Here is a 114538-nt window from a genome sequence, read left to right as displayed (position 1 = left end):
AAGTGTTCGTTTTGATCGCCGTGGACACGTAGGCCACGTGCGTGAAAGCGGAGCGGCTTGGCGAGATCCTGGACCGGTTGGGTGACGGCGGCAGCGTCGACGTGGTCCGGCTGGCCGAGGAGTTCCAGGTGTCGTCCGCCACGATTCGCCGCGATCTGCAGTCCCTTCACGAGCAGGGCCTGGTGCGCCGGACACCCGGCGGCGCGCTGCCGAATCCGGCAGGCCTGGAAATGCCGATCCGGTACAAGGCATCTCGCCAGCTCAAGCAGAAGCGGGCCATCGGGATCGCCGCCGCCGAGCTGATCTCGCGACCCAACATTCGCCTGATCGTGGTGGGCGGCAAGGCAAGACACGCTTCCTACGAACTGGTCGGGCCCGCCGCCGAGGCGATGATCGCGCAGTACCACTTCGACATCGCCTTCGTCGGGGCCGACGGATTCACTGCCTCGGGCGGGTGCACCACCCACGACGAGATGGAGGCGCACACCGACCTGGCGTTCATCCAGCAGGCCGCGCGCACGGTGCTGGTGGCCGACAGCTCCAAGATCGGCAAGGTGACGTTCGCCCGCATCTGCGGGCCCGAGGTGATCCGCACGCTGGTCACCGATGCCGACATCGCCGAGGAGGACCGCCTCGCTGCGGAGACCCGCAACCTCGAGGTCGTCGTCGCCGGCGCGAAATAGGCTGCAGCACAATCTCAGCCGAGGACAATCCGTTCGCGCGAGCCCACCGCTGACCCGGTGTCGGCGTCGAACAGATACGTCTTTTCCGGCGCCAGGGACAGACTCACCGCGGCGCCGGGGTCGAAGAACACACCGGGCGGCGCCTGCGCGACCACTCGCGCCGGCTCACCCTCGGTGGGAACCAGCGTGTGCACCAAGACATGGCTGCCGAGCGGCTCGCAAAAGTCCACCACTGCCGGTACGGCACCGTTGCGCTGCGCCGAACCGGCTTGCACCGTCACGTGTTCGGGCCGCACGCCGCCGACAGCGGGCCCATCCGGTGCCGCCACAGGGTGTACGGCCGCGCAGGCGATCCGCAGGACGCCAGCGTGCACGGCAGCCGTCATCAGGCTCATCGGCGGGTTGCCCATGAAGGTCGCGACGAAACGGCTGGGAGCTGATCCCGACAGCGTTGAGCGCGGCGTTCACCAGACCGAAGTCCCACTTGACGAAGTCGACCGCGGCTTTCTTGCGGGCCTCGCCGTTGTCGAACACCACCCAGTTGTCCGGGCCGGAGATGGTCTGGTGGCCACCGCTGGATCCGGCGAAGGTGGGCAGCATCTGTACGCCGTACTGGATGTCGGACAGCGAGCTGAGATCCCACGGGCCGGTGACGAGCATCCCGATCTTGCCGCTGTTCATCAGCTTGGTGCCGTTGCTGTTGGTGGTGTCGAGGTTGATCGACATGTCGGTGACGGCCATCTGCTGCAGCACGGTCAGTGCCTTGACGCCGGTCTCGGAGTTGAACACGGCGTGAGTGTTGTCCGGCGACAGGATGTCACCGCCGGCTTCCCAGGGCATAGGCGGCCAGCAGCCAGCCGTACTGGCTCTTGGCCGGATCGTTCAGCTTGGCCGCGGCGGCCCGGAGGTCGTCCCAGGTCCACTGGTCGGTGGGCGTCGGAATGCCGGCCTGTTCGATGGGCAATGACTCGATTGTCACCAGTTCCGCTCGTAGACCCCGGCCGACCAGTAGGTGCACTCGTCGAACGGTATGTCGATCAGCTCGCAGAACCCGACCATCGTCCAGTGCACGGAATGGCAGAGCCCGAGCACCTTCAGCCGCGGGGCGACGTGGTGCAGGTAGGCGACGTTCATGGCCATCGGGTTGGTGTAGTTCAGCAGCCAGGCGTCTGGGCACAGCGCCGCCATGTCGGCGGCGATACCGGCCAGCACCGGGAATGTCCGCAGTCCGCGGAAGATGCCGCCGATGCCGATCGTGACAGGATGTCCCCGAGCAGCTCCCTGGTGAAGACGACGCTGCCGGCACCGATGATCACGATCGTGGATTTCGTCCCAGCAGTTTTGCGCATTTCGCGCATATCACCCGATAGTGCGCGTGCTGCTGTGCGCGTTCGTGCGTGGGTCGGGGGACGCCGCATCGACTGTGCGCCGACGCGTTCGACTGTGCGTCGACGGCGACCTTTCGGCGGAATTCCCGCCCTTGACGCACAGTCGACCCGCGGTGGATTGCCGATTCGCGGCGGACCCCGGTGCGATCGCCCGTCGGCAACGTAACCTTGGTCGCGATGCGGCACTACTACACCGCCGACGCGATCCGCGCCGCCGAGGCGCCCCTGCTGGCGAGCCTGCCCGACGGTGTCTTGATGCGCCGTGCCGCCTACGGGCTGGCCACCGCGATCGCCGCGGAGCTGCGCAGCCGGACCGGCGCAGTGGCCGGTAGCCGGGTCTGCGCCGTCGTCGGCTCCGGGGACAACGGCGGTGACGCGCTGTGGGCGGCGACCCTGCTGCGGCGCCGCGGAGCCGCGGCGACCGCCGTGCTGCTGAGCCCCGATCGCACCCACCCCAAGGCTCTTGCGGCGTTCCGGGCCGCCGGCGGCCGGGTGGTCGCGAGTGTCCCGCCGGCGACCGACCTCGTGATCGACGGCGTCGTCGGCATCTCCGGAACCGGCCCGCTTCGACCCGCGGCGGCCGAGGTCTTCGCCGCCGTCGATGCCGCAGGCATTCCCGTCGTTGCCGTCGACATTCCCAGCGGCGTGGACGTCCAGACCGGAGCTGTCACCGGACCCTCCGTACACGCCGTGTTGACCGTGACGTTCGGCGGCCTCAAACCGGTGCACGCGCTCGGTGAGTGCGGTCGCGTCGAACTGGTCGACATCGGACTGGACCTGCCGCCCACCGACCTCCTCGGTTTCGACGCCGCGGAGGTCAAGGCCCGCTGGCCGAAGCCCGGCGCACACGACGACAAGTACAGCCAGGGGGTGACCGGCATTCTCGCCGGCTCCTCGACGTACCCGGGCGCGGCGATCCTGTGCACCGGCGCCGCGGTGGCCACCACCTCGGGTATGAAGCGATACGCCGGGTCCGCCGCGGCCGACGTGGTGTCGCACTGGCCGGAAGTGGTCGCCGCGCCGAGCCCGCAGGCCGCCGGGCGGGTGCAGTCCTGGGTGGTGGGTCCCGGTCTCGGCACCGACGAAAGCGGTTTCGCCACACTGGCCTTCGCACTCGGCACGGACCTGCCGGTGGTAGTCGACGCCGACGCGCTGACCATGCTGGCCGCGCATCCAGACCTGGTGGCGCGGCGAGACGCCCCGACCGTGCTGACACCGCACGCCGGGGAGTTCGCCCGCCTGGCGGGCCATCCCCCGGGCGACGACCGGGTGGCCGCCGCCCGCAAGCTGGCCGAGGCCTTCGGGGCGACGGTGCTGCTCAAGGGCAATGTCACGATCATCGCCGAGCCGGCGGGCAGGAGCGAAGCGACCCGGGGATCAGCGCCGTCCGGCACCGTCTACCTCAACCCCGCGGGCGGGGCATGGGCGGCCACCGCCGGCTCCGGCGACGTGCTGTCCGGCATGATCGGCGCACTACTGGCCTCCGGACTGCCGCCGGCCGAAGCCGCTGCGGCAGCAGCCTTCGTGCACGCCCGCGCCGCCAACGCCTCGGCCGCCGATCCCGGCCCGGCTCCGGTCCCCACGTCCGCGTCGCGCATTCTCGCTCACATTCGTCAAGCTGTCGCAGAGCTCTAGGAAGGTGTCCCATGCCACACGTCAAGTACCGTTCCCCGTCGATCGCGCCGGCCTACACCGGTCGGCTGTCCACCGATCCGGTGCCGTCGCTGCGGCTACCCGACGAGTCGATGGAACCCGCTGCGGCGTACCGGTTCATCCACGACGAACTGATGCTCGACGGCAGCTCCCGGCTCAACCTCGCCACGTTCGTCACCACGTGGATGGACCCCGAAGCCGAGAAGCTGATGTCGGAGACGTTCGACAAGAACATGATCGACAAGGACGAGTACCCGGCGACCGCGGCGATCGAATCCCGGTGTGTGTCCATGGTCGCCGACCTCTTCCACGCCGAGAACCTGCGCGACGACGACGCCGCCAGTGCGGTCGGGGTCTCGACCATCGGCTCGTCGGAGGCGGTCATGCTCGGCGGTCTGGCGCTGAAGTGGCGGTGGAAGGAACGCGTCGGCGATAAGTGGAAGACCCGCACCCCCAACCTCGTCATGGGCTCCAACGTGCAGGTGGTCTGGGAGAAGTTCTGCCGCTACTTCGAAGTCGAGCCGCGCTACATCCCGATGGCCGAGGACCGCTACGTCATCACCCCCGAGCAGGTGCTCGAGTACGTCGACGAGGACACCATCGGTGTGGTCGCGATCCTGGGCACCACCTACACCGGCGAGCTGGAGCCGGTCGCCGAGATCTGCGCCGCGCTGGACCGACTGGCCGCGGAGAAGGGACTCGACATCCCGGTGCACGTCGACGCTGCCAGCGGTGGATTCGTGGTGCCGTTCCTGCATCCCGACCTCAAGTGGGACTTCCGGCTACCGCGGGTGGCGTCGATCAACGTCAGCGGCCACAAGTACGGACTCACCTATCCCGGAATCGGATTCGTGGTGTGGCGCAACGCCGACTGCCTGCCCGAGGAACTCGTCTTCCGGGTCAACTACCTCGGCGGTGACATGCCGACGTTCACGCTGAACTTCTCCCGGCCCGGAAACCAGGTGGTCGGTCAGTACTACAACTTCCTGCGGCTGGGCCGCGCCGGCTACACCCACGTGATGCAGTGCCTCTCGTCGACCGCGCGCTGGTTCGCCGACAAGCTCGAGGGTTGCCAGCACTTCGAGGTGATCGCAGACGGTTCGGCGATCCCGGTGGTGGCGTTCCGGCTGAAGGGCGACTTCGGCTACACCGAGTTCGACGTGTCGGCCGCCCTGCGCTCCTACGGCTGGCAGGTGCCGGCCTACACGATGCCCGATGGCGCCGAGGATGTTTCGGTGCTACGGGTGGTGGTGCGCGAGGGCTTCTCGGCAGACCTGGCCCGCTCGCTGTGGGAGGACCTCAACGCGGTGCTCGGCCATCTGGACGCGATCAAGCCCGACGGCCACTTCACCCAGGAGCACTTCGCGCACTGAGCGGCTCAGCGGACCCGCTCGTTCGCCGGGTCGTAGATCGCCTTGAGTGACACGGTGATCGGATAGACCTCGCCGCCAACATTGACGGCGTAGGACCCGGCGCGCACCCAGTCGGGGGTGACGACGGCGGCGTCGTCGCCCGCTCGCAGGTAGCCCAGCCCGACGCACGCCCCGGTGGTGGCGCCCCAGGCGGCGGAGCTGACCTGACCGGCGACCACGCCGTCGCGCAGGATCAGCTCACCGCCCCACAACATCGGCTCGGGTGAGTCGACCGCGAAGCTGACCAGTCGGCGGCGCGGGCCCTGCGCCTTGGCTTTCTCCACCGCGGCGCGGCCCAGAAAGTCGACGTCCGCGTTGAGTTTGCAGGTGAACAGCAACCCGGCCTCGACCGGATTGTCGTTGGGGGTGAGTTCCCGCCCGAAGGCCCGGTAACCCTTCTCCAGCCGCATCGACTCGATGGCGTAGTACCCGCCGCGGGCGATGCCGAGCTTCTCGCCCGCCGCGAGTAGGTCCTCGTAGACCCCGACCGCGAACTCGGTGGGAACGTAAAGCTCCCAACCCAATTCGCCGACATAGGTGATCCGTGTGGCCCGCACGGTGGCATAGCCCAGTGAGATCACCTGGCTGGTGGCGAATCCGAACGCGGCATCGGACAGGTCGGCGTCGGTGAGGCCGGCCAGCAGCTCACGCGACTTCGGGCCCATCACCCCGAACACCGCCATCGACGACGTGACGTCGACCAACTCGGCATGCACCCCGGTGGGCATGTTCTTGCGAATGTGGTCCTTGTCGCGTTCTGTGGTGGCCGCACTGCTGACGATCAGGTACTCGTGTGCCCCGGTGCGGGTGACGGTGATGTCGGATTCGTAGGTGCCGCGCTCGTTGAGCATCCCGGTGTACACCGACTTACCCACCGGGACAGCGACATCGGCGGTACACAGCCACTGCAGTGCGGTTTCGGCGTCGGGACCGACCACCACGTACTTGGAGAACGAGGTCTGGTCGAACACCGTGACGTTGCTACGGGTGTTGACCTGTTCGGCGGCCGACCACGGCAACCAGTTCTGCTTGCCCCACGAGTATTCGATCACCGGGTCCTCGCCCTCGGGGGCGAAGAAGTTGGCGCGCTCCCAACCCATCCGGCTGCCGAAATTCGCACCCGCTTCGACCAGGAGGTGGTGCACCGGTGAGCGCCGGAACGGCCGCGCGGTAGTGAGTTCGCGGTTTGGCCAAGGGATCTCGTAGTGCACACCGAGTACCTCGGCGACCCGGTCGTGCAGCCAGGCCACATTGCCGTTGAAGGGGGCGAAGCGGCGGATGTCGACGCCGGTCAGGTCGGTGGTGGCCGACCCGTTGACGATCCATTCGGCCAGCGCACGACCCGCGCCGCCGGCCGAGGCGATGCCCACTGAGTTGAAGCCCGCGCCGACGAAGAAGTTGGCGCAGTTGGGTGCCTCGCCGAGGATGAACTGGTTGTCCGGGGTGAAGCTCTCCGGGCCGTTGTAGAGCTTCTTCAGCCCGGTGTGCTCCAGATCCGGAATGCGAAGCAGCGCATTCTCCATCAGGATCTCGAAGTGTTCCCAGTCCTCGTCGAGCAGCTGGAACTCGAAGGGGTAGGGGATCGCGTCGGGCGCCACCCACGGTTTGGCCTCGGGCTCGAAGCCACCGATGACCAGCCCGCCCACCTCTTCCTTGAAGTAGGTGTAGCCGTCCGGGTCGCGCAGGATGGGTAGGTCGGGATGCACCCCGGCGATGGTCTCGGTGACGACGTAGAAGTGCTCCGCCGAATATAGCGGCACGTTGACGCCGGCCATCGCGCCGATCGCCTTGGCCCACTGGCCGGCACAGTTGACCACGATCTGCGCCTCGATGTCGCCGGCGTCGGTGCGCACCCCGGTCACTGCCGTCCCGTCGGTGAGCACGTCGAGAACGCGGACATGCTCGAAGACCTTGGCGCCTCGTTGGCGAGCCCCCTTGGCCAGTGCCATGGTCAGGTCGGTCGGATTGGCCTTGCCGTCGGCAGGCAGCCAGATCGCGCCGACCAGGTCGTCGACCCGCATCACCGGGTAGCGCTCGAAAGCTTCCTCGGGGGTGAGCAATTCACAGTCGAGGTTGTAGGCCGCGGCGTTGGCCGCGGTGCGGCGCAACTGCGTCATCCGGTCTTCGGTGCGTGCCACCGTCACACCACCGCACTGCTTGTAGCCGGCGCTGAGTCCGGTCTCGGCTTCCAGCTCGGCGTAAAGTTGCGTCGAGTACTGCACCAGCCGGGTGCCGCTCTCCGAGGCGCGCAGCTGGCCGACCAGACCCGCGGCGTGCCACGTCGTCCCACAGGACAGTTGGCCCTGCTCGAGCAGCACCACGTCGGTGTGCCCCAGCTTGGTCAGGTGGTAGGCGACGCTGGTGCCGATCACGCCGCCGCCGATGATCACGATCTGGGCGCGGCCGGGCAGCTCTTGGGCGGACATGTATTCCTATCGGTTGGCAGTTTCGGTCTTAATCGCTGGCCTGCGCGTCGGTGAGCAGGCGCGGGAAATCGGGCCCCCGGAACTCGGCGACGGCGGACTCGTAGCGCTCCATCGCCCATTCCCAGAAGTCGAAATCCAGTTCGCTGGAGCCGTTCTGGATACATCCCCACAGCGTCCAGCCGTACTTGCCGACGATTCCCTGCAGGCGCGCGCGGGCGGTCTTGTGGCGCAGCGGACGGCCGTAGTAGAGGGTCACCAGCTCCTCGAGTTGTTCGGTGGACAGCCCGCATTCGGCGGCGAGGTTGCCCAGCTCGAAACAGGGGTCGTTGTTGCCGGAGTATTCGTAGTCGATCAGCCAGACCCGCTCGCCGTTGTCGACGAAGTTGCCGGCCAGCAGGTCGTTGTTGCACGGCACCGTGGTTTGGTCGGCGGCGTCGAGTACCCGTTGCACTGCAGTGAACTCATCGGTGTAGTCGAGGTAGTCGGCGGGCATCCGGAAGCCGTTGTCCTGCGCCACTTTCAAGTAGGCAGGCTGGCGCTCGAACATGTTGAACCGGTCGCGAAAGCGTGGCCCGGCGTGCAGTGCGCGGCAGCCCGCCGCCACTCGGGCCAGCACGTCGGGGCGTTGCAGGTCGGCGTTGGTCAAGGTGGTGCCCTCGAGAAAGCCGACCAGCAGGATGCCCAGATCGGGGCGGTAGTCGACGACGGGTGCACCGACACCGGCCTGCTCGGCGGCCTTGCTGTTGACGTACTCGTTGTCCCGGTCGATGCCCAGCAGGTTCTTGGTGTTCACACTGCAGCGGGCGACGTAGACCCCTGTCGCGGTGGTGATCTTGACGTTGCGGTTGGTCAGGCCCCCCGAGAGTTCCTCAAGTCGGCGCGGTTGACCCGCCACCGCGGGCAGTTGTTCCAGCAGCGCATCCAGATCCGCGTCGGACAGGAACACCATGCTGTAAAAGACTAGACTATTGACTTGCCTCGGTGTCAATGTTTGACTCGGCCGTGCCGTCGAATCCTGATGTCCGCCCGACCCACGAACTCATCGCCAGCTGGGCCGCCTCCCGTCGCCCTGCGGTGGTCTTCGACTTCAACGGGACGCTCTCCGACGACGAGCCGATCCTGTTCCGGATCTTCCGCGAACTGTTCGACGAGCACCTGAACTGGACCCTGACCCAGGCCGACTACGACCGCCATCTGCTCGGCCACAGTGACCGCGAGATCGTCGAGAAGGCCCTGCAGATCACCGGGGCCGGCGGTCATGATGTCGACGCGCTGCTGGCGGAGCGCAAGCGGCGCTACCGCGACCTGGTCGCCGACGACAACCCGATCCAGCCCGGCACCGTGCACCTGGTGCAGGTGCTCGCCGAGCATCGGGTGCCCTTGGCGATCGTCACCGGTGCCCAGCGCGACGACGTCCACGCCGTGCTGTCGAGCAGTCCGGTGGGTGACCTGATCGAGATCGTGGTCGCCGAGGAGGACGTCAACCGCGGCAAGCCGGATCCGGAGGGTTTCCTCGCCGGTGCCGACCGATTGGGCTGTGCACCAAGCGATGTGCTTGTCTTCGAGGACTCCGTGCCCGGAGTGCGTGGCGCGCTGGCAGCGGGGATGCGTTGCGTCGCGGTGGGTGCCGAGCCCGGTGCGGAGCTGCTGGCGGTGGCGCCGGCGGTGGTGGGACGACTGACGGCCGACCTCGTCGGCCCGGTGCTGCCGGTGTTGCGGGCCCGCGGCTAGGAAGCCGGCGAGGTCTCGACCCTGCCCTCCGGGCCACGATCCACACCTGACCTGACCCGGATCCGGGTGCGGTCGGAGCGGAAGTAGTCGTGGGAGAACTCGACCGGCTCACCGTCGCGGTCATAGGCGGTCCGGGTCACCAGCAGCAACGGGTGGCCGGGCGAGACCGCCAGCAACTCGGCGGTGAAATCGGAGGCGGGGGTGGCCTCAATGTGCTCGTCGGCGGAGAACAGCGCCGTGTCGAACGCATCGATCATCAGGGCGTACACCGACCCCGTCAGGTCCGCGGCCAGCAGACCCGGGAACCGCGCGGCAGGCAGGTAGGTCTCCTCGAGCAGCACCGGAGTGCCGTTGGCCGACCGCATCCGGACGATCTCGTGGACCCGGGCTCCGCGCTTGAGTGCCAGGGCCTGTCGGATCTCGGCCGTCGGCACCCGGGTGGCGGCCCGCACCACGTGGGCCCCGGCGGACATGTCGAGGCGACGCAGCTGCTCGGTGAACCCTGGCAGCCCGGTGTGGTCGAACTCCAGGCGCGGGGTCTCGACGAAGTTGCCCCCGAACCGACCCCGGCTGCGCCGGATGAGCCCCTTGGCCTCGATCGCGCCCAGAGCCTGGCGCAGCGTCATCCGACTGACGCCCAGCGCGCCGGCGATCTCCACCTCCGCGGGCAGCTTGTCGCCGGCCGCCAGCCGGCCAGAGACGATCAGCGTCTCGAGCCAGGTCGCGATCCGGGAATGCGCCGGCTGCTCCGACGGGCCGCCGAGGTCGGGCCGCTTGGCCAGCACGGCGTCGTCCATCGACAGCACACGCACACCGCCGACTCTACCGCCACGGATCGACCCGAAACGACAGGTCAACGCCCTGTGCGGGGTTTCGGCGCGGGGTCTGGGACAATTGGTAGAGGTGACATGAACATGCACACGACATCGTTGACCCCGTCGACGCACTCCCAGGTTTGGCGCCCCGGCGCCGAAGCGCTCATCGATCTAGGGGCGATCGCCCACAACGTGCGCGTTCTGCGTGAGCACGCCGGCTCCGCGCAGGTGATGGCGGTGGTCAAGGCCGACGCCTACGGACACGGCGCCGTGGCGGTCGGCCGGGCCGCCGTCGCCGCGGGTGCCGCCGAACTGGGTGTGGCGACCCTTGACGAGGCACTGGCATTGCGGCGGGCCGGCATCACCGCGCCGGTGTTGGCCTGGCTGCACCCGCCGGGCACCGACTTCGGTCCGGCGCTGGCGGCCGACGTCCAGATCGCGGTCTCCTCGGCGCGCCAGGTCGGTGATCTGCTCGACGCCGTCGAGCGCACCGGGCGCACCGCCGAGGTCACGGTGAAGGTCGACACCGGGCTCAGCCGCAACGGGGTCAGTCCCGCCGATTACTCGGCGGTGCTGACGGCGCTCCAACGCGCGGCTGCCAGCGACGCGATCCGGCTGCGCGGCATCATGTCGCATCTGGCCAGTGGGGACCTCCCCGACGATCCGCTCAACGATCTTCAGGCGCAGCGGTTCACCGAGATGATCGCCGAAGCCCGCAGGCGCGGAATCGCCTTCGAGGTCGCGCATTTGTCCAATTCGCCGTCGGCGATGACCCGGCCCGATCTCGGGTTCGATATGGTGCGTCCCGGTATCGCGGTCTACGGGCTCAGCCCGATCCCGGAGCGTGGCGATCTGGGGCTGCGGCCTGCTATGACGCTGAAATGTCAAGTGGCGATGGTCAAATCGATCAAAGCCGGGGACGGTGTGTCCTACGGGCACACCTGGATCGCCGAGCGGGACACCACGCTCGCGCTGCTGCCGATCGGCTATGCGGACGGGTTGTATCGCACCCTCGGCGGCCGAATCGACGTCCTGATCAACGGGCGGCTGCGCCGCAGCGTCGGCCGGGTTTGCATGGACCAGTTCGTCGTCGACCTCGGCCCGGGACAGCCCGACGTCGTCGAGGGCGACGAGGCGATCCTGTTCGGCCCCGGCGCATCGGGCGAACCCACCGTCCAGGATTGGGCCGACCTGCTCGGGACCATCCACTACGAGGTGGTCACGAGTCCGCGCGGCCGGATCGTACGCACCTACCGGGAGGTCCAAGCCGATGGCCAGTGACCCCGCCAAGTCGCCGAAACCCAAGCGCAGCAGCGTCATCGACGACCGCCTGGCCCGGGGCGTGGAGAAGAGCACCGAGCTACTGGCCCGCAAGGCCGGCGACCCCGGCCTGGGTATCGGCAAGAAGGCCGGCTTGCTAGCCGGGGCAGCGGGGCTTGGCGCCGTTGGGACCGTCGCCGGGTTGTCGGCGGCGCGCGCTCTGAGGCACCGGTCGTTCATCGAGGACGCCTACCGGGGTGAGGATTTCGCGTTGCTCGACGCCGACCGCGGCTGCGTGGTCACCACGTCGGACGGTATCCCGCTGGTGGTCCGCGAGGTCGGTCCGATCACCGCACCGCTGACCGTCGTCTTCGCCCACGGGTTCTGCCTGCGGATGGGTTCGTTCCATTTCCAGCGTGCCGCGCTTGCCGCGCGGTGGGGCGACCAGGTGCGCATGGTGTTCTACGACCAGCGCGGTCACGGCCAGTCCGGTGCGGCCCCCGTCGACACCTACACCGTCAGCCAGCTGGGGCAGGATCTGGAAACCCTTCTGCAGGTGATGGTTCCGCGCGGACCGATAGTACTCGTGGGCCATTCGATGGGTGGCATGACGGTGCTCTCGCATGCCCGGCAGTTCCCCGAGCGGTACAGCAGCCGAATCGTCGGAGCGGCCCTGATCTCCTCGGCCGCCGAAGGGCTTCCGCGCTCGCCGTTGGGTGAGATCCTGCAGAACCCCGCGCTGGAGGCGGTGCGGTTCGCCGCCCGGTACGCGCCCAAGATGATCCACCGCACCCGCGGTGCGGCACGCTCGGTGCTGCGGCCCATCCTGCGCGCCGCCTCCTACGGCGACGACCACACCAGTCCCAGCGTTGTGGCGTTCTCCGAGGACATGATCCACGACACGCCGATCGCCACCCTGGTTGAATTCCTGCATGCCCTGGAAGTCCACGACGAGAGCGCGGCGCTGCCGGTACTCGCCCGGATTCCCACCCTGGTCGCCTGCGGTGACCACGACGTGTTGACGCCGGTCGTGCACTCCGAGGAGATGGCCGCGGTGTTGCCCGACTCGGAGTTGGTCGTGGTGCCCGGCGCCGGTCACCTCGTGCAGCTCGAACAGCCCGACGTGATCAACGACGCGCTCGTGCGCCTCGTCGAGCGGGCGACCTCGTCGAAACTGGTCGCCTTCGCGCGTCGGCTCAAGGACCGGGCCCGTGGATGACACCAAGGCCGACGGCCGTGTGCAGGGCGGCACCTGTGCCTTGCCGACGTTGGACGACACCATGGCGCTCGGCGAGCGTCTCGGCCGTCAGCTGCGCGCCGGCGACGTCGTCGTGCTGTCCGGTCCGCTCGGCGCCGGAAAGACGGCCCTGACAAAGGGAATCGCGCGCGGCATGGATGTGGATGGGCCGGTGACCTCGCCGTCGTTCGTGCTGGCCCGGGTTCACCGGGCACGCCGGCCCGAGGCCCCGGCGCTGGTTCACGTCGACGTCTACCGGCTGCTCGAACACACGGGTTCGGACCTGCTCGCCGAGCTGGATTCACTGGACCTCGACACCGATCTGGATCACGCCGTGGTGGTCGTCGAATGGGGCGAGGGGCTCGCCGAGCGGCTTTCCGAGAACCACCTCGACATCACCCTGTCGCGCAGCCCGGACAGCGAGCAGCGCACCGCGACATGGCAGTGGAGTCACCGGTGATCCGCAACATCCTGGCCATCGACACCGCGACACCGGCGGTCACGGCCGCGGTGGTCGTCCGTGCGGCCGGCGGAGCGCTCGAACTGGCCGGTGAGCGGATCACCCGCGACGCCCGAGCCCACGCCGAGATGCTGACCCCCAATGTGGTGACCGCGGTCGCCGAGGCCGGGCTGACCATGGCAGACCTGGACGCCGTCGTCGTCGGCTGCGGGCCCGGACCGTTCACCGGGTTGCGGGTCGGGATGGCCACCGCCGCCGCCTATGGCCACGCACTGGGTGTGCCGGTGTACGGGGTGTGCAGCCTCGACGCCATCGGCGGTCTCACCACCGGCAACGTGCTGGTGGTCACCGACGCCCGTCGCCGCGAGGTGTACTGGGCGCAGTACCGTGACGGGGTGCGCGTCGAGGGTCCTGACGTCGACGCTCCCGCGGATGTCCCCATCGGCGCCGCCGAGGCCGTTGCCGGATCGCCTGAGCACATCACGCTGTTCGCGTCGCCCGGGATCGGCCCCGCCTACCCCTCGGCGCTGGGACTGGTTGGCGCTGTTGTCGATTGGGACGAACAGCCCGCACCGCTGGTGCCGCTCTACCTGCGGCGCCCCGACGCCAAATCACTGGCGGAGCGGGGCCTGGTGCGATGAACGTTCAGTACGGGCCGCTGCGCAAGACTGACGCCACGCGCTGCGCCGAGTTGGAGAACTTGCTGTTCGAGGGCGATGACCCGTGGCCGGACTTCGCGTTCCTGCGTGAGCTGGCCGCGCCGCACAACCGGTACGTGGCTGCCAGGGTGGACGACAAGCTGGTCGGCTACGCCGGGATCTCCCGGCTGGGTCGCACCCCTCCGTTCGAGTACGAGATCCACACCGTCGGCGTCGATCCGGCCTATCAGGGACACGGCATCGGGCGGCAGATGATGGTCGAGCTTCTCGGTGAGGTCGGCCCGGACTCGGTGGTCTACCTGGAGGTCCGCACCGACAACGAACCGGCGATCGCGCTGTATGAAAGCCTCGGTTTCGAGAAGATGGGTGTGCGCAAGCGCTATTACCGTGTCAGCGGCGCCGACGCCTACACGATGCGACGGGACGGTCAGTGAAAGTCATCCTCGCCATCGAAAGCTCTTGTGACGAAACAGGAGTCGGTATCGCCCGCCTTGACGACGACGGCACGATTACGCTGCTGGCCGACGAGGTCGCTTCCAGCGTCGACGAGCACGCGCGGTTCGGCGGAGTGGTGCCCGAGATCGCGTCCCGCGCTCACCTCGAAGCGCTCGGCCCCACCATGCGCCGCGCTCTGGCGCTTGCCGGGATCGACAAGCCCGATGTCGTCGCGGCGACCATCGGGCCCGGGCTGGCCGGTGCCCTGCTGGTCGGGGTGGCCGCCGCCAAGGCCTACGCGGCGGCGTGGGGTGTGCCGTTCTACGCCGTCAACCACCTCGGTGGGCACCTGGCCGCCGACGTCTACGACCACGGCCCGCTGCCGGAGTGTGTGGGGCTGCTGGTGTCCGGTGGCCACACCCATCTGCTGCACGTGCGCTCACTCGGCGAACCGATCATCGAGCTGGGCAGCACGGTCGACGACGCGGCCGGGGAGGCCTACGACAAGGTCGCCCGGCTGCTCGGCCTGGGCTACCCGGGCGGACGGGTGCTCGACGAGCTGGCCCGCACCGGCGACCGCGACGCCATCACCTTCCCGCGCGGCATGACCGGTCCGCGCGACGAACGGTTCGCCTTCTCCTTCTCGGGGCTCAAGACGGCCGTCGCCCGCTACGTCGAGGGCCATCCTGGGGCGCCGACGTCCGACATCGCCGCCGGGTTCCAGGAAGCCGTGGCCGACGTACTGACCGCCAAGGCGGTGCGTGCGGCCACCGAGCTCGGGGTCTCGACGTTGCTGATCGCCGGGGGAGTGGCAGCCAACTCCCGACTGCGTGAACTGGCCGCGCAGCGCTGCGCCGAGGCGGGGCTGACGCTGCGGATCCCGCGCCTGCGGCTGTGCACCGACAACGGCGCCATGATCGCCTCGTTCGCCGCGCACCTGATCGCGGCGGGTGCCGCGCCGTCGCCGCTCGATGTCAAAAGTGACCCTGGCCTGCCTGTTATCGCCGGACAGGTGGCCTGAGCGCGGCCGGCGCGCCGCCCACTCCACGCCGTTTTGTCCGCTCACGGCGAATCCGCAGCGGGCCACCCTTGAGTGCTAGCACTCGCATGTATAGAGTGCTAGGTGGCTTACGGACAACCCCCTGCGCCGGCACCCGCGACGACGGTGCGAGGGTGTGGACGTATGCCGAACACCTGGTAATTCCGACTGGTCCGGGCGCACAAGCCCCGGCCGCACATTAACTAAGTGGAGGACTCCATCGTGGCCGTGAACATCAAGCCACTCGAGGACAAGATCCTCGTTCAGGCCAATGAGGCCGAGACGACCACCGCGTCGGGTCTGGTCATCCCGGACACCGCCAAGGAGAAGCCGCAAGAAGGCACTGTCGTCGCCGTCGGCCCCGGCCGGTGGGACGAGGACGGCGAGAAGCGGATTCCGCTGGACGTCGCCGAGGGCGACACCGTCATCTACAGCAAGTACGGCGGCACCGAGATCAAGTACAACGGTGAGGAGTACTTGATCCTGTCGGCTCGCGACGTGCTGGCGGTCGTCAACAAGTAACAACCGTGACCCGCCCCGGAGATCCCCGTGCCTGTTTCGGGTGATTTCCGGGGCGGTACGCGCTCAAAGCCAAGTCAGGACTGACATATGAGCAAACTGATCGAATTCAACGAATCCGCCCGGCGGGCCATGGAGGCCGGGGTCGACAAGCTCGCCGATGCCGTCAAGGTCACGCTCGGCCCGCGCGGCCGTCACGTGGTCCTCGCCAAGGCCTTCGGCGGCCCAACCGTCACCAACGACGGCGTCACCATCGCTCGTGAGATCGAGCTGGAGGACCCGTTCGAGAACCTCGGTGCCCAGCTGGTGAAGTCGGTGGCCACCAAGACCAACGATGTCGCCGGTGACGGCACCACCACGGCCACCGTGCTGGCGCAGGCCATCATCAAGCACGGCCTGCGCAACGTCGCCGCGGGAGCCAACCCCATCGCGCTGGGACAGGGCATCGGCCGGGCGGCCGACGTCGTCTCCGAAGCGCTGCTGGCTGCGGCCACCCCGGTCGCAGGCAAGACCGGCATCAGCCAGATCGCCACCGTGTCCTCGCGTGACGAGGAAGTCGGCGAGCTGGTCGGTGAGGCGATGACCAAGGTCGGCACCGACGGCGTGGTCAGCGTCGAGGAGTCCTCGACCCTGAACACCGAGCTCGAGGTCACCGACGGTGTCGGCTTCGACAAGGGCTTTGTCTCGGCGTACTTCGTCACCGACTTCGACTCGCAGGAAGCCGTCCTCGAGGACGCGTTGGTGTTGCTGCACCGCGACAAGATCAGCTCGCTGCCCGACCTGCTGCCGCTGTTGGAAAAGGTGGCCCAGGACGGCAAGCCGCTGCTGATCGTGGCCGAGGACGTCGAAGGCGAGGCGCTGTCCACCCTGGTGGTCAACGCCATCCGCAAGACGCTGCGCGCCGTTGCGGTCAAGGCCCCGTTCTTCGGCGATCGCCGCAAGGCGTTCCTCGACGACCTGGCCGTCGTGACCGGTGCACAGGTGGTCAACCCCGACGTCGGCCTGCTGCTGCGTGAGGCCGGCCTCGAGGTGCTGGGCTCGGCCCGGCGGGTTGTCGTCAGCAAGGACGCCACGGTCATCGTCGACGGCGGCGGTACCGCCGACGCGATCGCCGCCCGGGTCAAGCAGCTCAAGAGCGAGATCGAGGCCTCGGAGTCCGATTGGGACCGCGAGAAGCTGCAGGAGCGCCTGGCCAAGCTGGCCGGTGGCGTTGCGGTCATCAAGGTCGGCGCGGCCACCGAGACCGCGCTCAAGGAGCGCAAGCACCGTGTCGAGGACGCAGTGTCGGCGGCCAAGGCCGCGGTCGAGGAGGGCATCGTCGCCGGCGGCGGTTCCGCACTGGTGCAGGCGCGCAAGGCGCTCGAGCCGCTGCGGGCCTCGGTGTCCGGTGACGAGGCCCTTGGTGTCGAGGTGTTCTCCTCGGCGCTGTCGGCCCCGCTGTTCTGGATCGCCACCAACGCCGGTTACGACGGTGCCGTCGTGGTCAACACGGTCAGCGAACTGCCAGCCGGACACGGCTTCAACGCCGCGACGCTGAGCTACGGTGACCTGATCGCCGACGGTGTCATCGACCCGGTCAAGGTGACCCGCTCCGCGGTGGTCAACGCCGCCTCGGTGGCACGCATGCTGCTCACCACCGAGACCGCGATCGTGGAGAGGCCGGCCGAAGCCGAGGGTGACGGCCATGGCCACGATCACCACGGGCACGCCCACTAAGTAGTTCCGCCGTAGTTTCGGCTACGAAACACCCCCGGTCCTGTTGGGTCGGGGGTGTTTTCGTTATGGCAGGGGCGATGGAGCTCACAAGCACCGGAACGGGTGCAAGATATCGCGGATCGGCCCGCCGCACGGGCTCCAACCACTCGGGGGAGCCCAACCGGTCGGATTGTTCCAGTCGGGCGGAGCTTCCCAGCCCTGCGGCGGAATCCATCCCGGCGCGGGGTATCCGTTGTTCCACCCACTCCACTCGGGGTGGTACCAATCTTGCGGCCCGCCGCCGTTCCAGCCCGGCCCCGGAGGAGGCGGCGGACCCCACGCGGGCACCGGCGCGATTCCAGGTGCGGCGCTGGCGACACCGGTCCCGATACCCAAGGCGCCGGCGGCGAGAGCGCCGGTGATCCCGATTCCAGCAACGATCTTCACTACGTTCATGTTGATCACGACCTTCCCGATCCTGACGCCATGTGAGCCGCGGCTGCGGGTTTGCTTCCGCTGACTGTCCGACACCGGTCGAGTTCCGCCGGAGGATGGCATCTGGTAGTTAACCTAACTAGGCACCCTAGGTAGGGGCTATGGACTCGTTCTGCGTTCGATAGGCGGCACCGGTGTGCGACTGTCCCCACCGAATCCGCGTCGACCGCGAACGGCTTGGCTCGCACACCGCCGAGACCGGGTGACGGTCACGGCCATCGCGGGCACTCGCACTCGATAGGTCCCCTGCGATACACCCCAGTCCGGTTGGGCTGAGGGACTTTTCGGTGCTGGAGGGAGCTGGTTATGTAGACTGTTCGCGTCCGCGTTCGTTGACATTCCACCGCGCGGTCCCCGTAACGACGGCTGGTCAGCGTCTCGATTCGCCGGCCCGTTTTTGTCGGACCCCGCTGCGATGATGGGGTCATGTCCTCGACGACGGTGAGCCCGAAGCAGCGGCTCGAGGCGTTGTTCGAGGAATTGGCGGAGTTGTCCGGTCAGCGCAATGCGATTGACGGCCGGATCGTGGAAATCGTGGCAGAGATCGACCATGACGGGATCTGGGGTGCTACGGGGGTGCGTTCGGTGCCGGCATTGGTGGCCTGGAAACTCGGCACCTCTGCGTCGAACGCCGCCACGATCGCGACGGTTGCGCACCGTCTGCCGGAGTTCCCGCGCTGCGCACAAGGATTGCGAGAGGGGCGTCTGTCGCTGGATCGGGTGGGGATCATCGCCGCCCGCGCGGCCGACGGTTCCGATGAGCACTACGCCCAGCTGGCCGAGGTCGCCACGGTCAGCCAGCTGCAGACCGCGGTCCGGCTCGAGCCGCGTCGGGAACCAGAGCCGCGCGAGCCGCGACGGTCGATCACCACGACCCGGCGGGAGGACTCCACCACGTGGCACATCAGCCTGCCCCACGCGGAGGCGGCGACCTTCGACGCCGCCCTGCAGTCGCATCTGGATGCTCTGGTCACGGAGTGGAAAATCGACCATGACGGCAGTGATGGCGCCGCGGATGCCCGCCCATCCCTGCCGAACACCGTCGATGCGTTCCTGCAGTTGGTCGACGACGGTTGGGATGCCGAGGCCACCCGCCGCCCGCACGCCCAGTGCACCACCGTGGTCGTGCACGTCGATCTCGACCAGCGGTTGGCCAACCTGCATCTGGGGCCGCTGCTCACCGATGCCGAACGCCGGTATTTGAGCTGTGATGCGACCTGCGAGGTGTGGTTCGAACGTGACGGCCAGCCGATCGGCGCGGGGCGGGCCACCCGTACCGTCAACCGGCGGCTGCGCCGGGCCCTGGAACACCGCGACCGCACCTGCGTGGTCCCGGGCTGTGGGGCGACCCGAGGCCTGCACGCCCACCACCTCCAACACTGGGAAGACGGCGGCCCCACCGAACTGCACAATCTGGTCCTGCTCTGCCCGTATCACCACCGGGCACATCACCGCGGCCTGATCACCATCACCGGTCCCGCCGAGCGCGTCGTCGTCACTGACGACACCGGCCAACCCCTCACCACAGCGCCCCTGGCGCACACCCCGACACGCCCACCGCCCGACGTCCCACCGTGCCCTGGCCCCTACGGCGAGCGTGCCGACTGGAAGTGGTACCAACCCTTCCAACCCCAAGCCCCGCCGGCCAACAACTAGGCCTGCGGGTCGATGTCCAAACACGTTGTCGCGGAATAAAATTGATGCGTGATCAGATTTGGCGGCGCCGGGCGCCGATACCTCAACCTCGACGTGATTCGCCCGAAGCGGAATGCAACCGACAGCCGAGCGCGTTGCACCAAAGCATGAGCATTCGTCTCGGACTGCAGATCCCCAACTTCTCCTACGGAACTCCCGTCGCCGAGCTGTTCCCCGCCGTCATCGCCCAAGCCCGCGAGGCCGAAAGCGCAGGCTTCGACACCGTGCTGGTGATGGACCACTTCTACCAACTGCCGGGTCTGGGCGAACCGGACGAACCGATGCTCGAGGCCTACACCGCCCTGGGGGCCTTGGCCACCGCCGTGGAGCGGGTGCAGTTGTCGACCCTGGTCACCGGAAACACCTATCGCAATCCCACCCTGCTGGCGAAAGTGATCTCGACGCTCGACGTCGTCAGCGGCGGGCGGGCGATCCTCGGCCTCGGAGCGGGCTGGTACGAACTGGAACACGAGCAGCTCGGCTTCGAGTTCGGCACCTTCACCGAACGCTTCGAGAAGCTCGAAGAGGCGTTGCAGATCATCCTCGGAATGCTGCATGGGCAGCGGCCGACCTTCGACGGCAAGTGGTATCACACCGAGAGCGCGATCAACGAGCCGCGCTACCGCGACCACATCCCGGTCATGCTCGGCGGCAGCGGCGAGAAGAAGACCTTCCGAATGGCCGCCCGGTACGCCGACCACCTCAACATCATCGCGGACATGGACCAGCTGCCCGCCAAGCTCGAGGTGCTGGCTCAGCGTTGTGCTGAAATCGACCGCGATCCGGCAACGTTGGAGACCAGCGCGCTACTGACGGTCGTGCTCGACGGGTACGACGCGCCCCGCGACATCGGGGAGGCGCGCAGTGGGCGCGCGGTCATCGGCACCACGGGGCAGATCGCCGACGAGATCAAACGCCGAGTCCTCGACATCGGTATCGACGGGGTGATCATCAACCTGCCGACGCACCGGCATACCCCCGGCGTCATCACCAAGGTCGGCGAAGCGCTCAGGCCGCTGGTCGACGCGAGCTGACGCCGCATCAGAAGCGCTCGGGACGAATTTCGTACTTTCCGCCGGTAATCGGGGACCTTCCAATATCGTCGTACTGTCAAGTCACCCCTGTGTACTGAAGGAGCCCCGCCCGTGAACCGAGTCGCAGCATTCCTGGTGGTCTCAGCGTTGAGTGCCATGGCCATTGGGATCGCGGCACCGGCCAACGCCGAGCCCGCCGTGCCGTTCAAGAACTGCACTGCGGCGAAGGCGGCGGGCTACTGCGACATCACCTCGGATAGCCCGCTCTATACGCCGAGCCAGGACCGCGACAGCGACGGTTACGCCTGCGAGTGCTGATTTGCCGTAGCCCGGCACTCTAGAAACGTAAGCTCCCCGTCGTGGGCGGAACAGCGCACAGCGGCGTAGGCCGCTGGCTCGCGGCCGGGGGAGCGGTCGCGATTTCGGCGGCGATGTTCTATGCCCAGGGCACGGAGAACCGGCCCGCTCCCGCGCCGGGCCAAGCAGCCGCAACGTCGGCCGCGCAGGTCCCGGACATCGGCTCCCCGCGGCTGGCCCACCCCGCCGAAGCCGAGCTGTTGGCCGCGAGCGCGCCGGTCGCGGCCACCGATTATCAGCTCAGCCTCCCGCGCGGTGTCGCGCCGGAAGAAGGCCTGCAGATCCACACCATCTGGGCGGCGCGGGCCATCAGCGTGATGTTCCTGGAGATCAAGACGATCGGCGGGTATCGACAGGACCCGCTCAAGTGGCACCCTAACGGCCTGGCCATCGACGTGATGATCCCGAACTACCACTCGCCCGAGGGAATCGAGCTGGGCAACCAGATCGCCGGGTACGCCCTGGCGAACGCCGAGCGGTGGGGCGTGCTGCACGTGATCTGGCGGCAGGGCTTCTATCCCGGCATCGGCGCCCCGAGTTGGACGGCCGACTACGGCAACGAGACCGCCAATCACTTCGACCACGTGCACATCGCCACCGACGGCGGCGGCTACCCGACCGGACGCGAGACCTACTTCTTCGGCTCGATGCAGTCCACACCTGCCTGAGTGCTCGTGTTCGCCGACGACTTCCGTCCGTCGACTCTGACAGAGACAGGTAGTTGCGCGGGTTGACCCGCCCCGAGATGCCGTTACGGCTGTTCAGTGGCATGGCAGCACCTCGAAGTGCAGATGTGGCCCGGTGCAGCTCCCCGTGCAGCCGACATCGCCGATGGCCTGGCCTTTGGTGACCGTCTGGCCTGGCCGACGAAGGTGCGTGACGGTTGCGCGTAACCGGTCATCACGCCGAGACCGTTGTGCCGGTGTGGCAACAGCAGATTTGGCGCCCGCAGGACCCGGGATTTCTTCGGGCATCAGCCGGCGCTTCGGTGCTAGCGTCCCGAACACATCCACGAATGGGGCGATGCGATGGACGAACTGCTGCTGCACCACCGCGACGACCGGGGTGTCGTCACATTGACGCTGAACCGACCCGGCGCCTTCAACGCACTTTCGGAGGCGATGCTGACCGCGCTGGGTGAGGCGCTGGACGCGCTCGCCGCCGACGACACGGTGCGCGTGGTGATCCTGGCCGCGGCGGGCAAGGCCTTCTGTGCCGGCCATGATCTGAAGGAGATGCGGGCCGAACCGTCTCTCGAGTATTACCAGCGGCTGTTCGCCCAGTGCACCGCCGTCATGCTCGCCATCCAACGCCTGCCGGTCCCGGTGATCGCCCGTGTGCACGGTATGGCGACAGCCGCGGGTTGTCAGCTGGTGGCGATGTGCGACCTCGCGGTGGCCAGCCATGACGCCCGTTTCGCGGTCAGCGGCATCAACGTCGGTCTGTTCTGCTCGACCCCGGGTGTGGCGCTGACTCGCAACGTGCCCCGCAAGGCTGCCTTCGAGATGCTGGTCACCGGTGACTTCATCTCGGCCGAGCAGGCCCGCGATCTGGGACTGGTCAACCGGGTGGCGGCACCTGACGGGCTGGATGATCAAGTGGAACAACTCATTTCGCGCATTGTCGCCAAGCCGGGCGTCGCGGTCGCGATGGGCAAGGCCCTGTTCTACCGCCAGATCGAGACCGGCATCGAGGGCGCCTATGCCGACGCCGGCGCAACGATGGCCGCCAACATGATGGAGGCGTGCGCCTTCGAGGGCGTGCAGGCCTTCGTTGACAAGCGCACACCCAGCTGGTCCCCGCGCTGACATGGCGGCGCGATACGACCGGCCCTGGTGCCGGCCCGGCGCCGCGGCCTATGCTCGCCGCCGACTCAAGGCATTCCTGCGACCGCCGGTCACGGTGGTCACCGCGCCGGCCAACCTGATCAAGGATCACGATGTCTCGGTGCCCATGCGGGACGGGGTTATGTTGCGCGCCAACGTGTATCGACCGCCGGGTGAAGGCCCCTTCCCGGTGCTGATGTGCGTTCACCCCTATGGCAAGGATGTGCTGCCCACCCGCACGCGCCGGGGCTGGCGCCTGAATTTCCAGTATCGCATCATGAATCATCCTCAACCGTACCGGATTTCGAGTGAGACCGGCTGGGAGGCGCCAGATCCGGTGGCCTGGGTGGCGCGCGGCTATGTCGTGATCAACGCCGACGCGAGGGGGGCCGGGACCTCCGACGGTGTGGGCTCGTTGTTGTCCGACGACGAGGCCCGCGATGCCTACGACCTCATCGAGTGGGCTGCGGCCCAACCGTGGTGCAACGGCCGGGTGGGCATGCTCGGCGTCTCCTATCTGGCGATCTCCCAATACAAGGTCGCGGCCATGCAGCCGCCACACCTGGCGGCGATCTGTCCCTGGGAGGGCTTCACCGACGCCTACCGCGATTTCATGACCCCCGGCGGCATTCCCGAGCGGGGCTTCTCGCTGATCTGGACGACGATGACCCGCCGCCGCGCCCGCCTGGCGGACGATCTCGGTGCGCAGCGCCGGCGGCATCCGCTGCTCGACGACTGGTGGGAATCGCTGACCCCCGATCTGTCGCGCATCGAGGTGCCGATCCTGGCCTGCGCCAGCTTCTCCGACCACAACCTGCACAGCCAGGGCTCCTGGCGGCTCATTGAGTGCGCCGCAGCGGTGGAGCGCACCGCCTACACCCATCGCGGTGGCAAGTGGGCCGCCTTCTACGGCGACGACGCCCAACGTGTACAGACCGCGTTCTTCGACCGTCACCTCAAGGGGCTCGACGTGCCCGCCCTGCCGCGGGTCCGGCTCGAGGTGCGCGAGCGCGGCGACGCCGTGGCCCAGGTGCGCAACGAAGAGCAGTGGCCGCTGGCGCGCACCCGGTGGACCACTGTGCACCTCGGCGACGACGGCACACTGGGCATAGCCGAGCCCGTCGACACCGGATGCGCGGTGTTCCGGCTGCGGCGCCAGGCCGTCGCGTTCACCCACCGCTTCGACCGCGACACCGAGATCACCGGCCCGATGAGCCTGCTGCTGACGTTCTCCCTCGAAGGCGCTGACGACGCACATCTGTTCGTCGGCGTGGAGAAGTGGAGCGCGGGCCAGTACGTCCCGTTCGAGGGGTCCTACGGTTACGGGCGCGACCGCATCGCCGACGCCCGGCTGCGGCTGGCGCTGCGCCAGCCAGATGTTCTGCGCCCACTGTCACCGGGAGAGGCCGTGCGCACCGAGATCGCGCTCAGTGCGTCGTCGACGCTGTTCCGCGCTGGCGACGAGATGCGGCTGCTGATCTCAGGGCGTTATCTGGAGCCGCTCAACCCGCTGTTCGGGCACCTGCCGGCACGGTACCCGCCGAGCGGGCGCGGGCGCGGTGTCGTGCACTGGGGCCCCGGAGCCTCGGTTCTCACGATTCCGGTCATCTCGGGATGACATCTCGGGATGACTTTGTCGGCGCAGCGGCGTTGGCTGGAGTGACATGCGACAAGACCTGGAGGTCATCATGCGAATTGCGGTAGCCGGTGCCACCGGCAACATCGGCGCGCGTACCGTCGCCGCGCTGGAAGCCCTCGGCCACGATGCCGTGCGGATCAGTCGCTCGGTCGGTATCGATCTCCTCACCGGAGAGGGGCTGGACGACGCGCTCGCCGGCGTCGACGCGGTGGTCGATGCCATCAGCTCGCCACCCATCGGCCCCGACGAGACCCGTGAGTACTTCGCAACGACAACGACAAATCTGCTCGCTGCCGAGCGGCGCGCCGGCGTCGGCCACCACGTGCTGCTGTCGATCGTCGGCCTCCACCGGACCGACGGTGGCACCGCCCACTATGTCGGCAAGCGCGAGCAGGAACGCCTGGTCGAGGACGGTCCGGTGCCGTGGACCATCGTCCCGGCCACCCAATTCCACGACTTCGCGGCGATGGCCGCCAGCTGGACCGAGGATGGCGGTGTCGCCACCATCGCGCCGCTGTTGGTGCAGCCGATCGCCCCCGACGACATCGCCCGCGTCCTGGCCGAAGTCGCGGCCGAACCACCGCAGGGCCGCCATGTCGACGTGGCCGGACCGGAAACCCAGGACCTCGTCGACATGGCGCGGCGAACCCACGCCGTCCTCGGCCGCGCCATCACGCTGGTGCCCACCTGGTCGGGTCCGTTGGGCATCGAATTGGCGGGCAACGTGCTGCTGCCCGGTGTCAACGCCCGGATCGAGGCAACCACGTTCGAGGAGTGGCTGTCGGACGGGGCGAGTTAGCGCACACCCGCACCCGCGCAGACAAAGAGGCCCTCCCCAAGCCGGGATGGGCCTCTTTGGTGTTTGCTGGATATCAGGCTGTGCGGCGAATTCCGCGCTTCAGCAACAATTCACGCTCGGATTCGGACAAGCCGCCCCAAATGCCGTAGGGCTCACCGACGGCAAGAGCGTGCGAGCGGCACTGAGTGATCACCGGGCAACGCCGGCACATCTCCTTGGCCCGCATTTCGCGCTGGGCGCGGGCACGGCCGCGCTCGCCGTCGGGATGGAAGAACATCGACGAATCAACGCCTCGGCAAAGGCCTTGCATCTGCCAATCCCAGATGTCGGCATTGGGACCCGGTAGCTGCTGCGGCTGTGGCATTGGAAAACCCCTCTCTCCGCGCACATTTCGCACACGTGAGTTGTGGAACCGATCCGAGCACTGTCGCCGATGACTACTCGTGAGGACAAAATTAGGGTGGCGTGCAAACCGCGTCAATAGTCACGTCATGTGCTCAATCACATAACGGCAGCTTGAGAATTTACATCGCGTTCATCATTGCGACCCATCATCGCCGGCTGAGGTGCTAGATCGCTTGCGCAGCGGCCGGTGCCCGAGTGGTTTGTGCACTACGGGCTGCGGGCGGTCGGCCGCTGATTTTTTCGCGCCGGGCACGTTGTTGACATGGCTGTAACACAACGACCACAAACTGTTAACTGACGCCACCGTCTACGGCGCCTTGATAGCGTCGCCGCTGAGATGGACACCTCCACGCTGAGCGCCGCGGCCTTCGGCGGGGACCCCGGCTGCTGGCCGCTGCCCGCGGCGCCCTCGACCCCCGGACTCTGGTTGCGCGCCGTCGCCGCTGGCGGTCAGGGCCGCTACAGCGCGGCCCGCGCGGACCTCGCCGCGCTGCGTCGCCGGCGGCCTTCCGGGGCGCTGGTGTCGCTGTCGCTGAGCACCGAGGCCTCCTTGCTGCGCCAGCTCGGTGGCCACCGCGTCGCCGCGGGGTGGGACGGTCGCGCACTGGCGGCCGCGCTGGCGGCCGGTGATGAACCGATGGCACACGAGGCTGCAGTCGACGCCGCGGTGGGTCTCGCGGCCGACGCACTGGGGGTCGGCCGACTGGCGGCGTCGGCGAGGCTGCTCGAGCGGGCGCAGGACGCGATGCGTCGGACCGGACCGACCCCGCCCCGGCACGCCATCAGGCTCGCGTGGGTGAATGCCGAACTGGCGATGGCCGGCGGACGCGGCGACGACGCACTGGCGCACGCTCAGCTCGGGGCAGAGCTTGCCGCGGGCGCTGCGCCCGGCCTGCGACGGCATCGGGTCAAGAGCGATGTGGTGCTCGCCGCGGCGCTGTGCTGTGCCGGCTTGCCCGACCGTGCGCGCGTGATCGCCGACGCCGCGCTCGCCGACACGCGCGCGCACGGTCTTGTACCGCTGCGTTGGGCGGTGGCGTGCCTGCTCGCCGATATCGGTAGTGCAACGCTTACGTCACAGCAGGTCTCGGGAATCAAAGACGAATCCGCAGCGCTTATTACGCGGCGCGGCGGCCGGTGGGGCGGCAGCTAACGCCCGATCGGCAAGTTGGGCCGATATTGTCTAGCTGAATGGCTGCCGGGAATCGTCCCGTTCGTAACGTTGGAGATATCGCCGTCGATGACAATTCCAGGAGATCGTCTCGACGCGGCCGTTGCTGAAGCTGTGGCTGGCAGCCGGGATGCCCTCCGTGAAGTTGTGGAGACCATCCGTCCCATCGTGGTCCGTTATGTCCGGGCTCGCCTGGGCGCCACGGAACGGGTAGGCCTCTCTGCCGATGACGTCGCACAGGAGGTTTGCTTGGCCGCCATACAGGCGCTGCCGCGCTACCAGGATCAGGGTCGCCCCTTCCTGGCCTTCGTGTACGGCATCGCTGCGCACAAGGTCGCCGACGCACATCGCGCCGCGGCTCGAAACAAGTCCGACCCCACCGACGTGGTGCCGGAGCGGTACTCGCTCGAGGCCGGGCCCGAGCAGATGGCGGTCAATTCTGACTCCGCGGCGCGGATGACGAAGTTGCTTCAAATTCTTCCGGAGAAACAGCGCGAAATCCTGATGCTGCGCATCGTCGTCGGGCTGTCGGCCGAGGAGACCGCCGACGCTGTCGGCAGCACTCCTGGTGCTGTGCGAGTCGCGCAGCACCGGGCACTGGCGAAACTCAAGAACGAGATTGCCGCGGCAGGTCACGACTATGCCTGACTTCGGACGCAACTCACGCAGCGACGACTCATCGCTGGACGCAATCGTCGGCACCGACCGGTTCCTCGACGCCCTGGCCGCCGGTCAGGCGCCGGTGCCGCAGGACCAGGCCGACGCGGTTCTGGCCGCCCTGCTGGGGGACTGGCGCGACGAGATGCGCTGGCCTCCCGCGACCGGGCTGATCACCGAGCGCGACGCCATCGCGGCGCTGCGGACCGGGCTGGCCGAGAAGCACAACAGTGGACGTAGCCGGCGCGGGCTGAGCATCGTCGGCGCGGTTGCCGCCGGTGTGCTCGCGATCGGCGGGTTCGGTGCGGTGGTTGCCGGTGCCGGACCGGGTGACGCGCTTTACGGCCTACGCACGATGATGTTCGGCGCACCCAAGCAGGTCCGCGACGACCAGGTGGCGCTGGCCTCGGCCAAGGAGCAGCTCGCTCAGGTGCAGCAGCTCGTCGCCGAGGGTGACTGGCAGCAGGCCCAGGACAAGCTGGTAGCCGTCAGCAACCAGGTCGCCAGCGTCGGCGACGAGCAGCAGAAGCAGGAGCTGCTCGACCAGTGGAACCAACTGTCGGCCAAGGTCGTGCAGAAGGACCCCGAAGCCACCGTGCCGCCCGGTATCACCTACACGGTGCCGCCGTCGGCGACCGAGCTGATCCCGGCCCCCGTCACCCAGACCAACGGCCCCGAGGTGCCGCCGACCAGCGTGCCCGAGCTGCCGTCGATCACCCTGTCGACCAATCCGGATGACCCGGGTACCGGTACATCGGCACCCACCGCGCCGGAGACCACGGTGGAGCCGACGACGCCGCTGGAGCAGACCTCGTCGGCCCCGACGACACCGACCTCGTCGGCCCCGACGACACCGACCACGTCGGCCCCGACCAGCTCTGCTCCGACCACGTCGGCCCCGACCAGCTCTGCTCCGACCACGACGTCGGTGCCGGCCACGACGGAGCCCACCACTACGGAGCCCACCACTACGGCGGTTTCGTCGGCGCCCACCAGTTCGTCGGCGGCCTTGGGCACCACGACCACGACGACCCTGCCCACCACGACCGCGTCGGCCAGCGCGCCGACGACGACCACTACGTCGGCGGGCCCGGTGACGACCACCACGACGACCGCAGCGGCAGCGGCGGCTCCGTCGCCGGAGGGCAGTGCCAGCTCGACGGCGGTGCTGCAAGAGTCGAGCGCGCCGTCCTCGGCCCCGGCAGCGGCGGACGTGCCCACGGCTTCGGCCAACCCGAGCACGCCGCGCACGGTCATGTCGATCCCGTCAACCGCCATGCAGACGCCGAAGAGGCAACCACCGGTTGTGATCAGCACCACGATGATGATGCCGATGCTGCCCTAGTGAGCTGGCAGGCGGCAAAACGGATCGATCCGGTCAGCCGATCAGATTTCGATGCGCCGAATTCGGACGCTCAGCGGAATCCGTCGTAGTCCGAGGTTGCCTCATTGAGCGAGGCGTCGGCATAGCCGCGGCAGTAGTCCCAGGTGACGTAGGCGTCGGGCTCCGGGTCGTAGGCCGGCTCGTGCGGGCGCACCGTGCCGTCGACCAACAATTGAAGAAGGTTGGCGCGCAACATATCCCAGTCGTGATAGTGGTCCTGCTGGCATTCGTCGCAGCACACCACCAAGCCGCGGATGCCTTTGTGGGCCAACAGTGCCTCGTAGACCGCGAGGTCGGCCAGGTCGGCCTCCACCGCGGCGCGCTCCTGAGGATCGAGCGGCTGGCCCGGCTCCAGAGCGTCCAGTGCGGCCGACGGATCGCAGGGGTCGTCGGCGAAGGGGTCGGGTGGCAGGCCTGGTGGAAGGTGGTCGCGCACGGCTCCACACTACGCAGCGCGGCGGGTATCGCGCCAGGGAACCTCGCGCCAAACCGATAGGATGGGGTGCACATTCCACCTGCTGATGGGGGCCTACCGATGACCATTGCCGAAGGCAGCACCGGCCGCATCGACGGCTTCACCGCGCACATGACTGCCCTGCTGGGCGATTCGGTTCCCACCGGCGGTGACGACCCCAACAAGATCGCGATGCTCGGCCTGACGTTCGACGACGTGCTGCTGCTGCCGGCGGCCTCCGACGTGGTGCCCGCGACGGCCGACACGTCGAGCCAGTTGACCAAGAAGATCCGGCTCAAGGTGCCGCTGGTCAGCTCGGCGATGGACACCGTGACCGAGGCCAGGATGGCCATCGCGATGGCCCGCCAGGGTGGCATGGGAGTGCTGCACCGCAACCTGTCGATCACCGAACAGGCCGGCCAGGTGGAGATGGTCAAGCGCTCCGAGGCCGGGATGGTCACCGACCCGGTTACCTGCTCGCCGGACAACACGCTGGCCGAAGTCGACGCCATGTGCGCCCGGTTCCGTATTTCGGGTCTGCCGGTCGTCGACAAGAACGGCTCCCTCGTCGGCATCATCACCAACCGCGACATGCGCTTCGAAGTCGACATGAACAAGCCGGTCTCGGAGGTGATGACCAAGTCGCCGCTGATTACCGCGCAGGAGGGCGTGACCGCCGACGCCGCCCTGGGTCTGCTGCGCCGCAACAAGATCGAGAAGCTGCCGATCGTGGACGGCCACGGCCGGCTGACCGGGTTGATCACCGTCAAGGACTTCGTCAAGACCGAGCAACATCCGCTGGCCACCAAGGACAGCGACGGTCGGCTCCTGGTGGGTGCGGCCATCGGCGTCGGCGACGACGCCTGGGATCGCGCCATGACACTGGCCGACGCCGGCGTCGACGTGCTGGTGGTCGACACTGCCCACGCGCACAACCGTCTGGTCCTGGAGATGGTCGGCAAGGTTAAGGCCGCAGTGGGCGATCGGGTCGAGGTCATCGGCGGCAATGTCGCCACCCGCAGCGCGGCGGCGGCATTGGTCGAGGCGGGTGCCGACGCCGTCAAGGTCGGGGTCGGACCAGGGTCGATCTGCACCACCCGCGTGGTCGCCGGCGTCGGCGCACCTCAAATCACGGCGATTCTGGAGGCGACGGCGGCGTGCGCACCGCACGGCGTTCCGGTGATCGCCGACGGCGGGCTGCAGTACTCCGGCGACATCGCCAAGGCGCTGGCCGCGGGCGCTTCGACGACCATGCTCGGCTCGCTGCTGGCCGGGACCGCTGAGGCCCCCGGTGACCTGATCTTTGTCAACGGCAAGCAGTTCAAGAGCTACCGCGGCATGGGCTCGCTGGGCGCCATGCAGGGCCGGGGCGCGGCCGGCTCCACTGGACGCAGCTACTCCAAGGACCGCTACTTCCAGGACGACGTGCTCTCTGAGGACAAGCTGGTGCCCGAGGGCATCGAAGGCCGGGTGCCCTTCCGTGGGCCGTTGGCCATCGTGATCCACCAGCTCACCGGCGGCCTGCGTGCCGCGATGGGCTACACCGGCGCGCACACGATTGAAGAGCTCCAGCATGCCCAGTTCGTGCGAATCACCGCCTCGGGCCTCAAGGAGAGTCACCCGCACGACATCACCATGACTGTCGAAGCGCCCAACTACTACGCCCGCTAGGGGTCCCTTGTGCGTGACATGGTTGAAATCGGCATGGGCAGAACCGCCCGCCGCACCTATGAACTCGACGACATCAACATCGTCCCGTCCCGGCGCACCCGGTCCTCCCAGGACGTGTCGACCGCCTGGCAGCTCGACGCCTACCGGTTCGAGGTCCCAGTCATGGCGCACCCGACCGACGCACTGGTCTCCCCGGAGTTCGCCATCGAGCTGGGTCGCCTCGGCGGTCTGGGAGTGCTCAACGGCGAGGGGCTGATCGGCCGGCACGCCGACGTCGAGGCCAAGATCGCCCAGGTGATCGAGGCCGCCGACAAGGAGCCCGAACCGGTGGCCGCCGTCCGGCTGCTGCAGCAGCTGCACGCCGCCCCGCTGGACCCGGAGCTGCTGGGTGCTGCGGTGGCCCGCATCCGCGATGCCGGGGTGACCACGGCCGTGCGGGTGAGCCCGCAGAACGCCCAGTTGCTGACGCCGACGCTGGTCGCTGCCGGCATCGACCTGCTGGTCATTCAGGGCACCATCATCTCGGCGGAGCGGGTGGCCCAGGATCACGGTGTCGGTGAGCCGCTGAACTTGAAGACGTTCATCTCCGAACTGGACATCCCGGTGGTGGCCGGTGGGGTGCTCGACCACCGCACCGCGCTGCACCTGATGCGGACCGGCGCGGCCGGCGTCATCGTCGGCTATGGGTCCACCTCCGGGGTGACCACCAGCGACGAGGTGCTGGGCATCAGCGTCCCGATGGCCACCGCGATCGCCGATGCAGCGGCTGCTCGGCGTGAATACCTGGACGAGACCGGCGGACGCTACGTGCACGTGCTGGCCGACGGCGACATCCACACCTCCGGTGACCTGGCCAAGGCCATTGCCTGCGGCGCCGACGCGGTGGTGCTCGGCACCCCGCTGGCCTCGGCGGCCGAGGCCCCCGGTGACGGCTGGTTCTGGCCGTCGGCGGCCGCGCATCCGTCGCTGCCTCGCGGGGCGCTGCTGCAGGTCGCGATGGGGGAGCGCCCGTCGCTGGACCGGGTACTCAACGGACCTTCCGACGATCCGTTCGGGTCGCTGAACCTGGTCGGGGGTCTGCGCCGCTCCATGGCCAAGGCGGGGTACTGCGATCTCAAGGAATTCCAGAAAGTCGGTCTCACCGTCGGCAGCTAGGTTCGCTCCCGCCGAGCAGACACAAACTTATGGATTTCGGCCCGAATTTCTATAAGTTTGTGTCTGCTGGCGGGTTGGTGGCTAGGTGTGACGCGATCCGATCGGCGAGCCGACCGGGCTTCATGCGGACATCGCGTCCGACGATCGGGATGACGGTCCAGCCCGCTTCTTGGATTCCCGCGAAGCGCGACTTGTCCCGGAGCATTTCGGCGCGCCCGGCATGCCACTCGACGCTGTCGTACTCCGCGGCGACCTTCGCGTCCGGCCACGCGAAGTCGACCCGCCACCGTTGGCCATCGAGGCCCTGGATTTCGTACTGCAGCTCTGGTGACGGCAGTCCGTAGTCGATCATCACCAGCCTGGTCTCGCTTTCCATGGCGGACTCCGCGCGGCCGTCAGCGACGTTGAGCAGTGTCCGCACTGTGACGATTCCCCGCCTGCCGCGTTGTTCGGCGACGGCCTGCACGAGTTGCTCCCGAGTGCACCACGCTGAGTGCAGAGCCGCGTCGAGCGTCGCGAGTGCACGGGGCCGTGGGAGTTGCCTGGCCACCTCGACGGCAGTCCAGGCAGGCGTTGTCGCCAGCCGGCCGGCGATCCGCTGGATCGGTGCACCGGTGCGCTGATGCACCATCAGGCCGACCGTCGGGCGCATCCGGGTGCCGTCGTCGAACACGTGGATTGTGGCGGTTCTTTCGGTATCGAAGCCGTACAGGGCAGCAGCGGTGCCCAGGCATGCCACCGCTTCTTGGCCCATGACCACGTCCAGTGCTGCGAGCCGGTCGGCCATGGTCGGCGTCCGTGCCGTGTAGACCCCGGACCACACGCGGATCAAGCTGCCTCGGCGTACCTGGGCGTCGAGTTGTTGGCGCGTCATGCCGGCCAACAACTGAGTGGTGGTGGCGATCCCCCCTGTGGCGCGCAGCGCCTTCAGCAGATCCGACATGCCGGCGATGCTGGTGCCTGGGCCGCGACGGCGGCAGTCAGGTTCCGGGGTGGCTGGGGATAGTCACCGCGCTCCCGCGCCGAGCAGACACAAACTTATGGATTTCGGCCCGAATTTCTATAAGTTTGTGTCTGCTCGCCAGGGCGAACTCGGGGAAGTTAGGCATCCCTATCTAGCATGTTACCGACGGGTAAGTTCATACTGGATCCATGGAGCCTGATTTCGACGTCCTGATCATCGGTTCTGGTTTCGGCGGCAGCGTCAGCGCCCTTCGGCTCACCGAGAAGGGCTACAAAGTCGGTGTCCTGGAAGCCGGCAGACGCTTCGCCGACCACGAGTTCGCCAAGACGTCGTGGCGGCTGCGGGAGTTCCTCTGGGCGCCCAAACTCGGGTGCTACGGCATCCAGCGCATCCATCTGCTGCGCAACGTGATGATCCTGGCCGGCGCCGGGGTGGGCGGCGGGTCGTTGAACTACGCCAACACCCTGTACGTGCCGCCGGCCCCGTTCTTCAACGACCCGCAATGGAAGAACATCACCGACTGGCGCGCCGAGCTCATGCCGCACTACGACCAGGCGCAGCGGATGCTGGGTGTGGTCAAGAACCCGACGTTCACCGACGCCGACCGCATCATGAAGGAAGTGGCCGACGAGATGGGCGTCGGCGACACCTTCACCCCGACCCCCGTCGGCGTCTTCTTCGGGCCGAACGGGGAGAAGGCGCCGGGAAAGACCGTCCCGGATCCCTACTTCGGCGGCGTCGGTCCGGCGCGAACCGGCTGCATCGAGTGTGGCGAGTGCATGACGGGATGTCGGCACGGTGCCAAGAACACCCTGGTCAAGAACTACCTCGGATTAGCTGAAAAGGCTGGGGCGCAAGTGTTTCCGATGACCACCGTCACCGGTTTCCGCCAGCGCCCCGACGGTGTCTGGGAGATCCACACCGCGCGTACGGGGCGGGTCGTCCGCAAGAGCCGGCGCACCTTCACCGCCGATCAGCTGATCCTCGCGGCGGGCACCTGGGGCACTCAGCAGCTGCTGTTCAAGATGCGCGACACCGGCACCCTGCCCAAGCTGTCCGACAAGCTGGGCGTGCTGACCCGCACCAATTCCGAATCGATCGTGGGCGCCGGCCGACTGCAGGCGCGCCCCGACCTCGACCTCACCCATGGTGTGGCCATCACGTCGTCGATCCATCCCACCCCGGACACCCACATCGAGCCCTGCCGCTACGGCAAGGGCTCCAACGCGATGGGGTTGCTGCAAACCCTGATGACCGACGGACCGGGACCCGACGGCAGTGACGTGCCGCGCTGGAAGCAGCTGTTCGTCAACGCCGGCGAAGACCCGAAGAGCATGCTGCGGATGCTCAGCCCGCGTCGCTGGAGTGAGCGCACCATGATCTCGCTGGTGATGCAGCACCTGGACAACTCGATCACCACCTACACCAAACGCGGTGTACTCGGCCTGCGCCGGATGACCAGTAAGCAGGGCCACGGCGAGCCCAACCCGACCTGGATTCCGGTGGGCAACCAGGTCACCCGGCGGATCGCCGAGAAGATCGACGGCGTGGCCGGCGGGACCTGGGGTGAGTTGTTCAACATCCCGCTGACCGCCCACTTCCTCGGCGGCGCCGCGATCGCGGAGACTCCGGACAACGGTGTGATCGACCCTTATCAGCGGGTGCACGGCTACCCGAGCATGCATGTCATGGACGGCGCGGCCATCTCGGCCAACCTCGGCGTCAACCCGTCGCTGTCGATCACCGCGCAGGCTGAACGCGCAACGTCGTTGTGGCCCAACAAGAACGAAGACGATCAACGGCCCCAGCAGGGTCAGCCGTATCAGCGGCTGGCGCCGATCGCGCCGAAGAACCCAGTGGTGCCCGTCGACGCACCCGGTGGCCTACGCAACCTGCCGATCGAACCGGTCAACACCGGCCGGTAGTCGTCGACCGCTTCCTCGGCGTGCCAGCGCGGCGCGCGTCGGGGCAGCAGGACCGGCCTGGTCCGCGGGGCCACCGCAGTCGGCTCCCGCGTCGTCAACTCCAGCTCGTGGCCGGAGTGTCGGATGGTGAACCTGCCGTCGAGGTCGTCGCGCACCGCGTCGGGTAGACCAGCACGGTCGACCTCCGCTGTTGTGTCCTGTGTGCTGTCCATTCCCGTTCTCGTCCCGTTCTCGGCACAGAACATGCCTGCGGCCGGATGGCCGCTGGTGGGCCGATCCGTCGCACTAGACTCATTGCGTGAGTTCCCCATCGCCTCGCCCCGTGTTGGTGGTCGACTTCGGTGCCCAGTACGCCCAGCTGATCGCGCGACGAGTCCGGGAAGCCCGGGTGTTTTCCGAGGTCATCCCGCACACCGCGACCGTCGACGAGATCAAGGCCAAGGATCCGCAGGCGATCGTGCTGTCCGGCGGGCCGGCCAGTGTCTACGCCGAGGGAGCACCGCAGCTCGATCCCGCCCTGTTCGATCTCGACGTGCCGGTGTTCGGGATCTGCTATGGCTTTCAGGCCATGGCGCAGGCCCTCGGCGGTGAGGTAGCCCACACCGGCACCAGTGAGTACGGCCGCACTGAAATGGAAGTGCTTGGCGGCGAACTGCATTCGGGGCTGCCGGGTAAGCAGCCGGTGTGGATGAGCCACGGCGACGCCGTCACCGCTGCCCCCAGCGGCTTCGAGGTGGTGGCGGTCAGCTCCGGTGCGCCTGTCGCGGCGTTCGAGAACCGGGCACGCCGGCTGGCCGGGGTGCAGTACCACCCGGAGGTCATGCACACGCCGCACGGGCAGCAGGTGCTCAGCCGGTTCCTGCACGATTTCGCCGGAATCGGGGCCAGCTGGACACCGGCGAACATCGCCGAGAGTCTGATCGAGCAGGTGCGCCAGCAGATCGGTGACGGCAAGGCCATCTGCGGGCTGTCCGGCGGAGTGGACTCCGCGGTGGCCGCGGCGCTGGTGCAGCGCGCCGTCGGGGATCGGCTGACGTGTGTGTTCGTCGACCACGGTTTGTTGCGTGCCGGCGAACGGGCGCAGGTGCAAAGGGATTTCGTGGCCGCCACCGGTGCCCGGCTGGTGACAGTGGACGCCGAGGCGCGGTTCCTCGAGGCGCTGTCCGGGGTACACGACCCGGAGGGCAAGCGCAAGATCATCGGCCGGGAGTTCATCCGCGCGTTCGAAGGTGCGGTGCGCGACCTACTGGCCGAGGGTGACTCCGATGCCGATTCCGGGGGCCACCCCATCGATTTCCTGGTGCAGGGCACCCTGTATCCGGACGTCGTCGAATCCGGCGGAGGAACCGGAACGGCGAACATCAAGAGTCACCACAATGTCGGCGGCTTGCCGGCCGACCTGAAGTTCAAGCTCGTCGAGCCGCTGCGGCTGCTGTTCAAGGACGAGGTGCGTGCGGTCGGTCGTGAACTGGGCCTACCTGAGGAAATCGTTGCGCGCCAACCTTTCCCGGGGCCGGGGCTGGGCATTCGGATCGTCGGCGAGGTGACGGCGGCCCGGTTGGACACGCTGCGCCGCGCCGACTTGATCGCCCGCGAGGAACTGACATCGGCCGGTCTGGACGGCCAGATCTGGCAGTGCCCGGTGGTGCTGCTGGGTGATGTCCGTTCGGTCGGTGTTCAGGGTGACGGACGCACCTATGGCCATCCGATCGTGCTGCGGCCGGTGTCCAGTGAGGACGCGATGACCGCTGACTGGACGCGGGTGCCCTATGAGGTGCTCGAGCGTATCTCCACCCGCATCACTAACGAGGTGCCCGAGGTGAACCGGGTGGTGCTCGACATCACGAGCAAGCCACCCGGCACCATCGAGTGGGAGTGATTCTCGGTTAAGTCCTTGACGCGGCCGCGATTTCGGCGATCGCTGCGTCGAGCGTCTTGTCGAATTCCGCGTCGCTCTGCTGGGCGGTCAGTCCCTCGGTCAGCGCGCGGGAGAAGCTGGCGATGACACCGTGGTTGCGTGCCAGTCGTTCGCAGGCCTCGGCGCGGGAGTAGCCGCCGGACAGGGCGAGCACCCGCATCACCTTGGGGTGGTCGACCAGATCGCGGTAGAGGTCGTCGGTGTCGGGCAGGGTGAGTTTGAGCATGACCTGCTGATCGTCGCCGAGTGCGCCGAGGTGGTCGATGATCGCGGCTTTGAGCTGGTCTTCGGCCGCACCCTTCTTGGGGGAGTGAATGTCGACTTCGGGTTCGATGATCGGCACCAGGCCGGCGGCCAGGATCTGACGGGCCACCTCGAACTGCTGGTCGACGACGGCGTCGAGCCCGCCGCCGGGCAGTTTCACGACCGAGCGCATCTTGGTGCCGAAGATGCCTTTGGCAACCGCGCGGGAGAGCAAATCGTCGAGACCGTCGATGGGTTTCATCACCTGGGCGCCGTCCTGTTCGGCGGCCAGGCCCTTGTCGACCTTGAGGATCGGCACGATGTTCTTGACGTTCCACAGGTAGTCGGCGGTCGGGCGGCCCTCGATGTCGCGGTCCATGGTCATCTCGAACAGGATCGCGGCGATGATCCGGTCGCCGTTGAAGCTGCGGCTGGTGATGATCCGGGTGCGCATCTGGTGAACCAGGTCGAACATCGCTTCGTCACCGGTGTACTCGTCCTCGGCGATGCCATAGAGCTTCAACGCCTTGGGAGTGCTGCCGCCGCTTTGATCCAGCGCGGCGACGAAGCCGTCTCGGTGGGCGAGTTTCTCGGCCTGCTCGCTGTTCTGTGCCATCGTGTCGTCCCCTTTCCCCGCGGTCCCGTCGTTGGGTGGACCCGCCTGAGTGCATGGTGCCAGCCCGGGTGACGGCGTCGCGGCGGGGGCTAGGAGGTGGCGTGATCGTCTCTCTCGTCCCATCTGTCACGGGCGTCCCCAACGCTTGACGCTGTCGGGAGGTGGGTGTTTACTCACATCATCGAACATGCGTTCGAATATAGTGCACATCGATCGCGGCTGGAGGTGAGCGTTGGCGGCGCCGATTGCCCTGGGGGAGCGTCAGCTCAACCGTGCTGAACAGCTACAACAGCTCCGTCGTCAGATGGCGGCGGTCGGGGGGAAGGTCGGTGCCGCGCCGCCGGCCCCGGACCCCGCCGAGGCGGTTCTACCGGCCTCGGAAAGTTTGCTACCGGTTCCCGAATCGCTGGCAGAGCTGCTGCCCGGGGGGTTGCCGCGGGGGGCGGTGGCGGTGGTCTCGGGAGCCCGCTCCCTACCGGTGAGCATGGCCGCCGCCGTGACAGCCGGCGGTGGCCACGTGGCCGTCGTCGGATTGCCCGACTTCGGCTTGCTGGCCGCCGCGGAGATGGGGGCGGATCTGAGCCGGTTCGCGGTGATCCCGGACCCGGGCACCGATCCGGTGGAAGTGGCCGCGGTGTTGATGGACGGGATGGACCTGGTCGTGCTGGGTCTGGCCGGCCGAACGGTGACCGCCACCCGGGCACGGGCGGTGGTGGCCCGGGCCCGGCAGAAGGGCTGCACCCTGCTGATCGCACGGGGGGAGTGGCAGGGTGCCACGATGCGCCTCGACGCCCGGGTGCGCGGCTACGAGATAACCGCGGGCAGGGGTGGTGTCCCGGTGGCGGGCTGTGGACGAATCAGCAGGGTGCGGTTGTCCGTCCGGGCGCAGGGCCGTGCCGCGCGGTCCCGGGTGGGTTGACGTGAGTGGGCGGGTGTTGGCGATCTGGTGCATGGACTGGCCGGCGGTGGCCGCGGCGGCCGCCGCCGGGTTGCCGGCGACGGCCCCGGTGGCGGTCACGCTGGCCAACCGGGTGATCGCCTGTTCGGCGGCCGCTCGCGCGGGCGGGGTGCGCCGCACGCTGCGCCGCCGGGAGGCACAGGCGCGATGCCCGCAGCTGCATGTGGCCACCGCCGATCCCGCCCGTGACGCTCGGTTCTTCGAGGGGGTGACCGCGGCGGTGGACGACGTGGTGCCCCGTGCCGAGGTGCTGCGCCCCGGCCTGCTGGTGTTGTCCGTTACCGGGGCGGCCCGTTACTTCGGTTCCGAACAGGCCGCCGCCGAGCGGTTGGTCGACGCGGTGGCCGCTGCCGGTGCCGAATGTCAGGTGGGTATTGCCGATCAATTGGCGACGGCGGTCTTCGCCGCCCGGGCCGGCAGGGTGATCGAACCCGGTGCCGATGCGGCGTTTCTGTCCGCCCTGTCCATCCGGCAGTTGGCCGCCGAACCGAGTCTGTCCGGTCCGGGTCGCGAAGAGCTGGCCGACCTGTTGTGGCGCATGGGGATTCGTAACTTCGGCCAGTTCGCGGTGCTGTCCCGCACCGATGTGTCCTCCCGGTTCGGTGCCGATGCGGTAGCCGCACACCGGTTCGCGCGCGGCGAACCGATGCGCGGGCCGTCGGGCCGGGAACCGGCGGCCGACCTCGATGCAGTGCTGCACTGCGATCCGCCGATCGATCGAGTCGACGCCGCCGCGTTCGCGGGCAGGACGCTGGCCGGTGCCCTCCATCGCAGCCTGGAGGCGGCCGGAGTCGGGTGCACTCGGCTGGCCATCCATGCCGTCACGGCAACCGGTAGTGAGATCACCCGGGTATGGCGATGTGCCGAACCGCTCACCGAGGAGGCCACCGCCGACCGGGTCCGCTGGCAGCTCGACGGCTGGCTCAACAAACGCAGGTCCGACGACCGACCGAACGCGCCGGTGATCATGTTGCGGTTGCAGCCGGTGGAAATTGTTTCCGCCGAGGCGCTTCAGCTTCCGCTGTGGGGCGGCCTCGGGGAGGAGGACCGGCTGCGGGCCCGCCGGGCGTTGATCCGGGTGCAGGGCCTATTGGGTCAGGAGGCGGTGCAGTTGCCGGTGCGCTCGGGTGGGCGCGGGCCTGCCGAGCGCATCACCTTGACCCCGCTCGGTGACGAACAGGTGCCCAGGGCCGCCCCGGACCGGCCCTGGCCCGGCCGGCTGCCGGAGCCCGCCCCGGCGGTCATCCTCGACGATCCGGTGGAACTGCTTGACGCCGAAGGCAATCCGGTACGGGTGACCACTCGCGGGATGTTCACCGCCGAACCCGCCCGATTGGACGGCCACTACCGAGGTGACCTGAGCTGGTGGGCCGGGCCGTGGCCGGTTGACGAACGGTGGTGGGATCAAGGCCACGGGGCCAGGACCGGTCGTACGGCGCGGGCGCAGGTCCTGGTGGGCGACAACCGGTCCGGCGGTGAGCCGGGCACCGCGCTGCTGCTGTGCTACCGGCAGCGCCGGTGGTATCTGGAAGGCGTCTACGAATGAGCCAGCCCGCGCGCGAAGGGCCCCACCCGGTCGATGAATCGATCGAAGAAGGCTGCCGGGTCGACGTCCATTCCGACGTGCGCGTTGTGCTCCCGGCGCCAGTGCCTGCTCCAGTCGGCGATGGTCATCCCGCGGGTGAGCGTTCCGGTGAGCTCGACGTCGACGGTCGTGGCCCGGGTCTGCACCAGGCCTGGATCCAGCGCCACCGCCGCGGCGAGCGGGTCGTGCAGGTGCGCCAGATAGCCTTCACCCTGGTCGAAGTGGAACTCGAAATAGAACCGCATCGCATCCTCGAGTGCCCGGATCAGTGGGTTGTCGGCCACCGACCTGATACCCCGGGAGTCGAGCACGCTCATCGCCACCGTCGTCGAACCCGCCGCACCGGCCAGCCGTGCCAGGATCGCCGGCGTCAGCGCGATGTTCTCGGTGAGGTTCAGTCCGCAGACGATCGGAAGCTGGTGCGGTTCAATCATTGTCGACTCCGCGGCCCGCCCCCATGCATCGAACACCTCGGCGGCCGCCTCCGGGTCGACGCTGATGTTCCACTCGGCCACCGGGGTGGTGTTCCCGCGGTAGTCGAAGGAGCCGCCCATGATCACCAACCGGCGCAGCAGGGCGGGCAGATTCGGTTCGGCGCGCACCGCCAGTGCAAGGTTGGTCAGCGGCCCGGTGACCAAGCCGATCAACTCGCCCGGCAACGCGTGAGCGGCCCGCACCCAAGCCTCGGCCGCGTCGTACTCGGTCAGTTCGCGGGTGTGCGTGGGTAATTCGGCATAGCCCACCCCGGCAGGACCGTGGGTATCTTCGGCGGTGCGCATCGGCGCGCTCAGTGGTTGATCGGCACCGCGGGACACCGGGATCGAGCCGGCCCGGCACAGTTCGAGCAGGCCGAGATTGTTGCGGCACACGTGATCCACCGTGACATTGCCACCAGTGGAGGCGATCCCGACCAGCTCCGCGTCGGGGCTGGCCAGCAGATACACCAGCGCCATCGCATCGTCGACGCCGGTGTCCACATCGGCGAAAACGGGCAGTGCTTGCTGGAATGCCTGCTGGAATTCCCCGATCGTCACCGCGGTAACGATACCGGTCGATGCGCGCGAATCCGGTGTCGGCGTCGCCACCCCACCAGTGGATGCCGGGCACCATCCGCACGACGCGCTTCACCGGACGTGGTGCAGCCAACCTGACCCGCCGGTGACGCGGTCTGGTCTGCGTCGCCACCGGTGCCCTGCGGGGGGACGCCGCGCGCGGGCCGCCGAATCCGGGTAGCCGAGGTAGAGCTGGTGCAGCACCCGGCGCGCCAGCCTGGGCGTGAATGGCCGGCCTCGGCCAGTGTTCCCAGCGGTTGCTGCGTGGCGGTGGACAGCCGCTGGCCGAGGTCGAAATCGTCCTCGGCCGCGTTCCGGGACGCACCGTTGCGGCAGTTCACCACGTGGTCCACGTCGGGCATCACCGCATCCCCGTCTACGGCATGCACCCGCGAGCCCCGCTGCGCCGAGAGGGGGTCGAAGGCGGCCCGTGCCGACGCGTCGATCGGCACCCAGACCTGTGCGTCTTGGTGGAAGATCAGCAGGTCGCACACCACACGCCCGCCGATGAACCCGTTCAGGCGGGCGTCAACCACCGATCGCGGAACCAGTCCGGCCACTGCCGCTTGCCGAACGTCGTCGCGTCGACACACACGTGCACCATCGTCGCCTCAGCGATCACCTCGTCGCCGCGCCGGACCACGTAGGTACTGCGCAACGACGTCTGTCCCGGCTCATCGAGGGCGACGTCGATCACCAGGTCGTCGTCGAAGTGCGCCGGCCGCCGGAACTGCAGTTCCGCGGCCGCCACCACCACGTCGATACCGCCGTCGATCAGCACCTGATACCCGCCGACCAGGTCGCGGAGGGCCTCGGTGTGGGCCATGTCGATCCACGTCAGGTAGTGGGCGTTGAACACCCGACCCTGCATGTCGCACTCCACGTAGCGCACCCGCAGCGGCATGGCGAACTGTGCGGTGTCCATCTCACATCCTCAGGGCAGGCTCAAAACGAGGTGATGCCGTCCCAGTCCTGAAGTGTCCAGCCGATCGCCGGGTTGCCGGTCACCACCACCCGACCGGTGTTGGGCAGCGGGTGGTCGGCCAGCAGGCTGTTCCTGGCGTTGCGGGCATTCAGCAGAATCCACATCATGATTGACGCGGAACTGGAGAACGCGACCGGCTTGGTGTTGCCGCTGTCGTAGATGCGCTGCACGGCCGCGGTGAACGCGCCGTTGAACTGGGTACCGCTGACCGAGCCGGGGATCGAGAAGCTGGTGTCGCCGCGCAACCAGTCGATCGGGGCCACCATGTACGTCGACGCTGCTGTATCGGCTTTCTCTCCGTTGAACCAGCCCGCCGGAATCTCGTTGAGGCCGGGCAGCACGGTGACCTGCTCGCCGAGCGCCTTGGCCATCGGGGCCGCGGTCTGCTGGGTGCGCACCATCTCCGAGGCATAGATGCCGTCGTAGCGATTGCTCTCCAGCCGGCTGGCCACCGACGCGGCCTGCTGCTGCCCGACCGGCGTCAACGACGGTCCTGGCACGGATGTGTCGATGACACCGGCAGAGTTGGCTTCCGACTCCCCGTGCCGGATGAACGTCAGCGTGATCGTGCGGTCCTTCGGCGCGGCCGAGCTACATCCGGCGAGAAGGACGACTGCGACGAGCGCGACGATCGCCGCGACGAGGGTCCGGGTGCGGGAAAGGTGCATGGGCATAGCGTGCCTTGTCCACCGCCGCGGCGGTGAGATTTCGGCTAGTGCGACGATGGAGTTTCCCTTGACCCCTTCTGGAGGAGCGCGCCAATGGCCATCGACCCAAAGGCGATCGGAGCGGTCACCGAACCCCAGCTCACCCAGTGGACCGACCGCGACACCATGCTCTACGCACTCGGCGTCGGTGCGGGTACCGAGGACCTGGCGTTCACCACCGACAACAGCCATGGCATCCCCCAACAGGTGCTGCCGACTTTCGCGGTGATCTGCTGTCCGGCGTTCGGGGCGGCCACCAAGGTCGGCTCGTTCAACTGGGGCATGTTGTTGCACGGCTCCCAAGAGATTCGGCTGCACGCACCGCTGCCTGCCTCGGGTTCGCTGTCGGTGACCTCCGAGGTGGCCGACATCCAGGACAAGGGCGAGGGCAAGAACGCGATCATCGTGATGCGCGGGCGCGGCATCGATCCGGCCACCGGTGAGCTGATCGCCGAGACGCTGTCCACGGCGGTCATCCGCGGCGAGGGTGGTTTCGGTGGCCAGCCCGGGCAGCGGCCGGCTGCCCCGGAGTTCCCCGACCGGGAGCCCGATGCCCGGATCGCCATGCCCACCCGCCCGGATCAGGCGCTGCTGTACCGGCTTTCCGGGGATCGCAACCCGTTGCACAGCGATCCGTGGTTCGCCCGCGAGATGGCTGGGTTCGACCGCCCGATCCTGCATGGGCTGTGCACCTACGGCTTCGCCGGGCGGGCGTTGCTCGCGGAATTGGCGGGCAACGACGCTACGAAGCTCACCGCGGTCAGCGTGCGGTTCTCGGCCCCGGTGTTCCCCGGCGAGACGCTGACGACGTCGATCTGGCGCACCGAGGCGGGCCGGGCGGTCTATCGCACCGAGGCCGGCGGGCCGGACGGTTCCAACACACGGATCGTGCTCGACGACGGCTGGGCCGAATACACCGGCTGACCGCGGCTACGCGCAGGAACTACCCGACCACGCCGCCGACGAAGTGGCCGATGCCGAACGTGATGGCCATGGCCAGCGCGCCGCCGACTACGACCCGTTGTATCGCCCGCCCGGGGGCGGCGCCGCCGAGCCGGGCGCTGACCCAGCCGGTGGCAGCCAGCGCGATCAGCACCGCGACGAACGTGATCGGGATGCGAATCGTCGCCGGCGGCAACAGGATTGCCAGCAGCGGCAGCAGCGCCCCGACGGTGAACGCCAGCGCTGAGGAGAGAGCCGCCTGCCAGGGGTTGGTCAGATCGTCAGGGTCGATGCGCAGCTCGATGTCGACGTGCGCCGCGAACGCGTCGTGGTCGGTCAGCTCCTCGGCCACCGTGCGAGCCGTCGCCGGGGACAGGCCCTTGGCCTCGTAGAGCGCGGCGAGTTCCTCTAATTCGGCTACCGGCTGGGTCTCGAGTTCGGTGCGCTCCTTGCCCAGCATCGCCCTCTCGGAGTCGCGCTGGGTGCTCACCGAGACGTATTCGCCGACGGCCATCGACAGCGCACCGGCGGCCAGTGCAGCGATGCCGGCGGTGAAGATCGGGCCGCGCTCGGTGCTGGCGGCCGCGACGCCGACGACGATGCCGGCGGTCGACACGATGCCGTCGTTGGCGCCGAGCACCCCGGCCCGAAGCCAGTTCAGTCGGCCACCGAAGGCGCCGTGGTGCGGTTCGGCCGGGTGTGTCGGCTGCTCTGCTGCGGAGGTCACGTCTGCAGCGTAGGACCTTGCCCGTAGCGCCGCGCGATGTCTTCCGAACCTGCCCAGCCCGAGTAGGTCGGCCGCTGCGGCCAGCCGTCGGGGGAGTCCTGCCATTCTTCCTGGCGGCCCCACGGCAACACGTCGATCAAGGCGAAGGAGTGGCTGAGTTGTTCAGTGCCACGGCCATTGGTCTGCCAGGTGCGGTACACCCGGTTGTCACCGTCCCGCAAGAAAACGTTCACCGCGAACCCGCCACCGGGGCCGGCGTCGACGTCGGCCCCGAACGGGCTCTCCGAGGACGAGTACCAGTCCATCGTGTTGCCCACCTTGGCCTTGTAGGCCAGCGCCTCCTCGATGGGTCCGTTGGTGACGATGACGAAGCGGGCGTCGTAGTTCTCCAGGAATTCCAGCCGGGTGAACTGCGAAGTGAACCCGGTGCAGCCCGGGCACTGCCATTCGGCACCGTCGGTCCACATGTGGTGGTAGACGATCAGCTGCGAGCGCCCGTCGAACACCTCGGCCAGGCAGACCGGCCCGTCCTCGCCGATGAGGACGTACTTGGGCATCTCGACCATCGGCAACCTGCGGCGCTGCGCGGCGACGGCGTCCAGTTCGCGGGTGGCGGCCTTCTCCCGCCTGCGAAGTTCGGCGAGCGCGGCGCGCCAGGTCTGCTGATCGACTACCGGGGGCAGGGCGGACATGGGGACTCCTAACTTTCGGGTGCCGGCACAAGGATTGACTCGTCCCGCCCCCGATAGTCATCGCGCCTGTTCGGCCAGCCCACCCAGTGCCGTCGGCAGCGGCCCCCGATGGATCACGCCGAGACGCTGGGTCGCCCTGGTCAGGGCGACGTAGAGGTCGGCCGCCCCGCGCGGCCCCTCGGCGAGAATCCGGTCGGGATCGACTACCAGCACCGCGTCGAACTCCAGGCCCTTGGTCTCCGACGGTGCCACCGCGCCGGGCACGTCAGCCGGGCCGATCACCACGCTGGTGCCCTCTCGGGCGGCCTCGGCCGCGGTGAACTCGGCGATGGCGTCGGCCAGTTCGTCGGTGCTCACGCGGCGTGCCCACGGCGCAACGCCACACGCGCGCACCGACTCCGGTGGCCGGATGCGGGGTGCGAACTCGGCCAGCAGCGCGGCGGCTACCGCCATGATTTCCGCGGGGGTGCGGTAGTTCACCGTCAGCGACCGATAGACCCAGCGATCGGGCACGTACGGCCCCAGCATGTCGGCCCACGACGTCGCCCCGGCAGGTGAGCGGCGCTGGGCCAGATCGCCGACGATGGTGAACGACCGGCTCGGACAGCGGCGCATCAACACCCGCCAGTCCATCTCCGACAGCTCCTGTGCTTCGTCGACCACCACGTGCCGATAGGTCCAATCCCGGTCGGCGGCGGCGCGTTCGGCGAGATCGCGGGTGTCGCGTTCGAGGAAGCGGTCCGCCAGATCCTCGGCGCCGATCAGGTCCTGGGCCAGCAGATGGTCTTCGTCGTCCATCAGATCTTCGCGGGCGATCATGTTTTCCAGAACACCCGCGGCGTAACGGGTCTCGGCTCGGCGTTCACGCTCTGCGGCATCGTCGGCCGCTTTATCGCGACCCAGCAGGTCGACCAGTTCGTCGAGTAGCGGCACGTCGGACACCGTCCAGGCGTCCCCGGCATCGCGCCGCAGCGCCGGGTCGGCACCGGCCGCCCGCAGCCGCTCCGGCGAGGTGTACAGCGTGGCCAGCAGCTGCTGCGGGGTCAGGATGGGCCAGAGCTGGTCGAGAGCGGCGATGAAACGGGGGTTGTCGTCGAGCTCACCGAGCAGGTCGGTCCGGACCTTCTCCCAGGCCTCGGCATTGTCGCGGGTCAGCCACCCGCGCCCGATCCGGGCGATCGCGCGCTCGGTCAGCACGTAGGTCACGATCTCGCGGAACACCGCGCGGGCCGCGTTGTGCGGCAGGCCGCTGGCGCGGGCTTCGTCGATGGCCCACTGGGCGGTGTCGGCCTCGATCCGCATGGTCACGTCGGCCATCGGGATCTCCAGTGGCTGTTCGGGCAGTCGTTGGTGGCCGGCGACCGCCGCGGCGAGTACGTCGAGCATCGCCAGCGACCCCTTGATCCGGGCGGCGTCCGGGGTGTCCTCGGCGGTGACGCGCAGGCCGGGAACCAGTTCGCCGACCGTGGAGAACACCACCTCCGACTCGCCCAGTGACGGCAGTACGCGGCCGATATGGTTCATGAACGCCTGGTTGGGCCCGACGACCAGCACCCCGTGGCGTTCGATGCGAGCCCGCTGGGTGTAGAGCAGATAGGCCACGCGGTGCAGCGCCACCACGGTCTTGCCGGTGCCGGGGCCGCCCTCGATGACCAGCACGCCGGGGTGGTCGAGCCGGATGATCTCGTCCTGCTCGGACTGGATCGTCGCGACGATGTCGCGCATGCCCTCGCCGCGGGGTGCGTTGACCGCGGCAAGGAGGGCGGCGTCGCTGCTGAATGGGCTGTCATCGCCGGCCTCCGGGTCGGGGCGGCCGAAGACCTCGTCGGTGAAGTCGAGCAGGCGCCGCCCCTGGGAATGGAACTGACGGCGCCGGCGCATGCCCTCCGGGCTGGCGGCGGTAGCGACGTAGAAGGCGCGCGCGGCCGGCGCCCGCCAGTCCAGCAGCAGTGGTTCGTGGTCGTTGCGCTCGTCGAAGATGCCGAGGCGGCCGACGTAGAGCCGTTCTCCGGACACTGCGTCCAGCCGTCCGAAACACAGTCCGTGGTCGGCGACGTCCAGCCGCGTCATCGACCGGGCCAGCGCCTGCACGTCGGCGTCCCTGGCCACCAGCGTCCCGCCGTCCTGCATGTCGATCGGCCCCCCGAGTGCGGCGCGGTACTGGGCCTTGACCCGCATCCGCTTGGCGTCGAGCCGCTTGTAGAGACCGGCCAGATAATGGCGCTCAGACTCCAGTTCGTCGTCGTGAGCGTGCGTCGACATGGCTCGCTTCCCCCTCGTTCTCGTAGTTCGACCAGCGAATTGCGCCGACGGCCCGGTCTTGCCGCAAGCCCCCGGCAGCGTGTGGCGGGAAAGGGGCAGAAGCTCTCAAGATACCCGCGACCCTGTCTGTAGAACGTATGTTCGATTACTCTGACGGTGGTGAGTTGGTTCAACGGGCCGCCGACCTGGGGCGAGATGGAGCGGGTGCTGGGTGGCAAGCCCCGCCGTAGCGGCCTGTCGCTCGGGGAGCCGCACGCCGACGGTGGGGACAGCCCGGCCTGGTCGCGACGGCGGCAACCTTACGAGCCCGCCGGTGAGCGGTGGGCCCGCTCCGCGGTGCCCTACGCCGAGTTGCACGCGCATTCGGCCTACAGTTTTCTCGACGGCGCCAGCACTCCGGAGGAACTGGTCGAGGAGGCCGCCCGGCTGGACCTGCGGGCCATCGCGCTCACCGATCATGACGGTCTCTACGGCGTGGTGCGATTCGCCGAGGCGGCTTCCGAGCTCGACGTGCGCACCGTATTCGGTGCCGAACTGTCACTGAGCAATACCGCCCGCACCGAGTTGCCCGACCCGCCCGGACCGCACCTGCTGGTGTTGGCCCGCGGTCCGGAGGGGTACCGCAGACTGTCGCGCCAACTGTCTGCCGCCCACCTGGCCGGCGGACAGAAAGGCAAGCCGCGCTACGACTACGACACCCTCACCGAAGCCGCCGGCGGCCACTGGCACATCCTCACCGGTTGCCGTAAAGGACATGTCCGGCAAGCACTTTCTCAAGGTGGTCCGGAAGCGGCAGCGGCGGCGCTGGCGGATCTGGTCGACCGGTTCGGCCGGGATCGGGTCAGTATCGAGATCACCTCACACGGCGACCCCCTGGACGACGAACGCAATGCTGCGTTGGTCGCGATGGCGCCGCGGTTCGGACTGTCGGTGGTCGCTACCACCGCTGCGCACTTCGCCGAGCCGAGTCGGGCCCGGCTGGCCATGGCCATGGGGGCGATCAGGGCCCGGCAGTCGCTGGACGAGGCAGCCGGCTGGCTGTCTCCGGTTGGTGGGTCGCATCTGCGTTCCGGTGACGAGATGGCCCGGCTGTTCGGCCAATATCCCGAATCGGTCACCGCCGCAGCGGATCTTGGCGAGCAGTGCGCATTCGGACTGGCCCTGATCGCCCCGCAGTTGCCCCCGTACCCGGATGTACCGTCCGGCGAAACCGAGAACAGCTGGCTGCGTGAGCTGGTCATGATCGGCGCCGCCCAACGCTACGGGCCGCGTGCCTGCGCCCCGGAGGCCTACGCGCAGATCGAACGCGAACTCGACGTCATCGCCACGCTGAACTTTCCGGGTTACTTCCTGGTGGTGCACGACATCACCCGGTTCTGCCGGGAGAACGGCATCTTGTGCCAGGGAAGGGGTTCGGCGGCCAACTCCGCGGTCTGCTACGCGTTGGGAGTGACCGCCGTCGACCCGGTCGCCAACGAACTGCTCTTCGAACGGTTCCTGTCCCCGGCCCGCGACGGACCGCCCGACATCGACATCGACATCGAATCCGACTTGCGCGAGAAGGCTATCCAGTACGTCTACGATCGGTACGGGCGGGACTACGCCGCGCAGGTCGCCAACGTCATCACCTACCGCGCCAAGAGCGCGGTGCGCGACATGGCCCGCGCACTCGGCTTCTCCCAAGGCCAGCAGGACGCCTGGAGTAAGCAGATCAGCCACTGGCATTCCGGAGCCGATGCCCCGGACCTCGAAGGTATCCCCGCGCCGGTGGTCGATCTGGCTACCCAGATCAAGAACCTGCCCCGGCATATGGGCATCCATTCCGGCGGCATGGTGATCTGCGATCGTCCGATTGCCGATGTCTGCCCGGTCGAATGGGCCCGCATGGCGAATCGCAGTGTGCTGCAGTGGGACAAAGACGACTGCGCGGCAATCGGTTTGGTCAAATTCGACATGCTGGGCCTCGGCATGCTCTCGGCGCTGCACTACTGCATCGATCTGGTCGCCGAACACAAGGGCATCGAGGTCGACCTGGCCCGGCTGGACCTGGCCGATGTGGGCGTCTACGAGATGCTGCAGAGGGCGGATTCGGTCGGGGTATTCCAGGTGGAATCCCGCGCCCAGATGGCCACCCTGCCGCGCCTGAAGCCGCGGGTGTTCTACGACCTGGTGGTCGAGGTGGCCCTGATCCGGCCCGGTCCCATCCAGGGCGGGTCGGTGCATCCCTACATCAAGCGACGCAACGGCCTGGAACCAGTCGTCTACGACCATCCGTCGATGGAGCCGGCGCTGCGAAAGACGTTGGGGGTGCCGCTGTTCCAGGAGCAGCTGATGCAGCTGGCGGTGGACTGCGCGGGTTTCTCGGCGGCCGAGGCCGACCAGCTGCGCCGTGCCATGGGATCCAAGCGGTCCACCGAGAAGATGCGCCGGCTGCGCGAGCGGTTCTATGCCGGGATGGCGAAGCGCCACGGCATCACCGGGGAGGTTGCCGACCGGATCTACGACAAACTGGAGGCCTTCGCGAACTTCGGTTTCCCGGAGAGTCATTCGCTGAGCTTCGCCTCGCTGGTGTACTACTCGTCCTGGTTCAAGCTGTACCACCCGGCGGCGTTCTGCGCGGCATTGCTGCGTGCCCAGCCGATGGGCTTCTACTCGCCGCAGTCGCTGGTCGCCGATGCGCGCCGACACGGGGTCACCGTGCACGGGCCGGATGTCAATGCCAGCCTGGCGCACGCCACGCTGGAGAACCGCGGGCTCGAGGTTCGGCTGGGGCTGGGTGCGGTGCGCCATATCGGTGACGAGCTCGCCCAGCGCATTGTCGATGAGCGTACCTGCGGCGGCCCATATGCCTCGCTGCTGGATCTGACCGGGCGCATTCAGCTTTCGGTGCCGCAGACCGAGGCGCTGGCCACCGCCGGAGCGTTGGGCTGCTTTGCGATCAGCCGTCGTGAAGGGCTGTGGGCGGCGGGTGCCGCTGCCACCCAGCGTCCCGACCGGCTGCCAGGGGTGGGTGCGTCTTCGCATGTGCCGACCCTGCCCGGCATGACCGAAGTGGAGTTGGCAGCCTCCGATGTGTGGGCCACCGGGGTCTCGCCGGACAGCTATCCCACCCAGTTCCTGCGCGAAGACCTCGATGCGATGGGCGTGGTCCCGGCCGACCGGCTCCTGGAGGTGCCCGACGGAAGTCGGGTGCTGATCGCCGGCGCGGTGACGCATCGGCAGCGCCCTGCGACCGCGCAGGGCGTGACGTTCATGAACATCGAGGACGAGACCGGCATGGTCAACGTGCTGTGCACGCCGGGGGTGTGGAACCGGCACCGCAAACTGGCGCAAACCGCCTCGGCACTGTTGATCCGTGGTCAGGTGCAGAACGCCACCGGTGCGATCACGGTGATCGCCGAACGGATGGGCCGCATCACCTTGAAGGTGAGGTCGCGGTCGCGGGATTTCCGTTAGGCCGTCGGAGTCCAGGTTCAGGCTCACCCGCGGGTGGGTGTAGAAACCACACCAACGATCGACAACCTCTGAGGTCAGTTCGATTGCGATGTAGCCGAATGTAGTCTCGGGCCCATGACCCTGAATCTGTCCGTGGATGAACTCCTGACCTCCACCCGATCGGTGCGCAAGCGCCTCGACTTCGACCGGCCGGTCTCCCGTGAGGTCCTGATGGAGTGTCTGGATTTGGCGCTGCAGGCGCCTACCGGCTCCAACGCGCAGGGCTGGCAGTGGGTGTTCGTGGAGGATCCCACCAAGAAGAAGGCGCTGGCCGACATCTACCGCGCCAACGCCACCCCGTACCTGAACCTGCCCAGCCCCGTGCGCGGTGACATTCGCGATGAGCAACAGGGTGCGGTGCGCAGTTCGGCGAGCTACCTCAACGAGAACTTCGAGAAGGCCCCGGTCCTGATGATCCCGTGTCTGGAAGGCCGGCCCGAAGGCGCCGACGCCGGCATGCAGGCCTCCTTCTGGGGCTCGCTGCTGCCGGCGGTATGGAGTTTCATGCTCGCCCTGCGCTCGCGCGGCCTGGGTTCGGCGTGGACCACGCTGCACCTGATCGGCGAGGGCGAAAAGCAGGCCGCCGACCTGCTGGGCATTCCCTTCGAGCACTACACCCAGGGTGGACTGTTCCCTGTCGCCTACACCAAGGGCACCGACTTCAAGCGGGCCACGCGGCTGCCCGCCGAGCAGCTCACCCACTGGGACAGTTGGTGAGCGCGCGCGGTTAAACGGCCCCGTCGAACCCCTGCTGGCGCCACGCCTCGTAGGCGGCGACGGCCGCGGCGTTGGACAGGTTTAATGACCGCCGTCCGGCCAGCATCGGGATGCGTACCTGCTCAGTGATGTGCGGGTCGGCCAGCGTCGTCTCGTCGAGCCCGCTCGGCTCCGGACCGAACAGCAGCACATCGCCGGGCCGATAGGCGACGTCGGCGAACGACCGCCGCGCGTGGGCGGTGAACGCGAACACCCGCGCACCGTCGACCGCCGACCACGCCGCGTCCAACGATGAATGCACCGTCACCGACGCCAGGTCGTGATAGTCGAGCCCGGCCCGGCGCAGCTTCGGCTCGGACAGGTCAAAACCCAACGGCTCCACCAGGTGCAGTTCACACCCCGTCGCCGCCACCATCCGGATCGCATTGCCGGTGTTGGGGGCGATGCGCGGCGAGTAGAACATCACTTTGAACATGACACCCCCTGGCGGTCGTGGTTATCGGGAATATGGGAGACACTGACGGCATGGTCGAGACCAGTATCTGGATGCGTAAGGTTGAGGCCGATCCGGGCCATTCCCAGTGGTACATCGAACGTTTCCGCGCAATGGCCCGCGCCGGTGACGACCTGGCCGGCGAGGCTCGCTTCATCGACGCGATGGCGCCGCGCGGCGCGCACATCCTCGACGCAGGTTGTGGCACCGGCCGGGTGGGCGGGTACCTGTCCGGCGCCGGCCATCGGGTGGTCGGTGTCGACGTGGACCCGGCGCTCATCGAGGCGGCCGAACAGGACCATCCCGGCCCGCAATGGCTGGTCGGGGACCTCGCCGAACTGGATCTGCCCGCCCGCGCCATCGCCGAGAAGTTCGACATCGTCGTCTCGACCGGCAACGTGATGACATTCCTCGCCCCGAGCACGCGGGTCACGGTGTTGTCCCGGTTGCGCGCCCACGTCGCTGCCAACGGGCGCGTGGTGATCGGCTTCGGCGCCGGCCGCGACTACGAGTTCGGCGATTTTCTCGACGACGCCGCCGAGGCCGGCCTCACACCCGATCTGCTGCTGTCCGCGTGGGATGTGCGACCGTTCACCGAGGACGCCGAATTCCTCGTCGCGCTCCTGCGCCCGGCATGAGCCACTCGCGGAATTGACCGTCGCCGACAACATCGGTCGATGATCTCAGTTGAGCGCCAGCGCAATTTGCTCGGCACCCGATTCGCCGAATTGACCGGGGTGCCCCGGTATCTCTCTGTTCAGTAACGACCCTGGAGATGCGGGAGACGGGCTGTCATACTCGACGAATTGCCAGGGGTAATTCGCGGTTCCGTTGTGGCCGAACACGGGTGGCGAAGACCAGGAAGTCCGGATGAAGCAGGCGAGAACACTGAATTGCAGCGCAATGGTCGGTAGCCCGGCCACCGGCCGGTGACGATGTTCGCCGCGCCCGACGGCGCCGAACAGCTGAAGGCTCCGCCGGTCAAGCGGCCGTCGCGGTGGTCGGTGCGCAACTGGCCGGTGCGTACCAAAGTCTTTGCGATCGTGGCCCTCCCGCTGGCGCTGGCGCTGGCCTTCGGCGGCGCGCGCATCTGGGATGAGGTGAATTCCGCACGCGACCTCCAGGTGGCGGCCGACCGAGTCGCAATGATCCCGGCCATCGAGAACTACACCGCAGCGCTGCAAGCAGCGCTGCTCGCCTACTCCTCCGGCGGGAACACCCAGGCGGCCGAGAGAGCATTCGACACCAGTTCGTCGGCCCTGCAGAACCGGCTCAACGACACCGATGTAGCACCCGACGTACGTACCGGGGTGACCAACCTGCTGACCGGCGGCAAGAAGTTGCTCGGCGCGGTGTCGGCCAACGCCATCGGGTTGCGCGAACGGATCACCAGCTACGCACCGATCCTGCTGACCGCCGAGGACGCCATCAACGGGTCGGTCCGTCTCGACGACGCGGTGCTGCGCGCTCAGACCGAGGGGTTGAGCCGAGCGGTCGGCGCCCGCGGCCAGATGTTCATGCAGGAGTTGCTCGTCGAACAGGGCGGCGAACTGGCCGAGCCGGAGCTGCGGACCTCGATGATCACGCTGGCCGGAACTGAACCGTCGACCCTGTTCGGGATGAGTCAGGTGCTCGGCGTCGGCTCTCCGGACGCCAAGGTGCTGCAGGGCGAGATGGTCCGGCGCATGGGCATCATGTCCAATCCGGATGCCGTCCTGGTGGGCAACCTCGACCTGCGCCAGTCGCTGCAGGCCACCGACACCATCGCCGGTCAGGTCATCAAGTCCACCACCGCCGAGATCACCGGGTCGGTACAGCGCCAGGCCGACCAGCGGCGCACCGCCGTCATCCGGGACGCGCTGCTGGTGCTGGCGGCATTCGTCCTCGCCCTCGTCGTCGTCGTGCTGGTGGCGCGCTCGCTGATCAAGCCGCTTCGTACCCTGCGCGACGGCGCGCTGCGGGTGGCGCACACCGACCTCGAGCAGGGCATCGCCCGGGTCCGTGCCGGGGACGAGCGCGAGCCCGAGCCGCTGCCGGTCTACACCACCGAGGAGATCGGTCAGGTGGCCCATGCGGTGGACGAACTGCACACCCAGGCGTTGCTGCTGGCCGGCGACGAGGCGCGGCTGCGGGTCCTGATCAACGAGATGTTCCAGACCATGTCGAGGCGCAACCGCTCACTGGTCGACCAGCAGCTCGCCCTGATCGACCGGCTCGAACGCAATGAGACGGATCCCGAACGGTTGGAGAGCCTCTTCCGGCTCGATCACCTGGCGACCCGGATGCGCCGAATCGGCGCCAACCTGCTGGTGCTCGCAGGCGCGCAGGTGTCCCGCGAGCAGCGGGAGTCGCTGCCGTTGGCCGCCGCGGTCAACGCCGCCGTCGCCGAGGTCGAGGACTACAAGAGGGTAGAGATCGGCAACTTCCCGGACTCCGCGCTGATCGGGCGGATGTCCGGTGACGTCGTGCACATGTTGGCCGAGCTGATCGACAACGCGCTGCGGTACTCGCCGCCGATTTCCCCGGTGCTGGTGAGCGCGGCGCACACCAGCAACGCCGGGGTGCTCATCGAAGTGCACGATGATGGTATCGGCATGACCGACAGCGATCTGCGGATCGCCAACATGCGGCTGCACGCCGGCGGTGAGGTCAGCCCCGACAACACCCGGCACATGGGTCTGTTCGTGGTCGGGCGGCTGGCGCACATGCACGGCATGGACATCCGGCTGCGCAACACCATTGCCGGCCAATCGAATTCGGGTACCACCGCTGAGCTCTACATCCCGCCGCAACTACTCGAGCATGCCGCGCCGATCGGTGTAGACGCCCGTGTCGATCGCGAGACGGGTCGGCCGCAGCCTTCACCCAAATCGGAACCGCAAGCCTCACCATGGTTTTCGGCTACCGACGCCGCCGATGCAGTGCCGGCACACGATCGCCCATCGGACACGTCGTCGTTCTTCGCAGCCCGCGTGCGCGCAAGAGACGCCCATGGCGATGATGTCGACATCAGTGACATGGACGTCACCGACGCCGACGAGGAATCCACCGATACCGACTTCATCTACCAGAAGATGCTTTCGGAGTTCCTGGTCGATCCGCACACCCTGGCGGTGCCCCAGGACTGGAAATCGTTGTGGGACAACGGATGGGCCGCGGCCGCCGAGGCGCAAGACGTGGCGGTGCAAACCCACACCGAGCACGGCCTGCCGGTGCGCCAGCCCGGCGCCAGGCTGGTGCCCGGTGCGGCCGAACCGCGCCGCGAGCCTGGCGCCTTTCGGGCAGCGCGCTCCGAGGACCACGGCGCACCCCCAGAGAATGGACGAGATCACCGATGAGCCACCCGCCACGCCCGCAGCGCAATTCGCTGGACTGGTTGGTCTCCAACTTCTCCCGTGAGGTCCCCGGCGTCTCGCACGCGGTGCTGGTTTCGGTCGACGGCCTGCTCATCGCGGCCAGCGACCAGCTGCCGCGCGATCGCGCCGAACAGCTCGCCGCGGTGACGTCGGGCCTGGCCAGCCTGGCCGCCGGGGCCGCCCAGCTCTTCGAGGGCGGCCAGGTGCTGCAGTCGGTGGTCGAGATGGCCGGCGGCTATCTGTTGGTCATGCGGGTCGGCGACGGTTCGCACCTGGCCACATTGGCCGCACCTACCTGCGACATCGGCCAGATCGGTTACGAGATGGCTGTTCTGGTCGACCGGGTGGGTAGCGTCGTCTCCTCGTCGAGACGTGCCCCGCAGACATCGTGATCCGTCGTGGACACTCCCGAGTCGTCGAAAGCCGATGAGGCGAACCTGGTTCGCCCCTACACACTGACTGCCGGACGTACCGACACCAGCGTCGAACTTCCGCTCGAGGCGCCCCTCGTCGCGCTGGCGTCCGCGTCGGGGCACCCCTGGCCTGCGGGTGACGTCCGCGGGCAGATCTGCCGGATGTGTACCGAGAGCCCGTCGGTGGCGGAGATCTCGGCGCGGCTGCAACTGCCGCTCGGCGTCGCGCGAGTCCTGGTCGGCGACCTCGTTGCGGCGGGCTATCTTCGGGTGCAGACCACTTTGACCGACCGCTCGACCAACGACGAGCGCCGCGACCTCATAGGAAGGACCCTGCGTGGCCTCCGAGCCCTCTGAGACACGGGACACCGCCTCGACGAAGATCGTCATCGCGGGCGGGTTCGGCGCGGGCAAGACCACCTTCGTCGGCGCTGTGTCGGAGATCATGCCGCTGCGCACCGAGGCGATGGTCACCGACGCCTCGGTCGCCGTCGACGCCCTGGACGCGACCCCAGGCAAATCGACGACGACGGTGGCCATGGACTTCGGCCGCATTACCCTCGACCGTGACCTGGTTCTTTACCTGTTCGGCACGCCGGGGCAGCGCCGATTCTGGTTCATGTGGGACGACCTGGTGCGGGGAGCGATTGGGGCGATCGTGCTGGTCGACGTGCGGCGGTTGCAGGACAGCTTCGCCGCGGTCGATTTCTTCGAACACCGCAGGTTGCCGTTTGTGGTGGCCATCAACGAATTCGACGGCGGGCCAAGATATCCCGCCGATGAGGTGCGGCGTGCGCTGGCCCTGCCGCAGGCCACGCCGGTGATCTCGGTCGACGCCAGGGATCGTAAGTCGGCGACCGGCGCGTTGATCGCCATCAGCGAGCACGCCCTGGCCGGGTTGCCGGCAGGCAACCGATGATGCAGGCCGAAGAACACTGGGTGGATCGCGAGATCGTCGGCGAGAACTTTCAGGACGCCGACCTTGCCGGGCTGCGCACCGAGCGGGTGGTGTTCACCGAGTGTGATTTCGGCGGCGCCAACCTGTCCGAGTCGCATCACCTTGGCTCGGCGTTCCGTAACTGCCGGTTCCTGCGGACCACGCTGTGGCACAGCACGTTGCGCAACTGCAGCATGTTGGGTTCGACGTTTGAGAACTGCCGGCTGCGCCCCATCGTGTGCGACGAGGTCGACTTCACCCTGGCGGTGCTCGGCGGAGCTGACCTGCGTGGGGTGGACCTCTCGGGGTGCCGGCTACGCGAGACCTCTTTGGTGGAGGCGGACCTGCGCAAGGCGGTGTTACGCGGGGCGGACCTGGCCGGGGCGCGCACCAACGGGCTGCGCCTCGAGCAGGCCGACCTACGCGGCGCACGGATCGACGCGACGCTGTGGACCACGGCGGCGTGCCGGGGGGCACGCATCGATATCGCCCAGGCGCTGGCTTTCGCCGCTGCGCACGGCCTCGACGTCAGCGGAGAATGATCACCGGTCGCCCGAGTCGCCGCGTGAACCACCGCTGCCTTTAGCGCTATCGGGCCGGACGGAGTCGACGGCCGCGCCGGACGGTCTCCATGCCTCCATTGCCGCGCCGAGGTCGGTGTCGCTGAGCGCCTTGACCGGCAGATGGCGCTGGTCCGGGCGACGACGCAGGCCTTCGATGAACAGGGCTACATAGCGGCGCCACAGGTCGCCGTTGACACCCCCCGCGAACTCGCTGACTGTCCCGGCAAGCAGACTGATGATCGGCATGTCGGTCGCGGCGATTTCTGGGCGCAGGTAACCGTCAGCCTGTGTCCGCTCCACGATTCTGGTCAGTGCGGGTACCAAGTGTTCTTTCGTCGCGTTCAGCCGGGTGCCGCTCGAGTAATTGCTGAATGCCATCTCACGCAGACCGCGGTCGGTCGCCGATATCTTGGCCATCTGCTCCACCAGCCACACGAATCCGTCCCACGAATCATCTTGCTGGAGAGCAAGTTCCGCGAGTTCCATCATCTGTTTGAGGCCGTCTAGGAAGACCGCCTCCAGAAGCTCCGCCTTGGTGGCGAAGCGTCGATACACAGTGCCGACGCCGACCCCGGCGTGATGAGCGACGTCATTCATATTGGGCTCCAGCCCCTTCTGCGCGAACAAGTCGCGGGCCGCCTCGATTACGCGCTGCCTGTTGCGCTGCGCGTCCTTGCGCAGCGGGCGATTTGTCGTCGGGTCGACTCCCATCCGCGCAAGTGTAATGGCCGACACACGACGAAGTGGATTGACCCCATCCGTTTCCGCGGTTAGATTGCTTTCGGGCATTGCGGCGGCCGTTGTCTGCGGTCGTTGTTCACTGGGAAAGGGCAACGCGATGAGATCAGTCGACGACATACCGGCTGCGGCCGTGTCCGGCGCGGGGGACTACCTGCAATGACGCGGATCCTCGGTCGCGTGTGGATCCCAGTGCTCGTAGTCGTCCTCGCCGCGGTGGGAGTGGTTGCAGTGACGTACGCCCGCACCATTTTCGGCTCGAACCCCGTCATCGTGACGCCCAATACCTCCGACAGTGCGGCGGACTTCAATCCCAAAGTGGTTACCTACGAGATCTTCGGCACGGGTGACACTGCGGACATCAACTATCTGGACCTGGACGGAAATCCGCAGCGGACCGGCAAGGTCTCGTTGCCCTGGGCGTTGACGCTAACTACCACGAACCCCTCGACGTCGCCGAACATCGTGGCTCAGGGCGATGGGAACTCAATCGGATGCCGGATCACCGTCGATGACGTGGTCAAGGAGGAAAGGACCGCTACGGGAATGAATGCCGCAACCTTCTGCTTGGTGAAGTCAGCATGAGCCACGACGTCGACGATGCGCCGACCGACGCCATTGCGGCGCCCCGACACCGCGCACGCCCATGGATCCCTCGGGTCATCCACACGTTCGCCGTGCCGATCATCCTGGGCTGGATCGCGCTGGTCGTCGTCCTGAGCACGGTGGTGCCCTCGCTCGAGGAGGTCGGGAAACTGCGCTCGGTGTCGATGAGTCCCAATGACGCGCCGTCGCTGATCGCGACAAAGCGGGTCGGCAAGGTGTTCAAGCAGTACGACACCAGCAGTTCGGTCATGGTGGTGCTCGAAGGAGACCAGCCGCTGGGCGCCGAGGCGCACGCGTTCTACGACAAGATCGTTCGCGAACTGCGCGCCGACACCAAACATGTCCAGTATGTGCAGGACTTCTGGGGGGATTCGTTCACTGCCGCTGCCGCACAGAGCGCCGACAACAAGGCCGCCTTCGTTCAGGTGTACATCTCCGGCGACCAGGGTGAAACTCTTGCCAACGAGTCGGTTGGGGCCGTCCGGAAGATTGCCGCGGAAACCCCGGCCCCGCCGGGGGTGAAGGCTTACGTCACCGGCCCAGCCGCCACCACGACCGATCAGAACATTATCGGCGACAAGAGCATGCAGATAATCGAGCTCGTGACGTTCGGTGTCATCGCCGTCATGCTCTTGATCGTTTATCGGTCGGTCATCACGATGCTGCTCGTAATGGTGATGATGGGACTCGGACTGTCCGGTGCCAGAGGGGTGGTCGCGTTCCTGGGCTACCACAACGTTTTCGGGCTGACTACCTTCGCGACCAACATGGTTGTCACGTTGGCCATCGCCGCGGCAACGGACTACGCAATCTTCCTGATCGGCAGGTACCAGGAAGCGCGCCGAGTCGGTGAAGACCGGGAATCGGCGTATTACACCATGTTCCACGGCACCGCCCACGTCGTGTTGGCGTCGGGCCTCACTATCGCCGGCGCGACCTTCTGTCTGCACTTCACTCGGCTGCCGTACTTCCAGACCATGGGTGTCCCACTGGCCTCCGGCATGGTGATCGTGGTCGCGATGTCGCTGACCTTGGGCCCGGCCCTGATCTCGGTGGCGAGCCGATTCGGGCGTGTTTTGGAGCCTAGAAACGTTGGGAGGCAGAGACTGTGGCATCGAGTCGGGACGGCGACCGTCCGCTGGCCCGGCGCCATCCTGGTATGCGCCGTGTCGGTGTCGCTGGTAGGCCTTCTCGCTTTGCCCGGTTACCACACGACGTATAACGACCGAATCTACCTACCCGAAAGTGTTTCGGCGAACGTGGGTTACGCAGCGGCGGAACGTCACTTCTCCCGCGCAAAGATGAATCCGGACCTGCTCATGGTGGAATCCGATCACGATCTGCGCAATCCGGCAGACTTCCTCGTCATCGATAAGATCGCCAAAGCGCTGGCCCGGGTCCACGGGATCGCCCAGGTTCAGACCATCACCCGGCCCGAGGGCAAGCCGATCGAGCACGCCTCGATTCCATACTCGTTGAGCCAGAACAGCACTGGTCAGCTCATGAACAACGACTACCAGCAGACCGTCATCGCCAACACTCTCAAGCAAGCCGACGACATGCAGGCCAATATTGATGCGATGGTCAAGATGGAGGCCATTACCAAGCAGCTTTCTGAGGTCACCAAAAGCATGTCAGACAAGATGGCCGTCACCTCGAATGACATCGCCACGGTGCGTGACCACCTCTCCGACTTTGACGACTTCTTGCGACCGATACGCAACTACTTCTATTGGGAGCCGCATTGCTACGACATCCCGATGTGCTGGTCGCTGCGTTCGGTTTTCGACGCGCTGGACGGCATCGGGACTATGTCGGACGATTTCCAGCAGCTGCTGCCTGATCTTCGGCAGATGTCTGTCCTGACCGGCCAGATGGTGGAAGTGATGCCGGCGATGATCGCTTCAATGCAGAGTCAGAAGCAGTTGATGCTCAACCAGTATCAAGCCCAGAAGGCGCAACAGGACCAGAACATGGCCTCGCTCAACGACGCCACGGCGATGGGCCAAGCCTTCGACGCTGCCCGCAACGACGACTCGTTCTATTTGCCGCCCGAAGCCTTCAACAACGACGATTTCAAGCGCGGCATCAAGTTGTTCCTGTCACCCGACGGGCATGCCGTCCGCTTTACGATCATCCACCAGGGTGATCCGCTGACCGAGGAAGGTACCTCCCGGATCGAGCCCCTGAAGATCGCCGCCGCGGATGCGATCAAGGGAACACCGCTGGAGGGGTCCAGCATCTATCTGGGTGGCAGTGCGGCGATGTACGCCGACATGCAGCAGGGTGCCAACTGGGATCTGATCATCGCTGCGATCGCGGCGCTGATCCTGATCTTCGTCATCATGGTGATCCTGACCCGAGCCTTTGCCGCCGCGGCAGTCATCGTCGGCACCGTGGTGCTCAGCCTGGCTGCGTCCTTTGGCCTATCCGTTCTGCTCTGGCAGCACATCATCGGCCTGCCGTTGCACTGGATGGTGATGCCGATGTCGGTGATCGTCCTGCTGGCGGTTGGCGCGGACTACAACCTTCTGCTGGTCTCGCGCATGAAGGAAGAGATCACGGCCGGGATCAATACCGGGATCATCCGGGCGATGGTCGGGACCGGCTCCGTGGTCACCGCTGCGGGTCTGGTCTTCGCCTTCACCATGGCCTCGATGGCGGTGAGCAAGATGATCATCATCGGACAGGTGGGAACAACCATCGGGCTCGGACTGCTCTTCGACACCCTGGTGGTTCGGTCCTTGCTGACACCGGCGATCGCCTCAATGCTGGGACGCTGGTTCTGGTGGCCGCAGCGGGTGCGTCGGCGCCCCCGCCCCGCGGCGTGGCCGACGCCGAAGGCGTCGCCTCAGTCCGAGCACGAGAGCCAGCCGGAGGAGAGCCCAGCATGAGGACCGCTGCAGTGCGACAGAGGAATTCGGTTGTTTACAGCACGATCACGGGAATCGTGTTCGGGGTAATGATGATCGCGGCACCGGCCGTGGCCCACGCGGACCCCGACACCGATTTCGTGAATCAGTTGCACACCGTCGGCGTGTACGGACCGAAGGACTACAACGCCTGGATAGGAAAGATTGTGTGTGAGCGGCTCGACCGCGGCGTCGACCGCAGCGCCAGCGACTCTGCGCGGTTCGTCTTGATGCAGCTATCGCACGACGCGACGACAGCGCAGGCATGGCAGTTCGTGGGCCTGGCCTATCCGATCTACTGCCCAGACCGGCAGGTCCTGCTCCAGCAGGCCGCCGGTCCGACCGAAAAGTGAGAACCACAATGCGTGATCGCCGTAAGGGCATGATGCGGACGGGTGCGATCGTTGTCGCCGTGGCCGCTGGTCTGACAGTCGTTCCCGGCACGGCCGCCGCGGATTCCAGCGATGACTTCCCGATTCCCAGGCGAATCATCAACACCACCTGCACCGTCGATCAATACATGGCCGCGGCACGCGATACGTCGCCGATCTACTACCAGCGGTACATGATCGACTACAACAACCGCCCCGTCGACGTCGAGGACGCGGCTCGCGATCGCATCTACTGGTTCTTCTCCCTGGATGCGGCCGGTCGCCGTCAGTATTCCGAAGACACCGCTACCAATGTCTACTACGAGCAGATGGCGACCCACTGGGGTAACTGGGCGAAGTTGTTCTTCAACAACAAGGGTGTCGTCGCGAAAGCCACCGATGTCTGTCTGAACTACCCACAGTCCGATCCCGCCGTGTGGAACTGGGGGCCCAATGAGCGGGCGGCGAGCTGAGCTGCTGTCCGACAGCTACTTCCAGATCAGCAGGTCTTCGACGCCGTTGTTGTAGACGACCTGTGTTGGCGCTGGCCCGGTCACGTCGAAGTACAGCTTGCCGGTCGATTTGGTGCCCTGTGGGATGGTCGCACCGCTGATCCCGGCCGGCGTGGCGGCCTGCCACAACACGGGTAGTTGGCGCCGACGGCGCGAGCGTTGAAGTCGGGGATGATCGGCGTGACAGAACCCTTGGCGGCCCGCACCGAAGCGGTGCTGGGTTTCAGGCCGCTGATCTGCCAGAGCGTGATCACCGCGCCGCCGTCGAAACGGTCGGAGTCGATTCATATCTTCTGGACAGCTTGGTCATAGTCGGAACCCACCTCAGCCCGCCACTGTTGGCGCGGTGAATCCCGTGCACGAGCCAGAAGGAGTGTGACGGCGTGTGAGCTGCGACGCAGTGAGCGCGTCCACGTAGTCCAGCAGCACTGCTCGCCGGGCGAGGGAACCCCCGTGCACGGTGCCCCGCTGTCCCAACCCTTCGTGGACGGGGGTTCCCCCGCTCGGTGCAGCTGCCGCTGCCGCCCATGTGCACTACGTCAGCGGCATCAGCAGGTAGGAGTGGCGGGCAAGGGTGCGGATCATCGGCACCGACGCACCGTCATCGACCTTCGCTCGCAGACGGTTCATGCAGCGCCGCACTGTGTCCACGTGGCCCGCATAGTCGTACGGCCATACCCTCGCGAGGATCTGGCGTTGTGTCACACTGCGGCCGGCGTGGCGCATCAGGTAGCGCAGTAGTTCGAATTCGTTGTAGGAGAGCTCAACGCGTCGGCTGCCACGGGTGACCGCTCGACTCTTCTCGTCGAGTCGGAGGTCGCCCACCACGATGGTCGTGGCCTCGGCGCCGTCGACCTGGTCCTGTCGTGTGCGCAACAGCAGCCGCAACCGCAGCAGCAACTCCTCGACGGCGAAAGGCATTGTGACGCAATCATCGGCCGCACCGACGTACGGACCGCAATCCTGCTCGACACCCACGGGGTCGAGCACCAAGATCGGAAGGTCGTGGACAACCGTCCGTAACAGCTGCAACAGTCTGCAACCACCCGCGTCAGGCACTCGTGGATCGACGATGGCGGCGTCGGGTCGGTGCCGGCGAGCGTGCGACATGGCGGTCGCGGCATCATGTGCGGTGAAGACCTGCGCACCCTCACCCCGAAGCACTATTGCGATCATCTCGGCGATAACCGGTTCGTCGTCGACGACGAGGAACCGTGCGCGCAGACCGTCGAGGTCAGACCGCATCGGGCAACCTTCGGCGTGGTGCGCACCGGCTTGGGGGGGACGGGGACCCGCCATCCTGGCACCTTCGACCATGGAAATATGGCGACGCTGTCAGCCGGCTTTTACTGAGCTATGAAACGAATCCGCGCCGTTGTGATCCGTGTTCGCCGCGTACCGCGGATGGCCAGGGTCTGTTGACCATCCGCGGTACGCGTAGCCCTGCGCCTGTCGAATCAGCGCGGCGGGCAGGGCGCCAATGGCGGACACGGTGCCGGTCCCGGTCCACCCGGTCCACCCGGCCCACCCGGTCCACCGCCGACCGGGCCGGGACCACCGATCGGACCCGGTCCCGGTCCACCCGGTCCCGGTCCACCCGGTCCCGGTCCACCCGGTCCACCCGGTCCGCCAGGGGCGCAGGGGACTCCGGGAGGGCAAGGCGGCGGTGGCTCCGCGCCGGCGATCTGCTGTCCGAATCCTGCGATAGCGATCGCCGCAGCCCCGGCCGCGATCGACGCGCGCACAACGTTGCGGCGGATTAATTGGTGTTGCATGACTTTTCCAACTTTCGTGGTCATCTTTCTGATGTGCCTTCGGCGGGTGCCGACCGACGTTGCATGCCGCTGAGGGTGTCTGCCCCTACCGAGGCGGTGGCGGCGGGCACGGCGCGTTGGGTGGGCATTGACCGGGTGGCGGTGGTGGGGGAGCGGCATGAGCGATCCCCGTCCCGATACCGATCGCACTCAATCCGAGCCCGGTGCACACCACGGCGGTGCCGATCAGTCCACGTCGGCGCTTCGATGACTTCGACATAGTTTCCTCTCTGCGAATTGCTGCGAATTACGCTGTCCCGCAATAAAGTGAACCAGCCGAGTATGTGTGTAGCGGCAGTGCCTTGCTATGGCCATCCTGTGTATCGAGTGGTGTTCCTATGAGGTCTGTCTCGGGATGGACTCGTTGCGGCGTGTCCGCTCGACATGGTGTGACGCAGGGCAGGGGCGGCCAACTGGGCTGTGCTCATCGTTCTTATCGCCCTGCTAGGTCATCGACAGTCCGCCCATAGCGCCGCTGAATATCGTACGGCTCGTACCTGGTCGGAGCCGGAAGGTTGGGTGAGGTGGCAGTCAGTGGGTTTGTCCGAGTGGGGTGTTCGCCGATCTGCGTGGCGACCGTCGCGCTTTCGCTGACGTCGTGCTCGTCGTCGCGTGGCCGCCTGCCCTTTTCGGCGCCCGCCCCCGGGGACATGGCCGACCGTCGTCGGCGTGTCCGGTCCACAGGATCCCGCGAGTCAAACGTCCTCGACGACAACGTCGGGTCGGGATCGAGCTGTTCAGGTCGGCGGTCAACGGTGAGGCCGTCGGCCTCGTCCCAGGCGATCGTCGTCGGCACTGTCGGCGCCGACAACTAATTCGAAACGAGGTAATCAAGTGAGAAGTTCTGTGTCGCGCAATGCAGTGGGCCGGATGGGCCGCGCGGTCGTCGTGGCGATGGCGGGCAGTGGGGCCCTGCTCGCGCTCAGCGGCGTTGTCACGCCGGTGGCGCAGGCAAGTCCACCCGGGGTGTGCGCACCGGGAATGCCCTGCGGGCCGGGCGGACCAGGCGGTCCGGGAGGCCCGGGAGGCCCGGGAGGATTCGGGCCGGGTGGACCCGGCCCCGGTCCGGTAGGCCCCCGTCTGGGTCCGGTGGGAGAGTTCCTGTCGGACATCTGTGTGATCCCCATTGTGTGCCCGCCGCCCCGCTGACGTGGGAGTGCTGGGGGCTCGCTGGGCGGACTAGCTGGACTTGAGTCGAATCTTCCATCGGACGAACGACAGATAGCCCATGCACAGCGCCCCCAGCATCGCCATGTCGAACCACCACGCCGACGCGGTGTGCTCCCAATGGCGGTCCTTGGGCGTCAGCGGTCCGGGCACCAGCTTGATCAGGTCGACGGTCGAGGCCGAGGCCGCGAAGCCCCACCGCGCCGGGGTGATCCAGGACAACTGGTCGAGCACCAGCCGGCCGGTCACCGGGATCATGCCGCCGGAGAACACCAGCTGGCTCATCACGGCCACCACCAGCAGCGGCATGATCTGCTCGTTGGACTTGGCCATCGCCGACAGCGCCAGCCCGACCATCGCCGCGGTGACCGTCGTCGCCGCCATCACCACGAACAACTCCAGCGTGGGCGGCAGGAACGTCAGTGCACCCTGCGTCGGCGAGCCCTTGCCCGCGACGGTGATGGCGGTGACGATCGTCGATTGCACGATCGCGAACACGGCGTAGATGAAGACCTTCGCGAGCAGGTACGCCGTCGTCGACAACCCGACGGCCTGCTCTCTTCGGAAGATCGCCCGTTCGCCGATCAGGTCGCGCACCGTCAGCGCGGTGCCCATGAAGATCGCGCCGACATTGAGCAGCACCAGGATCTGGCCCGGCTCGTTGGGCGCGTCGCCAAGCGGATTGGGTACGCCGAAGCCGACGGTGCCGGGCACCGACAGCGACAACACGCCCATGATGAACGGCAGCAGCGCTAGGAACGCGAAATAGCCGCGGTCGGAGATGATCAACCGCATCTGGCGGCGGCCGATCGTGGAGAACTGGCGCAGCAGGCTGGTGTGGGTGGGCTCGCCGATGTCGGACGGCGCCGCCACCGGCGGTGGCGGGGGAGTCGGCCCGGTGTGCGCCAGGTAGCGCTGGTAGGCCGCGTCGGGATCGCCGGCGACGGTGCTGAAGATGTCCGCCCAGTTGGTGGTGCCCATCGCCGGACCGATCTGGCTGGGTGAACCGCGGAACGCGGTCTTGCCGCCCGGGGCCAGCAGCAGCACCTGGTCGCAGACGTCGAGATAGGTCAGGGAGTGGGTCACCACCAGCACCACACGGCCGGCGTCGGCCAGCTGGCGCAGCATCGTCATGACCTGGCGATCCAGGGCGGGGTCCAGGCCCGAGGTCGGTTCGTCGAGGATCAGCAGCGACGGTCCCGTCAGCAGTTCGAGGGCCACCGAGGCGCGTTTGCGCTGGCCACCGGAGAGCTTGTCCACCCGGGTGTTGGCGTGCTGGGTCATCTCCAGTTCGCCGAGCACCTGGGCGACCACCTGCTGGCGGTCCTCCTTGGTGGTGTCCGGCGGCAGTCGCAGTTCCGCGGCGTACATGAGTGCCTGGTTCACGGTGAGCTGCCCATGGACCACGTCGTCCTGCGGCACCATCCCGATCCGGGAGCGCAATGAGGCGTACTCGGCGTGAATGTTGTGACCCTCGAACGTCACCGTGCCGCTGGTCGGATGGGTGTAGCCGGCGACCAACCGGGCGAACGTCGACTTGCCCGCGCCCGAGGGGCCGATCACCGCGGTCAGCGTGCCGGGGCGCGCTGTCAGGGAGATGTTGTCCAGCAGGGTCTTGTTGTGCTCGATCGTCCACGTCACCGCCCGCACGTCGAGCCCGCCGGTGGCCGTGGCCGCCTCGGTCTCGGTGCGCCGCACCAGCGTGCCACCGGCGAAGACGAGGTCGACGTTGCCGATCGTGACGGTGTCACCGTCGTTCAACAGCGCGGTGTCCACCCGGGTGCCGTTGACGAAGGTGCCGTTGATGCTGCGGTTGTCGACGATCTCCGTCCCGGCGGGGGTCGGGATCAAAGTCGCGTGGTGCCGGGAGGCCAGCACATCGGGGATGACGATGTCGTTGTCGGTCGCGCGGCCGATCTTGATCCCGCCGGCCGGCACCTCGCTGGGGGCGCCGGGACGCAGGATCTTCAGCATCGACGTCGCGAGATTCGACGATCCGCCGGACTTGCCGACCGCCGGGCGCATCTGAGTGGGCGCCGCCGCCTGGGGTGCGGCCGGCACCGATCCGGTGGGCGGGTGGTAGGTCGGCTGCGCCCGTGACCCGCTGGTGGGGTAGGCCGGTTGCTGAGGGTGCGGCGGCGGATAGCTGGGCTGCGGCTGTGACGGCTGCCACGCGTCGGCGGTCGCCGGGCCCACGCTCGGGTTGGCCGGCCACGACGGCGAGGACGGTGGCGCCGAGATCTGCACCGACGACGTCTGCGGCGGACGGCCCACCGACCCCTGATGGCGGCCCACCTCAAAATGGATCGCGGGGCCGTCCGGATTACCGACGTTGACGTTGAGGCCGTCGGAGATGTCGACCGACGGCACGCGCCGGCCGTTGACGAACATCCCGTTGAGCGAGCCGTTGTCGATCGCGAGCCACCGGCCGCGGTCGAAGCGCAGCACCAAATGGGCGCGTGAGATCAACGGGTGTGCGATACGGACATCGGCGCGCAGGTCGCGTCCGACCACGACGTCGTGTCCTGCGGCGAAGGTGCGCTCCGACCCGTCGTACCGAACGGTCAACACGGGCGCGGCTGGTCGACTCATCGGCACCAACTCTATCGGTATCGACGCCGTCAGCTCGTCAGGCCGGGGCGCCCGTCACGACACAAAGGGTGCGCGAGTAGATCGTTGGCATGCATTTGTTGCAGTGCGTACACAGCGACTGCACAGAATGGGCCGCGCCGTCGGCCTGGATGCGATTGAGCAGATCGGGCTCGGCCAGCAGGGCGCGGCCCATCGCGACGAATTCGAAGCCCTCGGCCATCGCGCGGTCCATCGCCTCGCGGTTGGTCACCCCACCCAGCAGGATCAGCGGCAGAGTCAGCTCCTTACGGAACTGCTGGGCGTCGCGCAACAGGTAGGTGTCCCGATACGGGTATTCGCGCATGAACTTGGTGCCGGTCATCCGCATGCCCCAATTCAGCGGCCATTTCTGCGCGGCGGCGAACTCTTTCACCGGCGCATCACCACGGAACAGGTACATCGGGTTGAGCAGCGAACTGCCCGCGGTCAATTCGATGGCGTCCAGGCCGCCGTCGTCCTGCAGCCACTTCGCGGTCTGCAACGACTCTTCGATGTTGATGCCGCCCCGAACCCCGTCGGCCATGTTCAGTTTCGCGGTCACGGCGATGGGTGGGGGGCCGAGCCGCTCGACCTCACGGCGCACCGCCAGCACGATGCCCCGGGCGACCTTGGCGCGATTCTTCAGTGACCCGCCGAATTCGTCGGACCGGCGGTTGACCAACGGCGAGAGGAACGAGCTGGCCAGATAGTTGTGGCCGAGGTGGATCTCGACGGCGTCGAAACCGGAGTCGATCGCGAACCGGGCGGCTGACGCGTGCGCGGCGATCACATCGTTGATGTCGTCGCGGGTGGCGTGCCGGGCGAACTTCATCGACAGCGGGTTGAAGAAGCGGACCGGGGCCAGCGCGGTTGCCTTGTTCGAGCGGGCATTCGCCACCGGGCCGGCGTGACCGATCTGGGCGCTGATGGCGGCGCCCTCGCCGTGCACGGCGTCGGCGAGTCGCCGCAGACCCGGGACGGCCTCGGGGCGCATCCAGATCTGGCCGCCGTTGGTGCGGCCGCCCTGGCTCACCGCCGTGTAGGCCACCGTGGTCATGCCGACGCCGCCGGCGGCGATCGCCCGGTGGAACGAGATCAGGTCGTCGGAGACGACGTCGTCGGGTGTGCGCGCCTCGAAAGTGGCCGACTTGATGATGCGGTTGCGCAGCGTGATGGGGCCGAGCTGGATCGGGCTGAACACATCTGGCGGATTGTTCACAACCGCAGCTGACCACGTGGTCAGCCATGCTGTCAACGATGTCTGGGCGACCGATGGAACAATGGTCGCCGTGGTCGCTATCTCCCTAGACGGCAAGCTCACCCGCGACGAGATCTTCGTCGATCTGAAGGACCGCGTAGCGGCCCTGGCCGCGGCCGGGCGTACTCCAGGGCTGGGCACCGTGTTGGTCGGTGATGACCCCGGCTCGCATGCCTATGTCCGCGGCAAGCACGCCGACTGCGCGAAGGTGGGCATCACCTCGATCCGCCGTGATCTGCCTGCCGACGTCAGCCAGACGCAACTCGACGAGACCCTCGACGAGCTCAATGCCAACCCCGACTGCACCGGCTACATCGTGCAGCTGCCGCTGCCGCGTCACCTCGACGAGAACGCTGCCCTGGAGCGGGTGGATCCGGCCAAGGATGCCGACGGGCTGCACCCCACGAACCTCGGCCGGCTGGTGCTCGGTAAGGCTGCGCCGCTGCCCTGCACGCCGCGCGGCATCGTGCACCTGTTGCGTCGCTTCGACGTGTCGATCGCCGGCGCGCACGTGGTGGTGATCGGGCGCGGTGTGACCGTGGGCAGGCCTATCGGCCTGTTGCTCACCCGGCGTAGCGAGAACGCGACAGTGACGTTGTGCCACACCGGAACCCGTGATCTGCCGGAGCTGACCAGGCAGGCCGATATCGTGATCGCGGCGGTGGGGGTTCCGCACCTGGTGACCGCCGAGATGGTGCGGCCGGGCGCGGCCGTCGTCGACGTCGGGGTGAGCCGGGTCGATGGAAAGCTCACCGGCGACGTGCATCCCGACGTGTGGGAGGTCGCCGGTCACGTCTCGCCCAACCCCGGTGGGGTGGGGCCGTTGACCCGGGCGTTCCTGTTGACCAACGTCGTCGAGTTGGCCGAAGGGGCGTGATGACAGCCTGGGCCAGGCGCCGCCCGCCGACAGGCGCGCAGGTGGTGGCCTTCACCCGGCGCGTCGCGCGGTTGCAGTGGCCCATTCTGGGCGTCTTTGGGATCTTCTTGGTGGCCTTCGTGCTGGTGGCCGCCGGGTTCTGGCGCCGCGGTTCGCTGCTGATCGGCATCGGGGTCGGGGTGGCCGCCGCGCTGCGGCTGCTGCTCGGCGAGGATCGCGCGGGCCTGTTGGTGGTGCGTTCCCGCGGTGTCGATTTCGCCACGATGACCACGGTGTGCGTGGTGATGGTCTACATCGCCTGGACGATCGACCCACTGGGCACGAGCTGAACGAATAGTTGGCCAAAACTTGCCCACAGGGCAATCTTGCACAGTGGGCAAAGTTGTGGGTAGCCTGCTCGCATGACCGAAAGCCCGGGTCTGCGGGAGCGCAGGAAGGCCGAAACGCGGCGGGCGCTCAGTGACGCCGCGCTGGCGCTGACCGTCGAGCGGGGGATTGGCAACGTCACCCGAGAGGCCATCGCCGAGCGGGCAGGGGTCTCGCTGCGGACGTTCAACAACTATTTCGCCGGCAAGTACGAGGCGGTCGCATACCGGCAGATGGAGCGAATGCGACGCAGCATCACCGTGTTTCGCGAACGGCCCGCCGACGAACCGCTGTGGACGGCGATCACCGAGTCGGTGCTGGAGCCGCTGCTCACCGAGATGGGCGAAGACTATGCGCCGACCCGTCAGCAACTCGACCAGCTCGTTGAGCTGAGCATGGCCGTCGAAGTACGCAATGCGCTGGCCAAAGACCTGATGGCCGAATGGGTGCAGGCCATCGCCGACCGCACCGGTACCGATCCGGTACGTGACATGTATCCCCTACTGGTGGGGGCCAGTATCCGCGGGGTCGCCGAAGCCGCCATGGACACCTACCTCGCGGCCGATCCGCCGGTGCCGATCGCCGGCCTGATCCGCCGCGGCTTCGCCGCCGTGACGGCCGGACTGCCTGAGCCGCAGAGGAAATCGAGATGACCGAGAGCCACCCCGTCGTCATCGTCGGTGCCGGTCCCAACGGGCTGATGCTGGCCTGCGAGCTGGCGCTGGCCGGCATTGCTCCTGTCGTTCTCGACGCGCAGCCCGGACCCAGCGACGAGCCGAAGGCCAACGGACTGGTGGGCCAGGTGGTCCGGACGCTCGACATGCGCGGGCTGTACGGGCCGCTGACCGGCTTCGGCGAACCGCCGCAGCCCGCGGTCGGCTGGATGTTCTCCGGAATGGCGCTGGATCTGACCGGACAAGTAGACAACCCGATGCGGGCGATGCTGATGCCGCAACCCCGCCTGGTCCGGTTCCTGGTGCAGCGGGCGTTGGACCTCGGGGTCGACCTGCGCTGGGGCAACGAGCTGACCGGTCTGCGCCCCGGTGCCGACGACGTGACGATCACCGTGGCGGGCCGCGGCGGGTGCTACACCGTGAACGCCGGCTATCTCGTGGGTGCCGACGGTGGGCGCAGCCTGGTGCGCAAAAGTGCCGGCATCGAGTTTGTGGGCACCACGTCGGACACCGTCGCGCGGCTGGCCCACGTGCATCTGCCCGCCGAGTCGCTGGCCGACGACGGCAGCCTGATGGTTCCCGGATTCGGCCCGATTCCGTTCGGTCACAATCGTTTCGAGAACGGCATGGTGATCTTCGCTTCATTCCAGCCGGGTGCAGCGCTGCTGGGCACCCTCGAGTACGGTCGGGCCGACGTGCACGGGCCGATGTCGATCGCGGAACTGCGGGCCAGCCTGCGCCGTGTGCTGGGCGTCGATGTCGCCGTCGAGGAGCCGCGCGGACCGGGTCCGCACGCCCTCCGTCGCATAGCTGGCCAGAACACCCGCCAGGCGGAGCACTATCGCAGCGGACGCACGCTGCTGCTGGGCGATGCCGCCCATGTCCATTCGGCAATGGGTGGGCCGGGGCTGAACCTCGGGCTGCAGGACGCGCTGAACCTGGGTTGGAAACTTGCCGCGGACGTCGCCGGATGGGCACCGGCCGGCCTGCTCGACACTTACCAGGCCGAGCGCCATCCGGTGGGGCAGCGCGTGATGATGCACTCCCTTGCGCAGATCGCCCTGATGTCACCGGGCCCCGAGACCGGTGCGCTGCGAACCCTGTTCGGTGAGCTGATGAACCTGCCCGACGTCGTCGCCTACTTCGCCGGTCTGCTCGCCGGCTCCGACGTGCGCTACGACGTCGGCGATGATCACCGGCTGTCCGGATACCTGGTGCCCGAACTGACCCTCGACGACGGGCGCCGGCTGGCCGAATTGCTCCACGACGCGCGGCCGGTGCTGCTCGACCTTTCCGGCGGTGCGGCGACCGAAGCCGCCCGCGGCCACACCGATCGCGTCGACGTCGTCGCCGGGCGCCTTGCGGGCGGGCCGGCCGCGATGCTGATCCGGCCGGACGGCTACATTGCTTGGGCGACAGACGAATTCGGGCTCGCTGACGAACAGGGTCTTGCGGCGGCGCTCGGGCGCTGGTTTGGTGCGCCGAGACCCGCTAGGGCTGGTCGGGGCGGCGGACCTTCTCGCGGTACATCGACTCGTCCACCCGCGCAATGAGATCGGCCACGCTGTGGTCGGCCTCGGCCGCTGAGGTTATGCCGAGGCTGACGCTGACACCGCACGGACACAGATCGCGGGCGCCCAGCTCGCCGACGCGGCGTCTGATGCGTTCGGCGATGTCGGGGGCGTGGGTGGCATTGCCGTCGACGAGGCCGACGCAGAATTCGTCGCCGCCGATGCGCGCAGCGAAGTCGTCGGGGCCGATCTCCTGGACGAGAACATCTGCGATGGCCATCAACACGTTGTCTCCGGCGATGTGACCGTAGGTGTCGTTGACGGACTTGAAGTTGTTGACATCCAACAACAACAGACTCAGTTGCCCGTCGCCGCTTCGGGTGCGCACCAGTTCGGACTCCACCCGCTCGATGAAGCCGCGCCGGTTCAACAACGACGTCAGCGGGTCGCTGCTGGCCAAGATCGCCAGCTGGTGTTGCAGAGATTTGAGCTGGGTGATGTCGTGCGAGGTGCTCAGCACGGTTTGTACAACGCCACCAGTCCCGAATTCGGGCACCGCACGGGTCAGGAAGTGACGTGGCCCGTGGACGGTGGGCAGCTCGTGCTCCAATTCGGCCGCGGCCCCGCTGTGCAACACGTTGTCGATCAGCGCTTCCCACTGCTCCACAACTTCCGGGGGTAGACCGAGCTCCCGCTTGCTCTTGGCGATGAAGGCCTGCGCTGGGATGCCGGTGACCTTCTCGATCGTGGGGTTGACGTACAGGTGCCGATGGTGCCGGTCGAGGCGGGCGACGATGTCGGGCAGTGCCTGCACGGTGGTGAAAAACGACTCGTTGTAGCGCTGGAGCGGGGTCATCGTCCGCAGGATTCCCACGCACGCCGTCGGCGGGTCGTCCAGCGCGTACAACACGCACTGGTGGTCGGGCTGCTCGGCAGGGTGCGTCACCACCGGGGGGCCGGCGGCATGCGGCCACGCCGACTCCAGCATCGGTAGCAGAACCGACTCGCTGGGCCACGCCGAGTCCGGGCCGTTGGCAGCGCGCAATGCCGGCGTCGTGGAGGTAATCTCGACTCCGTTGCGGGTGCGGCGGCACAGGAAGGCCGGCACCTCGCCGGCGGCAAGCCAGCCGAGCGAATTATCCGCCGTGCTCACCGTAGGGACCCTAGCGCCGCGGTGACATCGGCGAGTCGTCGGCGCCGCCCGACTTCGCCCGATACATCAGCATGTCCACCCGCGACAACAGATCCAGCGCGGTGGCGTCCTGTTCCTCGGCTGCGGCGATACCGACGCTCACACCGATCCCGAGGGGGCGGCCGTCGTCGCCGGCGATGGCGGCGACGCGCTGGTAGATGCGCGTCGCGATCTCCCGGGCGCCGACTACATCGGTGTCGGGCAGGGCGACGCAGAATTCGTCACCGCCCAGCCTCGCGGCGATATCCTCCGACCGGCTCTCCTCCAAGAGGATTCGCCCCACCGCCTCGAGCACCCGGTCACCGGTGACGTGCCCGAACCGGTCGTTGATGTACTTGAAGTTGTCCAGGTCCAGCATCAGCAGGCTCAAGCCGCCGCGACCGTCGCGGGCCCGCTCCAGCTCCGCTGCCAGCCGAGTGGTGAAGCTGCGTCGGTTGAGCAGTGCCGTCAGCGGATCGGTGCGCGCGAGTTGCTCGAGGCGGAGCTCGAGGCGCTTGACCTCGGTGATGTCGCGCACGACCGACAGGACCGCTTGCACCTGGCCGTCGTGGTCGAATTCCGGCATCCCGCGGCCCAGGTAGTGGCGCAGCCCCGCCGTGCCGTCATAGTCGAACTCGAGCTCGACGGCGTCAGCTGTGTCGAACACGCACTGGTAGGCGGCCTGGAATGCGGCCACGAGCCCCGGTGCCGTGCCCACCTCGTTCTGCGTGTGCCCCAGCCGGGCCGCGATGGGAATGCCGGTCAGCCGCGCCATCGGTGGATTGCCGTACAGGCATCGAAACTCGCGATCGAATCGGGTGACCACGTCGGGCAGGTTCTCCACGATTGTTAAGAACGCGTCGTGCGGAGGCTGCTCTTCCTCGGGCAGACGCAGAATCGCCAGGTAGTCACCCGGCTGCCCGTCGACGCCGTTCAGCGCGCACTTCCACGCCGGGTCCTCCTGCGCCGCGGCGATGACCAGCGGGGTAGACCCGTCAGCTGTCGGCCACTGCGCAGTCAGTCGGGCGAGCAAGCCGGCTTCGTCCAGACGCCCGGCGAACATCTGCATGACGCCGATGAACTCCGGCGTGCGGGACAGGATCGCGACACCATCCGCCGAGCGCCGGCAGTGAAATGCGGGCACACCAGCCGCGCCGAGTGTCGCCAGCCACTGTTCCGCGGAGAACATGGCGGTCAGCCTAGTCAGACAGCGTCGCGCGGATACAGACCGTGATGTAGGGCAGCGCCAGTCCGGTCGAGTTGGCCAGCGCGGGGTGGGTGGCCAGCAGCTCGCGTACCTCGTCGAGGGTGCGGTTGCGGACATCCGCCGGAGAGGTGATGCAGTAGCTACGCGACGCCACCAGGTCGATCAACGCTTGCGGCGTCAGGTAGCTGGTCCACTCGACGTGATGGCGGGCGACGTCGGTGAACGGTTCGGGCAGCGTGGTGCCGTCGTTGAGGTGGGCGTTCTCGTGGCCGATGATGCGCCCCAGATCCTTGACCCAGCCCAGCCGTTCGTCGCGGGCATTCCACACCAGGCCCAGCCTGCCGCCCGGCCGCAGCACGCGGGCCACCTCGGCCACCGCCCGCTGCGGATCGAACCAGTGCCAAGCCTGGGCCACCAGGACGGCGTCAACGCTGTTATCCGGCAAGGGAATCTGCTCGGCGGTGCCGAGCAGTGCCGGGGTGCCGGGCAGCGCCGAACTCAGCAGCTCGAGCATCTCGGCCAGCGGGTCGACGGCCACGACATCCAGGCCGCGTTCCACCAGCCGGGTGGTGAGTTTGCCGGTGCCGGCGCCCAAGTCGAGCACGTCGCGCGCACCGGGCGGCAACAACCAGTCGATCGCCTCCGGCGGATACGACGGCCGGCCACGTTCATAGGCGGCGGCTTCGGACCCGAAGGACAGCGAACGGTCCTGCCGCGACCCGGTCACGGCGCTACGGAGCCTCTGGTCGGGGCGCTGCCGTCGGCCAGCTCGAGTGTGCGGCGGATCAGCCGGCCGACTGCCTCGGTCTCCACCAGGAACCCGTCGTGCCCGCTGATCGACTCGACCACGTTGAGCTCGGCACAGTTCGGCAGTAGATCGGCCAGCTCCTGCTGCAGCCGCAGCGGGTAGAGCCGGTCGGAGGTGATCCCGCCGACGACGGTGGGCACCGGACAGGAGCGCAGCGCCGCAGCCGCCCCGCCACGGCCGCGCCCCACGTCGTGGTTGGACAGCGTCTCGGTCAGCGTCACATAGCTGCCGGCGTCGAACCGCTCGACGAGCTTGGCGCCCTGGTACTCCAGGTAGCTCTGCACCGCGTACCGGCCGCCGGTCAACGGATCCTCGTCAGCTTGGGCGTCGTTGCCGAACCGGCTGTCCAGTTCGACCTCACCGCGGTAGGTCAGGTGGGCGAACCGTCGCGCCAGCTGCAGCCCGACGTCGGGGGAGCGGCCGGTGCCGTGGTAGTCCCCACCCTGCCAGTCCGGGTCGGCCTTGATGGCCGCGATCTGGGTGCTCTGTGTCCCGATCTGGTCGGCGGTCGCGCGCGCACCGACCGCCAGCACCAGCGCGGCCCGGACCCGGTCGGGGTAGGCGACCATCCACTCCAGCGCACGGGCGCCGCCCATCGAGCCGCCCACCAGCGCGGCGACGTCGGTGATACCGAGCGCGGCCAGCGCCGCGACATCGGCGTTGACCTGGTCGCGCACGGTGATGATCGGGAACCGTGAGCCCCACGGTTTGCCGTCGCGGGCCAGGGAGCTTGGGCCCGTTGAGCCGCGACAGCCACCGAGCACGTTGGTGGCCACCGCGCACCAGCGATCGGTGTCGATCGGCGCGCCCGGCCCGGCGATGCCGTCCCACCAACCCGGGGTCGGATGACCCGGACCGGCGGGGCCGGTGAGGTGGGAGTCTCCGGTCAGCGCATGCAGGGCCACCACGACGTTGTCGCGCGCGGGGGAGAGTTCCCCCCACCGCTGCACCGCGATCGAGACGTCGTGGAGCACCTCGCCGCTTTCCAGGGTCAGCGGACCGATGTCGACGATGCCGACCTCGCCCTCGGCCGGCAGCGTCACGAGGCGCTCATCGGAGAGTGTCATGTCCGGCTCACTCAAACGGCCGCCACGGCCCGCGGGTCCGTGGCGCCGACACCGGAGAGCGACCTGGCGGCGGCGAATCCGCGATCCAGGTCGGCGAGGATGTCGTCGATACCCTCGATGCCGACGGCCAGCCGGACCAGCCCCGGCGTGACGCCGGTGGCCAGCTGCTCCTCGGCGGACAGCTGTTGGTGGGTGGTCGATGCTGGATGAATCACCAGCGAGCGAACGTCACCGATGTTGGCGACGTGGCTGTGCAATTGCAGGGCGTTGACGAACGCCTTACCCGCTTCGACACCACCAGCCAGCTCGAAGGCCAGCACCGCACCGGTTCCCTTGGGCGCCAACGTCTTCGCCCGCTCGTGCCAGGGGGAGTCGGGCAGGCCGGCGTAGTTCACCGAGACCACGTCTGGGTGGTTGGCCAGGTACTCGGCGACCCTGCGGGCGTTGGCGACGTGCCGTTCGATGCGCAGGCTCAGCGTCTCCAGGCCCTGAGCGATCAGGAAGGCATTGAACGGTGCGACTGCGCTCCCCAAGTCGCGCAGCAGCTGGACCCGGGCCTTGAGTGCGTAGGCCGGCGCACCGAGGTCGGCGAACACCACACCGTGGTAGCTGGGGTCGGGCTCGGTGAAGCCGGGGAACCGCCCGCCGGTCCAGTCGAACTTGCCGCTGTCGACGATCACACCGGCGATCGCGGTGCCGTGCCCACCCAGATACTTGGTGGCCGAATGGACGACGATGTCGGCGCCGTGGGCGATGGGCTGGATCAGGTATGGCGTCGCGATGGTGTTGTCGACGATCAGCGGCACCCCGTTGCGGTGGGCCACGTCGGCCACGCCGGGAATGTCGAGGATGTCGATCTTCGGGTTGGAGATCGTCTCGCCGAAGAACGCCTTGGTGTTCGGCCGCACCGCCGACTGCCAGGAGTCCAGGTCGTCGGGGTCCTCGACGAAGGTGGTCTCGATGCCCAGTTTGGGCAGCGTGTAGTGGAACAGGTTGTAGGTGCCGCCGTAGAGCCGCGGGCTGGACACGAGGTGATCGCCCGCGCCGGCGATGTTGAGGATCGCGAACGTCTCCGCGGCCTGGCCGGAGGCCAGCAGCAGGGCGGCGACGCCCCCTTCCAGGGCGGCGATGCGCTGCTCGACGGTGTCCTGGGTCGGATTCATGATCCGGGTGTAGATGTTGCCCGGCTCGGCCAGCCCGAACAGCGCGGCGGCGTGATCGGTGCTGTCGAAGGTGTAGGAGGTGGTCTGGTAGATCGGCAGGGCCCGGGCGTGCGTCGCGGCGTCTGCGGTCTGGCCGGCGTGGATCTGCTTGGTCTCGAACGACCAGCGGGCGCTCGGGTCGTCGATGTCGGGTGTGCTCATGAGAAAAGGACCTCCATCTGTGTCTGGGGGCCCGTCAGTACGGACCCGCGCTTGCCGGTAGCCGCTATCGGCTACTCAACCTGGTCTTCACCCGGAGCACCCCACCGCGGTTGGAGGGTTGCCGGCCAGCGAGCCGGGGCTTGACGCTGGCGCTCATGACCGACACAAAGCCTAGCGCACCTGTGTAACCGGAGGCCAGCGGGATTTCCCGGCGCCGGGAGCATGCACTGTGACGTAGACCTCGCAGCTGATCGGGCGACCGCGATCACGTAGCGTCGGGTGCGACGCGATACTGATAGCCGCTAGGCGAACCTGACTGACGACGACGCGGAGAGAACAGCACATGAGCGACGAGCAGCCCACCATCATCTACACGCTCACCGACGAGGCGCCGCTGCTCGCGACGTACGCCTTCCTGCCGGTGCTTCGGGCGTTCGTGGAGCCTGCGGGCATCGAGGTGCGTTCCAGCGACATCTCGGTGGCGGCGCGGATCCTGGCCGAGTTCTCCGACTACCTGACCGAGGAGCAGCGTGTCCCGGACAACCTCGCCGAACTCGGCGCGTTGACCCAGGACCCGAGCGCCAACATCATCAAGCTGCCCAACATCTCTGCCTCGGTGCCCCAGCTGGCTGCCGCCGTCAAGGAGCTCAAGGCCAAGGGCTACGCCATCCCCGACTACCCCGGCGACCCCAAGACCGACGAAGAGCGCGAGATCAAGAACCGCTACGCGAAGGTCCTCGGCAGCGCGGTCAATCCTGTTCTGCGCGAAGGTAACTCCGACCGGCGTGCGCCGAATGCGGTCAAGGAGTTCGCCCGCAAGCACCCGCACAGCATGGGGCAGTGGTCGCAGGCCTCGCGCACGCACGTCGCGACTATGAAGCACGGCGACTTCTATCACGGTGAGAAGTCGCTGACCTTGGACAAGTCGCGCAAGGTGCGGATGGAGCTCAAGAGCTCCAGCGGCGAGACCATCGTGCTCAAGCCCGAGGTGTCCCTCGACGAGGGCGACGTCATCGACAGCATGTTCATGAGCAAGAAGGCGCTGATCGACTTCTACGAGGAGCAGATCGAGGACGCTTACAAAACCGGCGTGATGTTCTCGCTGCACGTGAAGGCCACCATGATGAAGGTGAGCCACCCGATCGTGTTCGGGCACGCGGTGAAGGTCTTCTACAAGGACGCCTTCGCCAAGCACGGAAAGCTGTTCGACGAGCTGGGCGTCAACGTCAACAACGGCCTGTCGGATCTGTACGACAAGATCGCGGCGCTGCCGGCTTCGCAGCGCGAGGAGATCATCGAGGACCTGCACAAGTGCCACGAGCACCGGCCCGAACTGGCCATGGTGGACTCGGCGAAGGGCATCTCGAACTTCCACTCGCCCAGCGACGTGATCGTCGACGCGTCGATGCCGGCGATGATCCGCCTGGGCGGCAAGATGTACGGCGCCGACGGCCGCACCAAGGACACCAAGGCCGTCAACCCCGAGTCGACCTTCTCGCGCATGTACCAGGAAGTCATCAACTTCTGTAAGACCCACGGCCAGTTCGACCCGACCACGATGGGCACGGTTCCCAACGTCGGATTGATGGCGCAGAAGGCCGAGGAGTACGGCAGCCACGACAAGACGTTCGAGATCCCGTCGGCTGGGGTCGCCGACATCGTCGACGTCGACACCGGTGAGGTGCTGCTGAGCCAGAACGTCGAAGAGGGCGACATCTGGCGGATGCCGATCGTGAAGGACGCCCCGATCCGTGACTGGGTCAAGCTGGCGGTCAACCGGGCGCGGGTCTCCGGGATGCCGGTGGTGTTCTGGCTGGACGACGAGCGCCCGCACGAGAACGAACTGCGCGAGAAAGTGAAGACCTACCTCGCCGAACACGACACCGAGGGCTTGGAGATCACGATCCTGCCGCAGGTGTGGGCCATGCGGTACACCCTGGAGCGGTTGATCCGCGGGCGCGACACCATCTCGGCGACCGGCAACATCCTGCGTGACTACCTGACCGACCTGTTCCCGATCCTGGAACTGGGCACCAGCGCCAAGATGCTCTCTATCGTGCCGCTGATGGCCGGTGGCGGCATGTACGAGACCGGTGCCGGCGGGTCGGCGCCCAAGCACGTCAGCCAGCTGGTGGAGGAGAACCACCTGCGCTGGGATTCCCTGGGCGAGTTCCTCGCGATCGGTGCCAGCCTGGAGGATCTGGGCAACAAAACGGGCAACGCCAAGGCCAAGCTGCTGGCGACCACCCTGGACACCGCCGTCGGAAAGCTGTTGGAGGAGAACAAGAGTCCCTCGCGCAAGACCGGCGAGCTGGACAACCGCGGCAGCCAGTTCTACCTGGCGCTGTACTGGGCGGCCGAACTGGCCGCGCAGACCGAGGACCAGGAACTGGCCCAGTACTTCACCCCGCTGGCCAAGACGCTCGCCGACAACGAGGACATCATCGTCGCCGAGCTCAACGCGGTACAGGGCCAGCCGGTCGACATCGGCGGCTACTACTACCCGGACCCGGAGAAGACCACTGCCGTGATGCGGCCGAGCAAGACCTTCAACGAGGCGCTGACTACCTAGTCGCACCGCGCGAAGGAAGTGTCAGCCGGCGGGGTTGATCTGCCGCGCCGGTGGCGCGTGCTGGTCGACCCAGTCGGCGATCAGGTCGGTAACCCGTTGCGGCGCCTCGAACATCGGGATGTGCCCGACGCCGTCGAGCTGGGTGACCTTGTCGATGGCCGGGATGTGCTTGAGGAAGTGCTTGGTGAACCGCGGATGCGGCAGCACCCGGTCGCGCTCGCAGACGACCAGGTGCGTCGGGGTACTGGTCTCGGTCAGCTCCATCAGCCCCGGCATCAGCAGGGCCTTGATCAACAGCTGGTAGTACGCCCGGCAATGCGTGACGTCGTCGATGATCTCGTGCAGCTGCTCGTCGGTCAGCCCGGCCGGCGTGGCGCTGATCGGCACGCTGGCGGCGGCCCTCGCCCCTGGCAGGCGCAGCGCCCGGTCCCGCAGCAGCAGGGCGGTCAGCCACACCGGGGCTCCCGCGACGAACTTGCCGACGATCTCGTACTTGACCGGCGACCAGCGGTGCCAGCCGCCGGCCGGTGCGATCGCGGTCAGGGTGCGGGCGCGGCCGCGTCGCTCCAGCTCGAAGGCCACCCAGCCGCCCAGCGAGTTGCCGACGACATGGGCGGTGTCCCAACCGAGCTCGTCGAGCTGCCGTTCGACGTGATCGGCCAGGGTGTTGGTGTCCAGGAAGAACGATCGGCTGTGCGGGCCGCCGTTGTGGCCGGCCATCGTCGGCGCGAACACCTCGTAACGGCCGCTGTCGGCCAGCCGGGGCGCGACACCGAACCAGACGTAGGACGACATCATGAAGGGGTGCAGCAGCAGGATCGGTTCGCCGGACCCGGCGTGGATGGGTTCGCGTGAGGCCACCCCCCGACCGTAAAGGCGATACCGCCGGTATCGCAAGATAGGTTTGATTCCGTGATCGTGACCACCATCAATGTCAACGGCGTGCGCGCCGCGGTACGCGAACGTTCGCCCGAGAACCTCGGCTTGCTCGCCTGGCTGTCGAACACCACGTCCGACGTGGTGTGTCTGCAAGAGACCCGCTCCGACGACGAACAGCTTGCCGATGCCCTGGCACCCGCGCTGGCCGGCGGCTGGCACCTGGCCTCGGCCTGCCCGCACCTCAAGGGGCGCAGCGGGGTCGCGGTGCTCTCCCGCACCCCGATCGCGCAGGCCCGAATCGGGCTGGCCGCCACCGAGTTCGAGCTGCACGGCCGCTACCTCGAGGTCGACCTGGAGTCCGGCGCGACCGTCGCCAGCGTCTACGTCCACACCGGGGAGGCCGGCACCGACCGGCAGCTGGAAAAGGAACGGTTCATGGGGGCGCTGGCCAAGCGGATGGCCGAGCTGACCGCCGACGGGCGCGACGCGGTGATCTGCGGCGATTGGAACATCGCCCACACCGAGAATGACATCAAGGCCTGGAAGGCCAACGTGAAGAAGGCCGGATTCCTGCCCAGCGAGCGGCAGTGGCTGACCGACCTGATGGACGCCGGCTGGGTCGATGTGGTGCGCCGCCTGCACCCCGACGTCGCCGGACCCTACAGCTGGTGGTCGTGGCGTGGGAAGGCCTTCGACAACGACGCGGGCTGGCGCATCGACTACCACCTGGCCACCGAGCCGCTGGCGGCGCGCGCCGTCGCGGCCCGGGTCGAGAAGCCGGCGGCCTATGCGTTGCGTTGGTCGGACCATGCCCCCGTGACCGTGGAGTTCCAATGAGCCTGTTGATCAAGAACGTTCGCATCTTCGACGGCCTGTCCGGGTCGGTCGTGCCCGGCCACGTGCTCGTCGACGGCGCGACGATCGCCGCCGTCGATACCTCGCCGATCGCCGAATCCGCCGCCACCACCGTCATCGACGGTGCTGACCGGGTGCTGATGCCGGGCATGATCGACGCCCACGCCCACCTGGTCGGGATGGCCAACACCCTGCTCGACCTCGCGATGGCCTCGCAGACCCAGCTGGCCGCCACCACCTTGGCCCGCGCCAAGGGCACCCTGCTGCGCGGGTTCACCACCGTGCGCGACATGGCCGGGGACACCGCTGGCATCAAGAAGGTGATCGACGGGGAACCAGCGCTGGGCCCGCGCATCTATCCCAGCCAGGCGGCGATCTCGCAGACCGGCGGCCACGGCGACTTCGGTTTCGTCTACGAGCGGCCCACAGCGCTGGGCGGTGTCGAATCACGCGCCGAGACAATAGGATTCATGCGGGTTGCCGACGGGGTCGAGCGTGTTCTAGCCGCCGTGCGAGAACAGCTCAAACTCGGCGCCTCGCAGATCAAGCTGATGGCCGGCGGCGGCGCCGCCTCGCTCTACGACCCGCTCTACACCGTGCAGTTCACCCAAGCCGAGATCGCCGCCGCGGTGCAGGCGGCCACCGACTACGGCACGTACGTCGCCACCCACGTCTACAACGTCACCGGCATCCGGCGGGCGGTGGAGGCCGGAGTGAAGTCCATCGAGCACGGCCACCTGGCCGACGAGGCCACCGTGGCGTTGTTGGCCGAGCGTGACGTGTGGTTGTCCACCCAGCCGTTCGCCGAACACGACCACGGCTTTCTCAATCCGGACAGCGCGGAGAAAAACCGCGAGATCTGCAGCGGCACACCGCACGTCTACCAGTGGGCCACCAAGTACGGGGTGAAGCTCGCCTGGGGCACCGACCTGCTGTTCGAGCCCGAGAACGTCGCGCGGCAGAGCGAGATGATGGCGCGCCTCGGCGAATACGTCAGCAATGTCGACGCCCTGAAGATGGTGACATCAGGTAATGCGCAGTTGCTGCGCCTGGCCGGCGAGCGCGACCCGTACAAGTCGGCGCGCCTCGGCGAGATCACCGCGGGCGCCTGGGCGGATCTGCTGGTGGTCGACGGAGACCCGACGGCGGATCTCGGTGTGCTCGCCAAGCCCGACACGGGTCTGTCCGTCATCGTCAAGGACGGCCTGGTGGTCAAGAACACCCTCGGTTAGCAGCCCTGCCGGGTGGGCTCCCCGAGCGACTGCGACACGTAGTCGCTGTGGGTGTCGTCGACGTCGCCCGCCAGGGCGCTGCGCAGCTCGACGACCCCGTCGTTGGGCCAGACGGCCGGGTCGGCGCCGGGTCGGGTGAAGCGGTCTGCGCCGATCAGCGTGACCGGAACCCGGTCCAGGACACCGGCCTGGCGGCTGTTCCAACCGGCGGGGCCGGTCAGATACGACTGGCCGAGTTCGCGGGCCGAACCGGAAACATAGACCGCGGCAATGTCTTTGGCGTAACCGGTCATCTGGCTCTCGCAGAACCGATCGCCCTGACAAGTGTCGATCGGCAGCGTGTTCTCGGCGAAATCCGCCAGATGCGATCCCTGCCAAGGGGTTCCGATCGTTGTCAACGATCGCACCGCGACCGGAGAACCGCTGTCGCGCAGGGATCGCACCGCCGCCCGCGCGTACAGCCCGCCCATCGAATGCCCGACCAGGTCGACTTCGTCGATCCGCTGCTCGGTGTGCAGCCAGCCGATGAAGCGGGCCAGCTGCGCGCCGGCGAGGTCGATGCTGCCGGCGGCCAGACCATCGGCGCAGGCGTCGCGCGAGGTGGTGAACGGACTGATGCTGGCCAGACCTGAGACCAGGACCACGGCCCGCGTCGGCTGAGGTGTCCCGCCGCCCTGCCCGCAGCCGGCGAGCAGCACCGTCGCCGCGAGCGCCAGCATGCGGCGCACTAGGCCGGGCAGCCGTCCCGGTTGGGCGTCTCCAGTTCCTTGGGGGCACCTTCGATGGACTTGTGCACGGTCTCGAGCACCTGCGGATCCCACGTCAGCGCGGTCTTCCAGTCCAGACCGGCGGCGTTGGAGACGAAGATGCTGTGGGTGTCGTCGAAGGTGAAGCAACGTCGGTGTGGCAATACCGAATCGCTGATGTCCTTGGCCAGCGCGCTCTGCAGGGCGACCAGACCGTCGTTGGGCCACACGGCGGGGTTGAGCTGCCCGCCAGTGCTGGACTTCTCGGGGTTGAACTTTTTGCCGCCGATCAGCACCACCGGGATCTTGTCGAGCACCCCGGACTGGAACTCGTTCCAGCCGTCCTTGCCCATCAGGAAGGCCTGGTTGACCTCGCGGCCCGACCCGGCCATGAGCTGCAACACCCGGTCCTTGAAGACCTTCATCGCGGAATCACAGAGCTTATCGCCGGCGCAGTCGGTCAGCGGAACCAGATTGTTGGCGTAATCGGACAGATACGAGCCCTGCCACGGTGTGCCCAGGGTGGTCAGCGAGCGCACCTTCACTGGGGAGTTCGTCGAGGTCAAGACCCGGATGGCGGCCCGCGAGTACAGCCCGCCCATCGAGTGCGCCACGAAGTCCACCTCGTTGACGCCCTTGTCGGTGTGCAGCCAGTTCAGGAAGCGCGCCAGGTGTTCCCCGGCGGTGTCGATGCTGCCGGTCGAGTTGACCGTCATGTTTTCCGGCAGGGTGACCGGACAGACGCCGAACGGGCCGAATCCGGTCTGGTCGGTCACCTGGCCGCGACCGTTGATCGCCGGGGAGGTGTAGACGGTGTAGCCCTGCTTGAGCAGGTACTCGCGCAGCGCGGTGTCGGTGTTGCCGGCGGCCAAGCCGGTCGCGCAGGCCTGATCGGGAGTCGTGAAAGGGCTCGTGGCGTCCCCGCCGGAGACGATCACCACCGCGGTGGAGGCCGGCCGTTTCTCGTCACCGGACTTGCTCTGGCACCCGCCGAGCGGGACGACCATGGCGATGGCGACGGCCAGCGTGATGGCGCGCGTCAATATTCGTCTCACGAAGCAGGATGCTAGCCCCGATTCGCCCCGTGACAGGATCTATGCATCATGAACAGTTCATCGCGTCCGGTCGTTTTCTCCGGCGTTCAGCCGACGTCAGATTCCCTTCATCTCGGCAACGCGCTCGGCGCAATCAACCAATGGGTCGGCCTGCAACACGACTACGACGCCTTCTTCTGCGTCGTCGACCTGCACGCGATCACCGTGCCGCAGGATCCCGCGACGCTGCGCCACCGCACGCTGGTGACCGCCGCGCAGTACCTGGCGCTGGGTATCGACCCGGCCCGCGCGACGATCTTCGTGCAGAGCCAGGTCCCGGCACACACCCAATTGGCCTGGGTGCTGGGGTGTTTCACCGGGTTCGGCCAGGCCTCGCGGATGACCCAGTTCAAGGACAAGTCGCAGAAACAGGGCGCCGACGCCACCACGGTCGGGTTGTTCACCTACCCGGTGCTGATGGCCGCCGACATCCTGCTCTACGACGCCGACCTGGTGCCGGTCGGGGAGGATCAGCGCCAGCATCTGGAGCTGGCCCGCGATGTCGCGCAACGGTTCAACGTCCGGTTCCCCGACACCTTCGTCATCCCCGAGCCGATGATCCAGAAGGTGACGGCCAAGATCTACGACCTGCAGGACCCAACCGCCAAGATGAGCAAGTCGGCGGCCACCGAGGCCGGGCTGATCAACCTGCTGGACGACCCGAAGATTTCGGCCAAGAAGATCCGCTCTGCGGTGACCGACAGTGAGCGGGAGATCCGCTTCGACGTCGCCGCCAAACCGGGCGTATCCAACCTGCTGTCCATCCAGTCGGCGGTGACGGGCACCGATATCGACACCCTGGTCGCGGGTTATGCCGGCCGCGGCTACGGCGACCTGAAGAAGGAGACCGCCGATGCCGTCGTCTCCTACGTCACCCCGATCCAGCAGCGAGTCGGTGAACTGCTGGCCGATCCGGCCGAGTTGCAGGCGATTCTGGCCGACGGCGCCCGGCGCGCGCAGGAGGTGTCTGCCGAGACCATCAGCCGGGTATACGAGCGGATAGGGTTTCTGCCGACACTTCGGTAGCCACTAGCCGGGAGGCGGGCATGACGGAACCGGCCAAACCGGGGTTTGTGGACCGGTTTCGTGCCCGTTATCCCTGGTTCGACCATGCGATGCGGGCGCAAGGGCGCTACCAGGATGCCAAGGGCGACTTCTACGCCGCCGGCATCACCTACTTCACGATCTTCGCGCTGTTCCCGCTGCTGATGGTTGGCTTCGCCGCGGCGGGCTTCGTCCTGGCCAGCCAACCCGAGTTGCTCAACGAGGTCGAGAGCCGCATCCGATCGGCGGTGTCCGGAGACTTCGGCACCCAACTGGTCAAGCTGATGGAGTCGGCGATCAACTCCCGCACCTCGATCGGTGTCATCGGGCTGGCCACCGCGGCATGGGCGGGGCTCGGCTGGATCTCGAACCTGCGTGAGGCGCTGAGCCAGATGTGGGCCGATCAGCGCGGCGACGGCTTGGGCTTCGTGCGCACCAAACTGTCCGACCTGCTGGCCCTGCTGTCGGTCTTCGTCGCGATCACGGTGACGATCGCGCTCTCCGCGCTCGGCGATCCCTCGCTGATGACCCGAGTCTTGGAATGGTTTGGCGTGCACCATATTCCGGGCCTGGGTGTCGGCCTGCGGGTGGTGTCGATCCTGACGTCCTTCGCGGTGTCGTGGCTGTTGTTCACTTGGATGATTGCGCGGCTGCCACGGGAGTCGGTCAGCTTCCGCTCCAGCGTGCACGCCGGGCTGCTGGCCGCGGTGGCCTTCGAGGTCTTCAAGCTGGCCGGCTCGTTCTACCTGCGTTCGGTGGTGCACGGCCCGGCCGGCGCGACGTTCGGGCCGGTCCTCGGTCTGATGGTGTTCGCCTACATCACTGCCCGGCTGGTGCTGTTCGCCACCGCGTGGGCGGCCACCTCCGCGGACAATCTGCTCCCCGATCCAGTTGCCGCGCCGGCGCCGGCGATCATCTCACCGCGGGTCGTCCAGGACGAGGGTCTGAGCGCCCGGCAGTGGCTGGCCGCGATGGCGGTGGGTGCCGTGGGTGCGGTCGGCCTGACCCGGCTGTGGCGCGGCGAGCGGGACTAGCTCGCTACCGGCCGCGGGCCGGGCGGCGATTGATGGAGCGCGCCACCATGATCAGTCCGAACACGACCAGCGTGCCGATCACCGCGACGCCGACCCGTACCGGGACCGCGTCGGCCTCGGGCAGTATTGCCGAGGCCTTCGCGCTCACGGCGGATGCGGGATCCGGTTTAGGGGCCATCAGCGACGGGTCCGGGTCGATGAGCGTGCCGACCTTGGTTCCGGGAGCCGTGGCGAAGCCATAGTCGAGCAGATGGGCGGCCTGCTCCCACGGTGCGATCGGCTGACGGGTTCCGCGCATCAGGATCGCGACCAGCCGGCGGCCGTCCCGATTCGCGGCGCCGACAAACGTCTGGCCGGCGTCGTCGGTGTAACCGGTCTTGCCGCCGAGCGCCCCCGGATAGTTGTAGAGCAGCTTGTTGTCGTTCTCCAGCTCGTAGCCCGGGTGGTCGCCGTCCTCGCCCGGCTTGGCCGGGTGGCCCGGGAAGTTGTACTTCTCGGTGGCGACGATGTTCGCGAAAGTCGGGTTCTGCCAGGCGTATCGGTAGAACAGGCCGATGTCGTATGCCGAGGTGCTCATGCCCGGTCCGTCCAGCCCCGACGGCGTGGCCGCTCGGGTGTCCTGCCCGCCGAGTTTGCGGGCCAGCCCGTTGATCTTCTGCAGCGCGACGTCCATGCCGCCGAGTTGCACCGCCAGCGCATGCGCGGCGTCGTTGCCCGAGTGCATCAGCAGCCCGTGCAGCAGGTCGTTGACCGTGTAGCGGCCGCCCTCGTCGACTCCGACCCGGGTGCCTTCGGCGTTGGCGTCGTCCTGGGTGCCTTCGACGGTCTTGTTCAGCGGCAGTTCGTTGATCGACTGCATCGCGGTGAGCACCTTGATGATGCTGGCGGGCCGGTGCCGGGCGTGCGGGTCGCGCGCGGCGATGATGTCGCCGGTGTCCAGGTCGGCCACCACCCAGGACTCGGCGGAGACGTCGTCGGGAACCGGCGGTGTTCCGGCCGCGACGATCACTCCGCAGCCCGAGAGCGCGTCGCCGCCGACCGTCTTGGCCGGCACGGGCAGCGGTTGGGGCGGGTCGCCTGCCTCGGGAACCTCCGAGGAGTCGACGGCCGGCGGGGTGGTCACCCGATAGGGGCAGGTGTTGGGGTCCGGTGCCGCGTTCGGTTCGGCCCACGCGATCGCCGGGGTGCCGACGACGCAGAGCGCCGCTGCCACGGCGGCGGCGCACCGCGCGAAGGTTCTTGAGCTCGCCATCGACTGGCAGATTAGGGGATTGCGACGCCGAAACGACGGAGCCGCGCTGTTACTGGAGTGGTATTTGATGCAATTGTTAGCTTGGGAGCGGGCAGTGCGCCACCGCTGAATGCCCGATCGTGGCCAGCCACAGCCGGTCCTCCCGCTCGACGAGACCGGTGACGAGGCCGAACTGTGGATGACTCATCCGCACCCCCGACACGGCCGCGCCGGTGTCGGGATCGAAGGCCACCGCCCAGACCGTCGGCGCGATCTGCGGCTGCAATGTGTCGGGCAGTTTCCACAGCAGCGCGCGCAGCCCCGGCCAGCGTGGCGAGAGGAAATCGGCGGCCCCGTTGCGGGCCGAGACCATCGCGCACCAGATCCGCCCGTCGGCACCCGTCGACAAGTTGTCGGGCATGCCGGGTAGGTGCTGGGCCAGTGGTGTGACAGTGCCGCCCTGCGGCCCATCCAGCCAGTACTTCGACAGTCGGCGGGCCTGGGTCTCGGCGAACACCAGCGCCGAGCCGTCGGCTGTCGGCGTCAACCCGTTGGCGAAGTACAGGTGCTCGACGACAGTGGCCACCGTGCCGTCCGGGTCCAGCCGGAAGAGCGCGCCGTCACCGCGGGACTCCAAGATCGCACCCTTGAAGTGCTCGAAGCTAAACTTCGCCGTCGACTCGGTGAAATAGATTGTGCCGTCCGGCAATTCGGCCACGTTCGAGCAGAATTGCAGTCGCCGTCCCGCCACCGACTCGACGAGCACGGTGAGCTCGCCGGTGCCGCGGTCCATGGCTACCAGTCCGCCTGGGCTGGTAGCGATCAGCAGTCGCCCGTCGCGTGACACCGTCATGCCCAGCGGCCGTCCGGTCGTCGTGCCGACCGTCGTCGTCCCGCCATCGGCGTCGATGCGCACGACGCGGCCGTCGACCAGTCCGGTCCACAGCGCGCCGTCCGCGTCGAGCACGATGTCTTCGGGCTGCGCGCCGGGCAGCCCCACGATCGTCAGCTCCGCCGGCCCGAACTCGGGCAGCGGCGCCACCGGCGGCGGTTGCCACCGAACCGGGTCGATCGAGGGCTTGCCCGCCGCACTCACAGCAGGCGACTGGCCTCGCTGAGCACCCGGTGCAGAATGTCGTAGATCTCGTCGAACTCCTTGGGCCCGCTGATCAGCGGCGGAGCCAACTGCACGACTGGGTCGCCACGGTCGTCGGCGCGGCAGTACAGGCCCGCCTCGAACAAGGCCGCCGACAAGAACCCGCGCAGCAGCCGCTCGCTCTCGTCCTCGTTGAACGTCTCCCGGGTGGTTTTGTCCTTGACCAGCTCGATGCCGTAGAAGAACCCCTCACCGCGGACGTCGCCGACGATCGGCAACTCGAGCAGCTTCTCCAGAGTGGCGCGGAAGATCGGGGCGTTGGTCTTGACGTGGTCGTTGATGCCCTCGCGCTCGAAGATGTCGAGGTTGGCCAGCGCCACCGCCGAGGACACCGGGTGTCCACCGAAGGTGTAGCCGTGCCCGAACACGGTCTTGCCGTCGTTGAACGGCTCGAAGAGCTTGTCGCTGGCGATCATCGCGCCGATCGGTGAGTAACCCGACGTCATACCCTTGGCGCAGGTGATCATGTCGGGCTGGTAGCCGATGTCCTCACAGGCGAACATCGAACCGATGCGGCCGAACGCGCAGATCACCTCGTCGGAGACCAGCAGCACGTCGTACTCGTCGCAGATCTCGCGGACCCGCTCGAAGTATCCCGGCGGCGGCGGGAAGCAGCCACCGGCGTTCTGCACCGGCTCCAGGAACACCGCGCACACGGTATCGGGTCCCTCGAACTCGATCGCCTCGGCGATCCGGTCCGCGCAGTACTGGCCCCAGGCCTTGATATCGGTGTCGTACGGCGCGGGGGCGCGGTAGAAGTTGGTGTTGGGAACCCGGAAACCGCCCGGTGTCAGCGGCTCGAACGGCTTCTTGAAATCGGGCAGGCCGGTGATGGCCAACGCGCCCTGCGGGGTGCCGTGGTAGGCGATCGCCCGCGAGATGACCTTGTACTTGCCGGGCTTGCCGGTGAGCTTGAAGTACTGCTTGGCCAGCTTCCAGGCGCTCTCGACAGCCTCGCCGCCACCGGTGGTGAAGAACACCCGGTTCAGGTCACCGGGAGCGTATTTGGCCAGCCGATCGGCCAGTTCGATCGCCGGCGGGGTGGCATAGGACCACAGCGGGAAGAACTCCAGGGTCTCGGCCTGCTTGGCCGCCGCTTCGGCGAGTTCCTTGCGGCCGTGGCCGGCCTGCACCACGAATAGGCCCGACAGCCCGTCGAAGTACTTCTTGCCGTGGCTGTCGTAGATGTACACGCCCTCGCCGCGGCTGATGATCGGCGGCGTCAACCCGTTGCCGTGCCGAGCGAAGTGGCCCCACAGGTGGCGGTCGGCCTTTGCCGACAGCTCTGCTGTGAGGTCTTGCGTGGAGGTTGTCATCGTGTTCCCCAATTGTATTGTTGTTTAACGAGTTTGAGGTAGACCAAGGTTTCGGTCGAGGTCACCCCTGGCACGGCGCGGATCTCGGTGTTGAGCAACTCGAGTAGTTCCGCATCGTCCTCGCACACCACTTCTGCGATCGCGTCGAAGGTGCCCGCGGTGAGCACCACGTAGTCCACGGCGTCGATCTGCGCCAGCTTGTCGGCCACTTTGGTGGTGTCACCGGTGCAACGGATGCCGATCATCGCCTGACGGGTGAAGCCCAGTTGCAGCGGATCGGTCACCGCGACGATCTGCATCACCCCGGAGTCCACCAACCGCTGCACGCGCTGGCGCACCGCGGCCTCGGACAACCCGACGGCCTTACCGATCGCGGCGTAGGATCGGCGGCCATCTTGTTGCAGCTTCTCGATGATGGCCTTGGACATCTCGTCGAGCTGGACCGGCCCGTTGCCGCCGGCCCCGACCGCGCGGACGGGGAACCGACTGGCCGGTACACCCGAGTCGCGCATGCCCATGATTGTGCACGGAATCCGTTGTTTTAAGCAACGGGATCGATGAAATTGGTCGTGTCCAACCACTTGCACGGGGGGAATGCGTAGCAGCGCTGTGCCGGGTCGGTTACCGTGGTCCGGTGACCACGATCGCCTCCGACAAGACCCGAATTGTGCCCAGTAGCTGGATCGATGGTGCTCCGGTGGTGACCGGCGGCGCCCCGCACCGGGTGGTCAACCCCGCCGACGGCAGCGTCGTCGTGGAACTCGCATTGGCCCAGCCGGCCGACGTCGACACCGCGGTGGCCTCCGCTCGCGCTGCGCAGCGCGGCTGGGCAGGCGCCGCCCCTGTGCAGCGCGCGACCGTGCTGGCCAAGCTGGCCGAGCTCGCCGAGGCCCACGCCGAGGAGATCATCGCCGAAGAGGTCAGCCAGACCGGCAAGCCGGTGCGTCTGGCAGCAGAGTTCGACGTGCCCGGCAGCATCGACAACATCGCGTTCTTCGCTGGGGCGGCCCGGCACCTGGAGGGCAAGGCCACCGCGGAGTACTCCGGCGACCACACCTCCTCTATCCGCCGTGAGGCTCTCGGAGTGGTCGCGACGATCACGCCGTGGAACTACCCGCTGCAGATGGCGGTCTGGAAGGTGCTGCCCGCCCTGGCCGCGGGCTGCTCGGTGGTGATCAAGCCCGCGGAGCTGACACCGCTGACCACCCTGACGCTGGCCCGGCTGGCCACCGAGGCCGGCCTGCCCGACGGCGTGCTCAATGTGATCACCGGCGCGGGCGCCGACGTCGGCACCGCACTGGCCGGCCACCGCGACGTCGACGTCGTGACGTTCACCGGTTCCACCGCGGTGGGGCGACGGGTGATGGCCGCCGCCGCCGTGCATGGCCACCGCACCCAGCTCGAGCTCGGCGGCAAGGCGCCGTTCGTGGTGTTCGACGACGCCGACCTCGATGCCGCCATTCACGGCGCGGTGGCCGGGTCGCTGATCAACACCGGCCAGGACTGCACCGCCGCCACCCGCGCCATCGTCGCGCGCAACCTCTACGACGACTTTGTCGCCGGGGTGGCCGAGTTGATGAGCAAGATGGTCGTCGGTGACCCGCAGGATCCCGACACCGATCTGGGCCCGCTGATCTCGGCGGTGCATCGCGACAAGGTCGCCGCGATGGTCTCCCGGGCGCCCGGACAGGGCGGGCGCATCGTGACCGGTGGCGCGGCACCGGATCTACCCGGCTCCTTCTATCTGCCCACGCTGATCGCCGACGTCGCCGAGACCTCCGAGGTCTACCGCGACGAGATCTTCGGGCCGGTGTTGACCGTGCGCCCCCACGACGGCGACGACGACGCGTTGCGTCAGGCCAACGACACCGACTACGGTCTGGCCGCCTCGGCCTGGACCCGCGACGTCTACCGCGCGCAGCGCGCGTCGCGCGAGATCAACGCCGGGTGTGTGTGGATCAACGACCACATCCCGATCATCTCCGAGATGCCGCACGGCGGGGTCGGGGCGTCCGGATTCGGCAAGGACATGAGCGACTACTCCTTCGAGGAGTACCTCACCATCAAGCACGTGATGAGCGACATCACCGGAGTCGCCGAAAAGGATTGGCACCGAACGATCTTCAAGCTGCGGTAAGTGGCTGATCCGATTACCGTCGCGGCGCTGGCCACCCCGCACGCCCTGGCCACCGACGCGGGGTTGGACGTGCTGCGCGACGGCGGCACCGCCATCGACGCCGCGATTGCCGCGGCCGCGGTGCTCACCGTCGTCTATCCGCACAACGTCGCACTCGGTGGCGACCTGTTCGCGTTGATCCGGACCCCGGACGGGGAGGTCCGGTGCATAAATGCGTCCGGCTGGGCCGGTGCCGGGGTGGATGCGGCGGGCCTGCGCGCTCGGTACGGCGACTGGCTGCCGCCGCGCGGCGCCGCCGCGGTCACGGTCCCCGGCGGAGTCCGCGGCTGGGAGGCGATGCGCCGCTTCGGTTCTCGCTCATCGTGGAGTGCAACGTTGCTCGCCGCCCAACGGCTCGCGCGCGACGGGGTCCCCGTCGCGGCCTCGCTGGCCACCCACCTCGATGACGCCGAGAAGCACGACCTCGTCGGCACCGCGGACTTCGACCGGGTGTTCCGTCCCGGCGGTGCGCCCCTGCGGGCCGGTGAGGTGTTGCGCCAGCCTGCCCTTGCCGACACGTTCGCCGCGCTGCGGTCCGACGGGCCGGCGGCGTTCTACACCGGAGCGCTCGCCGAGCGCATGGTGGATCACCTGCGATCGCACGACTCCTGTCTGGTCCCGACGGATTTCGCCGACTTCCAGCCGGAGGTTCAGGCCCCGCTGAGCGCCGAGTTCGGTGAGCTCACCGTCTTGACGAGCCCACCGAACAGCCAGGGATTCCTACTGCTGCGGGCCCTCGCTGAGGTGCGGGCGGCCGGCATCGAGCGCCCGGTCGGCGACGGAATGGGCGAGCTGTTGCGGGCCTTCCACCGCGGCAACGCAATCCGCGATCACCAGCTGGCCGATCCGCGCTTCGCGGCGGTCGACATCGCGGGCATGGCACAACCCTCACCTGCTGGGTACGGCGCCGGGGCGGGCGTCCCGCGCGGGGACACCGTCGGCATCGCGGCAGCCGACGGTGAGGGCTACGCGGTCTCGTTGATCCAGAGCGTGTACTACGCGTTCGGGTCGGGTTTGATCGACCCCGTGACCGGTGTGCTCTTCCACAACCGCGGCTGCGGTTTCAGCCTGGATCCGGCGTCGCCGAACGTGATCGCGCCGCGCAAGCGGCCGGCACACACGCTGATGCCGGCGATGACGTCGCGCCACGGCCGAATCGGACACGTGCTGTCGACGATGGGTGGTCAGGGTCAGCCACAGATCCTCGCGCAGATCCTCCTGCACGAACTCGACGGCGCCGGTGCAATCGACGCGGTCGCGGCGCCACGCGCCATCGTCGGCAACCAGAGCGGCGGCGGCCCGGACACCGTGACGGTGGAGGCCGACCTGCCCGCGCCGGCGCTCGCCTCGATCCGGCAGGCGGGCTTCGACCCGGTCGAGGTTGCACCGCGGACCGAATCGCTCGGTCAGGCCAACGTGGTGTTCGTCGACGACAGGGGCGCCATGACCGCGGCGTCGGATCCCCGCTGCGACGGTGCTGCGGTGGTGCTCCACCGCCCCCGCCCGCTCGCGTGATGAGCAACGGCCTCGCTCGCGCCTTCGCGCGAAAACACCTGCAGGTGTGGCTGATGCTGGTGCTGACCTTCGTGACCGGGCTGCTCGACGCCGTCGGTTACCTCGCGCTGGACCGGGTGTTCACCGGCAACATGACCGGCAACGTGGTGATCCTCGGGATGGGCATGGCCGGTGAGGACGCATTGCCCGTCGTCGGCCCGCTGGTGGCGCTGGGCGCCTACGTGGTCGGCGCCGCGTTCGTGGGCAAGCTGCTGCGACGCCACCCCGGCGGGTGGCGACCGGTGGTCACCGCGGTGTTCGCCACGAGTGCGGTGGTGCTCGCCGCTGCGGCCACGGTGCTGACCGTCGTCCGGGTCAGCGGCGAGTCGGCCGTCGGGGTCGGTCTCGCCGCGACGCTCGCGACACTGATGGGCGCCCAAGCGGCCACGGCGCGCATGCTGGCCGTCGCCGATATCACCACGGTCGTGGTGACCTCCACGCTCACCGCTTATGCCAGCGAGACGTTGTTCGGTCCCGGCATGCTGTGGCTGACCCATCGTCGGTTCTGGGCGATCGTGGTGATCATCGCCGGCGCGTTCTGCGGTGCCTCGCTGCTGCGCCTCGATGCCGGATATCCGGTCTACCTCGCGGCCGTGGCCACCGCCGCGGTGGCGGTGGCCGGCCATCGGATGTGGTCCTAGGCTTGCGGGCCCCGGGTGAACTCCTCGCCGGTCTCGGGGTTGAGGGCCGTCTCACCCGGCGGCAGGTTCGACAGGTCGGGTGAGATGACCGTCGGCATGTCACCGGAGTCCGGCAGCCCGAAGTGCGCCTCGACCGCGGTCGCCGGCGTCAGCACCAGATCGGCGCTCGAGCGCCGCGACAGGGTGCGGCCGCGGAAGAAGTCGGGCGACATCAGCCACCACACGCCCATCAGGATCACGCCCAGCACCAGCGCGCCGATACCGACGACCGCGACCGCGCCGTAGCCGAAGATCGTGACGTTGTTGCCGTCGTCGTCGGTGAGCCAGTCCGGCTTGGCGTACTGGATGAGCCCGTAGGCGAACACGACCAGCAGGATCAGGCCGCCTGCCAGCGGCACCACCCCGCGCATGACGAAATCGCGCAGGTTCTTGGTGAGGTCCTTGCGGTAGAACCACACGCAGGCGAATCCGGTCAGGCCGTAGTAGAAGGCGATCATCAGACCGACCGAACCGATCAGTGCCGAGAGCAGGTTGGAGCTGATCAAGGTGAACAACACGTAGAACCCGATGGACACCGCGCCCATGACGATCGTCGAGGTGGTGGGGGTCAGGTAGGTGCGGTGGATCTTGGCGAACGACGTCGGCAATGCCCGGTAGACGCCCATCGACAGCGTGGTTCGTGCCGTCGGCAGGATCGTCGTCTGGGTCGACGCCGACGCCGAGGTCAGGATCGACGCGGACAGCAGCAACAGGCCGATCTTGCCGAGGATGCTGTCGCCGAACAGGTCCGGGCCGATCGCGGCGAAGGCATCCGCGGCGTTGTCCGGGTTGCCCAGTCCGATGCCGTCGGTGCCGGTGCCCGCGAAGGCGATCGCGGCGACGCTCACCAAGGCGTAGGTGGCCAGTAGCAGGAAGGTGGAGATGACCGCCGCGCGTCCCGGTGTGGTGCCCGGGTCCTCGGACTCCTCGTTGCAGGCGACTGCGGTGTCCCAGCCCCAATAGATGAAGATGGCCGTGAGGATGGCCGGGGCGATGACGGTGCCGAAGTCCAGCCCGCCCGGCCAGAACCAGGACAGCGACGGGTGCAGCGAGTACGTCTCGGCCTTGCCCGCGTACACCTTGATCAGCGCCACGATGGAGAACACCACCAGCACCACGAGCTCGATGCCGAGCAGGCCGTACTGGATGCGCGCCGACACCTCGATGCCGCGGTAGCAGATGTAGGTCATCACGACGATCCAGATGACGCCGGCGACCGTGGACCACAGCGTGCTGCTGGCCAGCTCGGCCGCTGAGCTCCAGCCCAGGTCTCCGGCGAAGGTGAAGGAATAGGCCCCGGCGATCTGTGCCAGGTTGGCCATCACGATGACGTCAGCGGCGATGATGCCCCAGCCGCCGAGCCAGCCGATCAGCGGTCCGAACGCCCGCGATGCCCAGGTGAACGTGGTCCCGCAGTCCGGCTCGGCCTTGTTCAGCTCCTGGTAGGCCACCGCGATCATGTACATCGGGATGAAGGCGATCAGCACGATGGCCGGTGCTTTGACACCGGCCAGCAGCGCGCCACCACTGGCGACGATCAGCCCGAGGGTCGCAGCCAGGGAGTAGGCCGGGGCCGTCGAGGCCATGCCGACGACGATGCTGGACACCAGCCCCAGCGCACCGCCCTTGAGACCCTTGCTCTCGACGGAATTGGACGGAACGGGCGCACCCGGCTCGAGCGTCAGCTCGCCTTTGCTCATGGCATCTCCTGCTTGAACGCCTGAATTGACGGAGATGAGAGTACGATTTCAGTCGCCAATCCGCTCTGAAACTACGGATTTGTTTTCATTCAGGTAATACGGCGATGGAATCAGTCGCCGGACGACCGTGCGCGGCGGTCACATCTGCACGAATGTTCTCCACCCCGGCGCGCCACGTCAACTCGACCGGCAATATTGAGTTGACAACCTAACTAGTCGGCTAGGGTGCTCAGTTGTGGATTTCGACCTCGACGCCGGTCAGCGCGCATGGTTGGCCGAGGTCCGGGAATTCCTGCGCGAGAACGTCACTGACGCCCTGCGCGCCGAGATTGCCGAACACAATCTGGAACATCCCGGCGGGGAGGCGGCCGCTTTCCGTCGCAAGATCGGCGCGAAGGGCTGGTTCGGGCTGAATTGGCCGACCGAGTATGGCGGCCTCGGGCTCGGTCCGGTGCACCTGCACCTGTTGATGACCGAGTTCGAGTACTGGGGAGTTCCCGGTCCGGATCTCACGGTCACCTCGATCGCGCCGATGATCATGCGCCATGGCACCGAGCAGAACAAGCGCGAGTTCCTCCCGCTGATCGCCCGCGGCGAGATGACCTGTGCCCTGGGCTATTCCGAACCGGATGCGGGCACCGACCTGGCTGCACTGCGGACCCGGGCGGTCCGCGACGGCGACGAGTGGGTGATCACCGGGTCCAAGATCTGGAACAGCGAGGCGCAGTCCTCGACCCATGAGTGGCTGTGTGTGCGGACCGATCCGCACGCGCCGCGACACCGGGGTATCTCGGTGATCGTGGTGCCGGTGGACAGCCTCGGCGTCCGCATCCGGCCGCTGATCGCCTGGTCGGGCTACCGCACCAACGAGGTGTTCTTCGACGAGGTACGGGTGCCGGTCACCAACCTCGTCGGTGAGGAAAACCGGGGCTGGTCCTACATCACCGGTGCCCTGGACCTGGAGCGCGGAGCGTTGACCAACGCCGGCGACCTGCGCCGTGCGCTCGACGAGCTGCAGGTTCTGGCCCGGATGCCGCGCCGCGACGGTTCGATCCCGCTCGACAACCCCGGGTTCCGGCGGCGACTCGCTCAGGCCGAGGCCGACGTCGAAGTCGCCGGCCTGATGGGCTACGAGGCGTCCTCACTGCTCGACGACGGCGTGATCCCCACCGTCGAGGTGAGCGTCGAGAAGGTGTTCAGCAGCGAACTGCGCCAGCGCATCGCCGATCTGGGAATCGACCTGCTGGGCGCAGAGGGTCTGCTGGCATACCGCAATCCGGAGGCGCCCGCCGGTGGACGATTCGAGAAGCTGTACCGCTTCGCACCGCTCATGCGCTTCGGCGGCGGCACCAACGAGGTGCTGCGCGACGTGATCGCCCAGCGTGGCGACGGTATGCCCTCGTATGGGAGATGACATGAAACTGGTTGCCGGGCAGGACGAGTGCGATCTGGCGGCGAGTCTGCGCGGGCTGCTGGCCGCGGGCCGCGCCGACCTGTGGAGCGATCTGGCCGCGGCGGGAGTGATGGGGCTCGGCCTGCCGGAGGCCTTCGGTGGATCCGGCGGCACGCTCTTAGACCTGGGCATCTTCGCCCGCGAAGCGGGCCGCGCGCTGTGCCCGGTGCGGGTGCACAGCACGGTGGCCGCCGCGCACGCCGTGCACATGCTCGGTGGCGACGAGTCCTGCCGCCGCTGGCTGCCCCAACTGGCGTCAGGCCGGCTCGCGGGCGCGACAGCACTGTGGAATCCCAACGACGCCTCCGACGTCACCGCTACCGTGCGCGCTGATCCCAATCGCGACGGCGGGTGGCGGCTCACCGGCACAGCCGATTTCGTCTCCGACGCCGATACCGCCGACGTGATCGTCGTCTCCGGCGCCGACCCGTCGGGTGCCACCCTCGGCTTCGTCGTCGGGCTGCGCAATGACGGCGTGACGATGCGCGCCTTGGACCTGATGGGGGGCCATCGGGCGTCCTGCGTGCGCTTCGACGGGGTGCGCGTCGACGATGTGCTTTCCGGTGGCGCGGCTCTGGACGAGGGCGAACTGCGCCGTGCCGCCAACGCCGCGGTGGCGCTGACGTCGCTGGACCTGGTTGGGGTGGGGGAGGCCGTGCTCGAACGCACGGTGCGCTACACCACCATGCGCCACCAGTTCGGCCGGCCGATCGCCTCGTTCCAGGCCGCCCAGCACCTGGTGGCCGATATGCACATCACCTTGTCCGCGGCCAGGCTTGCCGCCCAGTCGGCACTGTTCTGGATCGGGGCGGGCCGCAGTGCGGTCCGCGAAACCGCCGTTGCCCGAATGCAATCGGCCACCGCTGCCAAGTACGCCACCCTCGATGCCCACCAGCTGCACGGCGGGATGGGCTACGTGGTGGAGACCGACCTGCACCTGTGGTCCGAGCGCGCCAGGGTCCTCTCGACGCTGGGCGGTGGCGCCGACATCGCCGCAACCTGGCTCGACGGCGACCCGGTGGGCCGGGCCGCTGTCGCCGAACGGCTGCGGCGATGTCGGCGTACGAGCGAGAGCCTGGCCGACCGGCAGACCGCCGCGCGCGGCGGCGGCGTCAGCGCGCGAACATCAACGCGCGCTTGACTTCCTGAATTGCTTTAGTCACCTCGATACCGCGCGGGCAGGCGTCGGTGCAGTTGAACGTGGTGCGGCAGCGCCACACCCCGTCGACGTCGTTGAGGATGTCGAGCCGCTCGGCGGCTCCCTCGTCGCGGCTGTCGAAGATGAAGCGGTGGGCGTTGACGATCGCGGCCGGACCCGCGTAGGAGCCCTCGTTCCAGTACACCGGGCAGCTCGTCGTGCAGCACGCACACAGGATGCACTTGGTGGTGTCGTCGTAGCGGGCCCGGTCGGTCGGGCTCTGGATCCGCTCCCGGGTCGGCGCGTTGCCGCTGGTGATCAGGTACGGCTTGACCGCGCGGTAGGCGTCGAAGAAAGGCTCCATGTTGACCACCAGATCCTTCTCCACGGGCAGCCCGCGGATCGGTTCGATGGTGATGGTGAGCGGCTTGTCCTTCTTGGGCAACAGATCCCGCATCAGCACCTTGCAGGCCAGCCGGTTGACCCCGTTGATCCGCATCGCGTCGGACCCGCACACGCCGTGGGCGCACGAGCGGCGGAAGGTCAGCGTGCCGTCCAGGTAGCTCTTGACGTAGATCAGCAGATTCAGCAGCCGGTCACTGGGCAGGCACGGCACCCGGAAGCTCTGGAAGCCGGCGCTGTCGGGATCCTCCGGGTTGAACCGGGAGATCTTCAACGTCACCATCACCGCCCCGTCCGGGATCGGCGGGAGTGCGGGTTCGCGGGTGTCGACCTCTGGCGAAATCGTCATCAGTACTTGCGCTCCATCGGCTCGTAGCGGGTCTGCACCACCGGCTTGTAGTCCAGCCGGATGTCACTGAGCAGATCCGTGCCTTCCTTGTACGCCATGGTGTGGCGCATGTAGTTGGTATCGTCCCGGTTCGGGTAGTCCTCACGGGCATGCCCGCCGCGGGATTCCTTGCGGTTGAGCGCACCCACGACGGTGACCTCGGCCAGCTCGAGCAGGAAGCCCAGCTCGATGGCCTCGAGCAGGTCGCTGTTGTAGCGCTTGCCCTTGTCGTGCACGGTGATTCGCGAGTACCGCTCCTTGAGCCCGTGGATGTCGGTCAACGCCTGCTTGAGCGTCTCCTCGGTACGGAACACCGCGGCGTTGTTATCCATCGACTGCTGCAGCTCGCTGCGGATGTCGGCGACACGCTCGTTGCCGTGCTCGCTCAAGATGTTGGCCACCCAGTCGACCACCATGGCCGCCGGGCTCTCCGGCAGATCGACGAAGTCGTGGCCCAGCGCGTAGTTCGCGGCCGCGATGCCCGCGCGGCGACCGAACACGTTGATGTCCAACAGCGAATTCGTGCCCAGCCGGTTGGCGCCGTGCACCGAGACGCACGCGCACTCACCGGCGGCGTACAGGCCCGGCACCGTGGTGGTGTTGTTGAGCAGCACCTGCCCGGTGATGGTGGTCGGGATGCCGCCCATGACGTAGTGGCACGTCGGATAGACCGGCACCAACTCCTTGACCGGGTCGACGCCCAGGTACGTGCGGGCGAACTCGGTGATGTCGGGCAGCTTGGCCTCGAGCACGTCCTCGCCGAGATGGCGCACGTCGATGTAGACGTAGTCCTTGTGCGGCCCGGCGCCGCGGCCTTCGAGCACCTCGAGCACCATCGAGCGGGCCACGATGTCGCGCGGGGCCAGGTCGACGATCGTCGGGGCGTAGCGCTCCATGAACCGCTCACCCTCCCCGTTGAGCAGCCGGCCGCCCTCGCCGCGCACCGCCTCGGAGATCAGGATGCCGAGACCGGCCAGGCCGGTCGGATGGAACTGGTGGAACTCCATGTCCTCCAAGGGAAGTCCCTTGCGGAAGATGATGCCCAGCCCGTCGCCGGTGAGTGTGTGGGCGTTGGAGGTGGTCTTGTACATGCGACCCGACCCGCCGGTGGCGAAGACGATGGCCTTGGCGTGGAAGATGTGGATGTCGCCGGTTGCCAGCTCGTAGGCGATCACCCCGGTGGCCACCGGGCCGCTGGGAGTCTGGGTCAGCGCGATGTCGAGTGCGTAGAACTCGTTGAAGAACTCCACGTCGTGCTTGACGCAGTTTTGGTACAGCGTCTGCAGGATCATGTGGCCGGTGCGGTCGGCGGCGTAACAGGCCCGGCGCACCGGGGCCTTGCCGTGATCGCGGGTGTGCCCGCCGAACCGGCGTTGGTCGATGCGGCCCTCGGGGGTCCGGTTGAACGGCATCCCCATCTTCTCCAGGTCCAGCACGGCGTCGATGGCTTCCTTGCACATCACCTCGACGGCGTCCTGGTCGGCCAGGTAGTCACCACCCTTGACGGTGTCGAAGGTGTGCCATTCCCAGTTGTCTTCCTCGACATTGGCCAGCGCCGCGCACATACCGCCCTGGGCAGCGCCGGTGTGGCTGCGGGTCGGGTACAGCTTGGTCAGGACCGCGGTGCGGGCACGTGGGCCCGCCTCCACGGCGGCGCGCATACCGGCGCCGCCGGCACCGACGATCACGACGTCGTAGCGGTGTTCGGTGATCATGTTGGCTCCCCGGAGCGGTTAGGAGATGTTCGGGTCGAAGGTCAGCAACACGTAGGTACCCACCACCAGGACGGTCAGCATCGAGACCACCAGCAGCGAGTTCAGCCAGAACTTGGTGGCGTCCTTGCGGGCGTAGTCGGCGATGATGGTGCGCATGCCGTTGCCGCCGTGCAGCTGGGCCAGCCACAGCAGCAACAGGTCCCAGGTCTGCCAGAACGGCGAGGCCCAGCGCTGCGCGACGTAGTTGAAGTCGATGCGGTACACGCCGCCGTCCCACATCAACCCGATGAACAGGTGGCCCAACGCCAGGAAGATGAGCACGACGCCGGAGAAGCGCATAAACAGCCACGCGTACTTCTCGAAATTCGGCATGCCGGAACGCCGCCGCGGGCTGCGGGGGTTGTCCAGACCGGCCGGGCGGTCGTGGTTGCGCTCGAGGATCGGCGCCGGCGGTCCCAGCCGGCTCTCCGGCGCGGTCACAGGAACCGCTCCGCCATGTGCATGCCGATGATGACCAACGAGGGCACCATCACCAGCAGCCAGACCCCCGCGACCGCCCACAGCATCTGGCGTTGATAACGCGGACCTTTCCACCAGAAGTCGACGAGGATGATCCGGACGCCGTTGAGCGCGTGGTAGAGCAGCGCGGCCACCAGACCGATCTCCATCAGCCCGACGATCGGGTTCTTGTAGGTCTCGACGACCTCGTTGTAAGCCTGCGGGCTGACTCGCACCAGGGCGGTGTCCAGCACGTGGACGAACAGGAAGAAGAAGATCGTCGCCCCGGTGATCCGGTGCAGCACCCACGACCACATTCCCGGGTCACCCCGATACAGGGTCCGCCGCCGGGACGACTTGTCGCGCGGGGCCGGCACAACCGGTGCCGCTGTACTCATCAGCGCCTCCAACGCTTTCGTTGCGTTTTGGGTGGACTCTAACTCCGTTTGTACTGTCGGAAGAATTACGGTGCAGTAACCAGGGGTGGCCACGCAGCCGATTCCGGCCGCCGCCGGCCACCCCGCCGAGCGCGACGAGGTGGCAGGTGAATGCATTCAGTTCCGGCGCAGGGGGCACGTCATGACGATCGATCCTGACTGGAAAGTGCTGCGCGCCAAGGCAATCGAAGTATCACGGCGGGCGTACGCACCGTACTCCCGATTTCCTGTCGGAGCGGCGGCACTTGTTGACGACGGCCGGATGATCACCGGCTGCAATGTGGAGAATGTCTCATATGGCCTAGGTCTCTGTGCCGAGTGCGCAGTGGCCTGCGCCCTGGTGTCCGGGGGCGGGGGACGGCTGGTCGCGCTGGCGGTGGTGGACGCAGGAGGGGCTGCGCTGATGCCGTGCGGACGATGCCGCCAGGTGCTTCTCGAGCACGGCGGGCCCGAGCTGCTCGTCGACCACCCGAACGGCCCGCTGCGACTGGCCGAACTGCTGCCCGAGGCGTTCGGCCCGGCGGATCTGGCCCGCGTCGAGCAGGAAAAGCCGTGACCCAGTTCACATTCGACGCGCCCACCGTGATCAGGGCCAAACGCGACGGCGGCCGGCTGAGCGATGCCGCCATCGACTGGGTGATCGACGCCTACACCCACGGCCGGGTTGCCGACGAGCAGATGTCGGCCCTGCTGATGGCGATTTTCCTGCGCGGGATGGACCGCGCGGAGATCTCCCGGTGGACGACGGCGATGATCGCCTCGGGAGAGCGACTGGACTTTCGCGACCTCAGCCGCCCGACGGTGGACAAGCACTCCACCGGTGGGGTCGGTGACAAGATCACCATTCCGCTGGTTCCGGTCGTCGCCGCGTGCGGCGCCGCGGTTCCGCAGGCGGCTGGGCGTGGACTCGGCCACACGGGCGGCACGCTGGACAAATTGGAGTCCATCCCGGGGTTCTCCGCCGAGATCTCCAAAACGCAAGTCCGTCAGCAACTCTCGGAGCTGGGCGCGGCGATCTTCGCCGCCGGTGAACTGGCGCCCGCGGACCGCAAGATCTACGCCCTGCGCGACGTGACCGCCACGGTGGAGTCACTGCCGCTGATCGCCAGCTCGGTGATGAGCAAGAAGCTGGCCGAGGGCGCTCAATCGCTCGTGCTCGACGTGAAGGTGGGCCGCGGAGCGTTCCTGAAGACCGAGGCCGAGTCGCGGGAGTTGGCCGCCACCATGGTCGAACTGGGCCGTGCCCACGGTGTGCCCACCCGGGCGTTGCTGACCGATATGAACGTTCCCCTGGGCCGCACGGTCGGCAACGCGCTGGAGGTGGACGAGTCGCTTGAGGTGCTCGCCGGTGGCGGCCCGGCCGACGTCGTCGAGCTCACGGTGCGGCTGGCAGCCGAAATGCTGGCGCTGGCCGGGATCGACGGTTGTGACCCGGCGCAGACCTTGTGTGACGGCAGCGCGATGGACCGCTTCCGTGCGCTGGTGGCCGCCCAGGGCGGAGACCCGTCCGCGCCGCTGCCGATCGGAGCCCATAACGAGACCGTCTCGGCACCGCGGGGCGGCACAATGGGGGACATCGATGCAATGGCGATGGGGCTGACGGTGTGGCGGCTCGGCGCTGGCCGGGCCCGCCCGGGCGAGCGTGTGCAGGCCGGTGCCGGCGTCCGCATCCACCGCCGTCCCGGCGAGCCGGTCGCCGCCGGTGCACCGCTGTTCACCTTGTACACCGACACTCCCGAGCGGATTCCGGCCGCGATGGCCGAGCTGAACGGCGCCTGGAGCGTCGTTGACCCCTCCGGACCGCCACCCGCGCGTCCGCTCATCATCGATCGGATCGCCTGATGACCACACCGTTGACGCTGCCGATGATCCAGCAAGCTCCCAAGGCGCTGTTGCACGACCACCTCGACGGGGGGCTGCGTCCCGCCACCGTCCTGGAGATCGCCGAGCAGATCGGCTACGACGGACTGCCCGCCCACGATGAGACCGTCCTGGCCGATTTCTTCCGAACCGCAGCCCACAGCGGCTCCCTCGTGCGGTACCTCGAACCCTTCGCGCACACCGTGGCCGTCATGCAGAGCCCCGAGTCGCTGCACCGGGTGGCCTTCGAATGCGTCGAAGACCTGGCGGCCGACAATGTCGTTTATGCCGAGGTTCGGTTCGCCCCCGAACTGCACATCGACGGCGGGTTGTCGCTCGACGAGGTCGTCGAGGCGGTGCTGGCCGGCTTCGTCGACGGGGAGAAGGCGGCCGCGGCCGGCGGTCATCCGATCGTGGTGCGCTGCCTGGTGACGGCCATGAGGCACGCCGCCCGGTCCCGGGAGATCGCCGAACTGGCGATCCGGTTCCGCGATCGGGGTGTCGTCGGGTTCGACATCGCCGGCGCCGAGGCCGGCTACCCGCCCACCCGGCACCTGGACGCGTTCGAATACATGCGCGGCCACAACGCCCGATTCACCATCCATGCCGGAGAGGCATTCGGCTTGCCCTCCATCCACGAGGCGCTGGCGTTTTGCGGCGCCGACCGGCTCGGGCACGGTGTGCGCATCGTCGACGACGTCGAGGTGCTACCCGACGGGACCGCCGAGCTGGGCCCGCTCGCGGCGATCCTGCGCGACAAGCGGATCCCGTTGGAGATGTGCCCGAGCTCGAATGTGCAGACCGGCGCGGTGGACAGCATCGCCAGCCACCCGTTCGACCTGCTGGCCCGGCTGCGGTTCCGGGTCACCGTCAACACCGACAATCGCCTGATGAGCGACACCACCATGAGCCAGGAGATGCTGCGTCTGGTCGAGGCCTTCGGGTACGGGTGGAGCGATCTGGAGCGGTTCACCATCAACGCGATGAAATCGGCGTTCATCCACTTCGACGAGCGACTGCGCATCATCGACGAGGTGATCAAGCCGCGTTACGCCGTTCTGATCGGCTGAGTCGTCCTCGCGCGAACGACGCAGAGGGCGCGTAGGATCCCGGCTACAGAACAATTTGCTACGCCACTAGTTGGGCAGCGTCGGTGATACGGCTGCGCGCGTTCACGCGATGTAACTTGGTGTGATGTCCAAGCGCGCCGTGTTCAGTGGCGTGTCCGCGCACAACTTCTTCACGAGCCTGGGCCGGCTGGTTGTCCGCCACCCCCTGCTTGTGATTGCCGCTTGGCTGGTTCTGGCCGGGGCCCTGATGGCCCTCATCACCCCGCTGGCCGTCGTCGCGGCCCGCAACCCACCGGATTTCCTGCCCAAGGACGCCCCGGTCCTGGTCTCGGTCAAGCAGATGCAGGAAGCCTTTCACGAGGCCGATGCCGGCAACTTCGCCGCCGTCATCCTCAGCAACGAGAACGGGCTGACTCCGGCCGACGAGGTCACCTACCGCAAAATCGTCGACAAGCTCAAGGACGACACCAAGAACGTCTCGTCGATCCAGGACTTCGTCCGTACTCCTGAACTCAAGGAGGTGATGACCAGCAAGGACAACAAGGCCTGGAATCTGCCGGTCAGTATGTCGGGCACGATGGGCACCCCGGACGGCCAGGAGGCCTACCGCAGCGTCATCAAGACCGTCAACGACGCGGCGAAGGGCTCGTCTTTGCAGGTCAACGTCGTCGGCGGGGCTTCGACGATCGAGGACATGAACGCCATCGGCGCCCGCGACCAGCACATGATCGAGATCGCCACGGTCGGCCTGGTGTTCTCGATCCTGCTGTTGGTGTACCGCAGCCTGATCGCGATGCTGATGCCGCTGCTCACGATCGGCGTTTCGCTACTGGTCGCCCAACAGGCCGTCGCCGGCCTCGGCGAACTCGGCCTGGGACTCGGCCCACAGACGATGATGCTGATGACCGGCATGATGATGGGCGCCGGTATCGACTACGGGGTCTTCCTCTACAGCCGCTATCAGGAACTCACCAAGACCGGGATGGCCTCCGACGAGGCGATCGTCGCGGCGTTGAGCTCGATCGGTGAGGTGATCGCCGGTTCGGCGGGCACCGTCGCCCTGACCTTCCTGGGGATGTCCTTCACCAAACTGGCCATCTTCTCCACCGTCGGGCCGGCCCTGACGGTGACGATCGTGGTGGGCTTCCTGGCGTCGATCACCTTGTTGCCGGCGTTCATCGTGCTGGCCGGGCGGCGAGGATGGATCAAGCAGCGTCGCGACATCACCGGGCGGCTGTGGCGACGCTCCGGTGTGATGATCGTGCGCCGGCCGCGGCTGCTGCTGGTGACCAGCGTGGTGATCCTGGGTGCGCTGGCCGCCACCACGTCGCTGATGAGGTTCAACTACGACGACCGCAAGAACCTGCCGCAGGACTCCGCGAGCAACCACGCCTACGAGGTGATGGACCAGCACTTCCCGATCAGCAGCACGCTGCAGCAGTTCCTGTTCATCCAGTCTCCGAACGACCTGCGCACCCCCAAGGCGCTGGCCGACATGGAACAGATGGCCGCGCGTATCGCGCAGCTGCCCAACATCGACCTGGTGCGTGGCATCACCCGCCCGACCGGCCAGGTGCTCGAGCAGGCCAAGACCACCTATCAGGCCGGAGAGGTCGGCACCAAGCTCGGTGACGCCTCCAATCTCATCTCCACCAACGACGACAACCTCACCCTGCTCTCCGGCGGTGCCGGCAAGATGGCCGACGTCCTGGGCCAGATCCGCACCCAGGTGGTGGGCTCGATCGCCAGTGTCCGCGGGCTGACCAGCGCCCTGGACGCCATGTCGCAGAAGTACGGCGGCACCAAGACGCTGGACCAGATCGACAAGACCGCGAAGCTGGTGACCAGCATGCGCTCGTTGGGCGACGCGCTGGGACTGAGCATCCTGCGGGTCACCAGCATCAGTGACTGGGCGTCGCCGATGCTCAACGCGCTCAACGTCAGCCCGCAGTGCGATGGCGACCCCGCGTGCGTCGACTCCCGATCCGATCTGCAGAAGATCGTCGACGCCGCCAACACGCCGGCCGTCAAGTCCATCGAGGACTTCGCCCGCGAACTGTCGGCGACGGACGGATCGCAGAAACTCGACGAGGCCGTCTCCCAGCTGAGCAAGAACCTCCAGAAGGCCACGGCGGCCGCACGCTCGCTCGGGGTGGGCCAACCGGGCGGCGTCGAGAAGAAGCTCAACGAGGCGGTCACGGGTGTCAACACCCTCGCCGACTCGAGCCGCCAACTCGCGGTGGGCGTGCAGGCCTTGGTCGACCAGACCCGCAACCTCGGGGCGGGCCTGGATCAGGCGTCGACGTTCCTGTTGGCGATGAAGCGGGAGGCGGCCGATCCGCCGATGTCCGGCTTCTATATTCCGCCACAGGTGCTGACCATGGACGAGTTCAAGAAGGCCGCCAAGCTGTTCGTCTCCGAGGACGGCCATTCGGCGCGCTACCTGGTCCAGACGGCGCTCAACCCGTTCAGCACCGAGGCGATGGATCAGGTCAAAGACATCGTCAACACGGCGAACGCGGCGACACCCAACACGCAGTTGGCCGGCTCGCACATCTCGATGGTGGGCTTCTCGTCGATCAACGCCAACATCCGGGACTTCTACGACTCCGACTTCATCTACATCCTGTGTATGACGTTGGTCGTGGTCTTCCTGATTCTCATGGTGTTGCTGCGTGCCATCGTCGCGCCGCTGTATCTGGTGTTGTCGGTGGTGTTGTCCTACGGCGCGGCGCTGGGCATCGGTGTGGTCTTGTTCCAGTTCGTCCTCGGCCAGGAGCTGGCCTGGGGGGTGCCGGGAATCGCGTTCATGGTGCTTGTCGCCGTCGGCGCCGACTACAACCTGCTGCTCATCTCCCGAATCCGTGACGAAGCAAAGTACGGGGTGCGATCGGCGGTCATCCGTACCGTCGGTGCGACCGGCGGCGTCATCACCTCGGCCGGCCTGATCTTCGCCGCGTCGATGATGGCCCTGACCGTCAGCAGTGTGCTCACCGCCGCACAGATCGGTTTCGTGATCGGCGTCGGTCTGCTGCTGGACACCTTCCTGGTGCGAACGCTCACCGTGCCGGCCGCGGCGGTGTTGATCGGGGACGCCAACTGGTGGCCGTCCAAGCCGCCGGGGGTGAAGTTGCGGGCCGCCCGTGAAGCCGCCGCGGCGTCCGCAGCGGCCGGCACACCTGTGGCGGTCCTCTACGAGGAGCCCGACGACGACGCGTCGGGGCCGGGCGATCCGAGACCGCCTGAGGCGCAGTGAGTCAGAGCCGCGGCGCGGGGAACCAAGGCACCGCGCGCGCCGCCCAGCTGACCAGGTTGTCAGCGACGGCATCCTCGAGGCGGTAGCGGCTGTTTACCGGGTCCTGCCCGCCGGTGTCCCACAGTGATGCGATGACCTTGCTCAGCCCGTCGATGCGCAGCAGGTTGAACTCGGAGTCGTCTTCGAGGCCCATGGCCCCCAGCGCGGCGCGATGGGGGAGGTCGACCGCCATCGGGGTGTCCAGGCCGTCGATGGCGAATCCGGCCAGGCCGTTGTCGTCGTTGATTCGAACAAGCTTGGCGCCCAAGGAATCCGGCGCGTCGTGGCCCATGGGGTGGCCGGTCAGGACAGCCTTGCTGCCGGTGACGGTGAACGATCCTTGGCCCTGGCGGTACGGTTCGCGAACCACGCCGATCTTGCCGCCGCGGAAGCGGTACTCGATGTCGACGCCGCCCGGAACGCGCCGGCTGCGGGCAGACGTGGGCGCCAGCAGATCCAGCCACGATCGCACCAGTGCCAGCGCGTGGTAGCGATACCCCATCTCCGACATAGAGATTCGGCTGACGTCGCCGAGTGCGCCGGAGCGCACGGCGTCACCGACCAGCCGGTACTGCGGCATGTTCATGAAGTCTTCGCCGACTCGGATCTGCGCCCACCGCCGGAACTGCGCGAGCCGGGCGAGATCGTCGAGGCGCCCGACACCGGGGGTGTCGATCACCAGGGCCGCACCGGGCGCGAGGTGGGCTAGCGAACGCAGCACCGCCACGTTGTTGGTGACGGTCACCGACACCAGCGCCAGGTCGATGTCACCGGGGCGCAGCGACCGCGGATCCTCGATCGCCTCGACGCCCCAGCGTTCACCCGCGCGGCGGGCATTGGCGTATGTGCGGGAATGGATTCCGACGACCTCGACGCGTGAACTCAACAGGCTCAGCGCAGGAAGGAACGCGTTGCGGACGCGGTATCCGGACCCGACGACCAGCGCCCGCAGCCGGTTATTGGGCTGGGTCACACAACGCCCGCGGCGGCCAGCGCCCGGAAGCCGACGGTCTGCGCGCGGATGTAGGCGGCCTGCGCCTTGGACAGCTCGTTGCGCGTCGTCGGCGCCAACGGTGTGCCGGAAGGGATCTCACCGCGGTCGGACAGCGGCGTCGTCGTACCGACCCGCCGCTGGTCGATGAGGGCCAGCAGGGCCGGATCCGTCAGATGGGCCCGGGCGTCCTGGAACTCCGGTAGCCCGATGCGGTCGTTCGGCAGACCAGCCGGCTGGAACGACACCTTCAGCACGCGGCGGCGCAGCGCGCCGCGGTTGGGCGAGGCGCGGTGGAAGTACGAGCGGTTCCACATCGCGGCCGTGCCGACCGGACCGATCAGCTGCACTGCGTCGCCGCCAGCCCGCATCCCGTTGTTGGGCCGGTGCGGGTAGAACTCGAACGCGCCATCACCGGCACCGACCGGCGACAGCAGGATGAAGATGCTGATGAACGACGGGAAATCGGGGGTGTAGGACCGAATGGTCTCGGTGTCGCGATGCCAGCCCAGCGGCTTGTCGCGGTGGATGTGCGGCCGGCCCTGGTTGGCGGCGATCTCGTAGCAATGGCAGTGGTACAGCAGCGCCGAAGGGTGGATGCCCGCGATCAGCCGGCGAACCGGTTCGCTGAACACCTCGGCGTAGATTCCGGTTGCCGCGAGGGTGTCGGCACTGGCGTACGACCGGCGCTCGCCGTCGGTTCCGGCGAACACCGGATCGAGCCGCCGATTCCAGTCTTCGACCACCTCGACCGGCCACATGCCGGTCAGATCGGCGATGCCCTCGTTTGCCAGCACCTCGGTCAAACTCAGTGTCGACGTCACCAGTCCTACCTCCCAAATCCGCGATCTCACGTTACAGGCTAGTCGCGATGGCAGCGAGGGACGTTGGTCACCTTCGCGCCGGACGTCTCCGGGCGAGTTTGCGGCGGCCCGGGATGGACTACTTGGTGAAGACGAACATCCGGTGCTGGTAGCCGTCGACGTTCGCCCAGTTCTCCTCGTGCACGCTCGCGTATCCGCGGTCCCGGAACAGGGTGCGAATGTCCTCTTCGAGGTAGCTGTTCAACCAGCCGCGGCTGATCCGGTCGACGGCCCCGAGCTTGGTGCGTACGAATTGGTCGTTGCTGTCCGGGCAGCCGTAGGACATCACGACGCGCGGCGCGATCGTCGACAGCCAGTCGAGCACCGAGGGCACGTCGCGCAGGTACTCCAGGACGCCCATGAAAACGGCGACGTCGTAGGTGTCGCTGCCCAGATTGGGCAGCGGCCGCTCGTTGAGGTCGCAGACGATGGTCCCGGGACCGCGATCGACCAGATCCGACGGAGTGTAGGTGCAGGAAGGGTCGAGGTGGCGTTCCAGGGCGCGGGTGCCCGCACCGAACTCGATGACCCGGCTGTTCGCGGGGATCAACTCGGCGGCACGGCGGGTGCGCGGCTCCCACTCCGAGTACAGATTGCGGGTGTCGGCCCAACGCTTGTAGTCGGTCTTCTGACGCAGTGCGGCGATTATCCCCAACTTCGGGATATGGACCCGGCTCACTGAATTCTCACCCCAACCATGTTCGCCGACGGCGTTTGCCATTGTCGCGAAGAAGGTTAGCACCCGGCTGTCGTGCGGCCGGCGGGCGTTTGCTGCTGCCGAAGTTATGTCTCGGCTGTGAACACTTCGGCAGGATCGGCTCTTTTCGGCTTTGCTGATAGAGTCCTGAGAATCGGGCGGGGGCCATCATTGCGTCGTTCCGTCGGGGCCTTGACCGGCGGGGACAGGGAGTTATCCACATGCGCCTGACAGCTCGGAGCATGGCGGTTTCGGTCGCTGCACTGGCGGTGTTCCTGTCCTTGGCGCTGGTGTCGACGACGACGGCGGCCATCAAACTCGCCCTCACCGGCGTCACCGTTCTGGTGATGGGCGGCACGGGTCATTCCCTGTCGCCGCAAGAGGACACCACCGAGTTCGTCGAGGACTACCTGGCTGGTGCGGTCGGTAACTATGTCGATCCGGCGTCCACCCTCGGGACCGGCATCCCGTCCGGGCCGTACAACGCGGTCGCCGTCGTCACGCCGGAGGAGTTTGCCCCGGACACCGGCACGCTGACCTTCGACCAGTCGGTGGCCCTCGGGGTACTGAACCTCGACAACTGCATCAAGGGCACGTCCTGCAACTACAACACCGACGTGGGCTCGATCGCGCCGGCGGTCGGTGACCAGTTCGTGGTGTACGGGTTCTCCCAGAGCTCGACGATCGCGACCCTCGAGAAGCGGGCGCTGGCCGCGGAGTACGCCTACGGAGAGGGCCCGGACGTTAGCTTCGTGCTGACCGCCAACGGCAACCGCCCCAACGGCGGCTTCCTCTCCCGTGGACCCACCGGTGTCACGATTCCGTGGTTCCTGACCTTCGGCGGGGCGACGTTCAGCGGGCCGACCCCGACCGACACCCAGTACTCCACCGTCGACATCGCGGCGCAGTACGACGGCTGGTCGGACTTCCCGGAGAACCCGCTCAACCTGCTGGCCGACATCAATGCCCTGATGGGCATCACCTACCTGCACCTCGGCGGGGTGTACGACGACACCACGCTGACCAGCTCGGGCGTCGTCGACCAAGGCCAGTACGGCGACACGCACTACTACCTGATCTCCACCCCGATCCTGCCGCTGCTGATGCCGCTGGAGAACTTCGGGACACTGGGTTACGCGCTCGCCGATGCGCTCGATCCCGCGCTGCGCGTCATCATCGAATCCGCCTACGACCGCAGCACCAGCCCGGGTGTGCCGACTTCGTGGAACATCTTCTACTTCGAGAACCCGGTCAAACTGGCCCGCGACTTCCTCGTCGCGATCCCGACCGGGCTGGACAACGGCATCGAGGACCTCACCGGTGTCCGCCCGTTCGGTACGACCCGTCCCGGCCCGTACGGGGTCGGGGGTCCCGCCGTCGAGTACACGACCTCGGAGACGACCGACACCACGACCACCGCCGCTACGACGTCGACGAGTTCGTCAACGTCGTCCTCAGACTCAACGTCGTCCTCAGACTCAACGTCGTCGGACTCCTCATCGTCGACGGAAACGGCTACCACCACCACGACCAGCGCGGTGGGCCATGTCAAACCCCACACCACGACGAGCACGACCACGGCTGCGAAGTCCGCGGCCAGTTCGGGCAGCTCGACGTCCAGCGACTCGAGTTCGGCCAGCTCTGCTTCGACAAGCTCGAGTTCGACGAAGTCCACCCGCAGCGGCCTTGGCTCGTCGAAGCGCACCAAGACCAGCGCCAGCTCCG

At 67.7% G+C, this 114538-nt stretch carries 104 protein-coding genes, 2 pseudogenes and 1 riboswitch (1 of these 107 cut by a window edge); of the genes and pseudogenes, 60 read left to right on the top strand and 46 right to left on the bottom strand.

Annotated features, from left to right (window positions below):
• Positions 1-41 precede the first annotated feature (41 nt).
• Positions 42-683: a DeoR/GlpR family DNA-binding transcription regulator gene (locus tag ACXDF8_RS12590; protein ID WP_457223584.1), complete on the top strand. Its 642-nt coding sequence runs from the start codon at positions 42-44 to the stop codon at positions 681-683.
• A gap of 14 nt (positions 684-697) precedes the next feature.
• On the opposite strand, the gene ACXDF8_RS12585 is transcribed toward ACXDF8_RS12590, so the two are convergent.
• From ACXDF8_RS12585 to ACXDF8_RS12570, 4 genes are read right to left on the bottom strand one after another with little or no spacing between them, the layout of a single operon-like run.
• Positions 698-958 carry a TOBE domain-containing protein gene (locus tag ACXDF8_RS12585; RefSeq protein ID WP_457223583.1) on the bottom strand — a complete coding sequence of 87 codons (261 nt, stop codon included), beginning with the start codon at positions 956-958 and terminating at the stop codon, positions 698-700.
• Positions 849-1472 carry an extracellular solute-binding protein gene (locus tag ACXDF8_RS12580; protein ID WP_457223582.1) on the bottom strand — a complete coding sequence of 208 codons (624 nt, stop codon included), beginning with the start codon at positions 1470-1472 and terminating at the stop codon, positions 849-851. Before ACXDF8_RS12580 ends, ACXDF8_RS12585 begins: the two co-directional genes overlap by 110 nt.
• Before the next feature lie 28 nt (positions 1473-1500).
• Positions 1501-1662, bottom strand: a complete 162-nt coding sequence (locus ACXDF8_RS12575) for a hypothetical protein (protein WP_457223581.1) — start codon at positions 1660-1662, stop codon at positions 1501-1503.
• Positions 1659-1931 (bottom strand): family 4 glycosyl hydrolase, encoded by a 273-nt coding sequence (locus ACXDF8_RS12570; RefSeq protein WP_457223611.1) that lies wholly within the window; start codon positions 1929-1931, stop codon positions 1659-1661. The genes ACXDF8_RS12575 and ACXDF8_RS12570 overlap by 4 nt, the downstream gene beginning before the upstream one ends.
• Positions 1932-2248: 317 nt before the next feature.
• On the opposite strand from ACXDF8_RS12570, the gene ACXDF8_RS12565 reads away from it, so the two are divergent.
• Both ACXDF8_RS12565 and ACXDF8_RS12560 read left to right on the top strand, forming a co-directional pair.
• Positions 2249-3706, top strand: coding sequence for an NAD(P)H-hydrate dehydratase (locus ACXDF8_RS12565; protein ID WP_457223580.1), 1458 nt, complete (start codon positions 2249-2251; stop codon positions 3704-3706).
• A gap of 11 nt (positions 3707-3717) precedes the next feature.
• Positions 3718-5097, top strand: coding sequence for a glutamate decarboxylase (locus tag ACXDF8_RS12560; protein ID WP_457223579.1), 1380 nt, complete (start codon positions 3718-3720; stop codon positions 5095-5097).
• 5 nt (positions 5098-5102) lie between these two features.
• Here ACXDF8_RS12560 and ACXDF8_RS12555 read toward each other — a convergent pair whose 3' ends face one another.
• The gene (locus tag ACXDF8_RS12555) at positions 5103-7562 is read right to left on the bottom strand and encodes a GcvT family protein (protein ID WP_457223578.1); all 2460 of its coding nucleotides are present in this window, start codon (positions 7560-7562) and stop codon (positions 5103-5105) included.
• A gap of 28 nt (positions 7563-7590) precedes the next feature.
• Positions 7591-8511, bottom strand: coding sequence for a phosphotransferase (locus ACXDF8_RS12550; protein ID WP_457223577.1), 921 nt, complete (start codon positions 8509-8511; stop codon positions 7591-7593).
• Between the two features lie 38 nt (positions 8512-8549).
• Here ACXDF8_RS12550 and ACXDF8_RS12545 point away from each other — a divergent pair, with 38 nt between their 5' ends.
• Positions 8550-9293 (top strand): HAD family hydrolase, encoded by a 744-nt coding sequence (locus ACXDF8_RS12545; RefSeq protein WP_457223576.1) that lies wholly within the window; start codon positions 8550-8552, stop codon positions 9291-9293.
• Here the strand turns inward: ACXDF8_RS12545 and ACXDF8_RS12540 are convergent.
• Positions 9290-10105 (bottom strand): GntR family transcriptional regulator, encoded by an 816-nt coding sequence (locus ACXDF8_RS12540; protein ID WP_457223575.1) that lies wholly within the window; start codon positions 10103-10105, stop codon positions 9290-9292. The two genes, ACXDF8_RS12545 and ACXDF8_RS12540, sit on opposite strands and share 4 nt — an antisense overlap.
• A 96-nt stretch (positions 10106-10201) precedes the next feature.
• Between ACXDF8_RS12540 and alr the strand changes: the two genes are divergently transcribed.
• From alr to groL, 8 genes are all read left to right on the top strand, one after another.
• Complete coding sequence (alr, locus tag ACXDF8_RS12535) at positions 10202-11389, top strand: alanine racemase (RefSeq protein ID WP_457223574.1); 1188 nt, start codon at positions 10202-10204, stop codon at positions 11387-11389.
• Entirely contained in the window at positions 11379-12587 is a 1209-nt protein-coding gene (locus tag ACXDF8_RS12530) for an alpha/beta fold hydrolase (RefSeq protein WP_457223573.1), read from the top strand. Before alr ends, ACXDF8_RS12530 begins: the two co-directional genes overlap by 11 nt.
• Positions 12580-13065: a tRNA (adenosine(37)-N6)-threonylcarbamoyltransferase complex ATPase subunit type 1 TsaE gene (tsaE, locus tag ACXDF8_RS12525; protein WP_457223572.1), complete on the top strand. Its 486-nt coding sequence runs from the start codon at positions 12580-12582 to the stop codon at positions 13063-13065. Before ACXDF8_RS12530 ends, tsaE begins: the two co-directional genes overlap by 8 nt.
• Positions 13044-13706: a tRNA (adenosine(37)-N6)-threonylcarbamoyltransferase complex dimerization subunit type 1 TsaB gene (tsaB, locus tag ACXDF8_RS12520; RefSeq protein WP_457223571.1), complete on the top strand. Its 663-nt coding sequence runs from the start codon at positions 13044-13046 to the stop codon at positions 13704-13706. The genes tsaE and tsaB overlap by 22 nt, the downstream gene beginning before the upstream one ends.
• Positions 13703-14158 carry a ribosomal protein S18-alanine N-acetyltransferase gene (gene rimI, locus ACXDF8_RS12515; protein WP_457223570.1) on the top strand — a complete coding sequence of 152 codons (456 nt, stop codon included), beginning with the start codon at positions 13703-13705 and terminating at the stop codon, positions 14156-14158. Before tsaB ends, rimI begins: the two co-directional genes overlap by 4 nt.
• A complete protein-coding gene (tsaD, locus tag ACXDF8_RS12510; protein ID WP_457223569.1) occupies positions 14155-15180 on the top strand; it encodes a tRNA (adenosine(37)-N6)-threonylcarbamoyltransferase complex transferase subunit TsaD in 1026 nt (341 codons plus the stop codon). The genes rimI and tsaD overlap by 4 nt, the downstream gene beginning before the upstream one ends.
• Before the next feature lie 237 nt (positions 15181-15417).
• Positions 15418-15720, top strand: a complete 303-nt coding sequence (gene groES, locus ACXDF8_RS12505; protein WP_036346100.1) for a co-chaperone GroES — start codon at positions 15418-15420, stop codon at positions 15718-15720.
• 87 nt (positions 15721-15807) lie between these two features.
• Positions 15808-17433, top strand: a complete 1626-nt coding sequence (groL, locus tag ACXDF8_RS12500) for a chaperonin GroEL (RefSeq protein ID WP_457223568.1) — start codon at positions 15808-15810, stop codon at positions 17431-17433.
• A gap of 84 nt (positions 17434-17517) precedes the next feature.
• Here the strand turns inward: groL and ACXDF8_RS12495 are convergent, their stop codons facing one another.
• Entirely contained in the window at positions 17518-17859 is a 342-nt protein-coding gene (locus ACXDF8_RS12495; protein WP_457223567.1) for a hypothetical protein, read from the bottom strand.
• Positions 17860-18333: 474 nt separating this feature from the next.
• Here ACXDF8_RS12495 and ACXDF8_RS12490 point away from each other — a divergent pair, with 474 nt between their 5' ends.
• From ACXDF8_RS12490 to ACXDF8_RS12475, 4 genes are all read left to right on the top strand, one after another.
• Positions 18334-19563: an HNH endonuclease signature motif containing protein gene (locus ACXDF8_RS12490; RefSeq protein ID WP_457223566.1), complete on the top strand. Its 1230-nt coding sequence runs from the start codon at positions 18334-18336 to the stop codon at positions 19561-19563.
• Positions 19564-19709: 146 nt separating this feature from the next.
• On the top strand, positions 19710-20636 hold the full coding sequence (locus ACXDF8_RS12485) for an LLM class F420-dependent oxidoreductase (RefSeq protein WP_457223565.1): 927 nt from the start codon (positions 19710-19712) through the stop codon (positions 20634-20636).
• Positions 20637-20747: 111 nt separating this feature from the next.
• Positions 20748-20954, top strand: a complete 207-nt coding sequence (locus ACXDF8_RS12480; protein ID WP_457223564.1) for an excalibur calcium-binding domain-containing protein — start codon at positions 20748-20750, stop codon at positions 20952-20954.
• A 113-nt stretch (positions 20955-21067) separates the two neighbouring features.
• Positions 21068-21661: a VldE C-terminal domain-containing protein gene (locus ACXDF8_RS12475; RefSeq protein ID WP_457223610.1), complete on the top strand. Its 594-nt coding sequence runs from the start codon at positions 21068-21070 to the stop codon at positions 21659-21661.
• 93 nt (positions 21662-21754) lie between these two features.
• Here ACXDF8_RS12475 and ACXDF8_RS12470 read toward each other — a convergent pair whose 3' ends face one another.
• Positions 21755-21967, bottom strand: a complete 213-nt coding sequence (locus tag ACXDF8_RS12470; protein ID WP_457223563.1) for a M23 family metallopeptidase — start codon at positions 21965-21967, stop codon at positions 21755-21757.
• 54 nt (positions 21968-22021) lie between these two features.
• Here ACXDF8_RS12470 and ACXDF8_RS12465 point away from each other — a divergent pair, with 54 nt between their 5' ends.
• The 3 genes from ACXDF8_RS12465 to ACXDF8_RS12455 are packed head-to-tail and all read left to right on the top strand — an operon-like array spanning position 22022 to position 25257.
• Positions 22022-22801, top strand: coding sequence for an enoyl-CoA hydratase (locus tag ACXDF8_RS12465; protein ID WP_457223562.1), 780 nt, complete (start codon positions 22022-22024; stop codon positions 22799-22801).
• Between the two features lies 1 nt (position 22802).
• Positions 22803-24437: a CocE/NonD family hydrolase gene (locus ACXDF8_RS12460; protein ID WP_457223561.1), complete on the top strand. Its 1635-nt coding sequence runs from the start codon at positions 22803-22805 to the stop codon at positions 24435-24437.
• Between the two features lie 46 nt (positions 24438-24483).
• Positions 24484-25257: an SDR family oxidoreductase gene (locus tag ACXDF8_RS12455; RefSeq protein ID WP_457223560.1), complete on the top strand. Its 774-nt coding sequence runs from the start codon at positions 24484-24486 to the stop codon at positions 25255-25257.
• A 73-nt stretch (positions 25258-25330) separates the two neighbouring features.
• On the opposite strand, the gene ACXDF8_RS12450 is transcribed toward ACXDF8_RS12455, so the two are convergent.
• Positions 25331-25621 carry a WhiB family transcriptional regulator gene (locus ACXDF8_RS12450; RefSeq protein WP_078020591.1) on the bottom strand — a complete coding sequence of 97 codons (291 nt, stop codon included), beginning with the start codon at positions 25619-25621 and terminating at the stop codon, positions 25331-25333.
• Positions 25622-25999: 378 nt separating this feature from the next.
• Here ACXDF8_RS12450 and ACXDF8_RS12445 point away from each other — a divergent pair, with 378 nt between their 5' ends.
• From ACXDF8_RS12445 to ACXDF8_RS12435, 3 genes are all read left to right on the top strand, one after another.
• Positions 26000-26815 (top strand): hypothetical protein, encoded by an 816-nt coding sequence (locus tag ACXDF8_RS12445; protein WP_457223559.1) that lies wholly within the window; start codon positions 26000-26002, stop codon positions 26813-26815.
• A gap of 87 nt (positions 26816-26902) precedes the next feature.
• Positions 26903-27481, top strand: coding sequence for a sigma-70 family RNA polymerase sigma factor (locus ACXDF8_RS12440; RefSeq protein ID WP_457223558.1), 579 nt, complete (start codon positions 26903-26905; stop codon positions 27479-27481).
• Positions 27474-28835, top strand: a complete 1362-nt coding sequence (locus tag ACXDF8_RS12435; protein WP_457223557.1) for an anti-sigma-D factor RsdA — start codon at positions 27474-27476, stop codon at positions 28833-28835. The genes ACXDF8_RS12440 and ACXDF8_RS12435 overlap by 8 nt, the downstream gene beginning before the upstream one ends.
• 70 nt (positions 28836-28905) lie before the next feature.
• On the opposite strand, the gene ACXDF8_RS12430 is transcribed toward ACXDF8_RS12435, so the two are convergent.
• Positions 28906-29310 carry a DUF5319 domain-containing protein gene (locus tag ACXDF8_RS12430; protein WP_135425269.1) on the bottom strand — a complete coding sequence of 135 codons (405 nt, stop codon included), beginning with the start codon at positions 29308-29310 and terminating at the stop codon, positions 28906-28908.
• A 150-nt stretch (positions 29311-29460) separates the two neighbouring features.
• Between ACXDF8_RS12430 and guaB the strand changes: the two genes are divergently transcribed.
• Both guaB and ACXDF8_RS12420 read left to right on the top strand, forming a co-directional pair.
• On the top strand, positions 29461-30999 hold the full coding sequence (guaB, locus tag ACXDF8_RS12425) for an IMP dehydrogenase (protein ID WP_457223609.1): 1539 nt from the start codon (positions 29461-29463) through the stop codon (positions 30997-30999).
• Between the two features lie 18 nt (positions 31000-31017).
• Positions 31018-32154, top strand: a complete 1137-nt coding sequence (locus ACXDF8_RS12420) for a GuaB3 family IMP dehydrogenase-related protein (protein ID WP_457223556.1) — start codon at positions 31018-31020, stop codon at positions 32152-32154.
• Between the two features lie 49 nt (positions 32155-32203).
• Here ACXDF8_RS12420 and ACXDF8_RS12415 read toward each other — a convergent pair whose 3' ends face one another.
• A complete protein-coding gene (locus ACXDF8_RS12415; RefSeq protein WP_457223555.1) occupies positions 32204-33097 on the bottom strand; it encodes a type IV toxin-antitoxin system AbiEi family antitoxin in 894 nt (297 codons plus the stop codon).
• Positions 33098-33306: 209 nt separating this feature from the next.
• On the opposite strand from ACXDF8_RS12415, the gene ACXDF8_RS12410 reads away from it, so the two are divergent.
• A complete protein-coding gene (locus ACXDF8_RS12410; RefSeq protein ID WP_457223554.1) occupies positions 33307-35043 on the top strand; it encodes an FAD-dependent oxidoreductase in 1737 nt (578 codons plus the stop codon).
• 298 nt (positions 35044-35341) lie between these two features.
• Complete coding sequence (gene guaA, locus ACXDF8_RS12405; RefSeq protein ID WP_457223553.1) at positions 35342-36922, top strand: glutamine-hydrolyzing GMP synthase; 1581 nt, start codon at positions 35342-35344, stop codon at positions 36920-36922.
• Positions 36923-36929: 7 nt separating this feature from the next.
• Here guaA and ACXDF8_RS12400 read toward each other — a convergent pair whose 3' ends face one another.
• The gene (locus ACXDF8_RS12400) at positions 36930-37820 is read right to left on the bottom strand and encodes a fructose bisphosphate aldolase (RefSeq protein ID WP_457223552.1); all 891 of its coding nucleotides are present in this window, start codon (positions 37818-37820) and stop codon (positions 36930-36932) included.
• A 232-nt stretch (positions 37821-38052) separates the two neighbouring features.
• Between ACXDF8_RS12400 and ACXDF8_RS12395 the strand changes: the two genes are divergently transcribed.
• On the top strand, positions 38053-38739 hold the full coding sequence (locus ACXDF8_RS12395) for a DnaE2-dependent mutagenesis accessory factor ImuA' (RefSeq protein ID WP_457223551.1): 687 nt from the start codon (positions 38053-38055) through the stop codon (positions 38737-38739).
• Between the two features lie 31 nt (positions 38740-38770).
• Positions 38771-40324 carry a DNA polymerase Y family protein gene (locus ACXDF8_RS12390; protein WP_457223608.1) on the top strand — a complete coding sequence of 518 codons (1554 nt, stop codon included), beginning with the start codon at positions 38771-38773 and terminating at the stop codon, positions 40322-40324.
• Here the strand turns inward: ACXDF8_RS12390 and ACXDF8_RS12385 are convergent.
• From ACXDF8_RS12385 to ACXDF8_RS12370, 4 genes are read right to left on the bottom strand one after another with little or no spacing between them, the layout of a single operon-like run.
• Positions 40315-41358 carry a nucleoside hydrolase gene (locus ACXDF8_RS12385; protein ID WP_457223607.1) on the bottom strand — a complete coding sequence of 348 codons (1044 nt, stop codon included), beginning with the start codon at positions 41356-41358 and terminating at the stop codon, positions 40315-40317. The two genes, ACXDF8_RS12390 and ACXDF8_RS12385, sit on opposite strands and share 10 nt — an antisense overlap.
• Positions 41359-41393: 35 nt before the next feature.
• Entirely contained in the window at positions 41394-41951 is a 558-nt protein-coding gene (locus ACXDF8_RS12380; protein WP_457223550.1) for a hypothetical protein, read from the bottom strand.
• A complete protein-coding gene (locus tag ACXDF8_RS12375; protein ID WP_457223549.1) occupies positions 41933-42340 on the bottom strand; it encodes an acyl-CoA thioesterase in 408 nt (135 codons plus the stop codon). The genes ACXDF8_RS12380 and ACXDF8_RS12375 overlap by 19 nt, the downstream gene beginning before the upstream one ends.
• A 20-nt stretch (positions 42341-42360) precedes the next feature.
• On the bottom strand, positions 42361-43068 hold the full coding sequence (locus tag ACXDF8_RS12370) for a histidine phosphatase family protein (RefSeq protein ID WP_457223548.1): 708 nt from the start codon (positions 43066-43068) through the stop codon (positions 42361-42363).
• A 93-nt stretch (positions 43069-43161) separates the two neighbouring features.
• On the opposite strand from ACXDF8_RS12370, the gene ACXDF8_RS12365 reads away from it, so the two are divergent.
• On the top strand, positions 43162-44031 hold the full coding sequence (locus tag ACXDF8_RS12365; RefSeq protein WP_457223547.1) for a MaoC/PaaZ C-terminal domain-containing protein: 870 nt from the start codon (positions 43162-43164) through the stop codon (positions 44029-44031).
• A gap of 19 nt (positions 44032-44050) precedes the next feature.
• Here ACXDF8_RS12365 and ACXDF8_RS12360 read toward each other — a convergent pair whose 3' ends face one another.
• From ACXDF8_RS12360 to helR, 3 genes are read right to left on the bottom strand one after another with little or no spacing between them, the layout of a single operon-like run.
• Positions 44051-44776 (bottom strand): VIT1/CCC1 transporter family protein, encoded by a 726-nt coding sequence (locus ACXDF8_RS12360; protein ID WP_457223546.1) that lies wholly within the window; start codon positions 44774-44776, stop codon positions 44051-44053.
• A complete protein-coding gene (locus tag ACXDF8_RS12355) occupies positions 44773-45468 on the bottom strand; it encodes a DUF899 domain-containing protein (RefSeq protein WP_457223545.1) in 696 nt (231 codons plus the stop codon). Before ACXDF8_RS12355 ends, ACXDF8_RS12360 begins: the two co-directional genes overlap by 4 nt.
• A 57-nt stretch (positions 45469-45525) precedes the next feature.
• A complete protein-coding gene (helR, locus tag ACXDF8_RS12350; RefSeq protein ID WP_457223544.1) occupies positions 45526-47730 on the bottom strand; it encodes an RNA polymerase recycling motor ATPase HelR in 2205 nt (734 codons plus the stop codon).
• A gap of 159 nt (positions 47731-47889) precedes the next feature.
• On the opposite strand from helR, the gene ACXDF8_RS12345 reads away from it, so the two are divergent.
• Positions 47890-51186, top strand: a complete 3297-nt coding sequence (locus ACXDF8_RS12345; RefSeq protein WP_457223543.1) for an error-prone DNA polymerase — start codon at positions 47890-47892, stop codon at positions 51184-51186.
• 114 nt (positions 51187-51300) lie between these two features.
• Positions 51301-51942, top strand: coding sequence for a nitroreductase family protein (locus ACXDF8_RS12340; protein WP_457223542.1), 642 nt, complete (start codon positions 51301-51303; stop codon positions 51940-51942).
• 10 nt (positions 51943-51952) lie between these two features.
• Here the strand turns inward: ACXDF8_RS12340 and ACXDF8_RS12335 are convergent, their stop codons facing one another.
• Positions 51953-52417, bottom strand: a complete 465-nt coding sequence (locus tag ACXDF8_RS12335; RefSeq protein ID WP_457223541.1) for a tRNA (cytidine(34)-2'-O)-methyltransferase — start codon at positions 52415-52417, stop codon at positions 51953-51955.
• A 50-nt stretch (positions 52418-52467) separates the two neighbouring features.
• Between ACXDF8_RS12335 and ACXDF8_RS12330 the strand changes: the two genes are divergently transcribed.
• The 6 genes from ACXDF8_RS12330 to ACXDF8_RS12305 all read left to right on the top strand — a co-directional run bounded on the left by ACXDF8_RS12330 (position 52468) and on the right by ACXDF8_RS12305 (position 57683).
• A complete protein-coding gene (locus ACXDF8_RS12330) occupies positions 52468-53073 on the top strand; it encodes a class I SAM-dependent methyltransferase (protein WP_457223540.1) in 606 nt (201 codons plus the stop codon).
• Between the two features lie 297 nt (positions 53074-53370).
• Positions 53371-55773, top strand: a complete 2403-nt coding sequence (locus ACXDF8_RS12325) for a sensor histidine kinase (protein WP_457223606.1) — start codon at positions 53371-53373, stop codon at positions 55771-55773.
• Positions 55770-56183, top strand: a complete 414-nt coding sequence (locus tag ACXDF8_RS12320) for a roadblock/LC7 domain-containing protein (RefSeq protein ID WP_457223539.1) — start codon at positions 55770-55772, stop codon at positions 56181-56183. Before ACXDF8_RS12325 ends, ACXDF8_RS12320 begins: the two co-directional genes overlap by 4 nt.
• A gap of 6 nt (positions 56184-56189) precedes the next feature.
• Positions 56190-56561 carry a DUF742 domain-containing protein gene (locus tag ACXDF8_RS12315; protein WP_457223538.1) on the top strand — a complete coding sequence of 124 codons (372 nt, stop codon included), beginning with the start codon at positions 56190-56192 and terminating at the stop codon, positions 56559-56561.
• A complete protein-coding gene (locus ACXDF8_RS12310) occupies positions 56542-57123 on the top strand; it encodes a GTP-binding protein (protein WP_457223537.1) in 582 nt (193 codons plus the stop codon). The genes ACXDF8_RS12315 and ACXDF8_RS12310 overlap by 20 nt, the downstream gene beginning before the upstream one ends.
• Entirely contained in the window at positions 57123-57683 is a 561-nt protein-coding gene (locus tag ACXDF8_RS12305) for a pentapeptide repeat-containing protein (RefSeq protein ID WP_457223605.1), read from the top strand. Before ACXDF8_RS12310 ends, ACXDF8_RS12305 begins: the two co-directional genes overlap by 1 nt.
• Here ACXDF8_RS12305 and ACXDF8_RS12300 read toward each other — a convergent pair whose 3' ends face one another.
• Positions 57684-58415: a TetR/AcrR family transcriptional regulator gene (locus ACXDF8_RS12300; RefSeq protein WP_457223536.1), complete on the bottom strand. Its 732-nt coding sequence runs from the start codon at positions 58413-58415 to the stop codon at positions 57684-57686.
• A gap of 186 nt (positions 58416-58601) precedes the next feature.
• Between ACXDF8_RS12300 and ACXDF8_RS12295 the strand changes: the two genes are divergently transcribed.
• From ACXDF8_RS12295 to ACXDF8_RS12280, 4 genes are all read left to right on the top strand, one after another.
• Complete coding sequence (locus ACXDF8_RS12295) at positions 58602-59027, top strand: MmpS family transport accessory protein (protein ID WP_457223535.1); 426 nt, start codon at positions 58602-58604, stop codon at positions 59025-59027.
• A complete protein-coding gene (locus ACXDF8_RS12290) occupies positions 59024-61942 on the top strand; it encodes an MMPL/RND family transporter (RefSeq protein WP_457223534.1) in 2919 nt (972 codons plus the stop codon). The genes ACXDF8_RS12295 and ACXDF8_RS12290 overlap by 4 nt, the downstream gene beginning before the upstream one ends.
• A 68-nt stretch (positions 61943-62010) precedes the next feature.
• Positions 62011-62313 carry a DUF732 domain-containing protein gene (locus ACXDF8_RS12285; protein ID WP_457223604.1) on the top strand — a complete coding sequence of 101 codons (303 nt, stop codon included), beginning with the start codon at positions 62011-62013 and terminating at the stop codon, positions 62311-62313.
• 8 nt (positions 62314-62321) lie between these two features.
• Positions 62322-62804, top strand: coding sequence for a DUF5078 domain-containing protein (locus ACXDF8_RS12280; RefSeq protein WP_457223533.1), 483 nt, complete (start codon positions 62322-62324; stop codon positions 62802-62804).
• Between the two features lie 15 nt (positions 62805-62819).
• Here ACXDF8_RS12280 and ACXDF8_RS12275 read toward each other — a convergent pair.
• The 4 genes and pseudogenes from ACXDF8_RS12275 to ACXDF8_RS12260 form a co-directional block, all read right to left on the bottom strand.
• Positions 62820-63103: pseudogene (locus tag ACXDF8_RS12275) on the bottom strand (DUF1942 domain-containing protein); the annotation flags it as partial.
• Between the two features lie 274 nt (positions 63104-63377).
• The gene (locus ACXDF8_RS12270) at positions 63378-64088 is read right to left on the bottom strand and encodes a response regulator transcription factor (RefSeq protein WP_457223532.1); all 711 of its coding nucleotides are present in this window, start codon (positions 64086-64088) and stop codon (positions 63378-63380) included.
• 1748 nt (positions 64089-65836) lie between these two features.
• On the bottom strand, positions 65837-68422 hold the full coding sequence (locus tag ACXDF8_RS12265; protein WP_457223531.1) for an FHA domain-containing protein: 2586 nt from the start codon (positions 68420-68422) through the stop codon (positions 65837-65839).
• 31 nt (positions 68423-68453) lie between these two features.
• The gene (locus tag ACXDF8_RS12260; RefSeq protein WP_457223530.1) at positions 68454-69653 is read right to left on the bottom strand and encodes an NADH:flavin oxidoreductase; all 1200 of its coding nucleotides are present in this window, start codon (positions 69651-69653) and stop codon (positions 68454-68456) included.
• 70 nt (positions 69654-69723) lie between these two features.
• Between ACXDF8_RS12260 and ACXDF8_RS12255 the strand changes: the two genes are divergently transcribed.
• From ACXDF8_RS12255 to ACXDF8_RS12240, 4 genes are all read left to right on the top strand, one after another.
• Positions 69724-70569, top strand: coding sequence for a bifunctional methylenetetrahydrofolate dehydrogenase/methenyltetrahydrofolate cyclohydrolase (locus ACXDF8_RS12255; protein WP_457223529.1), 846 nt, complete (start codon positions 69724-69726; stop codon positions 70567-70569).
• Complete coding sequence (locus ACXDF8_RS12250; protein WP_457223528.1) at positions 70569-70898, top strand: DUF3017 domain-containing protein; 330 nt, start codon at positions 70569-70571, stop codon at positions 70896-70898. The genes ACXDF8_RS12255 and ACXDF8_RS12250 overlap by 1 nt, the downstream gene beginning before the upstream one ends.
• A 72-nt stretch (positions 70899-70970) precedes the next feature.
• A complete protein-coding gene (locus ACXDF8_RS12245; protein WP_457223527.1) occupies positions 70971-71588 on the top strand; it encodes a TetR/AcrR family transcriptional regulator in 618 nt (205 codons plus the stop codon).
• On the top strand, positions 71585-73162 hold the full coding sequence (locus tag ACXDF8_RS12240; protein WP_457223526.1) for an FAD-dependent monooxygenase: 1578 nt from the start codon (positions 71585-71587) through the stop codon (positions 73160-73162). Before ACXDF8_RS12245 ends, ACXDF8_RS12240 begins: the two co-directional genes overlap by 4 nt.
• Here ACXDF8_RS12240 and ACXDF8_RS12235 read toward each other — a convergent pair.
• The 5 genes from ACXDF8_RS12235 to ACXDF8_RS12215 are packed head-to-tail and all read right to left on the bottom strand — an operon-like array spanning position 73101 to position 78737.
• Positions 73101-74273, bottom strand: coding sequence for a GGDEF domain-containing protein (locus ACXDF8_RS12235; protein WP_457223525.1), 1173 nt, complete (start codon positions 74271-74273; stop codon positions 73101-73103). The genes ACXDF8_RS12240 and ACXDF8_RS12235 overlap by 62 nt on opposite strands.
• A gap of 10 nt (positions 74274-74283) precedes the next feature.
• Positions 74284-75480 carry a sensor domain-containing diguanylate cyclase gene (locus tag ACXDF8_RS12230; protein WP_457223524.1) on the bottom strand — a complete coding sequence of 399 codons (1197 nt, stop codon included), beginning with the start codon at positions 75478-75480 and terminating at the stop codon, positions 74284-74286.
• 10 nt (positions 75481-75490) lie between these two features.
• Positions 75491-76225 carry a class I SAM-dependent methyltransferase gene (locus tag ACXDF8_RS12225; RefSeq protein ID WP_457223523.1) on the bottom strand — a complete coding sequence of 245 codons (735 nt, stop codon included), beginning with the start codon at positions 76223-76225 and terminating at the stop codon, positions 75491-75493.
• Positions 76222-77373, bottom strand: coding sequence for a homoserine O-acetyltransferase MetX (gene metX / locus ACXDF8_RS12220; protein WP_457223522.1), 1152 nt, complete (start codon positions 77371-77373; stop codon positions 76222-76224). The genes ACXDF8_RS12225 and metX overlap by 4 nt, the downstream gene beginning before the upstream one ends.
• Positions 77374-77384: 11 nt before the next feature.
• The gene (locus tag ACXDF8_RS12215; protein WP_457223521.1) at positions 77385-78737 is read right to left on the bottom strand and encodes a bifunctional o-acetylhomoserine/o-acetylserine sulfhydrylase; all 1353 of its coding nucleotides are present in this window, start codon (positions 78735-78737) and stop codon (positions 77385-77387) included.
• A 42-nt stretch (positions 78738-78779) separates the two neighbouring features.
• A riboswitch (SAM riboswitch) is annotated at positions 78780-78898 on the bottom strand.
• 182 nt (positions 78899-79080) lie between these two features.
• On the opposite strand from ACXDF8_RS12215, the gene ACXDF8_RS12210 reads away from it, so the two are divergent.
• Positions 79081-81309, top strand: a complete 2229-nt coding sequence (locus ACXDF8_RS12210) for an NADP-dependent isocitrate dehydrogenase (RefSeq protein ID WP_457223520.1) — start codon at positions 79081-79083, stop codon at positions 81307-81309.
• A gap of 21 nt (positions 81310-81330) precedes the next feature.
• On the opposite strand, the gene ACXDF8_RS12205 is transcribed toward ACXDF8_RS12210, so the two are convergent.
• The gene (locus ACXDF8_RS12205) at positions 81331-82170 is read right to left on the bottom strand and encodes an epoxide hydrolase EphH (RefSeq protein WP_457223519.1); all 840 of its coding nucleotides are present in this window, start codon (positions 82168-82170) and stop codon (positions 81331-81333) included.
• 51 nt (positions 82171-82221) lie between these two features.
• Between ACXDF8_RS12205 and ACXDF8_RS12200 the strand changes: the two genes are divergently transcribed.
• Positions 82222-83025: an exodeoxyribonuclease III gene (locus ACXDF8_RS12200; RefSeq protein ID WP_457223518.1), complete on the top strand. Its 804-nt coding sequence runs from the start codon at positions 82222-82224 to the stop codon at positions 83023-83025.
• Positions 83022-84275 carry a metal-dependent hydrolase family protein gene (locus ACXDF8_RS12195; protein ID WP_457223517.1) on the top strand — a complete coding sequence of 418 codons (1254 nt, stop codon included), beginning with the start codon at positions 83022-83024 and terminating at the stop codon, positions 84273-84275. The genes ACXDF8_RS12200 and ACXDF8_RS12195 overlap by 4 nt, the downstream gene beginning before the upstream one ends.
• On the opposite strand, the gene ACXDF8_RS12190 is transcribed toward ACXDF8_RS12195, so the two are convergent.
• Together ACXDF8_RS12190 and ACXDF8_RS12185 are read right to left on the bottom strand one after the other, a co-directional pair.
• Entirely contained in the window at positions 84272-84994 is a 723-nt protein-coding gene (locus tag ACXDF8_RS12190) for a PGAP1-like alpha/beta domain-containing protein (protein WP_457223516.1), read from the bottom strand. The genes ACXDF8_RS12195 and ACXDF8_RS12190 overlap by 4 nt on opposite strands.
• Positions 84995-85002: 8 nt before the next feature.
• The gene (locus tag ACXDF8_RS12185) at positions 85003-86076 is read right to left on the bottom strand and encodes an esterase/lipase family protein (RefSeq protein ID WP_457223515.1); all 1074 of its coding nucleotides are present in this window, start codon (positions 86074-86076) and stop codon (positions 85003-85005) included.
• A 48-nt stretch (positions 86077-86124) separates the two neighbouring features.
• Between ACXDF8_RS12185 and trpS the strand changes: the two genes are divergently transcribed.
• On the top strand, positions 86125-87141 hold the full coding sequence (gene trpS / locus ACXDF8_RS12180; RefSeq protein ID WP_457223514.1) for a tryptophan--tRNA ligase: 1017 nt from the start codon (positions 86125-86127) through the stop codon (positions 87139-87141).
• A gap of 20 nt (positions 87142-87161) precedes the next feature.
• Positions 87162-88193, top strand: coding sequence for an inner membrane protein YhjD (gene yhjD, locus ACXDF8_RS12175; protein WP_457223513.1), 1032 nt, complete (start codon positions 87162-87164; stop codon positions 88191-88193).
• Between the two features lie 4 nt (positions 88194-88197).
• Here yhjD and ACXDF8_RS12170 read toward each other — a convergent pair whose 3' ends face one another.
• From ACXDF8_RS12170 to ACXDF8_RS12155, 4 genes and pseudogenes are all read right to left on the bottom strand, one after another.
• Positions 88198-89445, bottom strand: coding sequence for a D-alanyl-D-alanine carboxypeptidase family protein (locus ACXDF8_RS12170; protein WP_457223512.1), 1248 nt, complete (start codon positions 89443-89445; stop codon positions 88198-88200).
• Between the two features lie 76 nt (positions 89446-89521).
• Entirely contained in the window at positions 89522-90520 is a 999-nt protein-coding gene (locus ACXDF8_RS12165) for an SMP-30/gluconolactonase/LRE family protein (protein ID WP_457223511.1), read from the bottom strand.
• Entirely contained in the window at positions 90517-91896 is a 1380-nt protein-coding gene (locus tag ACXDF8_RS12160) for an aspartate aminotransferase family protein (protein WP_457223510.1), read from the bottom strand. Before ACXDF8_RS12160 ends, ACXDF8_RS12165 begins: the two co-directional genes overlap by 4 nt.
• Positions 91893-92336: pseudogene (locus ACXDF8_RS12155) on the bottom strand (Lrp/AsnC family transcriptional regulator); the annotation flags it as partial. The pseudogene ACXDF8_RS12155 and the gene ACXDF8_RS12160, both read right to left, overlap by 4 nt.
• Positions 92337-92530: 194 nt before the next feature.
• Here ACXDF8_RS12155 and ACXDF8_RS12150 point away from each other — a divergent pair.
• The 3 genes from ACXDF8_RS12150 to ACXDF8_RS12140 are packed head-to-tail and all read left to right on the top strand — an operon-like array spanning position 92531 to position 96267.
• Positions 92531-94033: a gamma-aminobutyraldehyde dehydrogenase gene (locus ACXDF8_RS12150; protein ID WP_457223509.1), complete on the top strand. Its 1503-nt coding sequence runs from the start codon at positions 92531-92533 to the stop codon at positions 94031-94033.
• Positions 94034-95587, top strand: coding sequence for a gamma-glutamyltransferase family protein (locus ACXDF8_RS12145; protein ID WP_457223508.1), 1554 nt, complete (start codon positions 94034-94036; stop codon positions 95585-95587).
• The gene (locus ACXDF8_RS12140; protein WP_457223507.1) at positions 95587-96267 is read left to right on the top strand and encodes a YoaK family protein; all 681 of its coding nucleotides are present in this window, start codon (positions 95587-95589) and stop codon (positions 96265-96267) included. Before ACXDF8_RS12145 ends, ACXDF8_RS12140 begins: the two co-directional genes overlap by 1 nt.
• Here ACXDF8_RS12140 and ACXDF8_RS12135 read toward each other — a convergent pair.
• Positions 96264-98006 carry an APC family permease gene (locus ACXDF8_RS12135; protein WP_457223506.1) on the bottom strand — a complete coding sequence of 581 codons (1743 nt, stop codon included), beginning with the start codon at positions 98004-98006 and terminating at the stop codon, positions 96264-96266. The genes ACXDF8_RS12140 and ACXDF8_RS12135 overlap by 4 nt on opposite strands.
• Before the next feature lie 235 nt (positions 98007-98241).
• On the opposite strand from ACXDF8_RS12135, the gene ACXDF8_RS12130 reads away from it, so the two are divergent.
• Together ACXDF8_RS12130 and ACXDF8_RS12125 are read left to right on the top strand one after the other, a co-directional pair.
• Positions 98242-99420 carry an acyl-CoA dehydrogenase family protein gene (locus ACXDF8_RS12130; RefSeq protein ID WP_457223505.1) on the top strand — a complete coding sequence of 393 codons (1179 nt, stop codon included), beginning with the start codon at positions 98242-98244 and terminating at the stop codon, positions 99418-99420.
• Position 99421: 1 nt separating this feature from the next.
• On the top strand, positions 99422-100600 hold the full coding sequence (locus tag ACXDF8_RS12125) for an acyl-CoA dehydrogenase family protein (RefSeq protein WP_457223504.1): 1179 nt from the start codon (positions 99422-99424) through the stop codon (positions 100598-100600).
• On the opposite strand, the gene ACXDF8_RS12120 is transcribed toward ACXDF8_RS12125, so the two are convergent.
• From ACXDF8_RS12120 to sdhC, 4 genes are read right to left on the bottom strand one after another with little or no spacing between them, the layout of a single operon-like run.
• On the bottom strand, positions 100572-101348 hold the full coding sequence (locus ACXDF8_RS12120) for a succinate dehydrogenase iron-sulfur subunit (protein WP_457223503.1): 777 nt from the start codon (positions 101346-101348) through the stop codon (positions 100572-100574). The two genes, ACXDF8_RS12125 and ACXDF8_RS12120, sit on opposite strands and share 29 nt — an antisense overlap.
• Positions 101348-103102 (bottom strand): succinate dehydrogenase flavoprotein subunit, encoded by a 1755-nt coding sequence (sdhA, locus tag ACXDF8_RS12115; RefSeq protein WP_457223502.1) that lies wholly within the window; start codon positions 103100-103102, stop codon positions 101348-101350. The genes ACXDF8_RS12120 and sdhA overlap by 1 nt, the downstream gene beginning before the upstream one ends.
• A gap of 18 nt (positions 103103-103120) precedes the next feature.
• Positions 103121-103582, bottom strand: coding sequence for a succinate dehydrogenase hydrophobic membrane anchor subunit (locus ACXDF8_RS12110; RefSeq protein ID WP_457223501.1), 462 nt, complete (start codon positions 103580-103582; stop codon positions 103121-103123).
• Complete coding sequence (gene sdhC, locus ACXDF8_RS12105; protein WP_457223500.1) at positions 103579-103998, bottom strand: succinate dehydrogenase, cytochrome b556 subunit; 420 nt, start codon at positions 103996-103998, stop codon at positions 103579-103581. Before sdhC ends, ACXDF8_RS12110 begins: the two co-directional genes overlap by 4 nt.
• A gap of 181 nt (positions 103999-104179) precedes the next feature.
• On the opposite strand from sdhC, the gene ACXDF8_RS12100 reads away from it, so the two are divergent.
• From ACXDF8_RS12100 to ACXDF8_RS12085, 4 genes are all read left to right on the top strand, one after another.
• A complete protein-coding gene (locus ACXDF8_RS12100; protein ID WP_457223603.1) occupies positions 104180-104593 on the top strand; it encodes a cytidine deaminase in 414 nt (137 codons plus the stop codon).
• Positions 104590-105879: a thymidine phosphorylase gene (locus tag ACXDF8_RS12095; protein ID WP_457223499.1), complete on the top strand. Its 1290-nt coding sequence runs from the start codon at positions 104590-104592 to the stop codon at positions 105877-105879. The genes ACXDF8_RS12100 and ACXDF8_RS12095 overlap by 4 nt, the downstream gene beginning before the upstream one ends.
• A complete protein-coding gene (locus ACXDF8_RS12090) occupies positions 105879-106967 on the top strand; it encodes an adenosine deaminase (protein WP_457223498.1) in 1089 nt (362 codons plus the stop codon). The genes ACXDF8_RS12095 and ACXDF8_RS12090 overlap by 1 nt, the downstream gene beginning before the upstream one ends.
• Positions 106968-107091: 124 nt before the next feature.
• Positions 107092-110223: an MMPL/RND family transporter gene (locus ACXDF8_RS12085; RefSeq protein WP_457223497.1), complete on the top strand. Its 3132-nt coding sequence runs from the start codon at positions 107092-107094 to the stop codon at positions 110221-110223.
• 1 nt (position 110224) lies between these two features.
• On the opposite strand, the gene ACXDF8_RS12080 is transcribed toward ACXDF8_RS12085, so the two are convergent.
• The 3 genes from ACXDF8_RS12080 to ACXDF8_RS12070 form a co-directional block, all read right to left on the bottom strand.
• A complete protein-coding gene (locus ACXDF8_RS12080; RefSeq protein ID WP_457223496.1) occupies positions 110225-111235 on the bottom strand; it encodes a Gfo/Idh/MocA family oxidoreductase in 1011 nt (336 codons plus the stop codon).
• Positions 111232-112077 (bottom strand): phytanoyl-CoA dioxygenase family protein, encoded by an 846-nt coding sequence (locus ACXDF8_RS12075; protein ID WP_457223495.1) that lies wholly within the window; start codon positions 112075-112077, stop codon positions 111232-111234. Before ACXDF8_RS12075 ends, ACXDF8_RS12080 begins: the two co-directional genes overlap by 4 nt.
• Before the next feature lie 118 nt (positions 112078-112195).
• Complete coding sequence (locus tag ACXDF8_RS12070; RefSeq protein WP_457223494.1) at positions 112196-112795, bottom strand: class I SAM-dependent methyltransferase; 600 nt, start codon at positions 112793-112795, stop codon at positions 112196-112198.
• A gap of 260 nt (positions 112796-113055) precedes the next feature.
• Between ACXDF8_RS12070 and ACXDF8_RS12065 the strand changes: the two genes are divergently transcribed.
• Positions 113056-114538, top strand: partial view of a PE-PPE domain-containing protein gene (locus ACXDF8_RS12065; RefSeq protein WP_457223493.1) — the 5' portion only. Its footprint extends 8 nt past the window's final position; only the first 1483 of its 1491 coding nucleotides appear in the window; it begins with the start codon at positions 113056-113058; the stop codon falls past the right edge of the window.

The organism is Mycolicibacterium sp. CBM1, assembly GCF_054073305.1.
Note: the sequence above shows the minus strand (reverse complement) of the source record. Positions and strands in the feature narration are given on the sequence as shown.

Coding starts and splice junctions, on each gene's coding strand:
- ACXDF8_RS12565 (WP_457223580.1), top strand. CDS start 2,249: ATGCGGCACTACTACACCGCCGACGCGATCCGCGCCGCCGAGGCGCCC.
- ACXDF8_RS12560 (WP_457223579.1), top strand. CDS start 3,718: ATGCCACACGTCAAGTACCGTTCCCCGTCGATCGCGCCGGCCTACACC.
- ACXDF8_RS12555 (WP_457223578.1), bottom strand. CDS start 7,562: ATGTCCGCCCAAGAGCTGCCCGGCCGCGCCCAGATCGTGATCATCGGC.
- ACXDF8_RS12550 (WP_457223577.1), bottom strand. CDS start 8,511: ATGGTGTTCCTGTCCGACGCGGATCTGGATGCGCTGCTGGAACAACTG.
- ACXDF8_RS12545 (WP_457223576.1), top strand. CDS start 8,550: ATGTTTGACTCGGCCGTGCCGTCGAATCCTGATGTCCGCCCGACCCAC.
- alr (WP_457223574.1), top strand. CDS start 10,202: ATGAACATGCACACGACATCGTTGACCCCGTCGACGCACTCCCAGGTT.
- ACXDF8_RS12530 (WP_457223573.1), top strand. CDS start 11,379: ATGGCCAGTGACCCCGCCAAGTCGCCGAAACCCAAGCGCAGCAGCGTC.
- tsaB (WP_457223571.1), top strand. CDS start 13,044: ATGGCAGTGGAGTCACCGGTGATCCGCAACATCCTGGCCATCGACACC.
- rimI (WP_457223570.1), top strand. CDS start 13,703: ATGAACGTTCAGTACGGGCCGCTGCGCAAGACTGACGCCACGCGCTGC.
- groL (WP_457223568.1), top strand. CDS start 15,808: ATGAGCAAACTGATCGAATTCAACGAATCCGCCCGGCGGGCCATGGAG.
- ACXDF8_RS12490 (WP_457223566.1), top strand. CDS start 18,334: ATGTCCTCGACGACGGTGAGCCCGAAGCAGCGGCTCGAGGCGTTGTTC.
- ACXDF8_RS12485 (WP_457223565.1), top strand. CDS start 19,710: ATGAGCATTCGTCTCGGACTGCAGATCCCCAACTTCTCCTACGGAACT.
- ACXDF8_RS12475 (WP_457223610.1), top strand. CDS start 21,068: ATGTTCTATGCCCAGGGCACGGAGAACCGGCCCGCTCCCGCGCCGGGC.
- ACXDF8_RS12470 (WP_457223563.1), bottom strand. CDS start 21,967: ATGCCCGAAGAAATCCCGGGTCCTGCGGGCGCCAAATCTGCTGTTGCC.
- ACXDF8_RS12465 (WP_457223562.1), top strand. CDS start 22,022: ATGGACGAACTGCTGCTGCACCACCGCGACGACCGGGGTGTCGTCACA.
- ACXDF8_RS12460 (WP_457223561.1), top strand. CDS start 22,803: ATGGCGGCGCGATACGACCGGCCCTGGTGCCGGCCCGGCGCCGCGGCC.
- ACXDF8_RS12455 (WP_457223560.1), top strand. CDS start 24,484: ATGCGACAAGACCTGGAGGTCATCATGCGAATTGCGGTAGCCGGTGCC.
- ACXDF8_RS12450 (WP_078020591.1), bottom strand. CDS start 25,621: ATGCCACAGCCGCAGCAGCTACCGGGTCCCAATGCCGACATCTGGGAT.
- ACXDF8_RS12445 (WP_457223559.1), top strand. CDS start 26,000: ATGGACACCTCCACGCTGAGCGCCGCGGCCTTCGGCGGGGACCCCGGC.
- ACXDF8_RS12440 (WP_457223558.1), top strand. CDS start 26,903: ATGACAATTCCAGGAGATCGTCTCGACGCGGCCGTTGCTGAAGCTGTG.
- ACXDF8_RS12435 (WP_457223557.1), top strand. CDS start 27,474: ATGCCTGACTTCGGACGCAACTCACGCAGCGACGACTCATCGCTGGAC.
- guaB (WP_457223609.1), top strand. CDS start 29,461: ATGACTGCCCTGCTGGGCGATTCGGTTCCCACCGGCGGTGACGACCCC.
- ACXDF8_RS12420 (WP_457223556.1), top strand. CDS start 31,018: ATGGTTGAAATCGGCATGGGCAGAACCGCCCGCCGCACCTATGAACTC.
- ACXDF8_RS12415 (WP_457223555.1), bottom strand. CDS start 33,097: ATGTCGGATCTGCTGAAGGCGCTGCGCGCCACAGGGGGGATCGCCACC.
- ACXDF8_RS12410 (WP_457223554.1), top strand. CDS start 33,307: ATGGAGCCTGATTTCGACGTCCTGATCATCGGTTCTGGTTTCGGCGGC.
- ACXDF8_RS12400 (WP_457223552.1), bottom strand. CDS start 37,820: ATGGCACAGAACAGCGAGCAGGCCGAGAAACTCGCCCACCGAGACGGC.
- ACXDF8_RS12390 (WP_457223608.1), top strand. CDS start 38,771: ATGGACTGGCCGGCGGTGGCCGCGGCGGCCGCCGCCGGGTTGCCGGCG.
- ACXDF8_RS12375 (WP_457223549.1), bottom strand. CDS start 42,340: ATGGACACCGCACAGTTCGCCATGCCGCTGCGGGTGCGCTACGTGGAG.
- ACXDF8_RS12370 (WP_457223548.1), bottom strand. CDS start 43,068: ATGCACCTTTCCCGCACCCGGACCCTCGTCGCGGCGATCGTCGCGCTC.
- ACXDF8_RS12365 (WP_457223547.1), top strand. CDS start 43,162: ATGGCCATCGACCCAAAGGCGATCGGAGCGGTCACCGAACCCCAGCTC.
- ACXDF8_RS12355 (WP_457223545.1), bottom strand. CDS start 45,468: ATGTCCGCCCTGCCCCCGGTAGTCGATCAGCAGACCTGGCGCGCCGCG.
- helR (WP_457223544.1), bottom strand. CDS start 47,730: ATGTCGACGCACGCTCACGACGACGAACTGGAGTCTGAGCGCCATTAT.
- ACXDF8_RS12340 (WP_457223542.1), top strand. CDS start 51,301: ATGACCCTGAATCTGTCCGTGGATGAACTCCTGACCTCCACCCGATCG.
- ACXDF8_RS12335 (WP_457223541.1), bottom strand. CDS start 52,417: ATGTTCAAAGTGATGTTCTACTCGCCGCGCATCGCCCCCAACACCGGC.
- ACXDF8_RS12330 (WP_457223540.1), top strand. CDS start 52,468: ATGGTCGAGACCAGTATCTGGATGCGTAAGGTTGAGGCCGATCCGGGC.
- ACXDF8_RS12325 (WP_457223606.1), top strand. CDS start 53,371: ATGTTCGCCGCGCCCGACGGCGCCGAACAGCTGAAGGCTCCGCCGGTC.
- ACXDF8_RS12320 (WP_457223539.1), top strand. CDS start 55,770: ATGAGCCACCCGCCACGCCCGCAGCGCAATTCGCTGGACTGGTTGGTC.
- ACXDF8_RS12305 (WP_457223605.1), top strand. CDS start 57,123: ATGCAGGCCGAAGAACACTGGGTGGATCGCGAGATCGTCGGCGAGAAC.
- ACXDF8_RS12300 (WP_457223536.1), bottom strand. CDS start 58,415: ATGGGAGTCGACCCGACGACAAATCGCCCGCTGCGCAAGGACGCGCAG.
- ACXDF8_RS12295 (WP_457223535.1), top strand. CDS start 58,602: ATGACGCGGATCCTCGGTCGCGTGTGGATCCCAGTGCTCGTAGTCGTC.
- ACXDF8_RS12290 (WP_457223534.1), top strand. CDS start 59,024: ATGAGCCACGACGTCGACGATGCGCCGACCGACGCCATTGCGGCGCCC.
- ACXDF8_RS12285 (WP_457223604.1), top strand. CDS start 62,011: ATGATGATCGCGGCACCGGCCGTGGCCCACGCGGACCCCGACACCGAT.
- ACXDF8_RS12280 (WP_457223533.1), top strand. CDS start 62,322: ATGCGTGATCGCCGTAAGGGCATGATGCGGACGGGTGCGATCGTTGTC.
- ACXDF8_RS12270 (WP_457223532.1), bottom strand. CDS start 64,088: ATGCGGTCTGACCTCGACGGTCTGCGCGCACGGTTCCTCGTCGTCGAC.
- ACXDF8_RS12250 (WP_457223528.1), top strand. CDS start 70,569: ATGACAGCCTGGGCCAGGCGCCGCCCGCCGACAGGCGCGCAGGTGGTG.
- ACXDF8_RS12245 (WP_457223527.1), top strand. CDS start 70,971: ATGACCGAAAGCCCGGGTCTGCGGGAGCGCAGGAAGGCCGAAACGCGG.
- ACXDF8_RS12240 (WP_457223526.1), top strand. CDS start 71,585: ATGACCGAGAGCCACCCCGTCGTCATCGTCGGTGCCGGTCCCAACGGG.
- ACXDF8_RS12230 (WP_457223524.1), bottom strand. CDS start 75,480: ATGTTCTCCGCGGAACAGTGGCTGGCGACACTCGGCGCGGCTGGTGTG.
- metX (WP_457223522.1), bottom strand. CDS start 77,373: ATGACACTCTCCGATGAGCGCCTCGTGACGCTGCCGGCCGAGGGCGAG.
- ACXDF8_RS12215 (WP_457223521.1), bottom strand. CDS start 78,737: ATGAGCACACCCGACATCGACGACCCGAGCGCCCGCTGGTCGTTCGAG.
- ACXDF8_RS12210 (WP_457223520.1), top strand. CDS start 79,081: ATGAGCGACGAGCAGCCCACCATCATCTACACGCTCACCGACGAGGCG.
- ACXDF8_RS12195 (WP_457223517.1), top strand. CDS start 83,022: ATGAGCCTGTTGATCAAGAACGTTCGCATCTTCGACGGCCTGTCCGGG.
- ACXDF8_RS12190 (WP_457223516.1), bottom strand. CDS start 84,994: ATGCTGGCGCTCGCGGCGACGGTGCTGCTCGCCGGCTGCGGGCAGGGC.
- trpS (WP_457223514.1), top strand. CDS start 86,125: ATGAACAGTTCATCGCGTCCGGTCGTTTTCTCCGGCGTTCAGCCGACG.
- yhjD (WP_457223513.1), top strand. CDS start 87,162: ATGACGGAACCGGCCAAACCGGGGTTTGTGGACCGGTTTCGTGCCCGT.
- ACXDF8_RS12170 (WP_457223512.1), bottom strand. CDS start 89,445: ATGGCGAGCTCAAGAACCTTCGCGCGGTGCGCCGCCGCCGTGGCAGCG.
- ACXDF8_RS12160 (WP_457223510.1), bottom strand. CDS start 91,896: ATGACAACCTCCACGCAAGACCTCACAGCAGAGCTGTCGGCAAAGGCC.
- ACXDF8_RS12140 (WP_457223507.1), top strand. CDS start 95,587: ATGAGCAACGGCCTCGCTCGCGCCTTCGCGCGAAAACACCTGCAGGTG.
- ACXDF8_RS12135 (WP_457223506.1), bottom strand. CDS start 98,006: ATGAGCAAAGGCGAGCTGACGCTCGAGCCGGGTGCGCCCGTTCCGTCC.
- ACXDF8_RS12125 (WP_457223504.1), top strand. CDS start 99,422: ATGAAACTGGTTGCCGGGCAGGACGAGTGCGATCTGGCGGCGAGTCTG.
- ACXDF8_RS12120 (WP_457223503.1), bottom strand. CDS start 101,348: ATGACGATTTCGCCAGAGGTCGACACCCGCGAACCCGCACTCCCGCCG.
- sdhA (WP_457223502.1), bottom strand. CDS start 103,102: ATGATCACCGAACACCGCTACGACGTCGTGATCGTCGGTGCCGGCGGC.
- sdhC (WP_457223500.1), bottom strand. CDS start 103,998: ATGAGTACAGCGGCACCGGTTGTGCCGGCCCCGCGCGACAAGTCGTCC.
- ACXDF8_RS12100 (WP_457223603.1), top strand. CDS start 104,180: ATGACGATCGATCCTGACTGGAAAGTGCTGCGCGCCAAGGCAATCGAA.
- ACXDF8_RS12090 (WP_457223498.1), top strand. CDS start 105,879: ATGACCACACCGTTGACGCTGCCGATGATCCAGCAAGCTCCCAAGGCG.
- ACXDF8_RS12085 (WP_457223497.1), top strand. CDS start 107,092: ATGTCCAAGCGCGCCGTGTTCAGTGGCGTGTCCGCGCACAACTTCTTC.